Here is a 115,343-nt window from a genome sequence, read left to right as displayed (position 1 = left end):
TCCCACTTATCTAGCGCATATTGGTGTAGAACTGAGTGCAGAAAATCGTCGCGCTCTTTATGTTCCAGAAATGTTTGCTCATGGTTATCAAGCTTTAACCGATGGTGCAGAAGTTGTCTATCAAGTAGGTGAATTTTACACTCCTGGATATGAAAGAGGTTTACGTTATGACGATCCAATTTTAGAAATTTCTTGGCCATTGAGTGCTACAGAAATGTCTGATAAAGATCGCAATTGGCCTTTACTAGAATCTATTTTAATAGGAGTTTAATCATGATTATTGTTGATAAAGCTTTACAAGCCCGGGCTGCATTAGGTAAACCAGTCAAAGTGGCCATGATTGGCGCTGGTTTTATGGGTCGAGGCATTGCTAATCAAATTATCAATTCTGTGCCAGGAATGGAGTTGGTGGCTATTTCTAATCGGCATATTGATAACGCTAAACGAGCTTATTTAGAAGCAGGAATTGAGGATATCAAGATTGTTGCTAATTTAGCTGATTTAGAAGATGCCATAGCTCAAAATAAATATGCAATCACAGAAGATGCTATGCTCTTGTGTGAAGCAGATGGCATAGATGCAATCATTGAAGTGACGGGAACAATTGAATATGCGGCTCATTTGGTGATGTGTGCGATCGCTCATGGCAAGCATATCATCCTCATGAATGCCGAACTAGATGGCACAATTGGTCCCATTCTCAAGGTCCATGCAGACCGGGCTGGAGTCGTCCTGAGTGCCTGTGACGGCGACCAACCAGGGGTAGAAATGAACCTGTATCGCTTTGTCAAAAGCATCGGTTTAAAACCCCTCCTGTGCGGTAATATCAAAGGTTTACAAGACCCCTACCGCAACCCCACCACCCAAGCCGGTTTTGCCCAACGCTGGGGACAAAATCCCGCCATGGTAACAAGCTTTGCCGATGGTACAAAAATCTCCTTTGAGCAAGCCATAGTCGCCAACGGCACAGGCATGAAAGTAGCCAAGCGGGGGATGTTGGGATATGACTACACCGGTCATGTGGATGAAATGACCAAAATGTATGATATTGACCAACTGCAAGAATTAGGCGGTATCGTTGATTACGTAGTTGGCACTAAACCCGGTCCAGGAGTATTCGTATTTGCTACCCACGAAGACCCCAAACAACGCCATTACCTCAACCTTTATAAACTCGGTGAAGGCCCCCTCTACAGTTTCTACACCCCCTATCACCTATGCCATTTTGAAGTTCCCCTCTCTGTAGCTCGGGCTGTCCTCTTCCATGATGCTGTGCTTGCACCAATAGCGGGTCCCGTTGTTGATGTCGTCACCACTGCCAAAATTGATCTCACAGCCGGAGAAACCCTTGATGGTATTGGTTATTACATGACCTATGGACAATGTGAAAATTCCCCCATTGTGCAACAAGAAAACCTACTCCCCATGGGTCTAGCTGAAGGATGTCGCTTAAAGCGCGATATTCCTAAAGATCAAGTCCTCACTTATGATGACGTGGAACTACCTGAAGGCAGACTTTGCGATCAATTACGCGCTGAACAAACCGTTTACTTTGCTCCTGCGAAAACTTTAGCACTCACAAAATAATTTTCAAATCAGCAACAAGATAATTCAGAGGTTTCCTGATATTTTCATTTAACCTCTGAATTCACATATATACAATAGATAACAGAGATTATTTTCATAATCTTGTGAGGTTTTGCATGATTCAAGCTCATATTAAACTAGATAAATTAATTGATACAAAATAAGTGATAAAACCTAGTAATGCAACATGAAAAATTAAATTCCTAGAGAATAAATATTAAAACCAATTGTCAATTACCAAATCGTAGGGAATCCGGTATGAAAATAGCTCTCGTCCATGATTACTTAACTCAACGCGGTGGAGCAGAGCGCGTATTTGAATTACTGTGTAAACGCTATCCCGATGCTGACATTTTCACCTCATTATACGACCCGCAGAAAAGTATTGATTTAGGTGAACGAATTATTAATACCACATTTTTGCAAAAAATTCCTGGTGCAACCAAATATTTTCGGATGTTAGCTCCTTTGTATTTTCCTGCATTTCGTTCCTTGGATCTCCAAGATTATGACCTAATTATCAGCAGTAGCACCAGTTTTGCCAAAGCAGTACGGAAAAAACCTGAAGCTAGACATATTTGTTTTTGTCATAATGTTACCCGCTTTTTATGGGACACAGAAACATATTTACGGGAATACGGAGATTATAGATACTTTGCTCCTCTCATCGAAAGAGTTTTTCAAATGATGAGAAATGTAGACCTGAAATATGCTCAAGAACCCGATCTCTACATTGCTAACTCTAGCATTGTTGCCCAGCGAATTCAAAAAATTTATCACAAACAAGCCATTGCTATTAACTATCCAATTGATACTAGCAACTTTGTTTTTTCCGATACCAAAGAAGAATATTACTTGGCATCGGCGCGGATGATAAGTTATAAACGTCTTGATATAATAGTCGAAGCTTTTAATTGGTTAGGCTGGAACTTATTAATATCAGGTGATGGACCAGAACAAGAAAGATTAAAAGCCCACGCATTACCAAACATCCAATTTCTTGGTCATGTTAGTGATAGAGAACGTAAAGACTTATTTTCTAAAGCTAAGTCAATTATTGTTGCAGCTTTAGAAGATTATGGATTAGTTCCAGTCGAGGCAAACGCTAGTGGTACACCAGTTATTGCCTATGGAGCAGGTGGAGTCTTAGATACTCAAATACCAGGGAAAACTGGGGTGTTTTTCAAAAGACAAACACCATGCTCTTTACAAGCAGCAATACTCGAAGCTGGAGGAATAGCTTGGGATTACGAAACTATCCGTAATCATGCTGTTAGCAATTTCTCAGAACAGTCATTCTTTAGTAAAGTTGAGCAAGTTATTGGTAAAACTAGTAGTTCGTCAAATTTATTTTGACGGGTAATGATCGGAAAAAACTCCTGTTTTTCCCTCCCCTACCTCCCCTACCCCCCCGCTCCCCCCGCTCCCCTTCACCCGTCATTTTTGGATTGACAGACTACTAGTGCAGCATGGCAAAAATAACTAATCATTAAAAATTCCTAGAAAGCTTATATAATTTGCTTTTTTAATTTTTAATTCTGCCCTGCGGTATTAGAGGTGTGCATCGCTAATTCATTTAATTTTTAGGTGTTTGCGTAGTGTATCGCAGATAAGGATAATAAAAGTGGTTCAAACTAGTCTAAATCCCAATATAAATCCAGCATCAGAAACAGAACCAGGTTATGGACAAATGTTTGCAGTAATTCTGCGAAGATTTCCCTGGTTATTATTAGTATTGCTGAGTTCTACTGCTATTGCTGGCATCATCACCTTGAAAACAGAACCCAGCTTCAAAAGCACCATGCAATTGTTAGTAGAACCTAACTATCAAGGCAAGAAAGAAACTGATAACACAGAAAGTCAATTCACTGATACTAATGTGGAGGTAGATACTGCTACTCAATTAAACTTGATGCAGAGTTCTGGACTGATTAAAAAAGCAGTTGATAAACTCAAAGCTGAATATCCAGACTTAACCGTAATGGATTTAAAAAAATCCTTAGTCTTAACTCAAATTAAGAGTCCAGAGGATAAGGTTGTCACTAAAATATTTCAAGTTGATTATACCAGTAACGATCCAGAAAAAACCCAAAAAGTTCTGCAAACAATTCAGCAAGTTTATTTAGAATACAACAAACAACAGCAAAATTCGCGGTTACAAAAAGGTCTCCAAGTCATTAGAGAGCAATTAAGAAAAGCGACAGATGAAGTAACTGTTTCCGAAGCAAATCTACAAAGGTTTCGCAGAAATCAAAATCTAATTGATCCAGATGCTCAGGCTAAAACCGTAGAGACAACTTTAAATACTGTCCAACAGGAACGACAAGCAACTCGTTCTTTGTATGAAGAAGCTTTAGCAAAGCAAAAATCTTTGCAAGTACAACTGAATCGTTCTCCACAAAACGCCTTAGTTTCTTCTCGTTTGAGTCAGTCTACCCGCTACCAAGGCTTACTCAACGAAATCCAAAAAACCGAACTGGCTTTAGCACAAGAACGCTTACGTTTTACTGATGATACTCCCGGCGTTCAAAAATTGAACGAACAACTACAAAGTCAAAAACAACTTTTACAAAAAGAAGTCAGCAGAACTTTAGGAGAAAGCACTAATCCTGTCTTTAGTTCTGGAGATAATCTTTTAGCACAAGGACAACTTGGACAAATTGATCTGAATCTCACAGGTCAATTGGTAGAAACGCAAACTACTATAGTTGCATTAACCGCCCGCGATCAAACTTTAGCCGCAAAAGAGAAAGAATTACAAGCAGACCTCAAGCGTTTTCCCTCTCTATTAGCTTATTACAATCGCATCCTTCCCCAACTACAATTTAGCAGAGAAAGATTAGAACAATTATTAAGAGCCGAACAAAAATTACGCCAGGAACTTTCTAAGGGTGGATTCAATTGGGAAGTAGTAGAAGAACCACAAGAAGGTTCTCAAACTGGGCCTAACATGAGACAGAATCTCCTCTTAGGAGGAGTCATTGGCTTAATGTTAGGAGGGGCTGCTGCCTTCATTCGTGAAGCCGCTGATGACGCTGTACATACTACTGCGGAATTAGAAAAACAGGCTGCTCTCCCCTTATTAGGAACAACTCCTAAATTGCCACCTGCCAGACCCAGAGAATCAATGATCAAATTGCCATTTGGCAAACCAGAAGTTCTGGCTCCTTGGACAATTCAAGTATTACAATCTTCTCCCCGCTGGGAATCACTTGATCTCATTTACAAAAATATCGAACTGCTGAATAAAGTCTCAGATTTAAGATCATTAATGGTAACATCAGCATTACCAGATGATGGTAAATCGGCTTTGGCATTAGGTCTAGCCATGAGTGCGGCTCGTCTACATAAAAAAGTCTTACTAATTGATGCTAATTTACGCGATCCTAATCTGCACAAACAATTAAATCTTCCTAATGAACAGGGACTTTCCAGTTTATTAGAAAGTGAAGTTAATCTGCCTAATCATATTAGTGTTCCTTACTCTGGATCATCTTACATTGATATTTTGACAGCCGGACCAATCCCGACAGATCCTGCCCATCTTTTGAGTTCTCCCCGCATGATCCAATTGATGGCTGCATTTGAAGAAAATTATGATTTGGTAATCATAGATGCCCCCTCAGTGCTTGGTTTAGTGGATGCTATGCTCACAGCATCCTCTTGTCGAAGTGTGGTAATGATGGCCAGCATGGGTAAAGTAACGCGTACCCAACTTAATCAAGCCACAAGGATGTTGAGTAAGTTAAATTTGATTGGTGTTGTGGCTAATGGTGCATCTCCATCTGATAGCACCTATGTACCTTATGTCAAGCCAAAACAATTGGTTTTACAACCGGCAATGGAAGAATAAACCAGAATATTTGCTCAATATTTAACCAGCTACGATAGATTTACCCCTGCACTTGACAGGGGTTTTTGCATTTGAACAACAAGATTAAAGATCCCCAGCTTCTTTAAGAAGTGGGGGATCTAAGTTGAGGAACTAATCCGCTCTAGAGTTATTTTTATTTACCTGATAAGCAAACTATAAGATGTTTTATAAACACAAAATGTTGGTTAATTTTATTTAGTTACCATTAATTCATTTTACCATATCTTAATATTGTGAAGAAAAAAGTAATATTTATTTAAAGAGTGAATAAAGAAGTTGTTTCTTGATGATTTATTTATCAAGAGTCTTATATTGTAGAGATTGAAACCCATCATCTAACTTTCAAAGACAAGAGCAAATAAATTCAGAAATCAAAGCGGATTCCTATATGTATTTTAATATAAACAAATTTTACAAGGAGGAACGCTGGTTAGTCATAAAAGTTAAATCTGCTGATCTTTAATGTATTTTTTACGATTGAGAAAATTTTAATTTCCTGATCGTACAGATCAAGTCAATCTTTTACTACTTTATCACTTTTAATCTATGCCAATTTCAGTCATTTCTAGTCTAAATAATAACTCTATTATACCTCAGTCATCTGAAAATTTTAACTTCCTATCATGTACCTTGCAATGGCGGAGAGGAAAGTTATTGGTGAAAGCTTCTGAAAAATTGCCACAGCCCCATTTAGCTGCACTAGAAAATGAAGCATCGTTAATAGAATGCTTAAAACATTCTCCAGTTAGTTTAGTGAGCATAGATCCAAAAATTGGTGATTCTTTATTAAAAGTTTGGGCAAATGCTTGTCAAAAAGCTAATAAGCCGATATTTATAAACATTTCTGTTTATCGAAAATCGTCAAAAAAAGGTAATCAAATTTTCAGGAATTTACGAATCATCATTGATTGGACTTGGGCTTTATTTCTGCTGCTGTTTATGAGTCCAGTCATACTAGGAGGATTGATAACTATTCAAATATATTCTCCCAAATTGTTGTTTGATTATGAGTGGTATGTGGGAGAAAATAAACAACTTTTTCGAGCTATTAAATTTAGCCCAACAGCTAAACATGAAATGACTAATTTAATTGTTGTATTAGGTACATTTTTTCTAAATAATTTATCTAATGGATTGAATCTATTTCAAGGAAAATTTTGCCTACTTAATAATCGTTGTTTGTCTTTAGAAGATGCGGTTAAATTAAGCTTAGAAGCCCAGAGCAAAAAGTTAAATCAAAAACATAACTTCAGCGGTGCATGGCAAATAGAGAATAAGGTTAATTTGCCTATAGTTTAGAATAAATATATTCACTCTGTGTTTTTAAGCGCTTTTATCTAATTGATGAATACTTCCTGTTCTCATATTGATAACTATGAATTATGTACCTAAGTAAAAAATAAAAACTACCATGCAAACAGCGATTTGTACCGTATTTGAAAAAGACTATCATTATGGTGTGGGGGCTTTAGTAAATTCCTTATATCACCACGGGTTTCGAGGCATAATTTGGGCTGGTTATCGGGGAAATGTGCCACCTTGGGCTAAGTCTTTGAAAACAGAAAATGGTTATCAAGAGTTTTCTTTAGGTGAAGGTTGTGCAATCCGATTTGTCAAGCTAACAACTCCAAAACATCTAGGTTTTTATAAACCTGATTTTATGTCCCAATTATGGGAAAATTACTGTCCAGATATTGATGCCTTATTTTACTTTGATCCTGATATTGTCAATAAATGTGAGTGGGATTTTTATGAAAATTGGGTAAGTCGGGGAATTGCTCTTTGTGGTGATTCTTGGTATTTTGTTCCGGCAAATCATCCTAAACGGTTAGCATGGAAAGAATTTGCTCAAAACAATGGTTTTACTTGTGACCGTGAGTTAGATTATCACTACAATAGTGGCTTCATTGGAGTTCATAAAAATTACAAATCTATCTTGAAACTTTGGCAGCAATTAGAAGAATTGGGTGAGATGGCAGGATATGCCAATTTAGACGATCTTTATAACGATAATACCTTTCATCATTACCCATATCTTTATGGAGACCAGACTTATTTAAACTTAGCATTGATGTTGACTAATTATCCTTTAAGTACAGTTGGACCAGACGGTATGGATTTTGTTCCTGGTGGTACTATCATGTCTCACGCCACAATTCCAAATATTAAACCTTGGCGGAAAAAACTGCTGCTTAGTGCTTTAGAAGGTAGCTCTCCCACCATAACTGATAAATTATATTGGCAACATAGTCAAACACCTATTCAACTTTATTCAATGGCAAAAATACTATGGCAGAAATTTGAAATTCTCTGTGGTTCTGCTCTTGGTCGTTTTATTCGTCGCGCTCCTATGTAAGCATATTTATTTTCTTGAGATTGATGCTTCTGTGCTTAATTATCAAAATTATTGGTCAAAATTTTTATGGATTCCAAATTTCTACCGTCAACAGTGAAAATCTTTCAAGCTACAAGTTTGTGGCAAAATAATCGGGTAATATTACGAGAATTTAAACACTTTCGAGTTGTGGCTATTTTAGCTATCGTATTTTCCGCTTTAGCTGCCAGTTTTGAAGGGTTTGGTTTAGGATTTTTGCTGGTGTTTCTGCAAAGCTTAACTACTCCTGGGGCTGAACCTGTGAAAACAGGAATAGGCTGGTTTGATATTTTGATTTTAGGAATTAATGCTTCCGCAACAGAGCGATTATATCGAATATCAGCTTTAATTGTTGTTACAACCTGTATGCGAGCATCCTTCAATTATATAGGACAGATTTGCATTCAGTTTAGTGAAATAAGTTTAGTAGATAATCTCCGTAAACGAATTTTTCAACAGTTAGAGGCTCAAACTCTTAATTATTTTAGTCATAAAAAATCTGGAGAATTAGTTAATACACTCACCAGTGAAATGGAGAGAATTAGGCAGATTTTTGGTGGACTAGCTTTTTTAATCACTAGAAGTTTTACACTGATTGTCTATTCTATTTCCTTGTTTATTCTTTCCTGGAAACTGACTATAGTTTCTATTTTGCTATTTAGTCTTTTAGCGGTGGCATTATCCACTCTAAATAAACAAATTAGAGAACGTAGTTTTACTATTACTACTGCTAATGATAACTTTACGGCTAGGGTGCTAGAGTTTATCGAAGGTATTCGCACAATTCATGCTTTTTCTACTCAAGAATTTGAGCGAAAACGGTATTATCAAGCCAGTGAAAAAATTGTTAATACGTGGAAAAGTGTTTATTGGATTTCTTTGATAGTTAAGCCTTTGGCTGAAAGTATATCCACGCTAATTCTAATTAGTATGATTATTGTGGCTTTAAGCACAGGATTAATGAAAGTTTCAGCTTTGTTAACTTTCTTTTTTGTCCTGTTCCGCATTATCCCTATGACTCAAGATTTGAATGGAGTCGTGGCTTTTTTAAGTACCCAAGCGGGAGCGGTAGAAAATATCAAGGATTTATTAAAAACTGATGATAAAATCTACTTTCAAAATGGCGCACTCAGATTTCCTAGTTTTAAAAGATCAATTGATTTAGTGTCGGTAGATTTTGATTATAGTCCTGATCAACGAGTTTTACATAATATAACTCTCTCCATTAAACAAGGGGAAATGACGGCTTTAATTGGTTCATCTGGGGCTGGAAAAACTACACTTGCGGATTTAATTCCGCGCTTTCATGATGCTACTGATGGCTATATTTATATAGATGAAGTTGATATTCGCAAATTTGACATTAACTCTCTGCGTTCTCAGATAGCAGTTGTTAGTCAGAATACATTTATTTTCAATACTTCTGTTTGGAATAATATTGCTTATGGGACACCAACAGCTACAGCAACAGAGATTAAAGAAGCTGCACGATTGGCAAATGCTTTAGAATTTATTCTAGAAATGCCGGAAGGTTTCGATACGCAATTAGGAGATAGAGGTGTGCGGTTATCAGGTGGACAAAGACAAAGAATTGCGATCGCTCGCGCATTGCTGAAAAACCCCGAAATTCTGATTTTAGATGAAGCTACAAGTGCTTTAGACTCTGTGTCTGAGCGGTTAATTCAAGAATCTTTAGAAAAGCTATCTGTTGGCCGCACAGTAATTGCGATCGCCCACCGTCTTTCTACTATTGCTAAAGCGAATAAAGTTGTAGTTTTAGAACAGGGAAGAATTGTCGAACAAGGTAAATATCAAGAACTCCTAGAACTTCAAGGTAAACTTTGGGAATATCATCAAATGCAGTATGAAATGACTTCTAAACAGGATACTTAATATCAACTAATAAACTGCTTTGATATTTATATTCAGAGATTGGTAGACTTCAAAAATAACACCATCACTGATTTTAAATATCAAAAATAAAACCTTTAATATTTACTCAATCATCAGGCTAAATATATGACAAATAATCGTTCCCTCAAGTTTCCTCTTAAAATTTATTTTTATTGTGATCCTGTAGAAAATATTTCTATAGGAGAGAAATTTCAACATTTAATAATTTGTTTGGCTGAAGGTTTTCAAGAGTTGGGAATCCCATTTTTTTCTAATGTCAATTATTGGCAAAATTCCTTAGAAACATCAGAATATCTTTTTAAACATCATGCAGATGTGACACCTGATGATTGTTCTATAGTTATATTCACAACCAATTCATATCATATTCAAGAACCATTACCAAAGAACTTATTTCATCCTCAGCGTCAATATATTACTGTTTATTTGGATTGTGAGGATAATAATAAAACCTACAATAAAATACCAGAATTTAGACAATTTGATTTGATTTTAAGAACTCATTTTAATAGCAAACTAAACTATGGTAATAACTTTCAGCCTTGGGTTTTTGGACTGAGTAATCGCATTTTACAAGAACTGAATACCATACCAGATTTTACTGCTAGAAAAAAACAGATTCTTGTCAATTTTCGCCATTGGAAGTCTGGACATCCTGTCAGAAATATTAGCTGTAGTAAGCTAATTCCTCAAATTGAAAACATTCTCTCTATTAATAACTTTGTTGATGATCCAAATCATCATCCGCAAGCAGGATATCATTATCTACAATGGTTACAAACTGGTGGTAGACACTATCCCAATTATTATAAACGTCTGCAAGAATCTGTTGCTTGTACTTGCTTTGGTGGCTTCTTTGTACCTACTTGGCCTAATGATCCTAGTAGTTTAATTAATCGTGGAATTAAACAACTTTTAGCTAAGTTAAAATTACAGTCAAATACAATTCTACAATGGGATAGTTGGCGATTTTGGGAATCTTTAGCCGCAGGATGTGTGACATTTCATGTTGATTTTGAAAAATATGGGATTACTTTACCTGTAATGCCTGAAAATTGGCGACATTATATTGGTGTAGATTTAGATAATGTTCAAGCCACAATAGATAGAATTACAGAAAATCCCGAAATTCTGGAATATATTGCTCAAGAAGGAAGAAGTTGGGCAATTAAAAATTATAGTCCTGTCCCTACAGCTTTGCGTTTTTTAGAGATAGTTTCCCAAAAACAAACAACAACTAAAAGTAAGTAGGTTAGCATTGAAAATCGTCGTTATGGCACTAGGCTTGAGGCAATACTTCGACTTCGCTCAGTAACCAGAGGCAAGAGGCAAGAGTGAAGAGAGTTTCGGCGATTTTACTTTTGGTTACATATTACTCTTCGAGAAGCCGCTCCGCGTCTACGGTTTTTTTCCGTTCACCTACTTAGTTTATCTTCTCATCCTAAAATCAATGTTAAATATTAACTCCTCCGAACCTTTGGTAAGTGTCATTATTCCTACCTATAATCGTCCAGAATATCTAAAACAAGCAATTAATAGTGCCGTTCAACAAACTTATCAAAATCTAGAAATTATCGTTTCTGATAATTGCAGTTCTGAAAATCCCCAAGCACTAGTTGAATCATTTCCAGATTCACGAATTAAATTTTGGCGACATAAAGAAAATATTGGGATGTTAGCTAACCAGTTTTATGGTTTTAAAATTGCCACAGGTAAATATGTGGCTAGTCTCCATGATGATGATATGTGGAATGAGGATTTTTTATCCAAACTTGTTCCCAACTTAGAAGCAAATCCCAATTTAATTTTGGCATTTTGTGACCAATATATTATAGATGGTGATAGTAAAATTAATATTGCTGCCACTGAAAACAATACCCGCAGTTATAAACGTGACCAAATCACTCCCGGAGTTCATGAAAATTTTACTCAAATTGGCTTAATTGATAAAAGTATTCCCACTGCGGCTGCTTGTGTAATCAGAAATGGAGTGCTTAATTGGAATAATATTCCTTCAGAGGTTGACGGAATGTGGGATTTATATTTAACATATCTTTGCTGTATTTCTGGTTATGGAGTTTACTATGTTCCCGAAAAATTAACCAAATATCGAGAGCATGAACAAACTGATACTATGCTCAGTGGTAGTCGCAATGTTCAAGCAAAAATCCGTAAAGGTAAAAGTGAGCTATTCTGTTATCAAACCTTTATGAAAGATCAACAGTTACAAGAATTTAATTCCTACTTTAAAACCAAATGGTTAGAAGCTAATACAACTTTAGGAATTGGCTTATTACGAGATCAAAAAATTACAGATGCTCGCCGTCATTTTTGGCAAACTTTAAGTGAGCAAAAATTTAATTTACGCACTTTAGTCGCTTTAATTATCAGTTTTATTCCTACCAATTTAACGAATAAAATTTGGAACATTTCCTAATTTAGTAAATTACAAGAGGTTATGAGTGAAAATTTGTATTGTTACCCACAAAATCAGAAAAGGCGATGGTCAAGGCAGAGTTAATTATGAAGTGGTTCAAGAAGCCATTCGTCGTGGTCATGATCTGACATTATTAGCTAGTGAAATTGCCCCAGAGTTATCTGAAAATAATGCTGTTAGTTGTATTTATATTCCAGTAGAAAGGTATCCTACTGAATTTATTCGCAATTTCATCTTTGCTAAAAAAAGTGCCGATTGGTTGCGTAAAAATCGAGCTAATTTGGATTTAATTAAGGTCAATGGCGCGATTACTATGGGGGCAAGTGATGTGAATGCCGTGCATTTTGTACATGGTTCTTGGTTGAAATCGCCTGTGCATATTTCCCATAACCGTAAAGATTTGTACGGGTTATATCAATGGTTATTTACTGCGGCTAATGCTTATTGGGAAAAACAAGCTTTTTGCCAATCTAAAATTATTATTGCTGTCTCAGAAAAAGTTGCCCAAGAATTAGTAAATATTGGTGTACCTCGTTCACAAATTCGGGTGGTTGCTAATGGTGTAGACTTACAAGAATTTGCTCCCGGTGTCAGTTCTCGGACGGCATTAGGATTACCTGAAAATGTCAATTTGGCCTTATTTGCAGGTGATATTCGGATTTCCCGGAAGAACTTAGATACTGTACTTCATGCTTTGGTAAAAGTTCCTAAATTACATTTAGCAGTTGTCGGTGGTACTCAAGATAGCCCTTATCCGGCAATGGCAAAAGCATTAAATATTAGTGAACGAGTGCATTTTTTAGGTTATCGCCATGATATGCCCCAAATTCAACGGGCATCAGATTTATTTGTGTTTCCGTCCCGTTATGAACCCTTTGGACTTGTAGTGATTGAAGCGATGGCTTCAGGTTTGCCCGTGATTACCGCCACTACTACTGGTGCGGCTGATTTAGTTAATCCCGACTGTGGCATCGTTTTAGACGATTGTGATGATGCTAATGCTTTAGCAGAGGCGCTGGAGTTGTTAAATAGCGATCGCTCACTGCGTCAACAAATGGGTAAAATTGCCCGGACTATTGCCGAACAACATAGCTGGTCAACAATGGCACAAACCTATCTAAATATATTTGAGGAGTTAATCACCCATGAGAAACACAGTTCTCATCCCCACCTATCGCCGTCCTCAAGACCTAGCCCGGTGTCTGAAAGCACTGCAACAGCAAACTAAATCAGTTGATCAGGCGATCGTTGTTGTCAGAGATACAGACACAGAAACCCAGCAATTCCTCCACCAATTTCCGCCCCATCTCCTCCCCTTACAGATTGTCACCGTCACCCAGCCGGGAGTCGTCGCCGCCCTCAACGCCGGACTAGCACAAGTACAGGGAGACATTCTTTCCATCACCGATGATGATGCCGCCCCCCACCCGGATTGGTTAGCCAAAATTAATACTCACTTCAGCGTTAATTATACCATTGGTGGCGTAGGTGGTCGTGATTGGGTGTATCAAGGAGACAAATTAGAAAATGGTTCCCGTCCCATAGTTGGTAAATTGCAATGGTGGGGGCGCGTCATTGGCAACCATCACTTAGGAGTAGGCGCACCCCGTGAAGTTGATGTTCTCAAAGGTGTGAATATGAGCTTTCGTACCCAGGCGATTGGCAAATTGCGATTTGATGACAGAATGCAAGGAACGGGCGCACAGGTACATTTTGAAATGTCCTTTGCCCTCACCCTCAAACGCGCTGGATGGAAAATAATTTATGATCCCAGCATTGGAGTAGATCACTATCCCGCCCAAAGATTTGACGAAGATCAACGCCACAACTTTAACGACACCGCATTAATTAACCTAGTCCACAACGAAACCTTAATTTTATTAGAACATCTTTCACCCCTGCGTCAAATTGTATTTTTATCCTGGTCAATTTTAGTTGGGACAAGAGAAAGTTTAGGAATATGTCAATGGTTAAGATTATTTCCCCAACAAAAAGAAATTGCCAGTAAAAAATTGCGAGCATCCTTACAAGGAAGATGGTTAGGATATCAAAAATATAGAAAGATAGGAAATCACCATCTTGTAGGAGTCAGGAGTTAAGAATCTTTATCCGCGTTCATCTGCGTTCATCTGCGTTCAATACCTCTTTAAATACTCCTTCCTAATACAAAATAGGCAAACATAGAGAATGATTTCCAAACCAATACTTTTCAATACAGTTTTAAAAGAACAATTTTCTCCCCAAGATCGATCTGCCCAAAGTTGGATGATCATTCTTGCTTTTATCCTCCTGATCACAGCTTGCTACTTTACCAGTACAGGTAGTTTACGCCTCGTTTTTCCCGCCACTGCTTTTCTAGTAGCGGCGTTTTTATACTTGCGGCATCCCATTCACTATATCGGCTTCACCTGGTGGATATGGTTTCTCACCCCCTTAATCACTCGTTTAGTTGACTATAAAATTGGCTGGGACCCCACCAGACAAATGTTAATTGCACCTTATTTAGTCGTATTCCTGACAATATTCACCTTTTTAAAACATCTACCTAGCAGTCTTCGGCAAGGGGGACTACCATTTCTTTTAGCTGCTATAGGAGTTTCTTATGGATGTTTAATAGGTTTAATTTACAATCAACCACTCCCTGTAGTTCGGAGTTTTTTAGATTGGTTAAGTCCGATAATTTTTGCTTTTCACCTATTTTCTAATTGGCGAGATTATCCCAGTTATCGTCAACATCTGCAAAGAACATTTATTTGGTGTGTACTCATCCTTGGTGCTTACGGTGTCTATCAATTTGTTGTCGCTCCTGAATGGGACAGATATTGGCTAATCGAATCGAAAATGTTTACCAGTGCTGGACAACCAATTCCTTTTGGAATGCGCGTCTGGAGTACATTACACTCACCTGGACCATTTGGAACTGTTATGCAGACTGGATTACTATTATTATTTACCAGCACCGGTCCGTTAATTTTCCCCGCTTCTGCTGTGGGTTATTTATCATTTTTACTTTGCCAAGTGCGAACAAGTTGGGGCGGTTGGTTATTAGGAATTATTATGATTTTTGGTTCAGTAAAACCCCAGATTCAAATGCGCTTAATTACTATAATTTTAGTGATGACAATCTGTGTTATTCCCTTGGTAACTATTGAACCGCTTTCTAAAGTCATTACCACTCGATTTGAAAGTTTTTCTAATCTGGAAGAAGATGGTAGTTTTAGAGATAGATCTGCAACTTATGACAGAAACCTGGGATTAGCCCTTTCTAATGTTGTCGGTAATGGCTTTGGAAATATTTGGAAAGTGAATGAAAAAACTGGACAAATAGAAGTGATTGTTATTGATAGCGGCATTTTAGATATGTTTTTTACCTTGGGTTGGATTGGTGCTATACCCTATATTGGTGGGTTAGTATTGATGCTGATTACTGTTGGTAATTATACAGAAGGTCGTTTTGATAGTTTTCTCAGTGCTGCCCGCGCTATTGGTATCAGTTCTTGCGCCCAGTTAATTATCTATAGCGGGATGTTGAGTATTGCGGGGATGATTATGTGGGGATTTTTGGCAATGGCTATGGCCGGACATAAATACTACAGCAGACCGCAGAGTTGAATTAAAACCCCTCCTGAAGGTGGGGAAATAAAAGAAATTGGCTTATTTGCTCCTTTGTGCGATGACACCACAGAGGAGTTATAATTATTATGATCACATTTTATTGATAAATTGTGATAGAATTTAGTATAAATATTTCCTGTATGAAAAGTAGTTAAACTATTAAACAAGAGGTTAAATACCATGTTAAAAATACAACCTCCAACTATAATTGATTTTCAACCAGCAATTGCTGCTAAAGATAAAGATGATAAATATATTTTGATCATAGATGTGAGATTTTCCGCTATGTATTCTTCCCCGGATCTTAATATCTTAAAAATGGAAGAATACCAGCATATTCCTTTTTTAATGTTTGTTAATTCTAATGTCATGAGAATCTTTAAGAGTCCGACTTTTACAGAAGTAGCAAGATTGGACACAAAAAATGTTTTAAAACATTATGATGTAGGCAGTATTGAAGGTATCATCTATCAATCTACTTTAATAACTTTAACTCAATCATGGTTAAGAGATTTAGCTTATCATTGGAAAAGTGAAACCCCTCCTTACATTGAGGAAATGAAGGAAATTGGCTTATTTACTCTTTTGTTTGATGGTACAACAGAGGAGTTAGACTTATTATGATTATTTATTTAGAAACTAATTCAATTATGGCAATTGCCAAAGGAAGAAACAAAGAATTAGAAGATTTTGTCTATCATTCTTCAGGAAACTTAAAATTTGTTATTCCTAGTATTTGTTTAATGGAAACCCTGGTAGCGATAGAAAGAGAAGAAAAACGTAGTCAATCTTTTTCTCAAACTATTCAAATAGAAATGAATGAAGGTAAGAGAAATAAAGAATTAACTAATTCTCAATCTTTTGCCAATTATTTAGAACTTTGTTTGATTGATTATGGAAAAGTATTACGAGATTTTAGAAAGCGTTTTTTGAATATTCTCGAATATTTAAAAAATCATGGTGAATTGATTGAACCAAGCATTAAAATGTTAGAAGCTACTTTAAATAATCCTTTACTACTTGGGAAAAATCAAAGAAGAGATGATTTTATTTTACAGGTTATTTTAGCTCATGCTGAAAATAATTTATCAATGGATAAAGTTTTTTTTAGTGAGAATACTAAGGAATTTGGTAATACTAATATTCAACAGGTATTAGCTAATTTGGGAATTAATTATTTTAGTAAAATCTCTAATTTAGAAGGATGGTTAAATAAACAATAAAAAATGCTAACTTGCATGGTTAATTTTCAAATTCTTCTAATGGTGCATCGAAATTATCAGACAATAATTCTAGGAAAATATGACAAAATGTAATAGAAATATCTTCTACATCAAAATTAGTTAAACAAAAAGCAGCTAGAAACTATGAAAGCCTTAGAAGTTACTGGAAAAATACAAGAAGGACAATTAACCTTAGATTATCCTTTAGAAATTGATAATTTTAATACTGTTAAGGTAATTATTCTCCTACCAGAAGCAGGTGATATTGATGTTGATGATACTCCAATTCAGGAAATAAAAGAGAGTTTGTGAACATTGCAAAAATTAGATCCCCGACTTCTTAAAGAAGTCGGGGATCTTGTTGTTCTTAGGGGTATGAATAACGCTCCGCGAACATTACCTCAACCCAACCTACTTGAAAAAGTATTAAATATCTAAGTCCATCTCTATCTGATTAACTCTGATTTCTTTGTGTTTTTCTGCACTTTTAAGAACCTCATTAATTAAGGGAATATTTAACTTTTGTTTGTTTTCAATAATATCTTGAATTGTAATAATCTGAACTTTATCACAACTATGAGTCATGAATTTATTTTGATAAAAGCCAGCGGATTTGGCAGTTTTTAACATATCTTTTGTAGGATTTTCTAAAGTTATAAATACAGCTATACTAGCATTTTCTAGCGTCATTGTTCCTAGTAAATCCCGGATATCTCCTGATTTAACTTTACCAGATTTAACTTGAAAAATTACTTTCTCTAGTTCACCTTTATCACCATAAAATAAAACAGTTCCATCTACACCTTTATCTGCACCTTTTTTAGTGTTAATTATGGCTCGATTATTAGTATAAGTTAAAATTGCCCATTTTTCAAATTCTTTACGAGTGCGATCATCTGCTTTATTTGCTAATGCTATTGCACTTTCTATATCTTTAGGTATACCATGAAGTTTGATGTTATCTACAAATTCTTTACCAAAGCTGTCTTCTAATCTTTTTAAAATTAAACTAATACTTTGATAAGTAATATCAATTCCTATCCATTGTCGGTCTAATTTTTGGCAAACTGCAACAGTTGTACCACATCCACAATAAGCATCTAATATTACATCATTTTCATTAGAACTGGCTTTGATAATTCTTTCTAATAATGATTCTGGTTTCTGTGTTGGATATCCTAATCTTTCAGCTTTAATAGTTATTCCCGGAAATTCAGTCCAAATATCATCAGGACTAATACCAGGCATTTCATTAAGATACTGTTTTAAATAAGGCTTACCAGTTTTTGAGTAATAAATTTTCCCTTCAGCCTCAAATCTTTCCATATTTTCATAAGAAAATGCCCAATATCTACCAGCAGGAGGTAAAGTTCCTTTCCAAGAGTAAGATGTATTTCCACCTGGTTTAGCGGCTGATAAATCAGAAGTTTTAAACCTTCGACCATCAGCATCAATTTTATTATATGAAGAATCAATATAAGAATCTGAATAGTTTTCATAAACTGTATTAAATATTGATTTTTTAACATTTTTTACATAAAATAAAATCACATCATGAACTCTGCCAAATTGTCTTGCACCTTGTTTACCATCATTATGTGTTGTAGTTCGTTTCCAAACAATTTCATTTCTAAATTCTCCACCTTGAGAACAAAAAACAGCATCTAATATTAACTTCAAATAATGACTAGCACTAGGATCACAATGTAAATAAAAACTTCCTGTAGGTTTCAAAACTCGATGTATTTCTGTTATTCTTAAAGTCATACTCACCAAATAAGCGAGTAAACTTCCTTTCCCTAAAACATTACTTAAACCTGTAATTAAAGCAATACATTGTTGAGTAAATAAACCATGATAATTAGTAATGATTTCATCTATTCCCCGAATAGCGTGATCATCCCATTCCCAAGTATCAATAAATGCTTGAGCTTGTGCTTTATCTTCTCCACCAATATTATTATAAATTTGATTATAATTACGTTTGGAATTAAAAGGAGGATCAATATAACATAAGTCAACAGACTCGTCTTTTATATAACGTCTTAAAACTTCTAAATTGTCCCCATAATAAAGTTGATTAACCATTGTTTTCGTGCAATTATTTTGCTTAAATTAACCATGATTAATCATTCTTATCCCTAATTACTTTTTTGTCATACCAGAAAATATGAGATATTCTCTGATGTTTTATTAAGAAATTTTAAGAAAATACCTGAAAAACCCTGATAATCTGGAAACAGATTGAGTTATAATGGCTACAAAGGTTAACTTATCTAAGTTTTATGGCTGTTACAGAAATTTTACAATTTGTGGATAATTTAGTATTTACTAAGACTGATAAACATTTAGATGATCTGCAAAAAAAGATTATTGAGGAACTATTTCAGGGTAAAACTTATAAGCAAATTGCCAATATTTATGATTATGATGAGGGTTATATTGGTGATGAAAGTAGAAATTTATTTAAAATTTTGTCTGAGGTTTTAGGTCAAAATATTAATAAATCTAATTTTTGTTGGACTATAGAAAGAGTTACAAATTCTCACATCGCTAAAATTATTAATTTTGAAAATAATATTAAAAATAATCATATTAATTGGTGTCCTAATCATCATCAATCAAATCATCAACAACAAAATAATAATAATACAGAAAAATCTAAATTATCTTACCATGATTTAACTTTAGCACCTAAAATTATTCGTTTCTACGGACGAGAAAAAGAATTAAACTTTTTATCTCATGGGATATTAAATCAAAATGCTCATTTAATCTCTGTTTTAGGATTATCTGGAATTGGTAAAACTACCCTTGTAAAAAGATTTGTTGATCTAAATCTCCAACAATTTGAAGTTATTATCTGGAGAAATTTAAAATTTCCTAAATCTCTAAATTTACTTATTGATGATTTATTGAATGTTTGTCAACAGGAAGCTAAAGCAACCATAGATGATAAATTAAAACAATTATTTAATATCCTTAAAAATAAAAAATGCTTAATTATTTTAGATGATCTAGAAAATATCTTTGTTAATCGTCAATTTGCAGGACAATATAAACCTGAATATCAAGATTACAAAACCTTTTTACAAATGATCACAGAAATTGAACATCAAAGTTGTTTAATTCTCATCAGTCAGGAAAAATGCCAACAAATGATTTCTTTAGATAGTGAACTTTATCCAATTCATTCCTTAGAATTATCAGGTTTAGATAGTGCAGCTACAGAGATATTAAAAAATCAAGGATTAAAAAATGAGGAAACTTGGTTAAACTTAATTAACTTATATGAAAGTCATCCTAAATATTTACAGTATATCAGTATTTTAATTAAAGATGTCTTTGAGGGTGAAGTTGCCGAATTTATCAAAGAAAATAGTTTAATTTTAACAGAAGATTTTAAAACTCTGTTTGATTTAATATGGATGAGATTATCTGAAGTTGAAAAAGAGATATTATTAAAAATCAGTCAAAATGATCAACCTATATCTAGAGATGAGATAAAACAACTTTTATCATTATCATCAATGGATATAATTAACGGGTTACAATCATTAACAAGAAGATTTTTAGTATCCAAATTAGAAAATGATCAAAAACTATATACTCTTTCCCCCATTTTTAAAGAATATCTCAGAATTTATCATCATTAATTATACTCCCTTCCTCTTGCTATTGGCATCTGGACTGTGAGAAAATTATTTATGCAGCATCTCAGCACAAAAGGCTATGGACTGATAGAATGTGTTCACTTTCATAGCTAAGTTGCTTATAAATGAGGTATTTATGAATCAAATTCATCGGGTGGCGATTGTTGGGGGAAATCACGGTAATGAGTTAACGGGAGTTTACTTGGTTAAAAAGTTTCAGCAATATCCCCATTTAATTCATCGAGGTAGTTTTGAAACTTTATCATTACTTGGTAATCCTAAAGCTATTGCTGCACGGACAAGATATATTGATACGGATCTGAATCGTTGCTTTAATCAAGATAAATTATCAAGTTCAAAAATCTCAAGTTATGAAGAATTAAGGGCGCGAGAAATTCAACAAATATTACAACCAGAAAATCAAAAATCTGTAGATACAATTATTGATGTACATACGACTACTGCCAATATGGGATTATGTATTATTCTGGGAAATTGGCACCCTTTCCTGCTCAAATTAGCTGCGGATTTGAGTGCAGTTAATCCTTTGGTGAAGGTTTATATTCATGAACAACCTCAAGGTAGTGGTTTTCTACGTTCTTTGTGTGATTTGGGTTTTGCAATTGAAGTTGGTGCTGTACCCCAGGGGATTTTAAATGCGGAATTATTTCAACAGACTGAACAACTTATTTATAGTGTTTTAGATTATTTTGAAGACTATAATCAAGGAAAAGATTTGCCCAAAAATAACACACTAACAGTTTATAAATCAATTGGTGTGATTGATTATCCGAGAAATGAAGCAGGGGAAATTCAGGCGATGATTCACCCCCAACTTCAATTCCAAGATTATGAACCTTTACATCCTGGTGATCCTATTTTTCTGACTTTCACAGGAGAAGAAATTTTCTATCAAGGAAATTCTACTGTTTATCCGATTTTTATTAATGAAGCTGCCTATTATGAGAAAGGAATTGCGATGCACATTAGCGAAAAAGAATTAATTAAGATTGGCTAATTCTCTGGTTTCCATGACTCTGATGATATTGTCTTTTCTCATTAATTCACGATATATATTTAGTGTTTCTTCATTCACTCTTGCGGCACTAAATCTTTCTAAATTTTGTTGGGCGCGGAATTTCCACTGATCTAAAAGTTGGCGATCGCTCAATAATTGTGTCAAAGTATTAGCTAAGGCTGGAATATCCTTGGGTGGCACTAAAATCCCCGCTTGACTATAATCTAAAGTCTCAGGAATACCATCTACATCACTGGCTATAATCGCACAACCAGCTTCCCGCGCTTCCGTTAGCACTAAGCCAAAAGATTCGCAATGTGAAGCCAGAACAAAGATATCCGTTGCTAACATATAGCGTTGCGGTTCTGCCTGAAATCCTTCAAAATGAATGCGATTACTAACACCTGTATTTTGCACCATTGCCTCAAATATCGAACGATCTGGACCATCTCCCACTAAATATAAATGTGCTTGCGGAAAGTCTGAGGAAACTATTTTAAATGCCTCAATTAACTCATAAATACCTTTGCGGGTATACATCCCCGCCACAGTAGTTATAGATGGATGTGGCATTTCTACTGGTTGATAATCTGCCAGTTTTTTATGTCGAGGACTTCCTAACGTCCCATTACTAACTACTCGTAACTTTCGAGGTGGAATACCCCGTTTAATCATTGAATTAGCTACTGCTTTACTAACTGCAATTACCTGATCAGCTAACCCCATGAGGATAGCACTATGTTGAAATTCATTATGGACAGTAGAAACTAAATGATATTCTCGATTCTTGCGAAAAATACCGGCTAAAATTGCCCCTGTCATCATGTGTACATGAACAATATCCGGTTGAAACTCTTTAATGATTTGGCGATAATGCCCAGCAGCTTTAATGAGATTTAATGGTGTCCGACACTGATTGAGATGAAAATGTTCAACACCGTGATCTGCTAATAATTTTTCATATTCTCCACCAGCAGAAGCTACAGCAATATCCAGACCACTTTTTGCTTGTAAACAAGCTAAATCTACAGCAACATTAACAATTCCATTACCGATTTTTTGGACATGATTAGTAATATGTAGAATCCGCATTTAAATTTTCTCCACTGTAATTATTGATAACAAATCTTCAGATGCTTACCACTCACAACTTCACTCGGATTTAAAAAATATTTCTTCCGAATATAAAAATCTGTTAATAAATCCCCGAGGTAACATCTCAAGCTGGGAAGGATAGGCAGCAATAGCTTTTTGTTTTTTCTCTTTTACTGATGTTACTGATAAGCGATAAGCCGCTGCAATATCTTGTAACTTCAACAGAATAAATAATGGCGATCGCCAAAATACCCAAATAGGATACTGAAGTATTTCTGTAGTGATTTTAGATTGAATAATTGCCTCTTTCACTAAATTATAAGTAGCTTCATGATCTTGATGACAATCTTTGCGGTGAGGTACATAAACTTCTCCAGGTTGATACAAATTTAGTAATTCTGAAATCTCAGTAATTATCTGTTGCCTTTTCTCTATATTCAAAGCAGCCAAACTGCCATCTTGATAATTTAAAAAATGAATCTCTGAAGTGTTCACACCCAAAATATCTAAAGCTATCAAAGATTCTTGTTGACGAATCTGGATAACTTGATTTTGCATAAGTGGATCTAAACCATGAGAACCTCTACCGTCAGTTAAAAAAGTTATCCCTACTTGTATTCCCTGTTCTCTTTTGCGGGCAATCATGCCTCCACAACCAAAGGTTTCATCATCTTGATGAGGAGAAAAAACCATTGCTGATTTTTCAGAAAAATTTAAAGGCTGACTTCCCCAATGCAAAATCCACCAGGAAACTAGACTACAATGAATATATTGTATCTGATTTAGCAATTGATTAGGAATTATTTTTTCTAATGAGGTGAGTGTTTTTTTATGATTCATAATTTTAAAATTGATTCAAGACAAAATTAAAGTTTTCTAGATAACAAATATTGATGCTTACCATAAATTAGAACAAATATTTTTATGATAGTTTTGATTCCAGATAAACTTAAAGTTTTGTAGATGACAAATATTGATGCTTCTCACAAATCAAAACAACACAACTATTTTTATGATAGTCAAGTCCTAGATTATATTATTTATTGTTTTAATAAAGTTATGCTGAATATATCAATAAGAGGATGTTTGAAAATCGGATAGGGTGTAAAAAATCTTTCAGTAGTATTCAGGAGTCAGCTAAAAGCAGGAATAGCCAAGAAGAGGAAGTTTTAACTTACCTTTGGGGGTTAAAGTCCCCTGCTTCTACAAGCAGCGGGTTTTGCGTCGGGGTAAAATCCCCGTTGCAAAACGTAATTCTAAATTCTAAATTCTAAATTCTAAATTCTGCATTCTTTTAATTACCCGTGTTTTACGGAAAGCTGTATTAGCTGACGACTGACGAGTGAATGCTTACTATTTTTCTACTCAGAAGTGTTTCTAGAGAAACAGTAAATTGTTAGTTAGGTTAGTTAGAATTTAGGGAAATCATCGAAATCTCTATAACCTACTATATAAAATTAAGCAGTGCTTAATCACCGTAGGGGTTGATGTTTACCATTAAATTCAGCTAGTTTTTGTATTCTATTAGACTGTGATGATTACTGAATTTTGGCTGAAGTTATAAATTGAGTAATTATTCCATTAGTATAAGTTATCTTGGGTATGCAATGGTGTGCCACTATCATGCAGATGAATTGGATTAGTTTACTAAAAGCGCAACAAACTGACTTCTTAAACCGGGTGAAAAAACCGAAAACGGCGGATCTTTCTCTTTTAGAAAGTCGAGTTAAAGGTTATCACAGTGAGGTAATGGCATTTGCGGGGGATTCATTCACAAAAATTCTCGAATGTTCCCGTCAGCAAGCTGAAATTCTCGCCAAAAATCCCCCACCGATACCACCAGAATATCCTGAATATCCTGATTGGATCATTCCCTTTCCTACTTATTTTCAACGTCAAGCAGAAGATTATCTTGTCCGTGAACAAATTGTTGATTGGATGATTACAGAACGCTTAGGAAAATTGGTGAGAAAAGTGCCACAAGACACTTTAGACAATATGGTTTTGGATGATGAGGGAAATTTACGTAGTGAAAGTAAGTTTACTTATTTGTTAGCTAATAACCCAAAAGTGAGTATTCAAATTCACGTAGCAGATGGAGAAAGTTTTAACGGTATTAAAAAAGATAAAATTCGTTGGTCTGTTAGTCAAGAAGATATCAGTAACCACCAAGTATTAATTTTCTTGTGTTTGTTTTATCCTGGAAATAACAAATTAGGATACCACAAACAAACTGTAATTACTGGTTTTTTACCCACAAATCAACTAGATTTTTCCAACGCCAAAACTTATCTAACTCCCAGTAGTCTATTATATGCGGGAGGATTAAATTGGTATTTACAATCTCTGGGTGGTAAGCCAGATGATGTGCCAATAACTGATGAGAAAATGATGGTAGAAACCATTCAAACCTTACCATCAGATCATCCCCAAAAGAAGATTATTGGTGATTGGGAATGCTGGCAAACACTGAAAGGACATACCAAAGGTATTAACTGTTTAGCCTATGCTATCAAAACATTAGTAGTGCAAGATGCCGGATCTAAAAATGTCAAAACAATTCCGATGTTAGCTAGTGGTAGCAGGGGAGAAACAAAATTATGGGATTTATCAAAAGGTGAATTAATCGAGACATTATCAGAATATCCTTGGGTGATTTCTGATCATGTTAATGAAGTTAATTCTCTGGCTTTTAGCACCGACGGACAAACATTAGTGAGTGTAGGTGCAGATTCCACCGTTAAAATTTGGCATACTGGGGCGTTGGATCTAATTGATATTCTCCATAAACATCATGGAGATGTCCGTTGTGTGGCGTTTACTCCTGATGGTAAGATGTTAGCGACTGGTGGCCATGATCGGAAGATTTTATTTTGGAATTTGCGCGATCGCCAAGTTGAAAATACTCTATCCTTAGATGATACAGCAGCCCATTCAATGGTATTAAGTCAAGATGGGAAAATTTTAATTACAGGTAGTTATCGCAAAATCAAAGTTTGGGAAACATCCTCAACACTCAATCAGAAAAAATTGCCAGATATACAACCAATATACACCCTGATGGGTCATTCTCATATTGTTAGTTCCCTAGCCATAAGTGCTGATGCTAAATTTTTAGTTAGTGGTAGTCAAGATCAAACTATTCGAGTTTGGAATTTAGCCACTGGGGAATTAGTTCACACTCTCAAAGGACATCGAGATAGTGTGAATACAGTTGCTTTAAGTCCTGACGAACAAATTATTGCCAGTGGTAGTGCTGATAAAACTATCAAATTGTGGCATTTACAATCTGGGGAATTATTAGGGACATTTACAGGTCATGCTAACACAGTTACAGCTTTATCATTTACTGCTTCTGGAGAAATGTTAGTTAGTGGAAGTTTGGATAAAACCATTAAAATTTGGCAGCGGAGTTAGATCAAAACTGCGATTGTCTCTACAAGTTAAAGTCCCCCAATCACCAACAAGATCCCCGACTTCTTTAAGAAGTCGGGGATCTGACTTTAGCAATGTATACCTACGGCACGCTACGCTATCACAAATCAAATAGGATTGCTATATTTCCCGAAAACTAATTTTCAACATTATCGTTGATAATATAATTATGCTTTCTAGTTACCAATTATGACTATAGCCACTGAACGCCAGATTACACTAGAAAATTTTCTCAAGTTACCAGAAACTAAACCAGCATCAGAATTTATTAACGGGGAAATCCTACAAAAACCTATGCCACAAGGTGAACACAGTCGTCTACAGATTAAATTTTGTACCAATATTAATCAAGTAGCGGAAACGCCAAAGATTGCTTATGCCTTCCCAGAACTACGTTGTACCTTTGGTGGTAGTACCATTGTGCCTGATATTGCGGTGTTCCGGTGGGAAAGAATCCCCAAAACTGAATCTGGGAGAATTGCTAATCGGTTTGAAATTCATCCTGATTGGGTAATAGAAATTCTTTCTCCTGAACAACCACAGAAAAAAGTATTAACGAAATTATTGCATTGTTCCCGTCACGGAACTGAATTAGGTTGGTTATTAAATCCAGAGGAAGAAAGTGTATTAGCTGTATTTCCTGGACAAAAAATAGAAATATATGAAGGTGATGATAAATTACCAATTTTGGAAAATATCAATTTAGAATTAACAGTTAAAGAAATTTTTGGTTGGTTAAGTTTTGGTTCATGATTATTAAGGGCGGGGAAACCCCGCCGCTGCATTAAAATTGTTGTAAAAAGCGCAAATCGCTATTATACAAACGACGAATATCATCAATTTGATGTAATACCATTGCAAACCGTTCTACACCAAAACCGGCAGCAAACCCGCTATAAACTTCTGGATCATAACCCACAGATTTTAAAACATTGGGGTCAACCATACCGCAACCCATAACTTCTAACCAACGTCCTTTCCACTGTAAATCTACTTCGGCTGAAGGTTCGGTGAAAGGAAAATAACTGGCACGAAACCGAATTGGTAAATCGCCAAATATTGATTGTAAAAATATTTTCACAGTTCCTTTGAGGTCTGTAAAAGTTAGTCCTTCATCTATGGCTAAAAGTTCAATTTGATGGAAAACTGCTGAGTGCGTCGCATCTACATCATCTCTGCGATATACTCGACCTGGGGCAACAACTCGAATAGGTGGTTCTTCCTTTTCCATGTAGCGAATTTGCACTGAAGAAGTATGAGTCCGCAATAAATTACCATCTGGTAAATAGAAGGTATCCTGCATATCACGGGCTGGATGATCTGGGGGGGTGTTAAGAGCTTCAAAATTGTAGTAATCTGTTTCCATTTCTGATCCTTGGGCAACGGTGTAACCCATGCCAACAAAGATATCTAGGGTTTGGTCAATAATGCCATTGAGGGGATGAATCCGACCTTGGGGACGGTAAATACCGGGCATGGTGACATCTATTGTTTCCGCCTCTAGTTGTACCAGAATTTGAGCAGATTCCAGGGTTGTGCGTTGCTGGTCAAGGCTGTTTTGAATGGCTTCTTTGACAGTGTTAGCGATCGCCCCAATCTGAGGACGTTCTTCCGCGCTCATTTGCCCCATACTTCGTAACAGCAGCCCCAATTGCCCTTTTTTGCCCAAATAGTTAACTCTGAGTTCTTCTAGGCGTTCTAGGCTATCAGCAGCAGCGATCGCTGTTTCTCCTTCTTGTCGTAATGCTAAAAGTTGGTCTTCTAAATTGCTAGTCATTAGTTATTAGTCATTGGTGATTAGTCATTAGTCTATAGTAGGGAACGGGGAACAGGGAAGCAGGGAACAGACAAGAGGCAGGGGATGTAGGGGATGTAGGGGATGTAGGGGATGTAGGGGATGTAGGGGATGTAGGGGAGAGGATTTTTCCTACTGACAACTGACAACTGTACGGGCGAAGCATTTGGAGAACTATTTTTGGCAATGACCGATAATTTATCTTCCAAATGCTTCGCCCCTACTAACAACTGACAACTGACAAATGAAATTACTAATTAGCAACGATGATGGAATTTCTGCTTTGGGTATTCGTACCCTAGCCAACACCTTAGCAGCAGCGGGTCATGAAGTGACAGTAGTTTGTCCAGATCGAGAGAGATCCGCAACAGGGCATGGATTAACCTTACTGCAACCCATTCGCGCGGAAATAGTGGAATCTGTGTTTCATCCTGATATTAAAGCTTGGGCTTGTGATGGTACGCCTTCAGATTGTGTAAAATTGGCACTATGGGCTTTATTGGATTCTCCACCCGACTTAGTGCTATCTGGAATTAACCAAGGTGCAAATTTAGGGACAGAAATCCTCTACTCTGGGACTGTTTCCGCAGCAATGGAAGGAGTTATTGAAGGTATTCCTAGTATTGCTTTTAGTTTAACCAGTCATACCCATAAAGATTTTCAACCAGCAGCTAAATTTGCTGAAGTCCTGGTTGCTAAAATTGCCGCCCAACCACTGCCAGAATTGATGTTACTCAATGTCAACGTCCCCCCCTTATCTTGGGAAGAAATAGCTGGAGTTACTTTCACTAGACAAGGAGTACGACGTTATGTGGATGTTTTTGACAAGCGAACTGATCCTAGAGGTAAAACTTACTACTGGTTAACTGGAGAGGTAATCGAAGATGTAGAACCACCTATAGAATTAAACTTACCAACCCACATTCCCCTTGATGTTCATGCCATTCAAAAAAAATATATCAGTATTACTCCATTGCAATATAATTTGACTTATGGGCATGGACTTAATCAGCTATCTACATGGGAATTTAAACTTCCGTAGATTTAGGCAACTTTGACAAAACTAGAAAAGGTTATTTTCAGTAAAGTTACTGAATCTTTACTAGCTATTAATTAAATAAATGTAGTAAACTATATAGAATAGGACTTGTGTATCCATGCAAGTAGGCGGTACTCGGCTAATTTTTGATGCTGGTACAGGATTTTACAGATTATGCAGTCCAATTTGACCTTTCACAACGTGCAAATCGGACAGCCTATCCATAATAGTTAATGTCGTTGAAATCGCTTGTCTAGCTAGTTCAATACTTTGAGTTGGTTTGCGAGCAATGTAGAAAATGTCAGTTAGTGTGGTAGCAGTAACATATCCAATTATTTGCCCAGAATCAATTGCCTGAAATAACATTTCTGCATCTGGCAAAAACGGTTCTCGCTCTAATAAGTAATCTAAAATAATGTTGGTATCAATGAGAATTTTCACTAAAGATACTTCTCTACTCGATGTTGTTCTAACATTGCATTTACCTGTTCATCGGTTGGTGCTGGTTGATTGGTTTTTAATAAACCTTTCATTTGTTTGATAATGCGAGTCCGTTCAGATTGTTGACTGGGTTGATTTTGCAATGACTCGATGATTGCGCGGACGAGTTCTAAGCGATCGCTCTCAGGTAGTTGAAAGGCTTGCTCTTTCAGTTCTTGCAGGGACATAGAGGTTATTTTAGGCTATATTTACCTTTATTTTATTTTATTTTATCTGAAAGCGATCGCTCTTCCAAAAATCACGCTATAAGCGATCGCTATTGAGCAGAAGTTAATCACCAAAAGCCTGAAACGACGGATTTTCGTTCATGCACATCATCGTGAATTTGTACAGTGCGTAAGTCCTAATCTCTTACTCATAAAGATGATTTAACTGTCTAGCTACCTGTTAATCTTGAGGATCTTGACACTTTCCCAATTTATGTGATATGGTTCAATCAATACCTCTATATTCTTCTGGAAAAAAACTTTTTCCGCCAGAGGCGGAGGGGTTAAGAAGGGAAAAGAAAAGAAGAGCAGAGAGTAAAAGAATAAAAGTATAAAGGGCTACAAAGTCCTGGAACAGAACACGACCCGGAAACCGTAGTAGTAGTGACGAGAATCACGCGAAGCCCTAAAGCGAATCGCCGACCGACAGTACCCAGCACTGTGGTACCAAGAACCGCCACGAAGAAGCTTTGTATTGCCGCTGCTTCGACTGTTCCAAGCACTGCCATCTGTAGGCGCATTTATATAATTTTCATGCCAGTCATCTTCGCACCATTCCCAGACATTCCCGTGCATATCGTACAAACCAAAAGCGTTAGGGTGAAAAGTAAAAGTTCCTACGTCTGTGGTTTGTTCTCGATATTTGCCTTTTGGTGCGGAATTGTAGGGATAATTGCCATCGTAATTGACTAAACCTGGGTTGATGTTGTCACCAAAATAAAATGGCGTTTTTGTCCCAGATCTACAAGCATACTCCCATTCAGCTTCACTGGGCAATCTGTAGTTGTTTCCTGTCTTTTGAGTTAACTCTTGACAAAATGAGACTGCATCATCCCAACTGACATTTTCAACTGGGCGGTTATTGCCTTTGAATGAAGAGGAATTAACACCCATGATAGCTTGATATTGTGCCTGTGTCAATTGATATTTTCCCATAAAGAAACTGGGAACTGTGACTTGATGTTGAGGACTTTCATAACTAAGTCTTTCTGCTTCATCTTCCGGTGAACCCATGAGAAAAGTTCCTCCGGGTATAGCAATCATTTCTAAAAATACACCATTCCCCAAATTTTCTTGAAATGATGATTGAGGATTTATATTTGCTGGTGGTTTGGGTGGGTTTGTGGGTGGAGAAATAAACTGGAAAATTTGTTGAAAGGGATTTTGAGAAGTTTGTGGTGGTGGTGGAGTGGGAATAACTCTTGTTTTTTGAGTTAACAATGCCGCTAAAACTTCTGTGGCTGATTGATAACGTTTAGCAGGAATATCCTGCAACATTGTTTCTAATACATCTATTAATTCCTGACTTAAAGAAACATATTTTCGCCATTGCCACTCCATTCTGTTAGTATCAAACAATTGATCTGAACCATCAGATTTTTGAAAATGTCCCGTTAATAATCTGACGCAGGTAACAGCTAAACTATAGAGATCACTATTATGGTAAGCCATACCCCGTAACTGTTCTGGAGGCGCATATCCGGGAGTACCTACGGTTGTACCAACTCTGGTTAAAATACTACCGCTTGTTTCTTTGGAAACGCCAAAATCAATGAGGAATAATTTACCGTTCTTACTTCTAATAATATTTTCTGGCTTGATGTCTCGATGAATGACTTTGTTATCATGGATAAATTGTAAAACAGGTAATAATTCTATTAAGATATTTCTGATTTGCGGTTCGTTTAATGTGCCTTGATTTTGAAATTCTTGTAATAAGTTTTGACCATCAATAAAGTCTTGGACTAAATAAAGTCTACCATCTTGGGGAAAGAAGGCTTCTAAGTCTGGAATTTGGGGATGTTTTCCTAGTTCTTGCAGTCTTTTGGCTTCTTGTTGAAATAGTTCAGTGGCTTTTTGTAATGCGCCGCTTCCTGCTTGTTGAGGTAAGAATTGTTTAATGACGCAGGGTGTATTTAATCTTTTTTCATCTACTGCTTGAAATGTTCTGCCGAAACCACCTTCTCCGAGAAATTTAATGGGACGATAACGATCATCTAAGAGGATTTTACCGCCGCATTTTTGACAATAGGTAGTACCCTGGGGATTTTGATAAATACAGGCGGGGTTAAGGCATTGGCTCATGGTAGATGGTGGGTATTTCTAGGGATGCTTATACTATACTAAGATAGTTCTACCAGAGCTAGGTTTAAGACACCCGCCAGCCAGACAACCGCCAGGGAATAAATTCCCTGTCTAATAGCTGAAGTCCGTTAAAACGGACTAGGAACTTTTTTAAGTGTTTAGTCATCTTTAGATGACTTTTGTTATTAGCAAGGAACTTGAGCCAGGGAATAAATTCCCTGTCTAATAGCTGAGGTCCGTTAAAACGGACTAGGAACTTTTTTAAGTGTTTAGTCATCTTTAGATGACTTGCGCTATTAGCAAGGAACTTGAGTTCCTTGCGGGATAGAGGTTTTAGATTAAAGTTTTCATCAAAGACAGTTCAATGTAGTCCTCTCTGGGCTGTTTAATGTTGACTTCTACACCTGGACCAAAATACTTGGTCATTTTTTCATGCTTTTGTTGCCAGGTATCAAAGGTGATAAGTGGTGAATCGAATTCTAGGATTAGGGTATAAGCGCCGTTGATTTCGGTTTCTCGCAAACCGGTGACGACTGGTCTGACTTCGTCTGTGGGACTTAAACCTAGATAAGCCAAGGCTAAATCTAGATGGGATTTTTGCCCATAACAGAAGCGGGTGATGTCTTTGCGGATTTTAGTTTGTGTGACAGTTGCCTGTTGCTTTCTGAGTTCGAGGATTGATGGTGTGCTAGTTTGGCTGAAGGGGATGGGTTTAAGTTCATTAGCTTTTAGGGCTAAACCTCCCAGTAATAGCGGAAAACCATAGAAAAATCCTACTAGATTGAGGGTAGCGTTATCCATGAAGTAGGCAACAAAACCTGTGATGGTGAGTATACTACCTACTGTTAAACCAAGTGTTCCCAAAGAAATTCCGCCGAGCATAATTTAAGCTTAGTATAATTTATTTTCATCTTTTATTATCATCGCTGATTGGTGGCAGATTGGGAAAGGGATATGGAGATTTTTCCTTTTTGCGTTAACTTTAGATTTGAAGTGTTTCAAAACTGGACGCAAAAAAATGGATATTCAGACAGTTAAAGACCGAATTAGCACTGTTCAAGGTAAACGTGAGCGGTTGCTGAGTTTATTAGAACAACCCAATTTGGGAACTTTAAGGGTTGATGTCAATCAAGCTTTGGAAGAATTAGATGATTTAATTGATGAATTTAAACGGACTATTCCCCAAGCAGGAAATAATTAACCTAAGTTGTTAGTTATCTAAAACTTAGACAGGAGAAAAGGTAATTGATAATTGTCAATTGCCTTTTGCCTGATCTAATTTGTACTTTTTTAATTATTAATGATGTTGGGTTTCCCAGGGTCAACCCAACCTACATAAATTTATGATTAGGCAGAGTTCAATATTTCTTCTGGAAATGAAGAATACCTATGTCTGTTCCCTAACTCTCTGACTAAGGCAATGAGTTCCTTTGTCGGAATATCTTTTTTGCAAACTTTATCAAAGTTATGCCTAGTTTTGTTTTTTCCAAAAGATACTTCATCTACAGAGGAATAAGCCAGAATTTGAGTATTTGGAGATATAGCTTTAATGTAATGAGATGCTGACCAACCATCCATAATTGGCATTTGTAAATCGAGAATGATCACATCAGGTTGATAGCATTGAACCATTTCTATAGCTTCTTGACCATTACTAGCTAAACCAACAACCTGGATATTTTCTTGAACAGAAAAAACTAATTGTAGGCTTAAACGAGTGAGTTCATGATCATCAACTATGAGAACGCGCAAATTAGAAGACTCACGGGACAACATTAACATTCCAGAAAAAGAATAAATATGAATTCTTATAGTTTATGAGTACAAGTGAAATACTTCACTCTATCTTATGGATGAATTTTAGCCACTAAAAGTTAATTTTTATGCAAATTTTCCATAAAAAACTGTTCTTTTTGCATAATACTGGGGGCGACAGATTCAGCACTTATGAAACTGGCATATTATCATAGTGCATCATCTCCAAAATATGTTATTCATCACCGAATATCAAGTCTAATGTCCTCAACAATATACATTTAGTCTGATAGTTGTATAAGTCTGAAGACTATTTAAAATATATATATTTATTGACTCAAGAAGAATTTACAGCAGGGTACGTTAATTAAGCTATGGTTGAGATCCCCGACTTCTCCGATTAATTATTTGCATGAGAAAATTGATCAAAGAAGTCGGTGATATTGGCAGAGGTTATTATTCACTTTTGCTGCAACTAATGAGAGTTTAATTTATGCCTACAGATCGTAATGTCATAGACATAATAGTTTTTTGAGAATTAGCTTCTGGACAGTTATCACAAGGACATCTTTGAATATAACTACCATCAGGTTGTAATTCCCAAGCATGACGATTATCTGCCAACATAATTCCTAAAATCTCTTGCAAGTCCTTAGCAATATCTTGGTCTTTAATGGGGGTAATGACTTCCACTCGACGATCTAAATTGCGACGCATCCAGTCCGCACTACCAATATATATTTCTTCTTGACTATTGTTGTAGAAGTAAAATATGCGGGAGTGTTCCAAAAAGCGACCAATAATGCTGATGACGCGAATATTTTCGCTCAGGTTTGGCACTCCGGGACGCAAACAACAAATACCGCGAATAATTAGGTCAATTTGTACACCTGCACGAGAAGCTTCGTATAGTGTAGAAATGATTTGTGGATCAACGAGGGCATTCATTTTAGCAACGATGCGACCAGAAAATCCATTGTGGACATTTTCAATTTCGCGCTTAATTAATTCCAGAAAGCGATCGCGCATATTCACAGGTGCTACCATAATTTCTCGATAGGATTTTTGGCGAGAGTAACCTGTTAAGAAATTAAACACATCTGTTAAATCTGCACCTAATTCTTCCCGACAACTAAATAAGCCTAAATCTGTATAGAGTCGTGCAGTTTTTGGGTTGTAATTCCCTGTACCAATGTGTACATAACGGCGCATTCTATCTTTTTCCCGGCGCACTACCAGAACAATTTTGCTATGGGTTTTTAAACCAACTAAACCATAGACAACATGAACACCAACACTTTCTAAACGCCTTGCCCAGTAAATGTTATTCTCTTCATCAAACCGGGCTTTTAATTCGACTAATACAGAAACTTGCTTGCCATTTTCTGCCGCAGCAATTAAAGCATTAACGATGGGTGAGTCCCCAGAAGTCCGGTAAAGAGTCATTTTAATGGCAAGAACATGAGGATCATGGGCAGCGCTAGTAATAAACCGGACTACTGTACCAGAAAAGGATTGATAGGGATGGTGGACGAGTAAATCTTTTTCACGAATGATGGAAAAAAAGTCTCTTCCTTCTTCTAGTTCGGGAACGTCAGCATCAATACAGGGTTCTCTGAGCCGTTGCAAGCGGGAAGGAACAACAGATTGACGGGGGGGATCTTTAAGTTCTGGTAATGGTAATGCCAGAAAATACATTAAATCCCGCAGTGCTAAAAGACCATCAATTTCATAAATATCGCTTTCGGTTAATCCCAAATCTTGTAAGAGCCGGGAACGAATTGATGCGGGGGTTTGGGAGCGAATTTCTAACCTGACGGTATTTCCACCCATGCGGCGTTTGCGAAGTTCCTGTTCAATAGCTAATAACAGGTCATCTGCTTCGTCTTCTTCTAGTTCCAGATCAGCATCACGGGTAATGCGGAAGGGGTGATATTCTTGGATACTCATCCCTGGAAAGAGGGATTCTAAGTTATGAGCGATCGCTTGTTCTAAGGGAACTCCGATCCAATGAGCAGTTTTACCATCTTCCTGAATTCCCAACTCTGGTGGTAAGGGTAAAAATTGTGGCAAGACTTTCGGGACTTTAACTATAGCAAAAGACTCCTCCTCAGTATCGGGATTTTTGACCACCACTGCCAGGTTTAAACTGAGATTAGAAATGTGGGGAAAGGGATGACCAGGATTAACAGCGAGGGGAGTTAGCACCGGAAAAACCTGTTCTTCAAAATAGTTATTTAAGTAATTTCGCTGTCTTTGATTCAGTTCTATGTAATCGAGAATATAGATTCCCTGTTTTACTAACTGTGGTCGCAGAACTTCCTCAAATTCTGCGTTATGTTTTTTGAGTTGGGGAGTCAAATGCAGACGAATATCATCTAGCTGTTTTGCTGGTGTGCGTCCATCTGGCGTTAATAAATTAATACTGGCTTCTACCTGTTGCTTTAAACCTGCTACTCGTACCATAAAGAACTCATCCAGATTGGAACTAAAAATGGCCAAAAATTTCAGCCTTTCCAACAGAGGAGTTCTGGGATCACAAGCCTCATGTAAGACCCGATGATTAAATTCTAGCCAACTTAATTCACGGTTAATATAGTATTGTGGATCGCTCAGATTTATGGAATCAGAATTCTTTTTTGGTTTTGCCATGATCACCTAGATTAAGGCAGATATTGCCCATAGAGCATGAATATCAATATCTTAATGGCTGGGGCATAGATTTTAACAATTCTTGGTATAGAAACCTGATTAAGTTGGCGATTTGATATTTTTATGTATAAAAAATATTTTATTCAGATACGAGAGCAAATTTAATTAAGTCTCAACAAATTTGATTGACAATGCGATGGATACTGTGGATGAGTAAGCTGTCGCGCACTTAAATTGTATAATTTGAAGGTGGAAACCCGCCTATAGCCTAGATTGGGTTCAAAAACTAGATGCGTGACAGCTTATAATGATTGCCTCATCTCCAGCAATGCTTATTTGCAAGTTAATATACTTATGGTGGTTAGAAAGTAAGTTCTGAAATCATGATAATTTTTAGAGAAATTCTAGTCATCTACCCTAAATTAAGTAGATATCAAGAAAATTTCTTGCTATTCTTAACGTGATCTTTGTTAGTTAGTACGGAAAAATAACTGTAATGCAACGCATAGCCATTCCATCTAAAATCAAACGTGCAGTTCTTGTAGAAGCAGGACATCGGTGTGCAATCCCCACTTGCCGATCAACAACAACTGAGATAGCCCACATAGTTCCATGGGCGAAAACAAAGGACAATTCGTTTGAGAACTTGATAGCCCTTTGTCCAAACTGCCATACTAGGTATGACCAAAAAAAAGAAATTGATCAAACATCTGTGCAGATGTACAAGCAGAATCTGGGAATCTTGAACAATCGTTACGGTGAAGTTGAACGTCGCCTGTTTGAGGCTCTTGCAAAGTCAGAAGATCGGGTATTTGTATTGGGTGCTGCGGGTGATTTGATGGTCGCAAATGCTGTAAGAGATGGTTTTTTCTTAGATAAACAAATTGATGGGATGTCATATTTGGCTGACAGTCCTTCTGGGATTAGGAAAATGTTTCCACTGACATTTACTTATTGGGTAACAGATAAAGGTGTTGAGTTTATTAAACGCTACGCCAGTGGATTTGATATTTCATAAATTTAGTGGGATAACCTTATAGGTTCAGTTAACACAAGAAGACCTAACATGATTTGTTGGATTGCACTGTCGATCATATAGCGCACATTAAGCAGAGTTACGATATCAAATGAGTAAGATAGGAATAATATTTGATTTGTGAATATTTTCTAGGAGAGAGATCCCTGACTTCTAAAAGAAGTCAGGGATCTAGTAGTCTGTCAAATTATAAATGACTGGTTATTAATTTTATGTCTATTTATCTGTTTCAAGCTACTCGTCGGCGGTTAGCGATTTGGTACACTACTATAACTGCGATTTTACTATTATTATTTGCCAGTGGAGTATATTTGTATGTTCGCAGTACATTAATTGAAAGAATTGACGATACATTGTATCATGTCGTGGAAGTTGTCGAGCGTTCTTTGGTAATTGAACCGATAAACTTTCAACCAAATCAAGTGCGAGTAAATGTAGAAGCTAGTTTTCCTAATAATGCTGAAAATACCGAAGATGATCGGATTGATTTAGAGTGGTTTAGTCCTAATGGTGAATTATTGTGGTCAACTTTTTCGGCAATACTAGATATTCCTATTCATACTAATCATACAGGTGAAACTGTGCAAATAGAAGGCATAGGAGGATGGGGAGAATCTGCACAGTTATTTAGACAAGTTACAAAAAGGATAGAAAAAGGAAGACAGGTTTTAGGATATTTACGAGTAAGTCATCCTTGGTTTGAGGTAACGAAACCTAGCAGAGAATTAATTTTTGATTTGGCTTTAGGTATCACTCTAATGATCTTGTCAGTAGCCGCTAGTGGTTGGTTTTTATCTGGCAAAGCTATGGAACCAGTTGGAGAATCTTACCAACGCTTAAAACAATTTACTGCTGATGCTTCCCATGAATTAAGAAGTCCGATTGCTTTGATTCAAACTAATGTGCAAATTGCTTTGGCTGATTTGGATGCACGGGAAGAAGAAAAAAATACAGTTCAATATAAACAACAATTAAAAGTAGTAGAACGACTTACTCAACGATTGGGAAAGTTAGTTAATGATTTGCTATTTTTAGCTAGACAAGATAGTGGGATTAATACAGATTTATTTTCATCTTGTCCTCTTGATGCTTTGTTAATGGAAGTTGTAGAAGAACAACAATTTGTAGCTAGAGAAAAACAAATTAATCTGGGTTTGAACTTAGTTGATTCTCCGTTGACGGAAGTTAATCCCGAATTATTAGAAAACTGGTTTACTCTCACGGGAAATTGGGAGCAATTAGTCAGATTATTTACAAATTTGATTGGTAATGCCTTGCAATATACTCCACCCCAGGGAGTAATAAAAGTAGAGTTAGCAAGAATAGAGGGGATAAATCGAGTTACAGGAATGCGTTACACTAATTCTCATTTACAAGTAAAAGTTAGTGATACTGGCTCTGGTATTCCTGCGGACGCGCTGCCAAAATTATTTGACCGCTTTTATCGAGTTGATCCGGCACGAAGTCATAAAGGTGGGAAAACGGCTACAGCCACAACTACTGGTTCAGGATTAGGATTAGCGATCGCTCAAGCCATTATCGAGCATCATCAAGGACAAATTCAAGTAGCCAGCAATCTGGGTGAAGGTACTACTTTCACTGTGATTCTACCCATTTTTGATAAGAGGAGTCAGGAGTCAGGAGTCAGGAGTCAGGAGGAGGAAGAAGAAGAAGAAGAAGAAGAAGAAGGAAGAAGGAAGAAGGAAGAAGGAAGAATAAAATTACTCATTGACAACTGACAACTGACAACTGACAACTGACAACTGACAACTGACAACTGACAACTGACAATTGACCAATCTATCTGATAGCGTGGCGTTAGCGATAAGATTCCAATATTCGGACTAGTAGGTGGTAGTGTGCCAAAATATATTCGGTTGATTTCTCTTTTAGTTGCCTGTAGTGTATGGAGTTTGCCAAAAGCTGCTCATGCTCAAGCATTTATTCCGCATACAGTGCAAGTTGATAATGCTCAATTAGAGAAACAGGGCTTGAATTTAGCCCAGCAAGCGGCTCAATTAGCTCAGTTTCAGCAGGTTGAACCAGCTTTGCTCAGAGCGCAGTTGGCTACGAAATTAGCCCCGCAGAATGACAAAGTATGGTGGCTACTGGGGAGTTTGCATTTACAAAATAAAGAATTTGATCAGGCTGTTACCTCCTTGAGCAAAGCCCAAACCCTCAATCCTAAAAATCCTGAAGTGCAGTTTGCGTTGGGTTCAGCTAAGTTTCAAAAAAAAGATTACCAAGGAGCTATTACCAATTATCAAGCTGGTTTGAAATTAAAACCCAATTATTCTGGAGGGTTGTTTGATTTGGGCAATGCTTACTTGATGTTACAGAAATTCCCAGATGCGATCGCTCAATTCAATTTAGCAGTCAACCAAGATAAAAAGTTTTGGCCAGCAATTAACAATATTGGTTTAATCAAATACGAACAAGGTGATGTCACCGGAGCGATCCAGCAATGGCAAACAGCAGTTAGCATTGATAAAAAAGCCGCAGAACCTTTATTAGCTTTAGCCGTAGCTTCCTATAATCAGGGCGATAAACAAAAAAGTTTACAAATGGGAGTATCCGCGCTCCGCATAGATTCCCGTTATGCTGACTTAGATTTTCTCAAAGAAAACCTGTGGGGCGATCGCTTACTTACAGACACCAAAAAATTCTTAGAATTACCACAAATTAAATCAGCCTCACAGCCCCAGGAGGAAGCACCCTAATAGGGAGTAGGGGGAGTAGAGGGAGTAGGGGGAGTAGGGGGAAAGAATTTGCCAACGGACAACGGACAACGGACAACTGACTATTCTGGTGGTAAAAGAGCCATAATTTTGTCAATAAACAGTTGGTGATCAACCACAGGCTTAGAAATATAAGCATCAGCACCGCTTTGGTTCAAAAAATTCTCCCGATCTCCTTCCATCGCGTGTGCGGTCACTAAAATCACTGGTAAGTTGGCTGTTTGTCGGTTAGACTTTAACATCTGTGTAATTTTGATCCCATCAACAGACTTACCTTGGTATACACTACGTGATAGGGACACATCCATTAAAATCAGGTCAATTTCACGAGCTTGGGCAATTTCCATGACCTCTTCTACATTTTCCGTATGTTTTACCCCCAATCCCCCGCGTTTACTCAGAATTTTAGAAAAAACGCGAGCATTAATTAAATCATCTTCCACAATTAGAACAGTTTTCATGAGACTTTATATTAAATAGGGTTAACACCTGACCAATCTGTATTGTATTTTTAATAATCTATAAGCTTAGATCACATCAAGGATAATACTACTGCTTTTTATCTTCATGAGTATCAAGATTGTGTGAGTATTTCTATTTAATCCGTTATGCTGTGATTGCGGAGCGTGTCAACTTCTAGCGGCTGTTGTGTAGTCAAAATTCAGGGAAAAACCTCATGGCAAAACAGTTAAACCTTCTCTCCAAGGGACAGGTCATCACCACCGCCCTACACACCGAAATGCAACGGTCATACCTAGAATATGCCATGAGTGTGATTGTGGGGCGAGCCTTACCAGATGTTCGAGATGGGTTAAAACCAGTACATAGGCGGATTCTATATGCCATGCACGAACTCGGTTTAACACCAGATCGACCTTACCGAAAATGCGCTCGTGTAGTGGGAGACGTTCTCGGTAAATATCATCCTCACGGTGATCAATCAGTTTATGATGCCTTAGTTCGGCTAGTCCAAGACTTTTCCAGCCGTTATCCCTTACTGGGCGGACATGGTAACTTTGGTAGCGTTGATAATGATCCACCGGCAGCCATGCGTTACACGGAAACCCGTCTTGCACCGGTGGGACATGAGGGAATGTTGGCGGAAATTGCCGACGAAACTGTGGATTTTACTGGTAATTTCGACAATTCCCAACAAGAACCAACCGTACTCCCGGCTCAATTACCATTTTTGTTACTGAATGGTTGTGCAGGAATTGCCGTAGGGATGGCTACAAATGTCCCCCCCCACAATTTGGGAGAAATCGTTGATGGCTTAATTGCCTTAATTGACAACCCAGAGTTAAGCGATGAAAAATTATTTCAATTAATTCCTGGTCCCGACTTTCCTACTGGTGGGGAAATTGTTGATCATGGCGGCATTAGAGAAGCCTATACCACTGGTAAAGGTAGTATTATCATGCGCGGCATCGTCACAATGGAAGAAATTCCTGCCACCAGGGGAACTAAACGCCGGACAGCATTAATAGTCACTGAACTGCCCTTTCAAGTTAATAAGGCTGGTTGGATTGAAAAAATCGCCGATTTAGTCAACCAAGGTCGTTTACTAGGAATTTCTGACATTCGAGATGAGAGTGACAGAGACGGAATGCGTGTAGTTATTGAACTCAAACGCGATACAAATCCCCAGGAATTGCTCCAGCATTTATATCACCAAACTGCTTTACAAACTAACTTTGGCGCGATTCTCTTAGCTATAGTTGATGGACAACCCCGCCAATTAACCTTACGACAACTATTAGACGAATTTCTCAAGTTCCGAGAACATACCCTCAACCGTCGCTACAGTTACGAATTAGGAAAAGCGGAAAATCGGGTAAATATCCTGGCAGGATTACTGAAAGCTTTAGCAAATTTGGATGATGTTATTGCTATATTACGGCAAGCGCCCGATGGCAGTACCGCCAAGATGACACTTTGTAATCGCCTAGATTTAAGTGATGTCCAAGCAGATGCCATTTTGTCTATGCCCTTACGTCGTCTCACTGGGTTAGAACAGCAAAATTTACAACAGGAATTTGACCAACTTAACCAGGAAATTAGTATATTGCGGACATTACTGGACGACAGACGGGAATTACTCAAAGCCCTGAAAAAAGATTTGCGAACTCTCAAACGGAAGTACAATGATCCGCGACGGACGAAAATAATTCACACTACAGAAAAACCAGTTTCCGAAGAGAAAGGTAAAGCTAAAGCAGCAGCAGTAGCCGCAGAAGAACATTCTCCAGCGAAAATCCCCACTCCTAAACCGGAAGCACCGCTAGAGGAAACTATTGTCGAAGTTACTCAGCGGGGTTATGTGCGGCGGATTTCCCCCAACAGTAAAAAAACAAAAGGGGAAAATGGCTTGCTAGATCATGATTTCCTGATCCAAACGGCATTAACTAATACTCACAAAGACCTGTTAATCCTCACTAGCGGTGGTAAAGTCTATCCCATTACGGTGGGAGATATTCCTTTGACTACTGGACGTAGTTCGACTTCGCTCACTACAAGTTCAGCACGAGGAACGCCATTGATTACGATGCTTACCAGTACCGCTCAAGGTAACACGGAAGGTATCATTACTCGGTTCTTGTTGCCAGAAAAACCCGAAACGTTGGAAATGGTTCTGTTAACGAAGGAAGGACGGATTAAACGCCTATCTTTGTCGGAATTTGTGAATTTCTCACGGCGAGGAATTACAATTTTGAAGCTTAAAGATAAGGACGAATTAGCGTTTACCCAATTCCTCAGCAGCGGAGAACATCTAATTTTGGCGAGTTCTAGCGGTCGTCTATTAAGGTTTCCCGTCAATGATGAACAACTACCGATTATGGGTCGGGCTGCAATGGGTTTACAAGCTTTCCGCCTTTTGAAAAATCAGCAAATGGTTGGTTGTGTCAATGTCAGTAAATATAACCAATTATTGCTGGTGACGGAAGAAGGATATGGCAAAATTATAGCTGCAAATCAGTTGAGGGCGGCTAGTCGGGGGGATTTAGGGGTACAACTTGTGAAGTTTAATAATAAAACCGACAATTTAGCGGCTATGGTAGCAGCAAAACCAGGTTCGGAGGTTGCATTATTGACAAATAAGGAGCGAGTTATCCGCGTATCAATAGATGCAGTTCCTAATCTCAACAAAGATAGTAAGGGTGAAAGTATTTGTCAACTTAATCGGGATGAGAGGATTATTAGTGTGGTGGAAGTAGAGTAGGATTTTGACAGTCCCCGGTCTCTAGATACGGGGATTTTTAAGACCAAATCAATCATTTTAACGGCAATGTCAGTAATAATTTTTATTTACTCTCTTCTTCCTTGTTCTTTTAATAATATATCCATCCATTCTCGATCTTCCGCTAACAAGTCTGGTACAGGAGGAATATGATAATCTAAAGTTAAATCAAATGCAGCTTGTTCATATATTTCTAAGAACAAATTCTGTAAATTTAACTCTATTTCCTCCTCTCCTTTTTGTAGAGGTATGGGAAAATTAGGTATAGTTTGTTTGACGGAAAATGCAAATAATTGAGCCGATGGAAACCGATAGGATCTCACAATTAAAATGCGATAATCTGTATCAGAAATCCTGGTAACAATGGGCATTTTTTCCCCAGTTCTAATTAAGTCAATTTCTACTAAGTTAGTATCACTTTGCAATATTTTCTCCCGTTTATCTAAATAGGATTTTCTACCTTCTTTAGTTTTTTTATTAGTGGGAGAAAGTATCTCAATTATAGTTACTACCTTACCTGTAGAAACTTCTCTAATTTCTAAATATCCTTCTTTAATTTCTAAAGGTAATGGTAAGGTTACAGTAATCGCCTTATTTTCTGTTTCTGTGGATAAAGTTGCTATTGCAGTTTTATGAATATTTGGTTTTTGTGCTTGTTTAACTGATAAAATTGCTACATCAGGAATACCAATTAATAAAGAGTCTTCAGTATCAAGTCTATAGGTACGTTTTTCAATAGCTACTCGATATTGAGGACGCAAAGTAGGAGAGATAGCAATAGCGATCGCTGTAATTAATCTATGATGTACTTCTGACCATAAATCAGGATTTTCTAAGTAGGGATTCATCCCTGGAAATGGTGAACTCATAAATTTATCACTCTAAGAGTTACTCGTTTAGTATAGCATTTATGCAGGTTTTGCTCTGGATGCTGGTAAGTATTCAAATAAAAATATAAATCTCAGTTTTTTTGCGTTAATATAACTCTAGATGCTGAAATTTACGACTATGACCTCAAATTTTGCCTTCTTAAAACGACTATATAACGCTTTTGACCCATTCCGACCTTTACCTGCTGGAGATCCTGCTTATGTGGATTGTACCGATGTGCGGGGAGATGGTGACATATTGGAAGCGGTAGGGAGAGAGATATTATATTCTGACAGAAAAACCTGTCAATTATATGCAGGTCATCGTGGTGCAGGTAAATCTACAGAATTACTAAGACTACAAAAATATTTAGATGAAAACGGTTTTTTTGTCGTCTACTTTGCGGCTGATGAACAAGATATTGATCCAGAGGATGTTCAATATACAGATATTCTTTTAGCTTGCACACGCAATATTTTAACAGCATTTAAAGATAGAACTGATTCTCAAGCTGTATTGAATTGGTTAAAAGAACGATGTGAAGATCTAAAAGATTTATTACAAACAAAGATTTTTATAGATGAATTATCAATTGAAGCACAGGTTTCACAATTTGCCAAAATTACCACTAAAATCCGAAGTGAACCCAGTGAACGCCAAAAAATTCGTCAATTGATTGATCCTCATACTACTACTTTAATTGAGGCGTTAAATGAATTTATTCGAGATGCTAAAAAAAATCTACTTTCAAAATATTCTGAATTGGTCTTAATTGCTGATAGCTTAGATAGAATTGTCCCTATAATTCAAGCAGATGGTCGCAGCAATCATGACGAAATTTTTATAGACCGTAATGAACAACTCAAAAATTTAGATTGTCATTTAGTTTATACTATCCCAATTTCTTTACTTTATTCTGACCGCGCAGCATCATTAACAGAGATTTATGGACTTCCCCAAGTTTTACCGATGATTATGGTAAAAACTCCTGAAAATGAGCCTTTTTCACCAGGACTTGATAAAGTTATTGAAATTCTCCAAAAACGACTAAAGAAAGTAGATCCTAATAAATCTATTGTTGATTTATTTGAAAGCAGATCATCTTTAGAAATGTTATGTTTAATGAGTGGCGGTCATGCGCGGAATTTATTATTATTAATGAAGGAAGCACTCAAATATACAACGTCTTTACCTATTACTGACAAAGCCTTGCAGCGTTCAATTAGCGAATTGCGAAAGACATATAAAGATACCATTTATGCGAATGAATGGAAAGATCTGGCAAATGTTCATTATTCCAAAGAAATAGTTAATGATCAGTTACATCGGGGTTTATTATTTAATCGTTGTATTTTAGAATATCGCTATCTCGAATCAGAGGGAGGAAGTAACGTTTGGTATGATATTCATCCTCTAATTAAAGGAATAAAAACATTTCAGGATGCCTATAATCAATTATATCCTGGATAGTTAGACCTCTCCCTAACCCTCTCCTAACAAGAGAGGGGACAGGAAAAAGTTTAGATGCTGTGAATTTTCTATTTTTGTTCCCCTTCCCTTCTAGGGAAGGGGTTAGGGGTTAGGTTTCTGGTATATCCTGGATAGTTAGACCTCTCCCTAACCCTCTCCTAACAAGAGAGGGGACAGGAAAAAGTTTAGATGCTGTGAATTTTCTATTTTTGTTCCCCTTCCCTTCTAGGGAAGGGGTTAGGGGTTAGGTTTCTGGTATATCCTGGATAGTTAGACCTCTCCCTAACCCTCTCCTAAGAAGAGAGGGGACAGGAAAAAGTTTAGATGCTGTGAATTTCCTATTTTTGTTCCCCTTCCCTACAAGGGAAGGGGTTAGGGGTTAGGTTTGTGGTATATCCTGGATAGTTAGACCTCTCCCTAACCCTCTCCTAAGAGGAGAGGGGACAGGAAAAAGTTTAGATGCTGTGAATTTCCTATTTTTGTTCCCCTTCCCTTGTAGGGAAGGGGTTAGGGGTTAGGTTTTTAAAGTCGTAATATTAATAACAATTTTATTAAAAAATCCTCTAAAATTATGCCTCTTAAACTCACTGATTGGGATCAAGATTTACCAATAGAAAAAGATGAAGAATATCAAGCCTTTATTCGTACACTTCAGTTTACAGACGGCTTTAGTATATTATTTGTGCGTTGTTCTCCGGCCGGAGGTGAACAATTAATTAGTCAAGTGAAAGCAGATATTCATGATCAAAATATAGAAGTTATCAAATTAGATAAAGATGTGACGAATTTATATGCAATAGTTGATAAATTACCTAACAAAAACAATATCAATATATTATTTATTACAGGCTTAGAGTCTTCATTCTATAAATACGAAGAAGCCAAAACTTTAGTAGGTTGGAATAGTCGACAAACTCATCATTATAGTTGGGAAAGTGTACCACCGATTTTAATTAATATCAACCAACAACGAGAACGGTTTAGAGATAGTTTTAATATTTGTTTTATATTTTTATTACCGCAGTTTGCAATTAAATATTTTATTCACCGCGCCCCCGATTTCTTTGATTGGCGTTCTGGTTTATTTGATTTTCCTTTAGATTCAAAAACTCTAGAACAAGAAGCTACAAGGATTATTCGGGAAAGAAATTATGAGGAATATGTAAAATTAACGGATGAAGAAGCAAATAAGAAAATTCTAGAAATTATAGATATTATTGAACATGAAATAGATGATGAACAAAAAGCTAAATTATTTTTTGGATTAGGTAATTTGCAAGGAGTTAGAAAAGATTATGAAGAAGCCATATCTTCCTACGACAAAGCTGTGGAAATTAAACCTGATTACTACGAAGCTTGGTACAACCGGGGCATTTCCCTAGGTAATTTAGGCAGGTATGAAGAAGCCATATCTTCCTACGACAAAGCTGTGGAATTTAAACCTGATTATCACAACGCTTGGTACAACCAGGGCATTTCCCTAGATAATTTAGGCAGGTATGAAGAAGCCATATCTTCCTACGACAAAGCTGTGGAATTTAAACCTGATTATCACCAAGCTTGGAACAACCGGGGCATTTCCCTAGGTAATTTAGGCAGGTATGAAGAAGCCATATCTTCCTACGACGAAGCTGTGGAATTTAAACCTGATGATCACCAAGCTTGGTACAATAAAGCTTATAGTTATTCCCTGCAAGGTAATATTGAACAAGCAATTGAAAACCTAAAAACAGCAATTAATTTGCATCCTGAAGTTAGAGAATGGGCAAAAACTGATTCAGATTTTGATGCTATTCGGGAAGATGAACGTTTTCAAGAATTGATTAAATAAATTAGGTATAATAGGCATATACTGAATGTTATTAATTATGAATTTATTATCATGTATTCTAAATTTTAGCTTTATATGAGTTCTTTTTTTCAATATATCTGAAGATTGGGAAGTACAGTATTTGCGGTGATATTAAGTAGAACGCACTAAAATACCGCTATCAGGTTCAATAGCAATGTACCAACCATAGTATTTATCTAGTTCTTTACTCCCAACTCATCACTATGACACAGGACCACGACCATCATCATCACCACGAACATGGACACCATCACAGTCACGCCCCAGCCACATTTAGCCGGGCTTTTTCCATTGGAACAGCGCTGAATGTAGGATTTGTGATTATTGAAGCCACTTATGGCTACTTAGCACACTCCTTGGCTTTGTTTGCTGACGCGGGTCATAACCTAAGTGATGTCTTGGGACTCCTCCTAGCGTGGGGTGCAAGTTCCCTCTCCCGTCGTCCTCCCAGCCACCGCTATACCTATGGATTGCGTGCTTCTTCGATTTTAGCTGCTTTAGTAAATGCTGTGGTCTTGCTTTTGTCTATGGGTGCTATTGCTTGGGAAGCTATTTGCCGCTTTAATGATTCTGGTCCAGTATCGGGAGAAACTATTATTGGTGTTGCCCTGGTCGGCATTATCATTAATACTGCTACTGCACTCATGTTTATGTCAGGACGCAAAAGCGATTTAAACATTCGGGGAGCATTTTTACACATGGCTGCTGATGCCTTGGTATCCTTGGGAGTTGTGGTAGCTGGAATTGCGATTTTATTCACCCATTGGCTGTGGCTTGACCCATTAGTTAGCTTAGTGCTGGTGGCTGTTGTCGTCGCCGGAACGTGGCATTTACTTAGAGACTCCGTAAATTTAGCACTTGATGGTGTACCAGCAGGAATTGAACTGCGGGCTGTGAAAAATTACTTAATTGAATGTCCTGGGGTGTCAAAAATCCATGATCTTCACATTTGGGCTATGAGTACGACAGAAACCGCACTCACAGTTCATTTAGTCATACCAGAAGGTTATCCTGGTGATGCTTTTTTATGGGAAGTTTGTCACGAACTTGAACACCATTTCGGGATTCAACACTCTACTATTCAGGTAGAAACGGGGGATTCGGCGTATCCCTGTGCTTTAGAACCAGACCACGTGGTTTAAGCATAAGATCCTGATCTACACATAGTTGCAAAAAAAAATATAAATAAATGTTATTTTTTTCAGAAAAATGTTATATTTATTTACATAAGACAACAAAGCTTAGTAAATCCTAATTGGAGTGCTGATCATGACTAATGCAACAAAAACAGCTAAAGCACCTGTAGCTACAGATCGCAACGCTTGGCAATGGGGTTTTACACCGGGAGCAGAAATCTGGAACGGTCGTTTAGCAATGATTGGTTTTTCAGCAGCAGCTTTGATTGAACTATTTTCTGGTCAAGGCTTTCTCCACTTCTGGGGTATTCTGTAATTTCTCCATAACATAATTTTTGAGTAATCAAAAGCCTGGTAGTTGATAATAACTGCCAGGTTATTTATTTGTGAATATTAAGATGCCTAACTTGTGTATCGGCTCAAGTTCATCTTGTTACTTTTCAAGAAAAAAGAGAATTTTATAATTTAACATCAGAAATGAAATACATTCTTCTATTCCTCCCGGAAGCTTGCCGTAATTACTACAGATATATAAGTTGATTTATCAATATTATCAATATTTTAATTAGACCATTTGGTTCATTAATAAAATTAATGTTCTGAAATTTTCATGGCCTTTTTAACTTTATTTTTAGATAAACATAAGTTACAATTATGTATTGATATTATCAGCATATAATTATATTATTAAAATTCTCTACCAAACCACTCTTGTATTTATTGCTCCTTATTGAGAATATATCTAATAAATTTTTCTATCCAAAATCTATTTTTTTAAGTTAAAGGTAATTTTTTACTCCTTTTTTATTAATTAATTTCCGTAATAAACGATTGTGACAGTTAAGGGTGCGGAATGTGGGTTACAACTAAGTAAATTTGAAAACCCTATTTCCAGAGAAAAATTAAGACAAAGTTTAAATTTACCCTCAGTTGATTTTAATAATGGTTTACAATCCTTAAAACAACGGTATTTAGTAACCAAAATCAAAGAATATAAAATTCTGTTTAAATTATCTCCAGTTTTTCAAGAATATGTGAGAACTTGTTGTTAATATAAAAAGCATTACAAAATCTATTAATTTATCCGCGTTTATCCGCGTTCATCTGCGGTCAATTATTCTTAGAATCTTATTCTATGCACCTTCATTATAACTGTTGGGTTTTGTTACCTCAACCCAACCTACAACTAAATTTCTCTTCACCAATCACTCATTATCGAATAAGCTGCATTGCTGAATTAAAAAACTGCCGACATAAACCTTTGGTAATTAAAATAGTTGTTAATAAGTTTGTGACAGCTACCATAAAAATAATTAAAATCTCATAGGACACAGCTTCCAGCGGTGTGATACCGGCTAATAATTGTCCATTGGTAAAGGTTGGTATTGTTACCATACCAATCAACATCATTTGATTCAAAGTCGGCATAAGTGCGGCGCGAATCGCCTCTTTGCGGTAGGGCTTAATCGCCTGTTCAGCAGTTGCACCTAAACTTAAATGAGTTTCTATTTCCGTGGGAAATTGGTTGATACTACTAACTAGACGTTCTCCGGCTATTGCGGCTGCATTCATGGCATTACCCAGCAAGATGCCAGCTAAGGGAATGATATAACGTGGTTCATACCATCTTTCTGGTTGAATAATTAAAAAATTGGTATAAAGCAATGTTAAGGACGTGCTGACAAAAATCGCACTTCCAGCTAAAGGTAAAACTTGCGGAATTTTTTGACTGATGCGGTTGCGAGTAATAATTACAGTAATTGTCAAAATTATTGCTAAAATTCCCAGTACCGCCCAAACATTGTTAACGGCAAAAATGAAGTCAAAAGTGTATCCTAATACAAGTAGTTGGAGGATAGTTCTACCAGTAGCTACGCTTAAATTTAATTCTAGTCCTAATTGCTCCCACGCCGATATCCCAATGGCGATCGCCATTAACCCTATAGCTAACGCCAAATCTACCATATCCAGTTTGATTAGCTCTGGCATAGTTTCTCTACCTCTTAACAATTAAAAACTTTACGTATTACAGGGAATAGGGAACAGGGAAATCTTTTTAATTCTTCCTTCTTTATCCTGACAACTGACAACTGTACGGGCGAAGCATTTGGAGAACTATTTTTGGCAATGACCGATAATTTATCTTCCAAATGCTTCGCCCCTACTGACAACTGTACGGGCGAAGCATTTGGAGAACTATTTTTGGCAATGACCGATAATTTATCTTCCAAATGCTTCGCCCCTACTGACAACTGTACGGGCGAAGCATTTGGAGAACTATTTTTGGCAATGACCGATAATTTATCTTCCAAATGCTTCGCCCCTACTGACAACTGTACGGGCGAAGCATTTGGAGAACTATTTTTGGCAATGACCGATAATTTACCTTCCAAATGCTTCGCCCCTACTGACAACTGACAACTGACAACTGACAAATAAAACCTCATGATTAAAAGTGTAAATTCGATTCCGGCCTTTGATATTAAACAACAATATGCCACCATTGAAACTGAAGTAAGTGCTGCTGTCTTAGCGGTTCTGGCTTCTGGGCGTTATATTGGTGGTCCAGCAATTACAGATTTTGAACAACAGTTTGCAGCTTATAATGGCGTAAGCGAATGCGTAGCTTGTAACTCTGGTACTGATGCCCTATTTTTAGCATTACGCGCTTTAGGAATTGGGGCAGGTGATGAAGTTATTACCACACCATTTACTTTTTTTGCGACAACAGAAGTTATCAGTGCCGTTGGAGCAATACCAGTATTTGTAGATATTGATGCGACTACGTTTAATTTAGATGTAGAAAAAGTAGCAGCAGCGATTACAGCAAAAACCAAGGCAATTATGCCAGTGCATTTATTTGGACTCCCTGTAGATATGACAGGATTAATGGAAATTGCCAAAGCTCATAATTTAGCAGTAATTGAAGATTGCGCTCAAGCTACCGGTGCAAGTTGGGAAAATCAAAAAGTTGGGAGTATTGGACATATTGGTTGTTTTAGTTTCTACCCTACCAAAAATCTCGGTGGTTGCGGTGATGGTGGGGCAATTACCACAAATGATCCAGCGATCGCTACACAATTACGAGTTTTGCGAGAACATGGTAGTAAAGTAAGATATATTCATGAAGAAATCGGTGTCAATAGTCGTTTAGATGCTATTCAAGCCGTAATTCTGCAAATTAAACTCCGCTATCTCGATCTTTGGAATAACAGACGCAAGCAAATCGCTGATTATTATTACCAACACCTCAGTCAACTTTCTGATATCATTGTCCCCCAGGAATTTACCTCCGGAGTTGGTGTTTGGAATCAATACACCATTCGCATCTCTGGAGAAAGACGTAATGGTGCAAGTGGTAAATATCGAGATTCCGTAAAAAACCAAATGCAGGAACAGGGTGTTAATTCCATGATTTACTATCCCTTACCTTTGCATTTGCAACCAGTATATAAAAATTTAGGTTATCAACCAGGACAATTGCCAGTATCAGAACAAGCAAGTCAAGAAGTTTTATCTTTACCCATGTTCCCAGAATTGGAGCAAGAACAACAAGATAAAGTCATTGATACTTTGAAAAATTGTTTATCTTGAATTTGTCAAAGTGCGAAGAAGCAGGGGGCAGAGGGGCAGGGGAGAATATCTTTACTCTTGCCTCTTGCCTCTTGCCTCTTGCCTATTGCCTATTGCCTATTGCCTATTGCCTATTGCCTATTGCCTCTTGCCTTTTACTTCTTACGCAAATGTGCGAGTATTTGCAGTCGCTAAAGCTTCTACTAAACTCCGCACGGCAGCAATCATAGCGATTTCGCTGTTGAGTTGGTTGATAGCCGAACCGACACCAACACCAGATGCACCAGCAGCGATCGCTAAAGGTGCAGTAACATTAGAAATACCAGAAGCACACAGTACAGGCACAGAAACCGCACGGGCAATTTCATAAGCTGCGGCTAAAGTAGGAGCAGCCTTTTCAATTAAACCCAAAGTACCAGGGTGAATAGGATTGCTGCTAGTACCACCTTCAGTTTGAATAATATCAGCACCCGCTTTCACCAAATCTTCAGCCAGTTGTACCTGTTGGTCTAAGGTGAGAATATGGGGAACAGTCACAGATAGGGTAATTTCTGGCAGCAAGGCACGGGTTTGGCGAGTTAGTTCCAAAACCTCAGCAGCTTCAAATCTGCGTCCTTGGGCGTAGAAAGAATCGAAATTACCAATTTCAATCAAATCCGCACCAGCAGCCACAGCAGTGACAAACTTCTCTGGTTCAACCGCAGATACACAAATAGGTAACTTAGTCAAGGTTTTCGCCAATCTTACCAAATCCACATCAGCAGCAATATCCACAAAAGTCGCACCACCCAAATCAGCCGCTTTTACAGTTGCAGCCACACTAGCAGCATTGAAATTATTCAAACCGCTAATTACCTTTAGTACAGGATGAGCAAATGCCCGGTTGAGGTTAGGATACATAGTCATAATTTTTTTTTGCAGCTTATTTCAGTAGGAATATTTTTACACTAAATATAGCAATATTTAATTTTGAAAAAAATTCAGTCCACTTCACTCCAGTAATTTCCTCAATTAAATAGTAGTGAAGTGTCTGTAATTATGGATACTACTGGTAGATGTGTTTTTAATGACCTGACACCAATAACTTATATTTTGCTTGTACTTAGAATTAAATAAAACTGCGATATTTACTTATCTTAACCAGCAACTTTTTCCTCAAGGGGCTTAAAAGTCTTTTTCGTCGCACCGCAAATAGGACAATTCCAATCATCAGGAATATCTGCAAACGCTGTACCTGGTGCAATTCCCGAATCAGGATCACCAGTAACCGGATCGTAAATCATACTGCATTGTCTACAAATCCATTTTTGCGTTTGCGGATCTTCACTGACAACTCTGGTGACAGCTTCTCCACCGTTTAATACTTCTAAGGCTTCAGTGTAGCGATCTGCGTGATGATTTTCAATGAATTTAAGTAATCCAAAACGATGGGCTGCGGTGCGAAATGTGTTAGCATGATCACTAGATTCTTGAGCTTGTTGGAGAAATTCTGCCGCTGCGGGATGATCTCGATCAGTTTGGGCAGCAGCAGCGAATTCAGGATACATTGTTGTATATTCATAGGTTTCACCTGCGATCGCTAAAGACAAACAACGAGAGATAATTTCCCGTTTTTGTGCATCAGTTAAAACCGCCGCGTCTTTAACTACAAGTTCTGGATGTAATAATTCAAAATGTGCAAAAGCGTGTTCAGTTTCTTGATCTGCTGTTTCTTTAAAAAGTTTCGCTAAATCGGAAAAACCCAGTTTACGTGCTACTGCTGCAAAAAATAGGTATTTACGATTTGCCATTGATTCCCCACCAAAGGCTGATTCTAAATTTTGTAGTGTAGTAAAATTGGACAAATCCATAATTGGTGAATCTCTATGAGAGGTTATTGCATTATATTAAAACATATACTTTAAAATTTGGTTAAAATGATTACTAACGAATTACCAAAATGCGTCGAGATTATTGCCAAACAACGGCAGTTTTTCCAAACTGGTAAAACGAAAAATGTTACTTTTCGGATTGGACAACTCAAAATCCTCAAACAATTAGTAATTGAGAATAAAACAGCAATTATTCAAGCATTAAAAGCCGACTTACGTAAACCAGAATTTGAGAGTTACGCTACAGAAATCGGTGTGAATAAAGAAATTGATTATGCTCTCAAACATATCAATACTTGGACAAAACCCAAAAAAGCAGCCGTTCCTTTAGACTTATTTCCATACTCGGCTAAAATATATCCAGAACCGTTAGGAGTAATTTTAATTATTAGTCCTTGGAATTATCCCTTTCAGTTAATTATCTCACCTTTGGTTGGGGCGATTGCTTCGGGAAATTGTACTATTATTAAACCTTCAGAACTTGCGCCTCATACTTCCAATTTAATCACAGAACTTATTCATAAATACTTTGATCCAGAATATATTACAGTTGTCCCTGGAGCAGTCGAAACTAGTCAACAGTTACTAGCAGAAAAATTTGATCACATCTTATTTACGGGTGGTACAGCCATTGGTAAAATTGTCATGGAAGCTGCTGCAAAACATCTCACTCCAGTGACTTTGGAATTGGGGGGAAAAAGTCCTTGTATCATTGATACAGATATCAATCTAGAACATACCGCCAAACGCATTATTTGGGGTAAATTTATTAATGCTGGACAAACTTGTATTGCCCCGGATTATTTGTTGGTAGATGCTAAAATTAAACCAAATTTAGTTAATGCTTTGCAAAAATGTCTCAAAGAATTTTATGGTGAAAATCCTGCTAATAGTCCCGATTATGCCAGAATTATTCATCAAAAACATTTTGACAGATTAGCTAATTTACTCAAATGTGGTAAAGTGATTATTGGTGGTGAAACTAACCGTGAAGAACTTTATATTGCTCCTACTTTATTAGAAAATGTTTCTTTAGAAGATGCAGTTATGCAAGAGGAGATTTTCGGGCCAATTTTACCCATCATTGAATATACAGATATCAATGAAGCTATTACCTTAATTAACTCTAGACCAAAACCCCTGGCTTTATATTTATTTTCCCAAAACAAAAACCTGCAAAACCGCATTTTACAGGAAACGTCATCTGGGGGAGTATGTATTAATGACACAGTAATGCAGGTTGCTGTTTCTTCTTTACCATTTGGGGGTGTGGGTGATAGTGGGATGGGTAGCTATCACGGTAAAGCTGGTTTCGACACTTTTTCTCATGACAAAAGTGTCTTGCAAAACTCATTTCGTTTAGATATAAATTGGCGATACGCACCCTATCAAGGTAAATTATCGCTATTGAAAAAAATTATTGGCATTTAAAATTCCAGGAATCACAGAGTCAGAATTTAACTTGAGGATTTTCTAGGAATCCCAATCTATACTTCAATACCTTAGCCAAATTGAAAAAAGCCTTGATTCGTAGGTATTGATACAAAAAATGGCTTAATTGTTTGATTCTCCAGGTAGGGGTAAAGCGCAGTGCTAAACCCTTACACATTTAGGTTTTTAGTAATCTTGTAAAAATTCAAATCTCAGCCGTCACGAGTATAAATTTATTCTAACTCCTGAATTGGAGACTACTGAATTCTTCTTTAAGATTCTTCTGTTTCTTCTTCCTCAGTCGTTGGATAGACGAATTTAGAACGGCCACTCAAAATGGATTTACCAAGGGAAAGAGCTTTTTGCGCTTCAACAACAGCCTTGTGTCTCCAGGTAGCGCGACGTTTATCTCGTTTAGATTTTGATGTTTTCTTCTTAGGAACAGCCATGACAGCGGTATATCGTGATTCTTGACAACCTTCCTATTGTAAGCGATCAATTGACATTATGGGACTATTAAAAGAACTGTTATCCAAATCATCGCTAAAGATTAAGGATTGGAATGCTTGTCATCTATTGATCAAATAACAGTAACAAGCGGGCTGTTTTGAAGTAAATTGCCCGCTTGTTGGGGATCAGGAAGTTTTTTCCATTGAGGACGAATGACTTTTAATGATAAGATTGGTGCGATCGCTTCCGTCGTTAACCATAAAGGAACTGCTAAGAACAGCCAAACTCCACTGTCAGTAACCCAGCCCTAAAGGGACTGGGCTTGCAAGAGTAATCAAGCAAGCCGTACTGACCAGACCACCCTGAGCGTAGTCGAAGGGTAGCCGTTATTTGAGTCACGACACCCTGGAATGCGTAGCCCCTTCGGGGTTCAGCAGTCGCTCATGGGGGAAACCCCCAAGACCGCGCTGCTTCACTAGTTCCCTGCTCTGTCGCTGGCAATTAAACAGTTTTAAGGTCACTGAAACAGTGTTGCAAGTCTAACAAGCTCTTATAACTGGTCGTTCGCGCCAGCGTGCCGGAGGCATCTAGCTAACATTACCCCAGAAATGGGAGTTGGTTTCCAGGTTCCAATCAAAAATCTGGTTTCAATTTTAAGATTCACAGCGGTTAAAACCGCTCGTGCCGTTTCCCTCTCAGGGCTAAAGCCACTGAGTTTCCCACTTACCGGGTATTCTTATGAATAATTCGGATTTTTTTGCCAACTTGGCTAATAATTGAAACGAGGATCACTGAAAATGGTTGTTCTGTATAAATCCTGAACATAAACTTGTAGCTCCTGAGTGATCGATCATGGAAATCGAGTGCAAGTATTTTACGATTATTTATGTTGTATAAACTACAACTAATTTCATCGAGAGGTGAAGATTAACTAAACTATAAGATGTAAGTTAGCTTTGTGGTTAAAGCCCCGTGCTAACAGCAATTTCAGGCAAACAACAAACAACCGACAAAGAGCGGGATGGTAAATTACTGGGCGATCGCCATCGGCATTAATCAATATCAATCCTTTCAACCTCTCAGTTGCGCTCAAGCCGATGCTGAGGCAATTAAGGATTTTTTGGTGACACAAGCAGGTTTTCTTCCCGAAAAATGCCTGTTAATGACAAATACTTCACCCCCCATAGGAGAGCAATCCTCCTATCCGACAAAGGAAAATATTCTCTCGTTGCTAGAAGAATTAGCAGCCACATTCTGGCAGCCAGAGGACTGTCTATGGTTATTTTTTAGCGGCTACGGGGTTAACCACAAAGAACAAGATTATTTAATGCCAGTCGCAGGGAATCCTGATCAAGTTCCCGAAACCGGGATAGAAGTGCGATCGCTCTTACAGAGTCTACAAGTTACCGGACTCAATATCTTACTCATCTTTGATATTAACCGCGCTTTTGGAACTCAAGCCGATGCACCCGTAGGACAAGAAATCATCGAACTAGCCCAAGAACTGCAAATGGGGGCAATTATTTCCTGTCAACCTGAAGAATTTTCCCATGAAAGCACAGAATTAGGTCATGGTTTCTTCACAGCAGCATTATTAGAAGCCTTGGGTTCTGCAAAAGGCTACAACTTTGCCGATTTAGCCGCTTATCTGACTTATCTTACCCCCAAACTTTGTCAACACCACTGGCGACCAGTCCAAAATCCCATGACTGTGATTCCCACGACCCAGCCAGCTATTTTACCCACGTTGACATTAGATGAAAACTCAGAAGCACTAATTTTCCCAGCAGAAAGTTTTGCTATCACCCGGACTGCACCTCCTCTAGAAAATAGTCCCTCTAGCGCCACAGATAAGGCTTGGTGGACAGAGAATGCCTCAGTAGAGACTACTTTAAGCCAAATAAAGACCGGGGGAAATTTAGCACTTCCACCAACCTCAGAGTCACTTATTAGCAGCAATTACACCTTAGCAACTTCCCCAGCATCCAAACCGGGGGGCAGATTTATTCCCGCTCTCCCCACAGCTAACACCTATCCTTCATCCCAGTCCGAGCTACCAATTTGGCAACAGTTTATTATTTGGGGTGGCGGTACTATGGTAGTAGTAGGTTTAATTACTACATTTTTACTCCGTAATCATGAGAGTTTCCGGTTTAAAAATTCCTCAAAAACAGTATCTAATCATCGGACTAGCAAACTTCCACTTCCCCAAATATTTCCCACTCCTCAAAATCCTAGTACAGCCCAAATCAATTCAAATACAGACTCTCATAAACGTAATCAAGCTATTTCCGACCTAGAAAAAATGTCTCTTGTCCCTACTCAACCGAGTAATTTAAGTATTGCGATCGCTAAAGCCCAAAGAACTCCAGCGGACGCACCACTATACGCCAAAGCTCAGGAGAATATTCAGGTTTGGTGTCAAATGATTTTAGAGTTGGCACAAGCACAAGCCAAACAAGGAAAATATGAAAATGCGATAGCAACTGCCCAGTTAATTACCAAAAAAGAGCCGCTTCATACCCAAGCCCAAACTGTCATTCAAAAATGGCAACTAGAAGCCAAGCAATATGTAAGTAATAAAACTCTCTTAGATGCAGCTACAGCTTTGATCATTCCCGAACAAGCATCTACATATAATCGCGCTATCGAAGTAGCCAAAAAAATCCAAAAAGGACAACCTGGGTTTGAAATTGCCCAAACGTCAATTAATCAGTGGAGTGAAAAAATTTTAGATTTAGCCAAAATCCGCGCCACTCAAGGAGATTTTAATGCCGCTGTCGCCACTGCTATATTAGTCCCAAAAGTGACGATTGCTTATGAAGATGCTCAGGATGCTATCCAAAAATGGCAACAGCAAAAGAATTAGTCAGTTGTTAGTTGTCAGTTGTTAGTTGTCAGTTGTCAGTTGTTCGTTGTCAGTTGTAAAACTACTACCTATTACCCATTACCTATTACCCATTACCTATTACCCATTACCCATTACCCATTAGCAATATTGGGAAATATCTTCGCCACAGGTATCAGCTAGATAGCACATCGCTTTAAATCGCAAACCTACTACTTCTTCGTATAAAGGATTAAGTTTACACATTGGCGGAATGTGAAACAGTGTTTTCCCAAATACTTTGACATCACGCTCAAATGGACACTGAGCCGGAATGTATTTACACAAACGATGAGCTAATAGGCGATCGCTTACTTGGATGTTATCTAGCCAATTACGCACAGGACGCAAAAAGTCCCAAATAGAATTAGCTGCAACATGGTGCAATGGATTAACATTAGCTGCACTAGCCTCTACTGGATTTATAGAAATCCAACTTGCTAAAAAAATATTTTTGCTGGTATTTTTAGATACTTTCACAGTAATTCCTCTTTTCTTATGAGGGTATTCACTTGACTAATGAATATAGAGTATGACAAGAACCTGAAGCACAGAACAGGAAGGAAATTCTGTAAGAGGTGTAATTAACTGCTTCCTCTGATTGAATCTATATGTTAATACGTCAATCTGACCATAATTTCCCAAAAAGCAATACTGTACTTGTTCAATCTTATTAGTAACTTGGCACAGTTAAAATTCTAATAAAGACATCTGCCTTTAGTTGTGATTTCTTTTAACTGCAACAAAACTTATTATAGCAATAATTATCAATAATTAAGATTAAGAAAAATATTCTTACATAGCTAAATCTAGTCCGTGATTTTTACTAAATTCGTCATTTATAGTACCTTTTCCTTAACCTATCTAAGTATTGGTGTTGCTATTGAGCTTTACTTGTAGTCCTCTGAGCTTATTGATAGTCCTTACTTTTGGCTGTGGCATCCTCTCTGCCTACTTTCTCAATGACACCATAGCCCTAATTTTTACACCCCTCGCTTTAAGTCTAACTCTATCTTTAGGCTTAAATCCCATTCCCTACTTATTAGCTATAACCGGTGCGACTAACATTGGTTCTGTTACCACACTCAGCGGTAATCCTCAAAATAGCTCTCAAACAAAAACGCAAAGATGCCAAAAAACACCTTTGCGCCTTTGCTCCTTAGCGTCTCTGCGCGAAATAATTCTTTAAGAAGCAACCGCAGTAGAACGAGTGCGTCGTCTTCTACCATCAGAAACCTTAGCAGCAGGTTCTTCAGGGACTTGCATCAACAACGTCAGAGAAGGTTGACATTGCAACTCTCTCCGCATAGAACGAGCCAGTTCACGCTCTAATGTTTCCTGCAAACCACCCCAATCTGTATCAGCGGGTTGTCCTTCAACAGGTGAAAACTCTGACCAACGGACGCTGAGAATTTCTTCAATGCGTTGTTGTACCCATTTTTGCAACAGCGATCGCTCGATACTTGTCACCACACCCTGCATGAGAAGTTCTGGTTTAGCCATCAGCTTACCACTCCAATCAATAGCAGCAGCAATGGTCACAGTCCCTTCAGAAGCCATGCGTTGGCGTTCTTGCAACACTTTAGAACTAACCATACCAGAACTCGAAGTATCCACCAATTCAATCCCTGCTGGCACTTTCCCAGCAACGCGGATAGAATGTTCTGTCAACTCAATGACATCCCCATTTTCGATAATGATCATATTTTCTGCCGGAATGCCCATACTTTGAGCAGTTTCCGAATGCTTGACTAACATCCGATGTTCACCGTGAAATGGCACAAAGAACTTGGGACGAGTTAAAGCAATCATCAGCTTTTGTTCTTCCTGACAACCGTGGCCAGAAACGTGAATCCCCTTATCCCGTCCATAGACCACTTTTGCCCCCTGAATCATCAATTTATCAATGGTATTAACCACCGCAATTGTATTACCAGGAATGGGGTTAGCAGAGAATAAAACCGTATCTCCTTGGCGAATTTTGATATGGGGGTGTTCTTTATTAGCAATTCTTGTCATTGCTGCCATTCTTTCACCCTGAGAGCCAGTAGTTAAAATCAGCACTCTTTCATCTGGCATTCCCCGCACAGTATGCAACGGTTGGAACAGGCTATCTTCACATTTGATATAACCTAAATTGCGGGCATGGGCGATTAAATTCAGCATGGAACGCCCAACAATCGTCACTACACGATTATGTTTTCTTGCTAGTTGCAAAATCATGTTAATGCGATGGACGCTAGAAGAAAAAGTCGTGATAAATAAGCGCCCAGTTGCGTGGGAAAATTCTCGGTCAAGGTTAGGAAAAACAGCCCGTTCAGAAGGTGTAAATCCTGGCAATTCTGCGTTAGTGGAATCACTCAATAAGCAAAGTACGCCTTTTTCACCATGTTCTGCCAGACGTTGTAAGTCGAACTTCTCACCATCTACGGGAGTATGATCAATTTTAAAATCTCCGGTGTGGATAACTACGCCTATTGGTGTATGAATAGCAACAGTGAAGCTATCAGCAATGGAGTGGGTGTTACGGATATATTCAACTAAGAAATGCTTGCCAATTCGCACCATGTCACGGGGCATAACTGTTCTTAATTCTGTGCGATCTTTTACCCCAGCTTCTTCCAATTTACCCTCTAGCATTGCCATTGCTAGTCTTGGTCCATGAATCACTGGAATATCAAATTGCTTCAAGTGAAAAGCAATTCCCCCAATATGGTCTTCATGACCATGAGTGACGATCATCCCTTTAATTTTGTGGCGATTTTCTCGGAGATAAGTTGTGTCAGGTAATACAATATTTACCCCGTGCATGGCTTCTGTGGGAAATGCCAATCCTGCGTCTAAAAGGACAATTTCGTCTTCATACTCGAAAACGCAGGTATTTTTACCTATTTCGTGTAAACCGCCCAAAGGAATAATTTTGAGAGCGGAATTAGCTTCGTTTTTAACCATTTTGTCCCGGATATTTTTGTTAGTTGTGAATCAGTTGATAGTTCGGTTTCTGGGATGAAAGAAAAGACCAAATTTCTGTTTAAATTCAGTTTTTGATGGAGTCCTATTCAATTTTGTTTACCGAAAACGGACTTAAAACTGAATGATTTTTATATGATTCAGTTGTAGCACAGGTGTTTAAATTGCAATAAAGTAACAATTTGTACACATTATTTATAAATCACTCACCTATTGTGGTTGGGATTAAATTCAGTTTTTGCATGACTGACTCTAATTTTTTAGATACATCTGTATCAGCGTCACACAGGGGTGGACGAGTTGAACCTACTTCCCAACCTTGCAGTTTTAGTGCTTCTTTGACAGGAATGGGATTGGTAGTTAAAAATAAAGCTTTAAACAATGGGAACAGTTGCAGATGAATGTCGGTAGCAATTTGAGTTTTTCCCACTTTCCATGCTTGAATCATTTCTTGGATTTGATTACCCACTAAATGAGAAGCTACACTGACTATACCTTGAGAGCCGATCGCTAACATGGGCAGGGTTAAAGAATCATCTCCAGCGTAAATCTCAAATTCTTTTGGTGTCAAGCGACGGATTTCACTCACTTGATCTAAGTTACCACTGGCTTCTTTAATGGCAACAATGTTATTAATTTCTGCTAACTTGACCACTGTTTCTGAACTGAGGTTTTGACCTGTGCGCCCAGGAACGTTATATAACATCATTGGCAGGTCGGGACAGCATTGTGCTATTGCCTGGAAATGTCGATATAATCCAGCTTGTGGCGGTTTGTTGTAGTAGGGAACTACTTGTAAAGAACCATGTACTCCTATCTTAGCGGCTTTTTGGGTGGCAGCGATCGCTTCTTTGGTGTCATTAGAACCACATCCAGCCATTACTTTAGCTTTACCTGCTACAGTTTGCAATACCTCAGCAAATAATTGGTATTCTTCGTCCCAAGTCAGGGTTGGGGATTCCCCTGTTGTTCCACACACCACCAATGTATCTGTACCGTTGTTAACTAGATAATCTGCTAGTTTGGCAACTACATCATAACTAATACTACCGTCTGCTTTAAACGGCGTAATCATAGCGGTTACAACTGTTCCAAAATCTCCCACACTCTTTTCTCTCCTAATTTGTTAGTTGTCAGTAGGGGCGAAGCATTTGGAAGATAAATTATCGGTCATTGCCAAAAATAGTTCTCCAAATGCTTCGCCCGTACAGTTGTCGGTTGTTAGTAGGGGCGAAGCATTTGGACGATAAATTATCGGTCATTGCCAAAAATAGTTCTCCAAATGCTTCGCCCGTACAGTTGTCGGTTGTCAGTTATTAATTAATGGTGACAAATGACTGAATTTAAACTTATACTGTAGTCAATTTTAGTAAATTTTTTTCTACTAATAATTCGGCAATTTGCACTGCATTTAAAGCTGCACCTTTACGAATTTGATCGCCACATAGCCACAATTCTAAACCGCAAGCATGAGAAATATCCTGACGAATTCTGCCTACTAAAACTTCATCTTTGCCACTGGCATCTATGGGCATAGGGAAATAATTTGCTTGCCAATCTTCCACTAATTTAACACCAGGTGATTTTCTTAAAATTTCTCTGGCCTCATCTGGATCAAAAGGTGTTTCAAACTCTAGATTAATCGCCTCAGAATGGGCGCGGAGGACGGGAACCCGTACACAAGTCGCGGTAATTCTGATTTCTTGACTACCAAAGATTTTGCGGGTTTCGTTCACCATTTTCATTTCTTCCTCACAATATCCCCAAGCTGTCATCGGAGAATTATGGGTAAATAAATTAAATGCCAATGGGTAAGGTAAAACTTCCGCTACAGGTTGTTTTCCTTGTAGTATAGCGTCACTTTGGATTTTTACTTCCTCCATGGCCTGAGCACCAGCACCACTAGCAGATTGATAGGTAGCAGCTACAATCCTTTTAACTGGTTTGACTTGATGTAAAGGCCACACTGCCAAGGACATAAGAATCGTTGTACAGTTGGGATTGGCAATAATTCCTTTGTGAGTAAATGCGGCTTGGGGATTTACTTCTGGAACTACCAAGGGGACATCCGGGTTCATCCGAAAGGCACTGGAATTATCAATTACCACTGCTCCTTTTTGCACAGCTATCCCAGCCCATGTTTTGGAGATGCTACCTCCAGCACTAGCTAAGACTATATCTATATTTTCTAAACTGCGATCGCTCACAGCTTCAACTGGGATATCTTCCCCTTTGAATCTGAGTGTTTTTCCCGCACTGCGTTCTGATGCCAACAATTTTAAATCAGCTAGGGGAAAATTTCGACTTTCTAGTAATTCCAGCAACTCCGTACCTACAGCACCAGTTGCACCCAAAATAGCTACACGATAGGACTTAGACAAACTCGACTCCTCCTCTAAGAGGTAATTAGCACTTTTTTTTCGGACAACTTAAAAATTAAATGTTTCTGTCGTTCCGCTCAACAGCAGATTTTAAATAGTAAAATTTGCATATTTTTGTGATTATATCTCAGTTTTTGATGGTTATTAAGGAATTTGAGACTTTGTTATTCATATGGCAAAATTAACTGATACCATGGTTTACAGCAATTTAAGTTATAGCGATCAAATATAGTTATATACTATCGTATAACATTCTATTATACGGCAAACTGCAAAAAAAAAGAAGCGCGATTAATATTTTAGGTATTTTTAAGAAGCCCGATCTGTAAAGTTATGTTACCGGAGTTAAGGCTACCATTGAAGAATACCATAAAGTGTTTTGTCCCTGACTTTTGGCAGTATACTGGATATCTCCCTAAGGAGATTCATAAGCATTTTTAGCTGAATGATAGCTAGTCAGTAGATAATCACGTCTTGAAGACAGCGTGTAAGCTGAAGTCGGGATAACTGAATCCCCATTGGTGTCAACTTAACGCAAAACCCCATCCGGCAAGGAACTCAAGCTCCTTGCTGATAATAAAAGTTATCTTTTGATGACTAAACACTAGGCAAATTTATTAGTCCGTTAAAACGGACTTGAGCCATGAGACAGGGAATTTATTCCCTGACGGTTGTGGAAGGCAACAGATAAGCCATTTTTAGTTTAAGTTGACACCAATGCCCAATCCCATACCCCCGTTGAAGTAAGAAGTAAATGTCTAGACTTGTCTAGTATTTAGATAGCAGATTAAAATACCAGAAAACAAGAAATAAAGCATGAAAGTTACCCAGGAAAAACTCCCCGCTAGTCAAATTGGTTTAGAAATAGAAATTACATCGGAAATTACCACACAAAAATACGAGCAAGTCCTGAGAAATTTAACTAAAACCGTAAATATTCCTGGGTTTCGTAAAGGCAAAGTACCCCGGCAAATATTAATACAACGTATCGGTACTACTCGCGTTAAGGCAACTGCCCTAGAAGAAATCATTCAAGAAGGGATTGAGCAAGCAATTAAACAAGAAGCAATTACCGCTCTTGGTCAGCCCCAATTACGCTCTTCCTTTGATGATTTGATTAATAGTTATGAACCAGGAAAACCCCTGACTTTTGCGGTGGCTGTGGATGTAATTCCAGAAATCAAGTTAAACCAATACACTGGTTTAGAAGCCAAAGCGGAGGAAATTAAATATGATCCTACCCAGGTAGATACCGTTATTGAAGCCCAAAGAGAAAAGTTAGGAACTTTAGTCCCTGTAGAAGGACGGGCTACGGAAATCGGTGATATGGCAGTAATTGACTTTAAGGGTGTAATTGCTAAAACTCAAGGTGATGATCCTGACAGTGAACCCAAACCAATTCCTGGTGGAGAAGGAACTGATTTTCAAGTTGAGTTACAAGAAGATAAGTTTATTCCCGGTTTTGTGTTGGGGATAGTGGGTATGAACCCTGGGGAAACAAAAGAGGTATCTGCTCAGTTCCCAGATCCTTATGGTAACGAAGAATTATCTGGTAAAGCGGCTCTGTTTACCATCACGCTTAAAGAAATTAAAGTTAAAGAATTGCCAGAGTTGGATGACGATTTTGCTCAAGAAGTCAGTGACTTTGAGACATTAGAGGAATTGCGGGCATCATTGACCCAGCGGTATGAAAAAGAAGCGGCAGATAAAACCAGAAATAATCAGCAAGAAGCTTTATTAACAGAATTGCTTAATCATGTCGAAATAGACTTGCCAACAACATTAATTGATCAAGAAGTTGATGCTATGCTGTCACAAACAGCAATGAAGTTGTCTGAGCAGGGAATAGATGTGAAAAAGCTATTTACCCAGGAAATTATTCCCCAATTACGGGATAGATCCAAACCTGAAGCTATAGAACGTCTTAAACGGACTCTATCTTTGCAAGAAATTGGTAAACGCGAATCTATTGAAGTTGCAGCCGCAGAAGTGGAAGCTAGAGTCACAGAATTGCTGACAGAGTATGCTGATCAAGATTTGGATGAAAAGAGATTACGTGGAGTTGTTCAAGAAGAACTTCTCACCACAAAGATTGTTGATTGGTTACTAGAACGTTCTTCTGTGGAACTAGTAGCAGAAGGGTCTTTAACTCCTCCAGAAGAACCAGATTCAGAAGCAGAAGCCGCTGAAGCAGTTCAGGAAGAAGAAACCAGTAATCCTGAGTAATGGGTCATGGGTCATGGGTCATGGGTCATGGGTCATGGGTCATGGGTCATGGGTCATGGGTCATGGGTAAAAGTTCTTTCTTTTACTCTTGCCCCTGCCCCCTGCCCCTGCCTTCTGCGCCCTGAATTTTGCCATATAAGGCATAATGGTTAACAGTTCACAATTTCATTTCATTTATTGTTAAATATTCTAGATTATGCTTGTATCGCAGTCAGGAAATTACCCCATCAACAGCTTGAGTCCTATCGGGGCTAGTGGCAATTTAAGCACCTCTAGCAACATTGTACCGATGGTTGTAGAACAGTCGGGGATGGGAGAAAGGGCATTTGATATCTACTCCCGCTTACTGCGCGAGCGGATTATTTTTTTGGGAACGCCGATAGATGATGTTGTCGCTAATTCTATTGTTGCCCAATTACTTTTCCTCGATTCTGAAGACGCGGAAAAGGATATTCAATTGTACATTAATTCTCCTGGTGGCTCTGTCTACGCGGGTATGGCAATCTATGATACAATTCAACAAATACGTCCCGATGTTGTAACTATCTGTTTTGGACTAGCCGCAAGCATGGGGGCTTTTTTATTAACATCTGGAACTGCCGGAAAGCGGATGTCTTTACCTGACTCCCGGATTATGATTCACCAACCCCTGGGTGGCGCTCAAGGGCAGGCTATTGACATTGAAATTCAAGCGCGAGAAATCCTTTACATCAAGGGTGAATTAAATCAATTAATGTCTAAACATACTGGTCAACCCTTAGACAGAATTGAAACTGATACCGAGCGCGACTTTTTCATGTCAGCAGAAGAGGCGAAGAATTATGGTTTGATTGATCAGGTCATTTCTCGACAAAATCTGCCCACAGCAGGGTAAATCGTCATCATTCTGAAATAAGAGGCTGATATGTCTAAGTACGACTCCCATTTAAAATGTTCATTTTGTGGTAAGTCTCAAGAGCAAGTCCGTAAATTAATCGCAGGTCCGGGAGTCTACATCTGCGATGAATGCGTTGACTTGTGTAATGAAATCCTTGATGAGGAGTTGCTGGATACTAATACTGCGGCAGCATCACAACCAACTCAAAAGTCAGAACCAGCGGAAAAACGGCGGACACGTTCGTCTAATCTCTCATTTAATCAAATTCCTAAACCGAGGGAGATTAAAAATTATTTAGACGAACACGTGATCGGCCAAGATGAAGCTAAAAAAGTGCTATCTGTCGCTGTTTACAATCACTACAAACGGTTGGCTATTCTTCAGGCTAAAGGCAGTGCCAAAGTTGAGGCTGATGATGCTATAGAACTACAAAAGTCCAATATTTTACTTATTGGTCCGACTGGTTGCGGTAAGACTTTATTGGCACAAACTCTCGCTAAAATTCTGGATGTCCCCTTTGCTGTGGCTGATGCTACAACCCTAACTGAAGCGGGGTATGTGGGGGAAGATGTGGAAAATATCTTGTTGCGTTTGTTGCAGGTGGCGGATTTGGATGTGGAAGAGGCTCAACGGGGTATTATCTACATTGATGAAATTGATAAAATCGCCCGCAAGAGTGAAAATCCCTCGATTACCAGGGATGTTTCTGGAGAAGGGGTACAACAGGCTTTACTGAAAATGTTGGAGGGGACTGTTGCTAATGTTCCCCCTCAAGGCGGACGTAAGCACCCGTATCAAGATTGTATCCAAATTGATACGAGTAATATTTTGTTTGTCTGTGGTGGGGCTTTTGTCGGTTTGGAAAAGGTTGTAGATCAGAGAGTTGGTAAAAAGTCAATCGGCTTTGTCCAACCAGGAGATGTGCAAACTAAGGAAAAACGCGCTGCTGATACATTGCGTCATTTGCAACCGGATGATTTGGTGAAATTTGGCATGATTCCTGAGTTTATTGGGCGGATTCCCATGGTGGCTGTGGTAGATCCTCTGGATGAGGACGCGCTGATGGCAATTCTGACTGAACCACGCAGCGCTTTGGTGAAACAGTACCAAAAACTGCTGAATATGGACAATGTCCAGTTAGATTTTAAACCAGATGCGTTGCGAGCGATCGCTCAAGAGGCTTATCGGCGAAAAACTGGAGCGCGGGCTTTACGCGGTATTGTGGAAGAGTTGATGCTGGATGTAATGTATGAGTTACCTTCTCGTAAGGATGTGACTCGCTGTACTATTACTAAGGAAATGGTGGAAAAACGTTCTACTGCGGAACTGATAGTACATCCTTCTTCTTTACCTAAACCAGAGTCGGCTTAATTGTCAGTTGTCAATTGTCAGTTGTCAGTAGGGGCGAAGCATTTGGAAGATAAATTATCGGTCATTGCCAAAAATAGTTCTCCAAATGCTTCGCCCGTACAGTTGTCAGCAGCATTTGGAAGATAAATTATCGGTCATTGCCAAAAATAGTTCTCCAAATGCTTCGCCCGTACAGTTGTCAGCAGCATTTGGAAGATAAATTATCGGTCATTGCCAAAAATAGTTCTCCAAATGCTTCGCCCGTACAGTTGTCAGCAGCATTTGGAAGATAAATTATCGGTCATTGCCAAAAATAGTTCTCCAAATGCTTCGCCCGTACAATTGTCAGTTGTCAGTTGTCAATTGACAATTGTTAGTTTTTAATTCTTAATTCTTAATTGTGACAATGAGTTATATAAATGTTCGGGGTGTTGATCATTATTACGAGTGGATGAAAAAATCATCAGATGTTATGAAACCGGTGATGGTTTTTTTGCATGGTTGGGCTGGTTCAGCAAGATATTGGCAAAGTACGGCTGAGGCTTTATTAGATAATTTTGATTGTTTATTATATGATTTACGGGGTTTTGGCCGTTCTCAATGTCAGCCTCATTTAAGTTATGAATTAACAGAATATGCGGAAGATTTGGCGGTTTTATTAAATGAGTTAAATCTTGATCGTGTTTATATTAATGCCCATTCTATGGGTGCTTCTATTGCTACTTTATTTTTTAATCGTTATCCCCAAAAAGTTGAAAAGGGAATTTTAACTTGTAGTGGAATTTTTGAATATGATGAAAAGGCTTTTTCTGCTTTTCATCAATTCGGTGGTTATGTAGTTAAATTCCGTCCCCAATGGTTAAGTAAAATTCCCTTGGCTGATAGAATGTTTATGGCTAGGTTTTTACATCGTTCTATTCCTAAAGCTGAACGACAGGCTTTTTTAGAAGATTTTATTAATGCTAATTATGATGCGGCTTTAGGGACTATTTATACTTCTGTTAGTCAAGAACAAGCGGAAACAATGCCGGGAGAATTTGCGAAATTAACTATCCCAACTTTGCTAATTGCTGGGGAATATGACATTATTATTCCGGCTAAATTAGGAAAAACAGCCGCGGCTTTAAGTGATAAGGTTGAATTAAATATTATTCCTAATACGGGACATTTTCCGATGTTGGAAGACGCAGAAACTTATTTGGCAAAAGTCAAAGAGTTTTTAAGTTGTTCGTAATTGGGTTTGAGCCTAAAATTATCTAAAAATAACCACAAATACTATATTAGTAGGTGAACGGAAAAAAACCGTAGACGCGGAGCGGCTTCTCGAAGAGTAATATGTAACGAAAAGTAAAATCGCCCAAACCCTCTTCACTCTTGCCTCTTGCCTCTTGCCTCTTGCCTAGTGCCATAACGACGATTTTCAATGCTAACCTACTTTCTTGTCAATAAATGTTCTCCCACCCGCAAAGCATTAGCAATAATAGTTAATGATGGATTTACCGCAGCGCTAGAAGGAAAAAAACTACCATCAACAACATAAAGATTATCAACATCATGAGTCCGACAATTGATATCCAAAACCGAAGTATTTGCATCTTCACCAAAACGACAAGTACCACATTGATGAGTAACTTCTCTTAAACCCATTTTTTGAGGAATATGTAAAGTTCCAGGTGATTGAAATACAGAAATTGATTGTAAAACCTGAATCCATTGCTGAATTAATTTATTAAAAGCCCTTTGATTATTATGAGTATATTCCAGGAAAACCTGCCCATTTTTACTCAAAACCCTATTATTAAAATCTGGTAAATCCTCTGTGATTACTAACCAAGATAGGGAATGATTCGCTATAGCCTCAGCTATAAAATTAGGCATCAAAGGCGGACCATAAGCAAGTATTTTATCCTTATTTGCCCCACCCAGTAATTGCACACTCCCCATAGGATAAGCAAAATCTTGATTTCCCCAATAAAAATCAGTAAAAGCCAAAGTTTTCGGAAAAATTGTATTATTCAACTTGGTATTTAAAGTCATGACCACAGCAAAATTATGTGTCATGTAATTGCGTCCCACAAGATGAGAACTATTAGCTAATCCATTGGGGTGATGATCATTGGCAGATTTCAATAACAATAATGCTGAATTAACAGCACCACCTGCTACTACCACAATATCCCCAGAAAATATCTGCCGTTGATTTCCTATTTCTACTTCCACTCCAGTCACTTCTCGACCCGATGGGCTAGTATGTAAACGAATGACTTTTGCTTCAGTTATTAATGTGATATTTTCATAAGTCATTGCTGGACGAACACAAGTAATATCCGCGTCAGCTTTACCATCAATTAAACACGGAAAACCATCGCAAGTATGACAACGAATACAGGCACTTAAACTCCGATTTACTTCATTGAGTTTGATAGCAAGTGGTTGATAAAAAGGATGAAAACCTTGAGCTTTTAAAGAATCATTAACTTCTTGAACATAAGGTTCATGACTCAATGGTGGAAAAGGATATTCTTGATTAATTTGCGGTTCTGTAGGGTCAAGACCTCGCTTCCCATGTACATCATAAAGTTTTTCTGCTTCGTCATAGTAGGGAGCAAAATCTTGATATTTTAATGGCCATTCTGGAGAAATCCCATCTTCATGAATAACCTTTTCAAAATCTTGTTCACGCAATCTAAACAAAGTCCCACCATAAAATTTAGTATTACCACCCACATAATAATGTGTGAGCGGTTTGATAGCTTTTCCGTGTTTGTCATACCATACTTCACTAGTCCGATAGCGTTCTTTGCGAGAAACTTCTTGAGTATCCCAATTAGCTTTTTCTTTAGGTAAAAAATTACCTTGTTCTAAAACTAAAATTTTCTTGCCACTGGATGCTAATTTGTAGGCTAAAGTTGCACCTCCAGCACCAGTACCAATGATGATAAAGTCGTAATAATTGACAGTCATTGTTTACTATTTTTTCCTCTAGAACCGGAGGCAAATACAGCTATTCTACTTCTACCTATTAAGTTTGTTAAAATAGATGAATTATGTTGTTTAAAATTAGAGATTAGTCATTAATTTAGCCTGTCTTAATTGTTAATTCTGTATTTTAAATCCTATCAGCAACAGAGCAGAATCGTCCAAGGAGGACATTTTGCAGTAAAATTAGGGCTTTGCATAGAGGAAAGAAAAAAAATGACCCGTGTGATCATCGTGCGTCATGGTCAAAGTACCTACAATATAGAAAAACGTATTCAAGGGCGAACTGATGCCTCATCATTAACTGCAAAAGGTCAAAATGATGCCAGTCAAGCTGGTATTGCCCTCAGTAGTATTTCCTTTCAAGCTATTTATAGTAGTCCCCTCCAGCGAGCAAAATCCACAGCGGAAATTATCCGCAGTCAATTAGCTACACAATCTCCTGTGATTCAAATTGATGAAAACTTAGTAGAAGTTGATTTACCTCTGTGGGTAGGAATGACTACAAGTGAAGTCAAAGAAAACTTTACTGAAGATTACCGCACCTGGAAAGAACTTCCCCACGAGTTTCGCATGGTTGTGAATGAAGATTCCGGGACTAGAGAACATTTCCCAGTGCTGGCTTTATACGCCCAAGCCAAACAGTTTTGGCAAGAGATTCTCCCCCAACATCAAGGAGAAACTATCCTGATTGTGGGTCATAATGGCATCAATCGCGCCTTAATTAGCACAGCTTTGGGAATTTCCCCCAGTCGCTATCATTGCTTACAACAATCTAACTGTGGCATTAGTATCTTAAATTTTACTGGTGGTTTAGGTGAACCAGTGCAGTTAGAATCCATGAATCAAACCCAACATTTGGGTGAAACTTTCCCTTCCTTGCGTCCTGGTCATGAAGGCGTAAGATTATTATTAGTCCGTCACGGGGAAACTGAATGGAATCGTCAAGGCAAATTTCAAGGACAAATTGATATTCCCCTCAATGATCATGGTAGAAACCAAGCTGCAAAAGCCGCAGAATTTCTCAAAGACGTAAATATTGATTTTGCTGTTAGCAGTACCATGTCCCGTCCCAAGGAAACAGCGGAAATTATCTTAAAATATCATGCTAGTTTGAAATTAGAACTATTTGCTGGTTTAAGAGAAATTAGTCATGGACTTTGGGAAGGCAAATTTGAATCGGAAATTGAGCAAGAATTTCCTGGTGAATTAGAAAGTTGGCGCACAATTCCCGCCAATGTGCAAATGCCAGAAGGGGAAAATTTAGAACAAGTAAAAAAACGGAGTGTTGCCGATTGGAATACTATAGTTGAAAATGCCCAATCGCAGCAATTACAACTAGGATTGGTCGTCGCCCATGATGCCACTAATAAAACCTTGTTATGCCATATTCTCGGTTTATCTAACGAGAATTTCTGGAACTTCCGTCAAGGTAATGGTGCTGTGAGTGTCATTGATTATCCTGATGGGATTCAAGGTTATCCAGTTCTGCAAGCGATGAATATTACTGGGCATTTAAGTAATGGTGTTCTTGATAAAACTGCGGCTGGTGCATTGTAGTTGAGATAAGTTGTTAGGGTAATTGATGAATTGCCCTAATATCAAATAGAGTAGGAGATTAAGAATAATTTAACGCAGATAAACGCAGATAAACGCAGATAATAAGGGATGAATTAATGGATTTAAACGGAAATTGTTACAATCTAATTCACAAAGTGCCTGATACCGGAGATAGATGGTACAAAATATGGTACAAACGATAGACTTATTAAATTAAACACACTGATATTCTAAAATCATGAAAGCATCTGCAAAATTCGACTTTGAAGACGAAAAATTTAATGCCCCACCGTCCCAAGTGATTCCCTGGGGTTTAATGATCAATCCTCGCTATGGTACAGATGGTTTACAAAGCTATGGTTTAGCGATTAGCCGTGATAATGCTCAGTCTGTTGGGTTTGAAGCAGATGATAATTGGCAACAGGTAGAACATGAATTTAGTTCTGGAGAAGTAGAAACAATATTTATTACTACTACTCCTAAACTGGTGATTGTGCGTCGTGGTCCGTTATCTGTGCAAGATCGGGAAACCAAGATTAGATTAGGTACATACAAAGATTACAAAGAAGAGTTTTTAGCTGATAAACTTAAATTCAAAATTTATACTCGCCATTTGATTTTTTTAGTCGGTGAAGATAAAAAGTTTTTGCATCAATCACCTCTACAATTAACTCTGAGTGGTTCACCCGGCGCTAGTTTTGGTAAAAATTACGCTGAATATCAACAAGGGAGAATTACTGGCGGTTTTGCTGGGGAATTGGAAAAAGCTTATGCTGGTTTTCAAAAGAAACCAATAACTCCCAAGGGTCCTTTATTTCATGCTCATGGGATTTTTTGCCCTATCATTGAACCGGAAGAAAGAGGAATAGAACCGAATATTGCTTTGGTAGCTTCAACTGTAGATTATAAACATCCCACAATTTCAACTTTAATAGATTATATGATTGCCTCAGATTCCCCTGAGTCAGCAATTATTTGTAAGACTTTTGAAGAATACAAAGAATTTGGTAAGGAAGTAATTAAACCAGAAGCTCCTAAAGTAGAAACTTCTGGTGTTACTAGTTCTTATGTCTATGCAGATGATGATGAATTTAGTTATCCACCGTATTAGGTAGTAGGGGAGCAGGGGAGAAATTTTCTTCTTTCTTTCTCCTGACTCCTGACTCCTGACTCCTATTCTTTGAGTAATAAATAGAATAGTAAACCGTTACCGCCGGAAATACCAGCGCGATCGCCTGCTAATTGACCAGAACCCATGAAATAATCAACTCTTCCTGGTCCTTTAATTGCACTACCTGTGTCTTGATCTAAGACAAAACGGTTAACTAGACGAGATTCCAGTTTGCCACCATTAGTAGGATAAGGAAATGAATTGATAATTAGGGCTAATGCACCTGGTGGCATGAGAGATTTATCTGTAGCAATGGAACGTTCCGCAGTGACAGGAACAAGAATACTACCCGTCGCTGGTGTACCGTTAGTTTCTGCAAAGAAAACAAATCTTTCCCAACGGGGTAAATAATTACTTAACTCCTTGGGATGTTGGCGAAAATAAGTAATTAATTTAGGCATAGTTAAACCACTAAGTGGTAGTTTGCCATCTTTTGCCAGTTCTTTACCAATGGAAGTCCAAGCATAATCAGTTCCTCCAGCATAACCAACGGATGTTCTGCGTCCATTGGTTAATTTAATTTGGGCTGAACCTTGGATATGAACCATGTATGGATCTAGACGATTGCTAAACCACAGAAGTTCTAACCCTCGCAACCTGCTTTTATCCCCCAGCAACCCATTCTTGCCTTCCAAATCAATCCTTTTAGGATGAGGTTTTGGCCATTTCTGGAAATCCGGTGGCAGACGATAAAGAGGATACTTGTATACAGAAGTCCTGACACGGCTGGCAGTATACACAGGCTCATAATAAGCAGTGAACTTAACAGTTCCCTTACCATCGTTGCCTACAGACTGGTAAAAGACAAATTCCCGGCGCACAGCAGCTTGTAATTCTGCCGCTGACTGAGAACTAACAACCAGTTGTCGAAAGCGTAGCAAACTCCGCTGCACCCGATTTAGGGTAATTTCCTTGATTGGGTAAGTTTGATAGATAGCGATCGCCTTATTGGTTGCCAAATAGCGCAAACTGTTATCTATAGAGGTTAACAATGCTTGTTTATCACCTTGTTTACCCCAAAGTTGTTCGTCCAAACCCAGGCAATTTTGGGGCGTACAAACAGTTTCTAAATTAATAGGTTCGAGGGCTGGTAATACTGCTGGTGGTACTTCAGGCGTGACTGGGATTGTAACTGGCTGCGAATTAGGAGCTTGAGCGACAACTGACGAAAGTGGATTTATCAAGGCAATTCCCAGACTTAAAGCAAGCAAAGTAAGGTTTTTTCTCATTTTTATCTTTCAATACTGGAATTAAAAATTGGTTCTACTCGAATCCCTGCAATCTTAGACGGACGTACCACCATATATTCTCCCTGAATATTTTTAATCGGTACGCTAATAAAATCATGAGAAGCTGACTTTGGCACAAGCTCACCGCTATACCACTTTTGAAATTCTTGAATAGTAGGAAAGCGCACTTCTTCCCGATGTCCATTGTCTAAGAGCAGGAAGACAGCATATTCACTCGGAGTTCTGGGCATAAATTTACATGACTAAAGATACAGCTACTCCATTGTTCACCACGTTACACCACTTTGCCAGTCTCAGGGCTAAATTTGCGTTCCTAAGTTTTAAGTTTCCGGCATTCTCCTGATAATTTTCGGTGAATCAGCAAGATGGAATGTTTTGATCCTGTTCCTAGGTTATGTTTATATTTGAGGTTTTTGACCTCTTGGTTACAAGTCACAGTAAAAATGTCTAATCAAGTTTGGTTATCACAGTTAAAAATACACCGAGCGATCGCGGTGATTCGCGCCCCAAAAATGGTATGGGGTGAGCAAATGGCCATAGCTGTAGCATCTGGGGGAATGCAGTTAATTGAAATTACCTGGAATAGCGATCATGCACCCGAATTAATTTCCCAACTCCGCGCCAAATTACCTAACTGTATGATTGGGACAGGAACGTTATTTAATGTCCAACAGTTAGAAGATGCGATCGCTTGTGGGGCGCAATTTCTCTTCAGTCCCCACACTGATCCCGAAATGATTCAAGCCGCAGTAGCCAAAAATATTCCGATTATTCCCGGTGCATTGACACCGACAGAAATTATTACCGCTTGGAATTATGGAGCAAGTTGTGTGAAGGTGTTTCCCGTGCAATCAGTGGGAGGAACTAGCTATATCAAAAGTTTACAAGGACCTCTTGGGCATATTCCCTTAATACCTACTGGTGGGGTGACATTAGAAAATGCCAAAGATTTTTTGCAAGTTGGTGCGGTAGCCGTAGGGTTGAGTAGCGAATTATTTCCGCAAGCATCAGTGTTACAGAAAAATTGGCAAGCAATCAGTCAACAAGCAAAAACCCTCATGCAGAGGTTACAATAGTAGTTACAGCACTTTCCGGTGTGATGAGGTACTTATGTAGCGGGCAAGATGCCCGCACTACAAGAGTTTCATAATTCAAGTTTGTATCTCATTAGAGCGAAATCTGCTGTAAGTAAGGTGGTTATTCAGAAATAAGATATTTCGATCCTATTACCAAGTCTCATCATTTTCCCCGCTTCCGAAATGGGAACTCTGGTATTCACACTCAATCTATAAAAATGATTAAATTGCCCTGTATTTACAGAAGCGGGCATAGTTGCTTGGCGTTTTTGCCCAAATATTTTCTGAAAGTTTGGGTAAACTGCCCCTGAGTAAGAATCGCGTGTGGGAACTACACAACGTTGACAAGGGTTAATTGCCAAAAACTGGATATCTCCCAGTTTAAAGGGTACTGTTTCCCCACTAGCAGCAAATAACCCATCTTCCCAAAATGCTGGGACACCATCAATTTCAATATTGGCACGCATTCGCCGCCGCATTTCATCAACATTGATACCAGAAAACCAGGACGCAACCTCCGTTAAAGTTGCTGTACTAATTACCGTTGCTCCTGGTGAAACTGTATCATCAGGAAAACCCATGGCGGTATTTTGCTGTAGTTGCACAGGAAAACCCAAAAAATCGCTGACAACTGCGGCTAATGCTGGACGTTGTTGATCTAAATGAAAAACCTGTTCTGAGTTTTCACCAGGAAACTTCAACTTTACCAGTCTTTGTTCTAGGGAAAACTCTGAACGCAACAAAAGGATTTTTGGATAACGTTTACCATTGACAAACTTATTTTCTGCGTCAAAAAATGCAAATTCCCGGTCATACTCAAGTGCGCCACGGTCGAGAATAGTCGCCTTTTCTACTTCTATACCATCTAGCGACTTAATTGGATATAGCAAAATCTTGGCTAGATATGGCATCATTTCATGGTTTTGGAGATGAATAAGCAGGAGCTTTATCAATTGCACCCATTCTATCAAGTGGCCAAAAACGAGCTACAGCCCGACCAATCATATTTTTTCGGGGAACAACACCCCAACAACGCCCATCATAACTGTTAGGACGATTATCACCGAGCATTAAGTAAGAATTTGCGGGAATAATTTCCGGTTTAGCCAAAAAAGGAGGTTGGAGTCCGCTACTATTGCAAGCTTCAACAAAAGTCCGCACAGAAGAGGATAGGTAAACATTTTCCGGTAGAGGCTGGCTATTTATATATACTTTCCCTTCTCTGAGTTCTACTTTTTCCCCAGGTAAACCAATTACTCTTTTAATAAATGCTTCCCGTTCAGGATTATTCTGGATTTCTTGTGGCGGTAAAAATACGACTATATCTCCCCGTTCGGGGTTAGCAAATTTATATTTCACTTTATCAACAATAATCTTGTCTGCCAGCCACTGGTCTTTGACACCATGGAGGGTTGGTTCCATAGAACCAGTAGGAATCCAACGGGCTTCGGCAACAAAGGTACGAATTCCTAGAGCCAGAAAGATACTCAAGATCATCGTTTTACCTAGCTCTACTATCCAGGAATTATCAGGTTCTTGACTAGAGTTTTTATCAGACGCTTGATTTTGCATGAAATTGTTGAAGTATGTTAGGAGACTAGTATTGAACTCAGACAGATAGACTTGATATTATTAATCTTAACCAGATGGAGCAGATGACAGTTAAATAAAGTAAAAAAATCTAGTGCCTTTCTGTTGTCAGCTACAAACATTCAGGTTTTTAGCTTACTTGATGATAAACATTTTTTAACACAAAACCCAAAATTAAGGGTTCTTGGTGCAGATTAAGTTTACCTTAAAGAAAAAGTTATCTATCATCCATAAATAGTTCCTTTATCCCGAAAAATCTTAAATCCATGTCAAATCCACAAAGTTTACTGATTCGTCACGCTGAAATTATTTTACCCAATGGTGAGTCAATGATTGGGGATGTGTTGATAGAAGGAAGGCACATAACCCAAGTAGGACAAGAAATCACTAATGCCAGACCTACCCGTGAGATTGACGCACAAGGTTTAACTTTGTTGCCTGGTGTGATTGACCCCCAGGTGCATTTCCGTGAACCAGGACTAGAATACAAAGAAGACTTGTTTACTGCCAGTTGTGCTTGCGCTAAAGGGGGAGTTACTTCCTTTCTGGAAATGCCGAATACAAGACCTTTGACAATCAACCAATCAGCTTTAGATGATAAGTTACAACGGGCTGCCCAGAAGTGCTTGGTTAATTATGGCTTTTTTATTGGGGCTACGGCTGATAATCTACCAGATTTACTCTCTGCCCAGCCGACACCGGGAATTAAGATTTTTATGGGGTCCATGCACGGAGATTTGTTGGTGAGCCAAGAAGACTCTCTAGAGGCGATTTTTGCCCAAGGAAGCCGTTTAATTGCTGTTCATGCGGAAGATCAAGAGAGAATTAAGCAACGAAAACAGGAGTTTGCGGGGATTACAGATTTGGCTGTTCATTCCCAAATTCAAGATAATCAAGCGGCATTATTAGCTACCCAATTGGCGTTAAAACTTTCTAAGAAATATCAACGTCGGTTACATATTCTACATATGTCAACAGCCGAGGAAGCGGAGTTACTACGTCAGGATAAACCAAGTTGGGTGACGGCAGAGGTAACACCACAACATTTACTTTTGAATACTAATGCTTATGCAACTATTGGTAGTTTAGCGCAAATGAATCCACCATTGCGATCGCCCCATGATAATGAAGTTCTCTGGCAAGCTCTACGTGATGGTATCATTGACTTTATTGCCACTGACCACGCCCCCCACACTCTGGAGGAAAAATCCCAAACTTACCCAAATACCCCTTCAGGAATGCCCGGTGTAGAAACTTCTTTACCTTTAATGTTAACCGCTGCTATGGATGGAAAATGTACTGTTGCCCAAGTTGTGCAATGGATGTCTAAAGCGGTCGCTGTAGCTTATGGTATTGCCAATAAGGGAGAAATTACTCCCGGTTATGATGCTGATTTAGTTTTGGTAGATTTAAAAAATTACCATGAAGTTAAACGGGAAGAAGTTGTCAGCAAGTGTGGTTGGAGTTCTTTTGAAGGTTGGAATTTAACAGGTTGGCCTGTAACAACAATTGTCGGCGGGGAAATTGTTTATGATTCCTACGGAGCGCTTCGCTATCATGGTCAGCTAAATACACAAGTTCGTGGACAAGCTTTAACTTTTAACGGGTGACAAGGTAGCTAAAAATCTTTGTAGATTGCGCTTAATTATTCGATTCCATCGGTAGGGGTAAAGCAAGAGCTTCATTGGTGTTAACTTAACGAGAAAACCCATAATCTCCAAAAACCTAACCCCCCTGCCCCCTTCCCTACCAGGGAATGGGATTTTCAAAGCCTCTCCCCGCGTCGGGGAGAGGTTTGGAGAGGGGTCAATTTATACATTCAAAACTTTTCAAACATCCTCTAAACACTCGGAAAATTTATGAGTCCGTTTTAACGGACTTGAGCTATGAGACAGGGAATTTATTCCCTGGCGGTTGTGGAAGCCAACAGATCAGCTATTTTTAAATTAAGTTGACACCATTGAAACCCCTACACCTACAGGTTTTTTGTAATCTTACAAAAGTCTATTTCCTAACCTTGTAAAGTATAATTCTGTTCCATTATTGTGGTTATTATGATAATATTGCGTATATGCTGCGTAAATTCTTTGTTTTAAATTAAGATTAAAGCATCAAATTCTGGCAAATATATAATATTATTATGCGAAATCGGATATTAAGTATTTTATTGCTCACTTTAGGTTTAGTATTTCAACAGCAAGAAAAGTTTGAAGAAGCTATAAAACATTTCGACAAAGCCGAAGAACTTGACCCCGATTATATATATGCCAGTAACAATAATATAGAAGCACGAAAATTATGGACTGAAAAACAAAATAAACTAGCCAGTGTAGAAAACGATATGGGATTTTTGCCCAAAAATGACCCCAATTTACCTGTTAAACGTTCTGTCGTCCTCATTACTGCCAAGTTTTCTAACAGTCAACGTCAAGGAATTGAGGTTGGTACTGGTGTAGTTATCCAGCAAGATGCCAACCGGACATTAATTCTCACCAATCGTCATGTAATTTTTGATGGCAATGAACAGGGTGAAAATATTCAAGTGGAGTTTTTCAGTTCTCCACCAACAGGTAAAGTCAGAATGAGGAGGAATGCCAAATTATTCCAAAAGACTCCTACAGATGAACTCGATTTAGCTGTTTTGGAAGTTAGCGGTAAACTACCAGAAGACATCCAACCTTTATCAATGTCTACTACCATCAACCCCGCAATGCCTATTCAAATTATCGGTCATGATGCCCAAAGAGGTGAAGATAAATCATGGTCTGTAAAATCAGGAAAAATCAATTATCAGAACCAACAATTACAAATATCGGAGGCCGAACTTAAACCTGGTTATTCAGGCAGTCCCGTGATAGACTCAGAAAATCGGCTTATAGGCGTAGTTTATGCCCGAAAATCAGGTGAAACCAAAAATTTTGCCTATCCTATATCTGTAGTTAAAAAACAATTGTCCATCTGGAAAATTACTTTAAGTAACTAACTTGGCAAAATTAAATATAATACCTCTCTCCAAACCTCTCCCCTACGAGGGGAGAGGCTTTGACTCCCCTTCCCTAGTCTACAGTGTACACACAAGTCTTCTAGAGTTGCCACACAGGCTTCAGATCCCCCCAACCCCCCTTAAAAAGGGGGGCTAAGTTTCTCAAAGTCCCCCTTTCTAAGGGGGATTTAGGGGGATCGAATAACGTTTAGCATCTTTTCTAGAGATGTGTGTACACTGTAGCCTACCAGGGGAGAGGCTTTGACTCCCCCTTCCCTGGTAGGGAAGGGGGTTGGGGGGTTAGGTTTATATTATATTTTTTAACGCCCACTTACTTTAACGAAACCATGAGTTATAAAATTCTACTGGCCAGCTTATTAATCCTCGGCATTAATCCTCTTTCTGCTGTTGCCTCTTGTCCTAAAGGAAATGCCCGTTCTACAGATTATATCCGCCGTCAACCACCCAACCGTTGTGAAGGCATCAAACTCGAACCTTTAAGCGGCAATAGCTTGAGTTTAATTTCCATTGCTACCCGCAACATTGCCAGTTATGGTAATACCATAACCTTACAAGTTCCCCGCATTAAAGATGGTAAAAATCCTCAAGTCATAGTCAAATCATTGGATGATAATTATCACTATCAATTAGATGATTTACTATTATCTAAAAATGGTGCAAATTTCGGCTTTAGCTGGGATACTTACGTTCTTAAAAAAGCCAATATCCCTACAAATAAACTCCGCGCTGTAGCATCCTATAGCCTGGGTTCTCAAAATGTCTATGTTCCTGTTACTTTAGGACAAACTTCTGGTAAATATGAATTTGTTTTTTATTCTCAAGATCGAGTTAAATTTACCAGTTTAAAAATCCTTCCACTCACAGATCAAAAAGATCAACAGCCTGTATATAGGACATCTCGCACTACCCCCAATAGCGGTGAAATTAGTTTTACATGGGATGGAAGTAACGCCCCAGCAGGACGCTATCAACTTCACTATATCGCTAATATTGAACGCAGTAATGAACCAAGCGATAGAATTGAACGACGCATTGTATTTGAACATAACCCAACTTGGTTAAAATAAATCATGGGATATCGGCAAAAAGGCAGACAGAAATCTTCTCACAATTCCAGATTTAGTAAGATTAAGAACTTTATTATTACTAACTCTGGTTTAATTCGGACAAAAATTAATAATATTAATCATAATTTTCTCCAGCAATTGCCAAATCTAAAACAATATCTAATCCAGCAAAAATCATCTTTCTTGGTGATAATATTGCTTGTGGTTTTATGTATTATTACTATTGCGGCTATTGTCCCTGGAACTCATATATTTGAAGGTAATCTTATTTTTCAAGAAATGAGTTTTACTTATGATGATAATCAACCTAAACTTTTTATCGGCAATATTAAAAACATTAAAGAACTAGAAACCGAAGGTAAGCAAAAATTAACTTTTACTGGCAGTTTTCAAAGTCAATCTTTACCAGAAATTAATAAATTAAATTCCTTGGAAATCCAACTTACAGACAGAGAAAGTAAAATAATTATTACTCCAGCCAATTCTAGTACAGAAAGCGAAATTAATCTGAAAGAATTACGACTACAACCCCAAACAAGAATAGCTAGACTAAATTATGATTTTTATCGTCAGCAACTAGCTTTTTCTCTACTTCCCAATTCTCAAAATAATCCCAATCCCTTAGAAATCTATTTAGGTGAACAGCCTATCAAAGTTATTATAGAAGGTTATAAAATACCCAGTTTAAATTTACCGAAGTCACAGGATGATCAAGCACAATTAGAGTTTATTGTCAACCCCAATAATAAAGAATTTACTTTTAACATTCAAGAAAATACTAATATTTATCTCACTTTATCAAAACCACCAAAATATGAATCAGAACAATGGTTTAGAGGCAAAATAAAAACTAAAGATGTCACATTTACTCACGTAGATAAAAATGGTGGCAACCTGAGAGATGATTTAGAAATATCTACCATTGTCGAAGGTAAAATTCGCATGGCAGAACAGGATCGAGAAATTGAAGAAAATCAGTTTCTGATGGGAGAAGACACTAATAAACCGTTAAATATTCAACTTATCCGCAATCTGCAAATAATATCTGATAAAAAAGGTATAGAAGCCCGGTTTTCTGGTAAAACCAAACAAATTCAAATTGGACTAGATCAAGATTTTCCTGTTTCTAGTATCCAAGGTAGTTGGTTAGATGGTGTTTTACCCCGTGATGCCATTATCGCCCTATTTTCCTTTGGCGCTGCTACGGTTGCTAACCTTCTTTCTTGGTTATTTAGTAATACTAATTCTCGCAAACCATAATATTTTTTTGATAGGAGAATGTTTAAGAGGTTGTTTGAAAAGTATTAGATGAAACCAATAATTTCCAAAAACCTAACCCCCCAGCCCCCCTTCCCTGCGAGGGAATGGGGGTTTCAAAGCCTCTCCCCGCGTCGGGGAGAGGTTTGGAGAGGGGTTTATTTATACATTAAAAACTTTTCAAACATCCTCTAATTATATCAAGTCCGTTGTTCGTACCTCATAATTAAATTAATTTACAGCAATAATTTCGGCTTGACGGCTGCCATTTTCACCATAGGTTAAACATACCTTTAAGTAACTATCTGGTAGATATGGCATTCGTTCAGCCCATTCAATGGCGACAATTCCCGGTGTTACTTCTATGCCTTCCCAGTAACTTTCCAGGTTCAAGCCTGTAACTTCTTGAGGTTCTAGACGGTATAAATCCAAGTGATAAAGGGGAATGCGCCCTTCTGGGTACTCATTAATGAGAGTAAAGGTAGGACTAACAATAGAGTCAATTATCCCCAATCCTTTACCAATACCTTGCACCAAAGTAGTTTTACCAGCACCTAAATCACCTTCTAGCAAAATCACACTTCCAGCAGTCAAAGTTTCCCCAAGGGTAATACCTAATTGCTGTGTTGCTTCTATATCTGGAAGGAAAATTTTAGTCATTGATAATTGGTAATTGGTAATTGGTAATTGGTAATGTCTAAGAGGGTGTTTGAAAAGTTTTGAATGTGTAGACTGACCCCTCTCCAAACCTCTCCCCTGCAAGGGGAGAGGCTTTAAAACCCCCATTCCCTTGCAGGGAAGGGGGGTAGGGGGGTTAGGTTTTTGGAGATTACTGGTTTGATATAATACTTTTTAAACAACCTCTAAGCATTATCCAGTGTATCGGGATTAACGCCTAAATCACGCAACAGTTGTCCTAGTTGTTCAACTTTTCTTTTTGCTTCTATTGTTTCTTGTTCAGCAAGAATAACTCTTTCATTAGCAGCAATAGCTTCTTGTTCAGCAAGAATAACTCTTTCATTAGCAGCAATAGCTTCTTCTGTTGGTTCAGGAATTAATTCTCCTGTTAGTGTGAACCACCTTAACCATAACTTAGGAATATCTCGAAATGTCCCTTGCCATAGTCCTAAACTTAAACCTAATTCTGGCATTAGTAAGCGTCCTTCAATCATATTAATAGGTTCATAATGACCACCTACTAACTGAAATGCGCGGACTTCATTGGTGTAGCGACTAAAAACAATGTAGTAGGGAATCCTTAAAATACGTTCATAAACTTCCCATTTTGTGGGAGGTTTACCTATCTTACTTTCCCTATTACCTAAATCTTCATCTTCTGTACCAGGAGATAATAATTCTACAACTACAAAAGGGTTTGCTGGTTCTTGCCAAGTGACATAACTTAAACGCAAATCTTGACCATTATATAATTTGGGGACTCCTACTACACCAAACCAATCTGGGCGTTTATACCATAAAGGATTTTGCAGATCATAATAAAGATTCAGATCAGCAGCACTATAAACAAGTTCTGAACTCCAGGTTGTTGGCTGAAATGTTAAATATAAAAGTAAAGGTTGTAAAAAATGAAAGTCGTCTGGCAAGCCTTTTTCCTCTGGGTTTTCGCTAGGTAAATCATACATTGTCGGTAAAGTTTCCCAAGGGGGAAGGGGTGGTTCAGTTTGAGAAATGATGGAAGAAGTCATAAATATGTTAGGTTGGTAATTGGTAATGGGGAAATATATTTCCCCGTCCCCAGTTTTTACTTCCCGTGATGCGCTCCACTGTACCATTTTAATAAAACTTTGGCTAGTTTTTGGGGGTCATGGCGAACAGCACCATATTCATCTTCAAATAAAATATTAGCAGGAACTATTCGCCGTCCTAATTGGGTGACAGATTCTCGGTCTAAAAAAACTGGATGGGCGTTTTGTTGGGCATAACGGATAAGCGCTTGGGCTGAGGGTGTTTTTTTATGAACTAATACGGCATCGAATAACCTTCTATTGCCACAAGCATCATCTATGGCTTGAATATGTTCAGCAACGCTATATCCATCAGTTTCTCCTGGTTGGGTCATGATATTGCAGATATAAATGCGGGGTACATTGGTAGCGGCGATCGCATCGGCAATTTCTCCAACTAACAAATTAGGAATTAAGCTTGTATAAAGACTACCCGGACCAATAATAATGTAATCAGCTTCTTGAATGGCTTTAATTGCCGCGGGAACTGCCGGTGGATTTTCAGGAATACAACCAATTTTGACAATTTTTCCCGCAGCTTTGGGAATATTCGACTCACCCTCAATGCGGCGGCCATCTGTCAATTCTGCCCAGAGACGGACATCACTGAGGGTAGCAGGTAAAACTTGTCCTCTCACCGCCAATACTTTAGAACTAGCAGCGATCGCTTGGACTAAATCTCCAGTAATATCAGTCATGGCAGTTAAAAACAAATTACCAAAACTGTGACCTGTTAAACCATCTCCTGCCCGAAAGCGATATTGAAATAATTCCGTCAGTAATTTTTCTTCATCTGCTAACGCCGCCAAACAATTGCGGATATCACCCGGTGGTAAAACGCCAAATTCTTCCCGCAGTCTCCCAGAAGAACCGCCATCATCTGCTACGGTGACAATAGCAGTAATATTAGCACTATAAGTTTTTAAGCCTCTGAGTAACGTTGAAAGTCCAGTTCCACCACCAACAACTACAATTTTTGGACCCCGGTATAAGCGACGGTGGGCTAAGAGGACATCTATTAATTCCTCTTCATTCACTCCAGGTCTGAGGACTTCTGTAATTGAACCGACAGTGCGGGATTGTCCCCACAGCACCAACAGGACACCACAAAGAAGGAGTAATGGACCACTAATATAGTTGGGCAAAATATTCGCAAGGAGTCCCAAAAGACCTTTTAGCAACTCTAGTATCCAAAAAATGGGGGTTAATTTTACCCAAATAGCCAACCCCAAACTGGCTAAGACAACACCCCCAACAGTGATAAGTAACCAGCGTTTCACCGCTAATCCAGGGGATAACCATTTGAACCATTGGTTAACCCGGTGGGAAGTGCGACTGTGAGACTCTAGTTGTAGCGAATTAATGGCTTGTTTCAAAAAACCGATGAACATACTTAATAGGGAAAGTTGGTAAAAACAATATTTAACAGAAACTTAACATCACCTGCTTTCAATACTGAAAAAACCATAAGTTTGATTTAATCCTTTATATTTCAGGGAGGATAGGGAATCAACAGTTGAGGAAAATACCTATCTTACTTTTGCGGCGTTGTGTTTTACCAATTTAATAAAAGTGAATTTGATGAAAAAGCGAATTTTAGGAATAGATCCAGGACTGGCAACTGTGGGATTTGGGGCAATTAATTGGCAACAAAGTCAAAATAAAGGACAAGAGACAACGGTAGAGATGGTAGATTTTGGCGTAATTCGCACAAATGCTGATGTGGAAATGACTCAGCGACTATGTATTTTATTTGATGATTTACACAGCGTGATGGAGGACTTACAGCCAGATTTGGTGGCAATTGAAAAGTTATTTTTTTATCGGATGGCAAATACCATTGTTGTAGCACAAGCCAGGGGTGTACTGATGTTAGTTTTAGGACAGCGTAAGCTTCCTTATGTAGAATTTGCACCTCCCCAAATTAAGCAAGCTTTAACGAATTATGGTAAAGCAGATAAAGCAGAAGTGCAAGAGGCTGTGATGCGGGAGTTGGATTTAGATGAAATTCCTCGGCCGGATGATGCGGCAGATGCTTTAGCGGTGGCGTTAACAGCTTCGTTCCAGTTGTAAGATTGTATAAAGAGAATAAAGTTAGAAACTGAATAATAAAGTGGGAAACTATCCCTCTCCTGTCACTCTCCAAAAACATTTGCCATTCCTGGATTTTAGAGCTTTTGTATAGCAAGCGAACTGCTTGCAGCAGCGCTTCGCTATCGCACGATTTTTTGCTAATAAACATCCAATATCTCCATCTTCTATAATTCGTGAAGTGAAGCGACACGCAATTGTGGATCTTAGAATGAAGCTAGTAGTTCGTCAAAATAAATTTGACGGGTAATGATCGGAAAAAACTTCTGTTCTTCCCTCCCTTGCCCCCCTGCCTCTCTTCTCCCCCTGCTTGCCTTCACCCGTCATTTTCGGGTTGACAGACTACTAGTCCAGTTAAAGAGAACACCCACAGAATTAGTTATTATTTTTTACATTACGAGTGTTGGCTAACGCTAAAAAGCATACTATACTGTTGCTGTATAGCTAAAATATAAGCACAGTAATACTCTGCAAAGCAGAATGTACTAAAGGATGCTGTAATGTCAGCGAATGAAGCCAACACTAGGACACAATTAATTGATCCTGCTTTAATCTTAGCAGGATGGAACATCAAAGACCCCCACCAAGTGGGGTTAGAAATTCCTGTGGATGGCTATCATGCCGAACCTTGGAACGGTGTTACTGATTATTGCTTGTACCAACCCAATGGGGAAGTTATAGCAGTGGTGGAAGCAAAACGCCAAAGCAGTGATCCTAAAATTGCCCAAACCCAGGTAGAATACTACGTTAAAGAAATAGAAAAACATCAAAGTTTCCGCCCTTTTGCGTTTATGACGAATGGGGAGGAAACTTATTTTTGGGATGTGGGAAATTCTGCAAAACGGCAGGTAGCTGGCTTTTTTTCGCCAGCAGATTTAGAAAATTTACTGTATATTCGTCAAAATAAAATTGCGTTAAGTTCATTACCAATTAATACCCAAATTGCTGGGAGAGATTATCAACAGGAAGCTATTCGTCGGGTTTGTGAAACATTTGATGAAGGAAAACGCCGCACTTTATTGGTAATGGCTACGGGAACAGGGAAAACACGCACCGCAATGGCGATTATTGACTTATTTTTAAAGGCTAATCAAAGTCGGAAAATCTTATTTGTTGCTGATAGGGATAATTTAGTCAAGCAAGCTTTAGAAGATGGTTTTATGGAACATATACCCCATGAACCATGCGATCGCATTTTCAGCTACAACATAGATAAAACTAAACGGCTGTATGTTGTTGTGGAAAAGACTTTGAGAAATTCCTATAAAAAATTTAGTCCAGCTTTTTTTGATTTAATTATTTTTGATGAGGCACATCGTTCTATTTTCAATCTCTTTCAAGAGGTAATGGACTATTTTGATGGGCGGATGATTGGCTTAACAGCTACTCCCGCAGATTTTATTGATAGGAATACATTTATTACTTTTCACTGTTTTGATGGTATTCCTAGTTTTCTCTACACCTATAAACAAGCAGTTGAAGAGAAAAATTTAGTTGATTTTAGTCTTTATCAAGCACAAACTAAATTTCAAAGTGAAGGTATTAAAGGCGCGAAACTTTCAGAAGAAGAACGGAATGTATTGATAGCACAAGGAACTGACCCAGATGATATTGATTTTTCCGGTACAGATTTAGAAAAAAAGGTTAGTAATAAAGACACTCTCCGCAAGCAGTGGGAAGAAATTATGGAAGTTTGCCATAAAGATGAATCAGGGCAACTACCAGCGAAAACCATTGTATTTGCATTAACTCAAGAACACGCTTTTAGGCTATGTGAAACTTTTGAAGAAATGTATCCACAATATTCTGATTTGGTGCGAGTAATTACCCACAAAACAGAATATAAAGGCAAGCTAACAGGGAATTTTAAAAAAAATGATATGCCTCGCATTGCTATTTCTGTGGATATGCTGGATACTGGGGTAGATGTACCGGAATTGATGAATTTGGTGTTTATGAAACCTGTTCAATCACAGATTAAACTTTGGCAAATGATTGGACGAGGAACACGCAATCAAAAGGCTTGTAAAAAGTTGGAATGGTTGCCAAATCGGACAAAGCAGGAATTTTTAATTATTGATTTTTGGGAAAATGAATTTGAATCTAAAGTACAAACAGAAGTAGCCCAAACTATTCCTGTACTTCAACGCATTTTTAACACTCGTTTGGATTTGCTGGAGTTATATTTACATGACCAAGAATCACCAGAATGTCAAGCGGTAATTGCAAGTTTACGGGAACAAATAACCCAAATTCCGACAGATTCATTTACTGTCAAAAAGAAGATGTTGGATATGGATATTGCAGAAGCTTGGACAGATTTATTTTGGAATTACATTACTAAAGATAAATTGAAGTCATTACGGTTTAAAGTTGCTCCTCTTTTGCGATTTGTGCCAGGTGTGGAGATAGCAGCAGCAACTTTTACAAGTAAAGTTGAACGATTAAAATTAGAAATTCAAACGGAAGGAGCAAAACCGGATACTGTACAATCTATTGTTGAAGATGTGAGTCGTTTACCTGATTTTGTCCATCAAGATAAACGAAAACAAGATGCAATTAAGTTATGTTTATCTTCACGGTTGAATAATGCAACGGTGAAAGAATTAAATCAGATAATCAATGATTTAGCTGAAGAAATGAAAAATCGGCGACAACGCCCTAGTATTTTTTTAGAGTTAGATTTAGCTGATTTTGTGGCTACTCGCGGTTTTATTACTGTGGGTGAGGGTGGTGAACAAGTTTATGTGGAGGAATATAAAAAACGAGTTGAGGAAAAAATAAATGAAATTGTAGATGTTCATCCTACTATTAAGGCTATTCAGGAAGGTGAAGCGGTTACAGATTGGCAATTGATTGAGTTAGAAAGAACTTTACGCCAAGGTTTAGGAGGTGGTAATATTCAGCTTTCTGAGTCGAATATTCGCAAGGCTTACGGGTTAAAGGCTAATAGTTTATTGGCGTTTTTGCGGCATTTATTAGATTTGGATGCCATACCAGATTATGATGAGGTGGTAAAGCGTCAATTTGAGGATTTTATTGCCAAACACCAGTATAATGCTAATCAGATTAATTTTTTAAGGGCTGTGCAAAGTGTGTTTTTACAAAAGCAGAGGTTAGAGGTGGCTGATTTGTATGAGGGGGCTTTGGCTAGGTTTGGGAAAAATGCCGTTGATAGGTTTTTTTCTGATGATGAGGTGGATGATTTGTTAGCGTTTACGGAATTGTTGGCGGCTTAAAATTTATTTGTTCATTTATTTATTCATTGAGTTAGATTTAATAGCCAGGGAATAAATTCCCTGTCTAATAGCTAAAGTCGGTTAAAACCGACTAAGTTGGGTTTTTATGTGATTCTTTGTTTGATTTTTGAGTAATAATAGAAATTTTATTTTTAATTTAATTCATTTTTTTGGTAATATAATGTGAGACAGAGACAACAGAGCCAGGGAATTTATTCCCTGTCTAATAGCTAAAGTCGGTTAAAACCGACTAAGTTGGGTTTTTATGTGATTCTTTTTTAATTTTTGAGTAATAATAGAAATTTTATTTTTAATTTAATTCATTTTTTTGGTAATATAATGTGAGACAGAGACAACAGAGCCAGGGAATTTATTCCCTGTCTAATAGCTAAAGTCGGTTAAAACCGACTAAGTTGGGTTTTTATGTGATTCTTTTTTTGATTTTTGGGTAATAATGGAAATTTTATTTTTAATTTAATTCAATTTTTTGGTAATATAATGTGAGACAGAGACAACAGAGCCAGGGAATTTATTCCCTGTCTAATAGCTAAAGTCGGTTAAAACCGACTAAGTTGGGTTTTTATGTGATTCTTTTTTTGATTTTTGGGTAATAATGGAAATTTTATTTTTAATTTAATTCATTTTTTTGGTAATATAATGTGAGTCCGTTGAAACGGACTTGAGCTTTGAGACAGGGAATTTATTCCCTGGCTGAATTGGCTGGAATGGCTGGATAATTACACATTTATTGTTATTCTTTTAAAATTCATTATGGCTTTGTGGCGCTTGTATTATCATGTTGTCTGGGCTACGAAAAAACGTGAGCCTTTAATTACCAATGATGTAGAGGAAAAATTTTATGGTTATTTAATTGGGAAGGCGGATCATTTAGGGTGTATAATTCATGCTATTGGTGGAATTGAAGACCATATTCATTTTGTGGTTTCTATCCCTCCTAAATTGTCTATTGCTGAATTTGTGAAAACTTTAAAAGGTAGTAGTGCTTACCATTATAATCATACTTTTGGTAAAACACAACAATTTGCTTGGCAGGAGGGATATGGTGTATTTTCTTTAGGAGGTAAACAATTACAAGAAGCTATTGATTATGTAGATAATCAAAAAATACATCATCAAAATAAAACCACAATTCCATTATTAGAACAAGAAACAGATTTAGATAAACCACCAGAAAATAAAACAAAACCTAAAATCCCAGAAATACCAGGAAATAAATTTCCTGACTAAAAGCTAAAATCCCTTAAAACGGATTAAACTCAAAAATAATTAGTCGGTTTTAACCGACTTTAGCTATAAGACGGGGAATTTATTCCCCGGCTAAATCAATGACTAAATAAATAGATAGCTACATTAAATCAAAAACCCTAATTAAAAATGCTAACCGACCCAATTTTAAAATCAAAAGTAGACCTCCTGTGGGATAAACTCTGGACAGGAGGCTTATCCAACCCAATGGATGCTATCGAACAATTCTCATTTCTCCTCTTCCTCAAACGCTTAGACGAAACCGAAGATTTGAACGAACGTCAAGCCAAACGCCGCAAAGAAGATTATCAGCCCAAAATTCCCGCAGAAATGCGTTGGCGAAATTGGACACAGAAGAAAGCCGAGGATGCTTTAAATCATGTCAAAAATAAAGTTTTCCCCTGGTTGAAAGAAATGGGTAATTCTGACAACGAGGAAGAAACTGAGGAAGGAAACGAGCAAGAAACTAATGAAGATAAAAGTTCCTTTAGTGAGTATATGCAAACTGCGGAATTTAAAATTAATAAACCCAGTTTGTTAATTGAGGCTTGTAAATCCATTGATGAAATGAAAATCTCTGAACAAAATCAAGATGTTCAGGGTGATTTGTATGAGTATTTATTAAATAAATTAAGTATTGCTGGACGCAATGGCCAGTTTAGAACTCCCCGCCATATTATCCGCATGATGGTGGAAATGGTAGAACCTAAACCTACTGATAGAATTGGTGATTTAGCGGCGGGTACTTGTGGTTTTCCCGTTAATGCTTATCAGTATATTTTAGAAAAAAACACCACTCCAGAAATATTATTTGATGAAAAAGGTAATAAACATTTAGTTGGTGATTTACTCACACCAGAAGAATCAGAATTTCTGCAAACGGAGGCGTTTACAGCTTATGATAATGATTCGGGAATGACGATGTTACGCATCGGTTCAATGAATTTCATGCTGCATGGTATTGAACAGCCTCGGTTTTTTGCTAAAGATACTCTTTCTAAAAGATTTGATGATGAAAATACCCTCGATTTAGTATTAATGAATCCACCTTTTAAGGGTGCGGTTGATGCAGCAGATGTACATCCAAAATTGGCAGGTTTAAGCAAAAAATCCGAGTTGTTATTTCTGCACTTGATTTTGCGGGTTTTAGATATGGGTGGGAGATGTGCGGTTATTGTCCCTGATGGGGTGCTGTTTGGTTCTAGTAAGGCGCACGTCGAGATTCGCAAAAAGATTATAGAAGAAAATCGCTTGGATGGGGTGGTTTCTATGCCTAGCGGGGTGTTTAAACCTTATGCGGGGGTGTCTACGGCGGTGCTGCTGTTTACTCGTGGGGGAACGACTGACCGCGTTTGGTTCTATGATATGGAGCATGATGGCTTTTCTCTGGATGATAAGCGTCAAGCTGTGACAGAAAACGATATTCCTGATATTTTGGATTGTTGGAAAAATCGGTTTAATGCTGATGTTACTAAACAAAATGAGGAACGTTTGGCGGAGTTGAAAATGCAAATTGCACCTTTAAAAGCGGAACGTTTGTTATTACATAAGGAAATTAATCGTTTAACTTTTGAAAATGCTGTTGCACCGGCTGATGATGAAGCAACTCGTCAGGCTTTGGAAACGGATAAACAAAAGTTGGCGTTATTACATGAAAAAATCTCACCGTTGCAAAATGAAATTAATCGCCTGAATCGTCAATTTTGGGTAACTAAGGCGCAGGTAAAGGGGAATAAATATGATTTATCTGCAAGTCGTTATCGTCAGGTGGAACAGGATGAGGTGTTTTATGATATTCCCCAGGTGACTTTAGAAAGGTTGTTAAAATTGGAGGATGTTATGGGCGCTGAGGTACGAGAATTGGAGATGTTGTTATAGATTTATGGGTTTATTCATTTTATCGGTTTTGTTGGGGAATAAATACCGGGGAATAAATGTCAATCAATGCTAATCAATGCCAATAAATGCCAATAAATGCCAATAAATGCCAGGGAATAAATTCCCTGTCTTATAGCTGAAGTCGGTTGAAACCGACTGAATATAATTTGGATTTTGATTTGATTGTTTTTTTGGGGAATAATGGTAATTTTATTTGGCAATTAAACCCGATTTTTTGGTAATCTAATTTTAGTCCGTTTTAACGGACTTGAGCTTTTAGACAGGGAATTTATTCCCTGGCTAAATAGTAATAGAAAAAATTGCGCTAATTGGAAAGTTTATTAAAGTGATATTTAAAGAAGTAAAAATTGAAACTCTAGCCCATCCAACGCGAGGATCTTTTAAAATTGGTCCATTTGGAAGCTCACTTAAAAAAAATGAACTTGTAAACATTGGTATTCCTGTTGCTGGAATTGAAAATGTTTTACCAAATCATTTTGTATCCTCCTTTCGTAAGTTTATTACTCAAGAAAAATTTACACAACTTGCAGATTATAAATTAGAACCAGGGGATATTGTCGTTACAACAATGGGAACAATAGGCCGTGCTGCGGTTGTTCCTAATGGTATTGATACTTTAATTATTGACTCTCATCTTTTCCGCATGAGAGTTGATCAATCAAAAGTTTATCCGCCTTATCTTTGTTATGCAATTAATGGATTTGAAGGTTTAAAAAGACAATTAGCCCAGATGTCAAGAGGGGCAATAATGGATGGTTTAAATACTACCATCCTTAAAGAGTGTATTATCCCCCTTCCACCATTACCAGAACAAAAGCGAATTGCAGCAATATTGGAAAAATGCGATCGCCTACGTCGAACCCGTCGCTACTCCCTACAACTCAGCGAAACCTTTCTACAATCCGTCTTTCTGGAAATGTTCGGCGATCCTGTTACTAATCCGATGGGTTGGTTTATTAAAAATTTAGATGATGTTGCTGATATTGCTTCAGGAGTAACCAAAGGACAAAAGTTTAATGGTAAACAAACTGTTCAAGTTCCATATATGCGTGTTGCCAACGTACAGGATGGTTATCTTGATTTAACAGATATAAAATTAATTGAAGCTTTACCACAAGAAGTAGAACAATTAAAACTTCAAAAAGGTGATATTTTAATGACTGAAGGCGGTGATTATGATAAATTAGGTCGTGGTGCAATTTGGCATGGTCAAATTGAAAATTGCATACATCAAAATCATATATTTAGAGTAAGAACAAATAGGAAAATCATATTACCTGAGTTTTTTGCAAAATTACTTTTAACTCAATACACTAAATTATATTTTTTGCAATGTTCAAAGCAAACAACTAATTTAGCAACTATTAATATGACACAATTAAAAGCTTTACCTGTTCCACTCCCCCCTCTCCCACTCCAAGAAAAATTTGCCCAAATAGTCCAAAAACATGAACGCTTTCGCACCCAACAACGAGAAGCCGAACGCCAAGCAGAACATTTATTTCAAACGCTGCTATATCGCGCCTTTCGTGGAGAACTTACATCCTCAGACAGCAACGAACTAGACATATCCGCATTATCCGCAGAAAATCACCCACAACAGCCAAAACCAAAATCTACAGATAAACCGGAAAACCTTCCTATCCCAGCCACCCAGCCACAAATAAACGCACTACAACTAACCCTACCAGGCTTAGAATAGCCAGATTAGTTACCGTTCAAGTACATGAATCGTAATAGATATTGATGCAAAATTCATCTTTAAATATTAAACACTAAAATCATTACCATCTTGATTTACAACTAATCTTAAAATTGATAACCCTAAAATAATTAAAAATAGCACCAAACCAATGGTACAAGCATAGCTAATCTCTAAATTACCAAATGCTTGTTCATACAAATAATAAACAATAGTCTTAGAACTATTCAGCGGTCCGCCTTGGGTCATAATATAAACTTCTTCAAAAACTTTAGTTGCGGAAATTGCCGAAATTACAGCCACTAAAGCTAAATAGGGTTGCATCAATGGTAAGGTAATATCCCAATGTTTACGAACACTATCTGAACCATCAATAGCCGCAGCTTCATAAATATCAGCGGGAATGGCTTGTAATCCAGCTAAATAAATTACCATATAATAGCCTAAGCCCTTCCAAATCGTTACAGCCATAATACTAGCTAGGGAAATGGGGACAATTCCCAATATCTTATCAGGACTTGTTAACCAGGGAATTCCGTCGGTAAAAATCCCTAAAGTTTTGAGAATTTGATTCAGCAATCCGTTTTCTGCATATAACCATTTCCAAGCTATCCCAGCTACTACCATGGAAATGACAACTGGAGTATAATAAGCTGTTCTAAACCAATTCATTCCCCGCAGTTTTTGATTGACTAAAATTGCTAAAGCCAAGGGTAAAAATACTAAAATTGGCACAACACCAATTAGATAAATAAATGTATTTTGTAATGTTTGCCAAAAAACTGGATCTTTCGATAAACGCAGGAAATTTTTCCAGCCAATCCATTGAGGAGGATCTCCTATATTTTCATAGTTGGTAAAACTGAGATAAAAGGCTTGAACTGCTGGATAAAAAACAGTTAATGCTAAAATAATTAAGGCTGGTAATAAAAATAAATAAGGTGTTATTCTCTGTTGCATTAAAATCCATTGTTTTGATGTTAATTGAGACATATATTTGAGGATCAAGTTTTAGCAACTATAGTATCTTATTTCGGAGTCTAGATAAAGTTATTTTGATTAATACTTACGCCAAATTGAGAAAAGCCTTGATTTGGAGGTTGGATTGTTTACCTCAGTGTTACGTAGCAATGGCAAAGGTATTATTTTATCAGTATGATTTCAGAGTCGCACAAAAACTATTTAGCAAATATACTCAAAAATTAAATAGGGAATTAGTAAAATAATCCTTTTCCCTATTCTTCAATAAAATTACAATTCTGGTTTTGTATCTACTGTTTCATGCTGATTAATTTTCACCTGTTCTAATAAACGAGGCATCCAAGGTAAAGCCAGAAAAATTCCTGATAAAACTAGTAGAAATACAGAAAGTCCAAAAAGTTGGTCGCGGGAAATTTCTAATACACCACGTAAAATTACCTCTCGTAAAGCCGAAACAATCGTAATTTCTACCGCTGCACCTACAGAAATACTCCGTTCTTGCAGGTAATCAACTAACAACCGAAACAGTTCTACTAATATCAAAATAAACAAAATATCAGATGTTACTTGCCGTAAATCTAATGGACTTAAAAATGATAAAAACATATCTCCTAAGCGAATGAGCATGACACAAAACAAACTCACGCAAAGGGAGATAACAATAATATCCTGAAAAAGTTCTAAGTTCCGAACAATTCTATCCCGTTTAAACAAATTATTGACTTCTATAATTATCCGCTGTGGCATAGTATTTTCTAGAACAGAAAGATAAATCTATTTTAATAATTAACCATTAAACTACTTTGAATAAAGTGAACAGAGAACAATAAGTAATTATCAATTCAAATCAAGGAGGAGATTAACCCCCACTTTCAAACTTTAATTAATTCCTGGTTCTATTTTTTTACTGATGCTTCAGTAGCTGATTAACTTCAAGTTAGCCCCGCTGACCTAAGTAGATAGGATTTATCCATTATTAAGTATAAGATTTTATCTATGAATAATGCCCAATGGAGACGGGAATTGCCCACAATTAGGACTATGGAAAGATGCTGTTGGTCTTTTGACTGAGGATGATTGTTGACAGTTTTAATTTTCTTAACTGAGGTATATGTTTTTTAATAAAAATTAATATTCAAGCTGTGCCACAATAAGAGAAAGGCATAAATACTCAATTTATTAAAGAGGGGCGTTATGGTATTGCTTACCGAGAAACTAGAAAAGCGTCTGACTATAAATACTGTAGAGATTAGTGAAGATACTACCGCAATTCGGTCTTTGGATTGGGACCGCGATCGCTTTGATATTGAGTTTGGTTTACAAAATGGTACAACCTACAACTCTTTTCTGATTCGGGGGGAAAAAATCGCCCTGGTTGATACTTCCCATGAAAAGTTTCGCAAACTTTATTTTGATACTCTCACCGGTTTAATTAATCCCCAAGATATTGATTATTTAATTGTGAGTCACACTGAACCAGATCACAGCGGTTTAGTAAAAGACTTACTACAACTCGCTCCTCATATAACTGTAGTTGCGTCAAAAGTGGCAATTCAGTTTTTGGAGGACATGGTACATCAACCATTTAACCGCAAAATTGTCAAAAATGGCGATCGCTTAGATTTAGGCAATGGCCATGAATTTGAATTTGTCATTGCTCCTAATTTACATTGGCCGGATACCATTTTCAGCTTTGACCACAAAACCCAAATTCTCTACACCTGCGATGCTTTCGGGTTACATTATTGCTCAGAAAGTACCTTTGATGACGATTTAGCAGCAATAGAAGCTGATTTTCAATATTACTACGAATGTTTGATGGGACCAAATGCCCGTTCCGTCCTGTCCGCTATGAAGCGCATGGCAGAATTGAAAACAATTCGCATGATTGCCACCGGACATGGACCCCTATTATATCACAATGTGGAAGAATTGACAGGCCGTTATCGCAGTTGGAGTCAAGGCCAAACCAAAGCCGAAACCCCAGTAGGAATATTTTACGTTTCCGAGTACGGTTTTGGCGATCGCATCGCCCAATCTATTGCTAACGGGATGACAAAAACTGGTGTCGCTGTCGAAATAGTAGATTTAGCCAGCGTCAACGAATTACAAGAACTGCGGGAACTGGTAGGACGTTGTACAGGCTTAGTTGTGGGAATGCCCCCAACTTCAGGCAATTCTAACATTCAAGCCGCCCTCAGCACCGTTTTAGGTTCTGCCAAAGAAAAACAAGCCATTGGCATTTTTGAAACCGGTGGAGGAGATGATGAACCCACCTATCCCCTATTAAATAAATTCCGGGCTTTAGGGTTACACTTATCTTTTCCCGTAATTGAAATTCGGGAAACACCCACAGCTAACACTTATAAAAAGTGTGAAGAAGCGGGGACAGACTTGGGACAATGGGTAACAAGAGACAAAAGCATCAAAGCCATGAAATCCCTGGCTGCTGATTTAGATAAAGCCTTGGGCAGAATTAGCGGTGGTTTATATATCATCACAGCCAAAAAAGCCGACGTATCCAGCGCCATGTTAGCTTCCTGGGTAAGTCAAGCCAGCTTCAAACCCTTGGGCTTTTCCATTGCCGTCGCCAAAGATCGAGCCATAGAATCACTCATGCAAGTAGGCGATCGCTTCGTTCTCAATGTACTCGAAGAAGGCAACTATCAACCATTAATGAAACACTTCTTAAAAAGATTTGCTCCCGGTGCAGATCGTTTTCAAGGTGTGAAAACCCAACCTGCTGAAAATGGCGCACCTATCCTCACAGATGCCCTAGCATACATAGAATGCGAAGTAGTTAGCCGCATGGATTGTGGTGATCATTGGGCAGTATACAGTACAGCTTACGCCGGTAGAGTATCCAATCCCGATGCCATGACAGCAGTACACCACCGCAAAGTCGGGAATCATTATTAAAAATAGGGAACAGGGAACAGGGAACAGGGAACAGGGAAAGAAAATTCCGTACAACGAACAACTGACAACTGACAAATGACCACTAAACCCCGTGACGTGCAAATATTGCCCATTGGTACAGATACTATCGTATTGCGATCGCGCAGTTGGTCCAGATTAAGATTTGAAATTGAATATGCTTTAGCTAGATTTCCAGGCACAATGAAAAAATAGCAAAGAGAAAGGTATATATGGAAATTGCACCGCATATTAGCGTAGATAGTGGTATCCACCACGGTACACCTGTTATTACCGAAACCCGCGTTCCTATTTCTATTATTATTGGCTCTCTTGCTGGTGGTATGAGCAAGGAAGAAGTCATGCAAGAATACGAACTCAGTAAAAATCAAGTTGAAGCTGCTCTCAGTTACGCTGCTGATCTAGTTAAATACACCCAAGTCACTGCATTGGGAGCGTAAATTTTGAACTTCCTCGTTGATGAAAATATGCCCCGTTCCCTCTAAAATTGGAAAATTAAAAATCTTAACCTTTGCGCCTTTGCTCCTTTGTGCCTTTGCGCGAAACATAATTCATACCAATCACCAATCACCAATGACCACTAAACCCCGTGACGTACAAATATTGCCCATTGGGACAGATACAATCGTATTGCGATCGCGCAGTTGGGCAAGACTAAGATTTGAAATTGAATATGCTTTAGCTAAGGGAACAACAGCTAATTCTTATCTCATCCAAGGCGATAAAAATGCCCTGCTTGACCCCCCTGGCGAAACTTTTACCGAAATTTACCTCCAAGCCTTACAACAGCGGTTCGATGTCAAAAAACTCGACTATGTAATTTTAGGTCACATTAACCCCAACCGCGCTGCAACGTTAAAAGCATTACTGGAAATCGCCCCCCAAATTACCTTTGTTTGTTCTAACCCAGGGGCGATAAATTTACGCGCGGCTTTGGAAAAAGACGATTTACAAATTTTGGTCATGCGGGGAGAAGATACCCTAGATTTAGGAAAAGGACATCATTTACAATTTATTCCCACACCTAACCCCCGTTACGCTGACGAACTTTGTACATGGGACCGGCAAACAGAAATCTTGTTTTCTGATAAACTATTTGGAGCGCATATTTGCTCAGATCAAGTTTTTGATGAAGGTTGGGAAGTATTTAACGAAGACAGACGCTATTATTTTGACTGTTTAATGGCACCTCACGCCAGACAAATCGAAACAGCTTTAGAAAAATTAGCAGATTTGCCGGTGCGAATGTATGCTACTGGTCATGGTCCAATTGTCCGCTATGGTTTAATTGATATTACCAAAGGCTATCGGGAATGGACTAAACAGCAAACTTCCGCTGATATGACAGTGGCTTTGATTTATGCCTCAGCCTATGGCAATACTGCAACTTTAGCACAGGCGATCGCTCGCGGCATCACCAAAGCCGGTGTCAATGTCGAAGCCATTAACTGCGAATTTACCGAACCTGAAGAAATCAAAGCCGCAATTGAAAAATCCGCCGGTTTCGTCATAGGTTCTCCCACCTTAGGAGGACACGCACCCACACCCGTGCAAACAGCATTAGGAATTGTCCTTTCTACCGCAACTAACAATAAATTAGCCGGCGTATTTGGTTCTTTTGGCTGGAGTGGAGAAGCCGTTGATTTAATTGAAAGCAAACTCAAAGACGCAGGATACAGATTTGGATTTGACACCATTCGCGTTAAATTCAAACCCAATGAAGTTACCTTGCAAACCTGCGAAGAAGCGGGAACTGATTTCGCCCAAGCATTGAAACGCGCCGCGAAAAAATCAGTTGTCGCTAAACAACCTGCAAGTAATGTCGAACAAGCTGTAGGGCGGATTGTTGGTTCTATATGTGTGGTTACAGCAAGCCAAGGTGATGTTAAAACGGGAATGTTAGCATCTTGGGTAACACAAGCCAGTTTTAATCCTCCTGGTTTAACCATTGCGGTAGCTAAAGAACGAGCTATGGAATCCTTATCCTATACAAATAACAAATTTGTAGTCAATATTTTGGCGGAAGGGAAAGAAATTCGTAAGCAATTTATGAAAGTTTACGCCCCTGGACAAGATAGATTTGCCGGTTTGGACACTCAAGAAGCCAATAATGGCGGGATTATTCTCAATGGTGCTTTAGCGTATTTGGAATGTTCTGTCCAAAGTCGGATGGAATCTGGTGATCATTGGTTAGTTTATGCCACTGTTGATGATGGTAAGGTCTTAAATCAAGATGGTGTCACAGCAGTACATTATCGCAAATCCGCCAGTTATTATTAAACAGTAGGGTGGGCATTGCCCACCTAAATATTTTTTGATTTTCTTGTTTAGTTAAAATATAAGTCTGCCAGGCTTCGCCCCGCTTCGCTAACACGCAAAGGCGCAAAGGTAAGAGTTTTCCCTTGTCGCAGGCATCGCACTCTTGGAGTTTACCATTTACAAGCGATCGCATCCCTCTCCCCAAGCATCACATTTTTGGAGTTTGGACAAAGGTGACGTAAATGCGATATTTAAGAAAATAAAAAATATATCCCTCGTTCCCAGACTCCGGCTGGGAATGCCTACCAGGAGGCTCTGCCTCCAATCCCAGAATACAAGCCATTTTACCCCATTTTGTGCTGGTACTTGAGGCAGAGCCTCATCAACTGCATTCCTAGTCAGAGACTAGGAACGAGAACAATATTTTATATTTTGCGCTTGACAGATTATTATATTCTTGTTATATTGGTTTACATGATGCGTCAAATGTTTAAATAAAAAAAAGGGCAGACCCCCTATATAAGAGAAGTGCGCCCTTAGTAAGGTTAACTTTGATACAGAAGAACATACAATAGTAGTATCACCTACTTAAACGTACCTATTACTTATTGCGATTAATCCATCGCTCTAAGATATGCTCAATTGAACGGAACATTAAAACGCCTGAATTTGCAATTTCGGCAGTCTTGCTGGAGATAAAAGCCAGAGAAAGCAAAGCCAAAATAAGCAAAGCCAGAACAACACATAAAACGTAAGACATCTGATGTTGCTCCTTTTTATATTTAATTTCACCTCATTCAACATTATAGTTGTTTGGGGTGTTCAGTGTAAATATAGATATGAATTTACACTACTGAATAGTATAGCTTAAATTAATCAAAATTGAACAGGTAATTTTTTTATTCGATGTGCCAAATTATGATGCACTAAAATTTTTTCTAAACAAGATTTGTAGGTTGGGTTGAAGCATGAAACCCAACGCATTTGTTGGGTTGCGCTGTCGCTTAACCTAACCTACAGAAAATGGACAAGGTATTGATAGTGAAATTGACATTTCTTTTTTGCAGCCGTTATGTATCAAACAGACCCACCGCGTTCTGCTCAGGAATTCCTACCGACAATGTATGATTTACCTAGCGAAGATCCAGAGGAAGCCGGTTTGCCAGACGAATTTCATCTTTTACAACCGCAGTTATTACGGGAAACTTTTTGTCCTTCAAAGTTCCCGGAAAATCAGGTATTTATCGCCACAGACTTAAATCTTTACTACGATGTTCATCATCCATTATGGTATAAACGCCCTGACTGGTTTGCGGTAGTTGATGTCCCTAGGTTGTATGCACAAAAAGAACTACGGCTTAGTTATGTGGTTTGGCAAGAAGGCGTTAATCCTTTTGTAGTGGTAGAATTTATTTCACCAGGAACAGAAAAAGAAGATTTAGGGAGAACCTTACGAGATGCTAGTCAACCTCCAACTAAATGGGAAGTTTACGAACGAGTTTTAAGAGTACCCTATTATCTAGTTTTTGACCGTTACACTGACCAGTTAAGAGCATTTCAGTTACAGGGAAGTAGTTATGCTGAATTGGAAATCAATCAACTGCGTGTATGGCTAAATGATATTGAACTAGGTTTGGGACTGTGGCAAGGTGTCTATCAAGGCATTGAACGGCAGTGGTTACGCTGGTATGATGCTTCAGGTAACTGGGTTCTCACACCGGCAGAACGGGAAAGAAAACAAGGGGAGCGAGAAAGAAGACGTGCAGAAAGATTAGCAGCACAATTACGCGCTCTTGGTGTTGAACCTGATTTTGGTGATGATGAAGAAGGCTAATTGATAGATAATGGTTTGCGTTTGGGTTGGTTAATTAACCCCCAAAATCAACAAGTGGAAATCTACCGACTAGGAAAACCTGTAGAAATTGTCCAACTTCCGGCTGTACTTTCTGGAGAAGAGGTTTTACGATCAAAAAAATTACCCACCCCGCGAAGGGAATAGGTAATTTTTTCAGCATTGAATAACTAAAAGATCTTAGCGAAATTCAGCTTAATAGCGACCGCCGCCGCCGCCACGGTTACCACCGCCGCCGCCGTAGCCACCGCGACTACCACCACCACCAGGACCTCTATCTTCCTTGGGTTTGGCCTTGTTCACTTTCAGAAGACGACCCATCCATTCAGCACCATCAAGGGCATCAATAGCGGCCTGTTCTTCAGCTTCAGTACCCATTTCCACAAAACCGAAGCCGCGCAAGCGGCCTGTCTCACGGTCAGTAGGAAGTTGAACACGTTTTACAGCACCATAGTCTGCAAAAACAGCACTGAGAGCCTCTTGTGTAACTTCGTAAGAGAGGTTACCCACGTAAATTGACATAGAATATTTCCAAAATCATAAGAATGTAGAGATTTAGATTTCGGAGAAAAGTCTGTAAATACCAAAAGGGAAAGCCTGTCAATACTAACCACAAACATTACCGCCGAATTAATTCCCACTTTCTAATGATTACACAAAAAATGATAATTGTGGAAAGAAGTTAAAAAAATGTTGTAAAAAGTCATATTTGTTGTTTATGAGCAGTCAATATTGGAAATTTCCCCCTATTTCTCGCACTTCAGCCGCAATAATTCAATTTATATCCACTTTTGGAAGCATTAACTAATTCTTAGTTGTTCATTGACAGAAAAAATAATGCTTTGCCGGGTAATACATTTACTACCAATTAGTTTAAGTTTGATTCGGTTAAGCTAAATATCCATCTTGTGGCTGAGGATAATCAGCATTTTCTGAGTTAGCATTCATTAACGGTAGTCTAAAGGTGAAAGTAGCTCCCTGTCCCAGACCAGAACTATCAGCTTGAATAGTGCCACCATGCAGTTCTGCTAAATTACGGGCAATTGCCAACCCCAACCCCAAGCCACCGAATTCTCTAGTAGTTGAGCTATCTTCTTGACGAAAGTAATCAAATATGTATGGTAAAAATTCTGGGCTGATTCCTTTACCTGTGTCACTGACTGTAATTTGAGCATCAAAGCCAACGCACTCTAGCCTCACTTCTATTTGCCCACCATGAGGTGTAAATTTGACAGCGTTGGACAACAAATTCCACACGATTTGTTGCAATCGGACTGGATCACCAGCAACTAGACCAATATTTGCTGCAATAATAGTTTGAATCTGAATTTTTTTAGTTTTGGGTGCTAAAAACAGTGTTTCTGAAACTGCTGAAATTATAGTAGCAAGATTAACTGAAGAGACTTTCATTGTCCCTTTACCCTGAAAAATCCGGGACATATCGAGCAAATCATTAATTAAGTAAACCTGTAATTTGGCATTACGCTCAATAATACTTAGAGCTTCATCCGTTTCTTCTGGCTTTAATTTACCTTTTTTGAGTAAACTAGCCCAACCGAGTATAGAGTTCAGTGGTGTCCGCAATTCGTGGGATACAACCGCCAAAAATTCATCTTTGATGCGGTTAGCAGCTTCTACTTGTTTGCGAGCAGCTTGTTCTTGTTTTAATATATCATTCCGCTCTTTAATTGCAGCTTGCTGTTTAGTGATGTCATGGGAGCAGCCAACTATATGGGTAATGTTGCCATGGTTGTCCCGGATGACCGAAAGCCGCAAGTTGATATAAAGGATATCTCCTGATTTTGAGCGACAGGTAGCCACCTCTACCTCATGACGACCCTTTGCCAATAGGGGTAGTATCACGTTTGTTTCGAGTTCAACTGGATCTACGTAGAGAATGCTCACACTCTGCCCAATCATTTCCGCTGCTGTATACCCATAATAGTTCTCTGCACCGAGATTCCAACTTTGAATAATGCCATTGATATCAGTAGTAATGACAGCATCGTGAATTTCTTCGAGGATCTGGGCTTGAAATTTTAAAGTGGCTTCTGCTTGCTTGCATTTAGCTTCATTAAGCTTTGCTTCAGTAATATCCCGTCCCTCTGAAATCAGCATAACTACTTCACCGGCATTATTTCTTAGGGGTCCGATGGAGAAATCTATGGTGAGGATTTGATTATCTATTCCCTGTACTTCTACTTGGGAGGAAATAAAGTCACCTTGGGCAGCACGAGCGATCGCGTGCTTTAACTGATCCTGAGTTGCCTGGGAAATTTGCCAACCATAAACTTCCCAAATGGGACGGTTGATCAAATCTGCCATTTGCAACCCAGTAAATTCCAAAGATGCTTGGTTGAGTTCCAATACCATCCCTTCTAGGTCAAGTAGCCCTGTAAATTGAAATCTTTGGTTGAAGATAGCGCGATATTTACTTTCACTAACTGCTAGTTCCTCAGTCAGTTTCTGTACCTTTTTCTCTAAAGAGGCATTGAGTTTTTGCAAATCTTGATATAATTCTGCTTGCTGGAGGGGAATATAAAGGGCTTGCATATTCTTCATCATGCGGGTTTTCTCTAATACCTCATGAATGGCGCGGCACAACCCTTGGGGAGTGATTTTATCCTTAACAATGTAGTCCTGAACACCGTTCTTCATTGCTTGCACAGCAATCTTTTCGTCTCCTGTTCCTGTTAAAATAATCACTGGAATATGTGGACTACTGAGTTGTAGCTGCAACTGGTTGAGAAATTCCAACCCATTCATATCTTGCAGTTGATGGTCTAGAAGAATTAAATCTGGCTGGCTTTCCGCTAGTTTGGTTAATCCTTCTAATCCTGATTTAGCCTCAGTTATCTCATATGTAGCCAACGTATCCTGACTTAAAAAGCGGCTATATAATACCCTATCTACTGGGGAATCTTCTAAAAACAGGATTTGGTAATGGGCTTGAGCCATAGTTTTTCTTTTCAGTGCTTTTTTGATTCATTTTGCAGTCACGAAGTAAGAGTAGCATTGAACCCAAAATTCGCGCTAGGTAAAATTTTACCAAAATATTAACTCATACTATGCACTCATATATATATATATATATATATATNGTGAAAGCATTAAAGACGCAGGTTTAAACAAGTATTGTGTGTGCAGTAACTGAAAATTATCGGAAATTTATCTACCAATAAGTTAAACATCAATCGCCAAAACGCGTACCAAAAAACCCCACTTATCTGCTGCTTCTTCAATAATTTTTGCTGTCGGTTTACCTGCACCATGTCCTGCTTTTATTTCAATTCTAATTAATACGGGTGCATTACCATTATGGGCTGCTTGTAAAGCCGCAGCAAATTTAAAACTATGGGCAGGAACTACACGATCATCATGATCTGCGGTAATAATTAAAGTTGGCGGATAAGCTGTTCCCATCTTCAAATTATGCAAAGGTGAATAAGCATACAAATTTGTAAATTCTGCCGCATTTTCTGAAGAACCATATTCAGCTACCCAAGCCCAACCAATAGTAAATTTATGGAAACGCAACATATCCATAACACCCACTGCGGGTAAGGCTGCACCAAACAAATCAGGGCGTTGAGTCATACAAGCACCCACCAATAAACCGCCGTTACTACCTCCACCAATTGCTAGTTTTGCAGGTTTAGTGTAATTATTAGCAATTAACCATTCAGCAGCAGTAATAAAATCATCAAAAACGTTTTGCTTTTGCAGTTTCATTCCTGCTTGATGCCATTCTTCCCCATATTCACCACCACCCCGCAAATTAGGAACAGCATACACTCCCCCCATTTCTAGCCATATTAATAAACTCACAGAAAAACTTGGTGTTAATGAGATATTAAAACCACCATATCCATAGAGATAAGTGGGATTATTGCCATCTAATTTAATTCCTTTTTTCTGGGTAATAAACATTGGCACTTTTGTACCATCTTTACTTTCATAAAAAACCTGTTTTGTCTCATATTCATCAGCATTGAAATCTACTTTTGGCTGCCGGAAAATTTCACTTTTACCCGTTTTCATGTCGTAACGGTAAATAGTTCCGGGAGTAGTAAAGCTGGTGAAACTATAAAATGTTTCTGGATCATGGCGTTTACCACTAAATCCACTTGCTGAACCAATTCCGGGTAATTCTACTTCTCGAATAAAATTCCCTTTGAGATCAAATATCTTGATTTGGCTATGGGCATCTTGCAGATAATCAGCGACAAATTGATTATTCAGAATACCAACACTTTCTAATGTTTCTACAGCTTGAGGAATAATTTCCTGACAATTTTCTGAAGTTGGTTTTTTAGTATCAATGGCAATAACTCTGCCTTTTGGGGCATTTAAATCTGTGCGAAAGTAGAAAATATGATCATCATTATTAATAAAGCTATAATCGGCTGTAAATTGGTTAATTAGTTCGATAATTTCAGAATTTAGATTTGTTAAATCTTGATAAAAAACTAAGTTTTTGGAGTCAGTTCCTAGCCAGATTGAAATTATCAAATATTTGCCATCTTCGGTGACGTTACCACCAAAACCCCATTCTTTTTCATCAGAACGATGATAAATTAAAATATCTTCTGATTGCTGTGTACCAAGTTTGTGATAATATAATTTTTGGTAATAATTTACATCTTCTAATTTGGTTTTTTCATTTGGTTCATCATAACGACTGTAGAAAAAACCTTGATGATCATGAGTCCAAGCAGCACCAGAAAATTTAATCCATTGTAAATGATCTTGTAGATCTTCACCTGTGGCAATATCTCTCACTTTCCATTCTTGCCAATCTGAACCAGAACTAGATAAACCATAAGCTAAAAGTTGACCATTTTCACTGATAGCAATTCCTGAAAGGGCAACTGTACCATCTTCTGAAAGTTGATTAGGGTCAAGTAATACTCTTGGTTCTGATTCTAAGGTTGGGAGAGTGTAGAGAACACTTTGATTTTGCAGTCCATCATTTTTGAAATAAAAGTAACTTTCACCTTCTTTAAAGGGAGTTCCATATTTTTCATAATCCCAAAGTTTGGTGAGACGCTGTTTTATTTTTTCCCTAGCAGGAATTTCATTTAAGTAGCTAAAAGTAACTTGATTTTGGGCTTCTACCCAAGCCTTTGTTTCTTCCGTATCCGGGTCTTCTAAGGCGCGGTAAGGGTCTGCAACCACAGTTCCGTGATAATTATCTATTTGATCACTTTTGCTAATGGTGGGATAGGTCAGGGGTTGTTTAGAGTTAGACATAGATTCAGGATAGATGGACTGTTATCTCTATCCTATAGCAATCAATTACCAGATTCAGATCCCCGACTTCTTAGAGAAGTCGGGGATCTTTAAAGATTAAGTAACGTTTTCCTTTATTCCATTTCATTAAACGTATCTTTAAGTACAGAACGCGCTGCTAAATGATTACGAGTAGAAGTGAGAATTTCCGCTTCTCGTTCTAAACGAGCAACTGTATCCTGTATTTCTAATAATGCTTGCTGTTCGGGAGCGACACCATAGAGATTACTAGCTATCCAATAAGATAGTTCTGTGGGTAAATCTGGTAAATCATTTGGTAGTTCAATCTCTTGTTCTGTTAACTTGGCAGAAAGACGCACAACATCCCGCAACAGTTGTTCTACCTCAGATGCTAAAGGACGTAAATCTTTAGCTGGGGGTTGATCTTCAATCCATTCTACCAAACCGACGCGATAGGGCTTTTCGCGGACATATTCTAAAACCCGAAATCTTTGCTGTCCTAAAGCTAATAGCTTGATTCTGTCATCAGGTAGCCGTTGATAATGCAGAATTTCCGCACAACAACCCACATTAGCAATTGTCCCCTTTGTGGGATCAATCATCAATACCCCAAATCGGCGATCGCTCTCCAAAATCGTATTCATCATGATTCTGTAGCGAAATTCAAAGATATGTAGAGGTAATGGTCTGGTCGGAAATAGAACCACTTCTGGTAATGGGAATAGAGGTAGTTCACGCACTGCGATTTTAGAAGAAGATGTCATTGTTAGTATTGTTAGTTAAGTATAAATTGTAGTCTTAAAATATTATATTCTTGCCTACTTTCTCTGTACTTTATTCATATTTTATCATGATGTTTTATAGCTAATAAAAAGCCCTGAGATAAATTTTCTCAGAGCTAATTGTCAGTTGTTCGTTGTCAGTGGTCAGTTGTTCGTTGTCAGTTGTTCGTTGTTTTTCCTTCACTACTGACAACTGACAACTGTACGGGCGAAGCATTTGGAGAACTATTTTTGGCAATGACCGATAATTTATCTTCCAAATGCTTCGCCCCTACTAACAACTAACAACTGTACGGGCGAAGCATTTGGAGAACTATTTTTGGCAATGACCGATAATTTATCTTCCAAATGCTTCGCCCCTACTGACCACTGACAAATGACAAATTTACAATTTGACTTCAATATCTACACCAGAAGGTAAATCTAGCTTCATGAGTGCATCAATAGTTTTAGAAGAAGGCTGGTAAATGTCAATAATCCGGCGATGGGTGCGGGTTTCAAAGTGTTCGCGGGAGTCTTTATCTACGTGAGGCGATCGCAGTACGCAATATATCTTGCGTTTTGTGGGTAAAGGAATTGGTCCGATAGCTGTAGCGTTGGTACGGTTAGCTGTTTCAACAATCTTCTCGCAAGATGTATCTAATAAACGGCGGTCAAATGCCTTTAAACGAATTCTAATCTTCTGCTGCTGTAGAGTTGCCATTTTTAGTTTTCCAGGTTCGGTAAATTTTAGACTTTAGATTTTAGATTTTTAGATGTTAAATTTCATCGCAAATCTGAAATTTAAAATTGTTTATGGGAATAGAAAGGAGCAGAGATTATATAATTCATCTCTACTCCTTTTGAATAAGAGCAAAAAGGTGAGTGTTATTTCAAGATTTTAGCGACAACGCCAGCACCGATAGTCCGGCCACCTTCACGAATAGCGAAGCGCATACCTTCTTCAATAGCGATCGCGTTAATCAATTCTACTGTTACCTTGATGCGATCGCCAGGCATAACCATTTCCACATCTGCACCTTCATCAGAAGTAAAGGCTTTGATTGTACCAGTTACATCAGTTGTCCGCACATAGAACTGAGGACGATAACCGGAGAAAAATGGTGTTTTCCGTCCACCTTCTTTCTCAGTTAAAACGTAAACTTCGCCTTCAAAATCAGTGTGAGGTTTAATTGTACCAGGTTTGGCAATTACCATACCCCGCTCAATGTCTTCTTTTTTGAGACCACGCAGTAGTACACCTGCATTATCCCCAGCCATACCTTGATCAAGGCTCTTCTTGAACATTTCAATCCCAGTGACTGCGGTAGTCTTGGTATCTCTGATGCCAATTAGCTCAACTGTATCGCCAACCTTAACGACACCGCGTTCGATCCGTCCAGTAGCCACAGTCCCACGACCTGTGATGGTGAACACATCTTCCACAGCCATCAAGAATGGTTTATCCACATCCCTTTCAGGAGTAGGAATAGAAGCATCTACAGCATCCATCAACTCATAGATTTTGTCTACCCACTCATTTTCACCGCGCTGAGTTTTGGGATTAGCAATCATTGCTTCCAGAGCTTTCAGACCCGAACCCTTGATAATGGGAATATCATCACCGGGGAAATCATAAGTGGTCAGCAATTCCCGCAGTTCCATTTCTACCAATTCCATCAACTCTTCATCGTCCATCATGTCTTGTTTGTTCAAGAACACGACCAGACTAGGAACACCGACTTGTTTTGCCAAGAGGATGTGTTCACGGGTTTGGGGCATGGGACCATCCGTAGCCGCAACTACGAGGATGCCTCCATCCATTTGCGCTGCACCTGTGATCATGTTTTTCACATAGTCAGCGTGTCCAGGGCAATCTACGTGAGCATAGTGACGAGCAGTGGTTTCATACTCAACGTGAGCGGTATTGATTGTAATACCCCGAGCTTTTTCTTCTGGTGCATTATCAATTTGGTCGTAACCTTTACCCACCGCTTGACCATTAGCGGCCAAGGTCATGGTAATAGCTGCTGTTAAAGTAGTTTTGCCGTGGTCAACGTGACCAACAGTACCGATATTAACGTGAGGTTTAGTTCTTTCAAACTTTGCGCGTGCCATGAATAATCGTTTCCTTTTTTAATTAAGCGTTCCCTTTACTTTTTGAGATGATTCCCTCAGCTACGCTGCGAGGCACCTCTTCGTAGGTACTAAATTCCATCGTAAAGATACCCCGACCTTGGGTTTTCGACCGGATATCAGTAGCATAACCAAACATGGTTGCCAGTGGAACTTTCGATACCACCTTCGCCAGCCCATTATCAGTGCTTTGGCTTTCAATCTGTCCTCTGCGGGAGATTAAGTCACCAATCACGTTGCCGATATAGTCTTCAGGTACTTCAACTTCAACTTTCATCATCGGCTCTAAAATGACAGGAGAGGCTTTTGATGCCGCTTCTTTCATTGCCATAGAACCGGCAATTTTGAAAGCCATTTCTGAAGAGTCTACGTCGTGATAAGAACCATGTATCAAGGTAGCTTTGACATCAATGAGTGGATATCCGGCTAAAATACCAGATTCACAACATTCTTTCATGCCCTGTTCCGCAGGTCCTACGTACTCTTTGGGAACAATCCCACCGACAATTTTAGAAACAAATACAAAACCTGTGCCTGGTTCACCTGGTTCTAAGTTGATCACTACGTGACCGTACTGACCCTTACCACCACTTTGGCGAATAAATTTACCATCAATTTTTTCGACGGCTTTGCGGATGGTTTCGCGGTAAGCCACTTGGGGCGCACCAACGTTTGCTTCTACTTTAAATTCCCGTAACATCCGATCTACAAGAATTTCTAGGTGCAATTCTCCCATGCCCGCAATCACGGTTTGGTTGGTTTCTGGATCAACACGCACACGGAAGGTGGGGTCTTCTTCACTCAAAGATTGCAGCGCTTTGGAAAGCTTATCCATGTCGTTCTTGGTTTTGGGTTCAACCGCTACCGAGATCACAGGTTCAGGAATAAATAGGGATTCCAGAATTACTGGGAAACCTTCATCACAAAGGGTATCACCTGTCAAAGTATCTTTCAATCCCAAAGCAGCACCCAAGTCACCCGCCCGTAGTTCATCTACGTCTTGTCGGTCATCTGCTTTCATCAGCACTAACCGAGAGATCCGTTCTTTTTTATTCTTGCTGACGTTAAGAACGTAACTACCTTTCTTCAGCACACCAGAATAAACACGAACGAAGGTGAGGCGACCGTAAGGATCAGCCATAATCTTAAATGCCAACGCTGATAATGGTTCGTTATCATCAGCATGACGTTCTACGGGATCACCGTTGAGCAGTGTGCCTTGAATTGGTGGCACTTCCAGTGGTGATGGTAGATAATCTATCACCGCATCCAACATCAATTGCACGCCTTTGTTCTTAAAGGCTGAACCGCAAAGCACTGGGACTATTGTTCCAGCAATTGTTCCTTTGCGGAGGGCAGTACAGATTTCTGCTTCTGTCAGTTCTTCGCCCTCGAAGTACTTATTCATCAGCACATCACTAGTTTCTGATACTGCTTCTACCAACTTGATGCGGTATTCGGCGGCTTTTTCGGCTAGTCCAGCGGGAATTTCTACTGTTTGGATATCAGTTCCTTGGTCGTTTGTGTACATATATGCACACATTTTCACCAAGTCAATAATCCCCTTAAATTCAGTTTCACTACCGATAGGCAGTTGAATAGCGATCGCATTAGCTCGCAAGCGATCGACCATTTGGTCATGCACTCTATAGAAGTTCGCACCGGTGCGATCCATCTTGTTAATAAAGGCAATGCGAGGGACTTTATAGCGGTCTGCTTGTCGCCATACTGTTTCTGATTGGGGTTGAACACCACCTACGGAACAAAATACAGCGATTACACCATCTAATACTCGCATGGAACGCTCAACTTCAATGGTGAAGTCCACGTGACCGGGAGTATCAATAATGTTAATTTGATGATCATTCCAACTGGTACTAATGGCAGCAGCAGTGATGGTAATTCCCCGCTCCCGTTCTTGTTCCATCCAGTCTGTAACGGCTGTTCCTTCGTGAACTTCGCCAATTTTATGAATGATCCCAGAGTAAAATAATATTCTCTCTGTTGTCGTTGTTTTGCCCGCATCTATATGCGCCGCAATACCGATATTGCGTACTTTCTCTAGCGGGTTCGTGCGTGCCACAGTTACCTCCTAAGGTTGTCGCCTCATGATATCTTGTATATTACTCTTTGTTAAGATTCTATACTTTTACGGAAAACCGTCTTTTTTTGTTAGCCTAGCTAGGCAGTTGCCTTTTTGGGCATTAGCTATAAATTCTACGATATACCGCACACGAGAAGACGATATATCGTTTTTCTAGTTAGTAACGATAATGTGCAAACGCTTTGTTCGCTTCCGCCATCCGATGTGTTTCTTCGCGCTTACGAATAGCACTACCAGTTTCATTCGCTGCATCCATTAATTCATTAGCCAATCTTCCGGCCATGGTTCTACCTGGACGTTGGCGAGAATACTGAACTAACCACCGCAATGCTAGAGTAGTACCGCGATCTGTACGCACTTCCATTGGTACTTGGTAAGTTGCTCCACCAACGCGGCGAGCTTTAACTTCTACCAATGGTGTCGCATTACGCACCGCTTTTTCAAAAGTTTCTAATGGACTTCCACCAGTACGTTCTTCAATAGTTTTCAAAGCGTCATAAACTATTCTTGCGGCAATTGATTTTTTGCCATGACGCATGATCCGGCGCATCATCATGCTGATAAGGCGACTATTATACACTGAGTCAGGCGGGACTGTGCGCCTTTGACTAACACCACGACGAGACATACTTCATCCTTGAATACGGAATTTGACCACGAAATTATATGCTATCAGAACACAGGAGACTAAAAGCGGTTTAATTAGCCGCTGATTTTTCCTGTGTTTTCCTTTATGGCTTGAGCCATGCTATCGCTATCAGTTGAGAGGAGGCTGAATTAATTCACTTATTATCTGCTACCAGACACAGAAGACGACAACGTAATCAGCTTTAAAATTTAGATTAAAGTGCTGTTATCGTTTACAAGATTATCTTCTCCAAACTCATACAACTTGTTTTTATGCCAGATCCAGTTTGATTTTCTGAAAAAAAATTCGTTACTGCTGGTTTATTACGCAGTTTGCAGGTAGGACGATTAACCGTATTTAACGCGATTAACCGCCGCTTACCTATTTTTTACCTGCTTTTGGGAGCTTAGTTCCATATTTGGAACGGCCTTGTTTGCGGTCTTTAACTCCGGCTGTATCTAATGTGCCACGAATAATGTGGTATCTAACTCCGGGCAAGTCTTTGACCCGACCACCACGAATCATAACTACGGAGTGTTCTTGTAAGTTATGACCGATACCTGGGATGTAAGCTGTTACTTCAAATCCAGAGGTAAGTCTTACCCTGGCTACCTTGCGGAGTGCTGAGTTAGGCTTTTTAGGTGTAGTTGTGTATACTCTGGTGCAAACGCCTCGCCGTTGCGGGCATTGCTTCAGAGCAGGGGACTTGGTTTTTTGACGCGCTAGTTCGCGCTCACTACGTATTAGCTGCTGTATTGTTGGCATGAGTTACAGCGCGTGAAGCTGCTTTATGATCTAAGTTTTAACAAATCCTGATTATATCTTTTTTTTTGATTTTCTGTCAATCATTTTTGGGAGGGAACAGGGAAGTTGGGGGAGTAGAGGAAGTTGGGGGAGTAGAGGAAGTTGGGGAAGTTGGGGA

101 protein-coding genes and 2 pseudogenes (1 of these 103 cut by a window edge) are annotated in these 115,343 nt (G+C 38.4%); 58 read left to right on the top strand and 45 right to left on the bottom strand.

Translation table 11 applies throughout. The annotated features are described in order from the left end of the window. From rfbC to FJR09_RS04185, 15 genes are all read left to right on the top strand, one after another. A protein-coding gene (gene rfbC, locus FJR09_RS04255) for a dTDP-4-dehydrorhamnose 3,5-epimerase (protein WP_015078007.1) crosses the window boundary here: on the top strand, positions 1–271 show its end. Its footprint begins 275 nt before the window's first position; only the last 271 of its 546 coding nucleotides appear in the window; the start codon falls outside the window, past its left edge; it ends in the stop codon at positions 269–271. 2 nt (positions 272–273) lie between these two features. Continuing rightward, positions 274–1,587 (top strand): NAD(P)H-dependent oxidoreductase, encoded by a 1,314-nt coding sequence (locus FJR09_RS04250; RefSeq protein WP_015078008.1) that lies wholly within the window; start codon positions 274–276, stop codon positions 1,585–1,587. Between the two features lie 258 nt (positions 1,588–1,845). Next, positions 1,846–2,943 (top strand): glycosyltransferase, encoded by a 1,098-nt coding sequence (locus tag FJR09_RS04245; RefSeq protein ID WP_148759698.1) that lies wholly within the window; start codon positions 1,846–1,848, stop codon positions 2,941–2,943. A gap of 268 nt (positions 2,944–3,211) precedes the next feature. Further along, positions 3,212–5,440: a polysaccharide biosynthesis tyrosine autokinase gene (locus FJR09_RS04240; protein WP_168653235.1), complete on the top strand. Its 2,229-nt coding sequence runs from the start codon at positions 3,212–3,214 to the stop codon at positions 5,438–5,440. A 567-nt stretch (positions 5,441–6,007) separates the two neighbouring features. Beyond that, positions 6,008–6,760, top strand: a complete 753-nt coding sequence (gene hepC, locus FJR09_RS04235; protein WP_015078011.1) for a heterocyst development glycosyltransferase HepC — start codon at positions 6,008–6,010, stop codon at positions 6,758–6,760. 112 nt (positions 6,761–6,872) lie between these two features. Then, complete coding sequence (locus FJR09_RS04230; RefSeq protein WP_168651579.1) at positions 6,873–7,817, top strand: hypothetical protein; 945 nt, start codon at positions 6,873–6,875, stop codon at positions 7,815–7,817. Between the two features lie 66 nt (positions 7,818–7,883). Further along, positions 7,884–9,728: a heterocyst formation ABC transporter subunit HepA gene (hepA, locus tag FJR09_RS04225; RefSeq protein WP_168653234.1), complete on the top strand. Its 1,845-nt coding sequence runs from the start codon at positions 7,884–7,886 to the stop codon at positions 9,726–9,728. Between the two features lie 126 nt (positions 9,729–9,854). Then, the gene (locus FJR09_RS04220) at positions 9,855–11,000 is read left to right on the top strand and encodes a hypothetical protein (RefSeq protein WP_015078014.1); all 1,146 of its coding nucleotides are present in this window, start codon (positions 9,855–9,857) and stop codon (positions 10,998–11,000) included. A gap of 199 nt (positions 11,001–11,199) precedes the next feature. Further along, positions 11,200–12,186: a glycosyltransferase family 2 protein gene (locus FJR09_RS04215; protein ID WP_168653233.1), complete on the top strand. Its 987-nt coding sequence runs from the start codon at positions 11,200–11,202 to the stop codon at positions 12,184–12,186. Positions 12,187–12,211: 25 nt separating this feature from the next. Further along, positions 12,212–13,414: a glycosyltransferase family 4 protein gene (locus FJR09_RS04210; RefSeq protein ID WP_168653232.1), complete on the top strand. Its 1,203-nt coding sequence runs from the start codon at positions 12,212–12,214 to the stop codon at positions 13,412–13,414. Next, on the top strand, positions 13,332–14,285 hold the full coding sequence (locus FJR09_RS04205; protein ID WP_168653231.1) for a glycosyltransferase family 2 protein: 954 nt from the start codon (positions 13,332–13,334) through the stop codon (positions 14,283–14,285). Before FJR09_RS04210 ends, FJR09_RS04205 begins: the two co-directional genes overlap by 83 nt. 88 nt (positions 14,286–14,373) lie before the next feature. Next, on the top strand, positions 14,374–15,798 hold the full coding sequence (locus tag FJR09_RS04200) for an O-antigen ligase domain-containing protein (protein ID WP_168653230.1): 1,425 nt from the start codon (positions 14,374–14,376) through the stop codon (positions 15,796–15,798). Positions 15,799–15,981: 183 nt separating this feature from the next. Further along, positions 15,982–16,425 (top strand): hypothetical protein, encoded by a 444-nt coding sequence (locus FJR09_RS04195; protein WP_015078019.1) that lies wholly within the window; start codon positions 15,982–15,984, stop codon positions 16,423–16,425. After that, on the top strand, positions 16,422–17,024 hold the full coding sequence (locus FJR09_RS04190; RefSeq protein WP_168653229.1) for a PIN domain-containing protein: 603 nt from the start codon (positions 16,422–16,424) through the stop codon (positions 17,022–17,024). The genes FJR09_RS04195 and FJR09_RS04190 overlap by 4 nt, the downstream gene beginning before the upstream one ends. 144 nt (positions 17,025–17,168) lie before the next feature. After that, the gene (locus tag FJR09_RS04185; protein ID WP_168653225.1) at positions 17,169–17,336 is read left to right on the top strand and encodes a hypothetical protein; all 168 of its coding nucleotides are present in this window, start codon (positions 17,169–17,171) and stop codon (positions 17,334–17,336) included. A 114-nt stretch (positions 17,337–17,450) separates the two neighbouring features. Here the strand turns inward: FJR09_RS04185 and FJR09_RS04180 are convergent, their stop codons facing one another. Beyond that, entirely contained in the window at positions 17,451–19,112 is a 1,662-nt protein-coding gene (locus FJR09_RS04180; protein ID WP_168653228.1) for a DNA methyltransferase, read from the bottom strand. A gap of 197 nt (positions 19,113–19,309) precedes the next feature. Between FJR09_RS04180 and FJR09_RS04175 the strand changes: the two genes are divergently transcribed. Together FJR09_RS04175 and FJR09_RS04170 are read left to right on the top strand one after the other, a co-directional pair. After that, complete coding sequence (locus FJR09_RS04175) at positions 19,310–20,680, top strand: NB-ARC domain-containing protein (protein WP_168653227.1); 1,371 nt, start codon at positions 19,310–19,312, stop codon at positions 20,678–20,680. 133 nt (positions 20,681–20,813) lie between these two features. After that, positions 20,814–21,695: an aspartoacylase gene (locus tag FJR09_RS04170; RefSeq protein WP_168653226.1), complete on the top strand. Its 882-nt coding sequence runs from the start codon at positions 20,814–20,816 to the stop codon at positions 21,693–21,695. Here FJR09_RS04170 and FJR09_RS04165 read toward each other — a convergent pair. Further along, complete coding sequence (locus FJR09_RS04165; RefSeq protein WP_168651574.1) at positions 21,678–22,787, bottom strand: glycosyltransferase family 4 protein; 1,110 nt, start codon at positions 22,785–22,787, stop codon at positions 21,678–21,680. The two genes, FJR09_RS04170 and FJR09_RS04165, sit on opposite strands and share 18 nt — an antisense overlap. 60 nt (positions 22,788–22,847) lie before the next feature. Then, positions 22,848–23,630, bottom strand: a complete 783-nt coding sequence (locus tag FJR09_RS04160) for a PIG-L deacetylase family protein (RefSeq protein ID WP_168651573.1) — start codon at positions 23,628–23,630, stop codon at positions 22,848–22,850. A 783-nt stretch (positions 23,631–24,413) separates the two neighbouring features. Here FJR09_RS04160 and FJR09_RS04155 point away from each other — a divergent pair. Further along, positions 24,414–26,207, top strand: coding sequence for a WD40 repeat domain-containing protein (locus FJR09_RS04155; RefSeq protein ID WP_168631861.1), 1,794 nt, complete (start codon positions 24,414–24,416; stop codon positions 26,205–26,207). A gap of 207 nt (positions 26,208–26,414) precedes the next feature. Next, positions 26,415–26,978, top strand: coding sequence for a Uma2 family endonuclease (locus FJR09_RS04150; RefSeq protein ID WP_015078028.1), 564 nt, complete (start codon positions 26,415–26,417; stop codon positions 26,976–26,978). A 31-nt stretch (positions 26,979–27,009) separates the two neighbouring features. Here the strand turns inward: FJR09_RS04150 and pheS are convergent, their stop codons facing one another. Both pheS and FJR09_RS04140 read right to left on the bottom strand, forming a co-directional pair. Beyond that, on the bottom strand, positions 27,010–28,002 hold the full coding sequence (gene pheS / locus FJR09_RS04145) for a phenylalanine--tRNA ligase subunit alpha (RefSeq protein WP_015078029.1): 993 nt from the start codon (positions 28,000–28,002) through the stop codon (positions 27,010–27,012). A gap of 32 nt (positions 28,003–28,034) precedes the next feature. Then, entirely contained in the window at positions 28,035–28,250 is a 216-nt protein-coding gene (locus FJR09_RS04140; protein WP_168654019.1) for a hypothetical protein, read from the bottom strand. A gap of 14 nt (positions 28,251–28,264) precedes the next feature. Here FJR09_RS04140 and surE point away from each other — a divergent pair, with 14 nt between their 5' ends. Continuing rightward, positions 28,265–29,062: a 5'/3'-nucleotidase SurE gene (surE, locus tag FJR09_RS04135; protein ID WP_015078030.1), complete on the top strand. Its 798-nt coding sequence runs from the start codon at positions 28,265–28,267 to the stop codon at positions 29,060–29,062. 162 nt (positions 29,063–29,224) lie between these two features. On the opposite strand, the gene FJR09_RS04130 is transcribed toward surE, so the two are convergent. The 4 genes from FJR09_RS04130 to FJR09_RS04115 form a co-directional block, all read right to left on the bottom strand. After that, positions 29,225–29,500, bottom strand: coding sequence for a PIN domain-containing protein (locus FJR09_RS04130; protein ID WP_168652758.1), 276 nt, complete (start codon positions 29,498–29,500; stop codon positions 29,225–29,227). Further along, positions 29,500–29,727: a hypothetical protein gene (locus FJR09_RS04125; protein ID WP_168651614.1), complete on the bottom strand. Its 228-nt coding sequence runs from the start codon at positions 29,725–29,727 to the stop codon at positions 29,500–29,502. The genes FJR09_RS04130 and FJR09_RS04125 overlap by 1 nt, the downstream gene beginning before the upstream one ends. Positions 29,728–30,105: 378 nt before the next feature. Beyond that, entirely contained in the window at positions 30,106–31,851 is a 1,746-nt protein-coding gene (locus tag FJR09_RS04120; RefSeq protein WP_168652759.1) for a bifunctional serine/threonine-protein kinase/formylglycine-generating enzyme family protein, read from the bottom strand. Between the two features lie 333 nt (positions 31,852–32,184). Then, positions 32,185–32,733: a DUF2854 domain-containing protein gene (locus FJR09_RS04115; protein WP_168631845.1), complete on the bottom strand. Its 549-nt coding sequence runs from the start codon at positions 32,731–32,733 to the stop codon at positions 32,185–32,187. A 136-nt stretch (positions 32,734–32,869) separates the two neighbouring features. Here FJR09_RS04115 and FJR09_RS04110 point away from each other — a divergent pair, with 136 nt between their 5' ends. Then, positions 32,870–33,052: a hypothetical protein gene (locus FJR09_RS04110; protein WP_015078035.1), complete on the top strand. Its 183-nt coding sequence runs from the start codon at positions 32,870–32,872 to the stop codon at positions 33,050–33,052. A 146-nt stretch (positions 33,053–33,198) separates the two neighbouring features. On the opposite strand, the gene FJR09_RS04105 is transcribed toward FJR09_RS04110, so the two are convergent. Then, complete coding sequence (locus FJR09_RS04105) at positions 33,199–33,633, bottom strand: response regulator transcription factor (RefSeq protein ID WP_168651612.1); 435 nt, start codon at positions 33,631–33,633, stop codon at positions 33,199–33,201. Positions 33,634–34,092: 459 nt separating this feature from the next. Further along, positions 34,093–36,258 (bottom strand): polyphosphate kinase 1, encoded by a 2,166-nt coding sequence (gene ppk1 / locus FJR09_RS04100; RefSeq protein ID WP_168652760.1) that lies wholly within the window; start codon positions 36,256–36,258, stop codon positions 34,093–34,095. 496 nt (positions 36,259–36,754) lie between these two features. On the opposite strand from ppk1, the gene FJR09_RS04095 reads away from it, so the two are divergent. From FJR09_RS04095 to FJR09_RS04085, 3 genes are all read left to right on the top strand, one after another. Continuing rightward, a complete protein-coding gene (locus FJR09_RS04095; RefSeq protein ID WP_051155158.1) occupies positions 36,755–37,276 on the top strand; it encodes an HNH endonuclease in 522 nt (173 codons plus the stop codon). A gap of 242 nt (positions 37,277–37,518) precedes the next feature. Continuing rightward, a complete protein-coding gene (locus tag FJR09_RS04090) occupies positions 37,519–39,033 on the top strand; it encodes a cell wall metabolism sensor histidine kinase WalK (RefSeq protein WP_254433030.1) in 1,515 nt (504 codons plus the stop codon). 120 nt (positions 39,034–39,153) lie between these two features. Then, on the top strand, positions 39,154–40,014 hold the full coding sequence (locus FJR09_RS04085) for a tetratricopeptide repeat protein (protein ID WP_168631842.1): 861 nt from the start codon (positions 39,154–39,156) through the stop codon (positions 40,012–40,014). 80 nt (positions 40,015–40,094) lie between these two features. On the opposite strand, the gene FJR09_RS04080 is transcribed toward FJR09_RS04085, so the two are convergent. Then, positions 40,095–40,493: a response regulator gene (locus tag FJR09_RS04080; RefSeq protein ID WP_168651609.1), complete on the bottom strand. Its 399-nt coding sequence runs from the start codon at positions 40,491–40,493 to the stop codon at positions 40,095–40,097. Positions 40,494–40,708: 215 nt separating this feature from the next. On the opposite strand from FJR09_RS04080, the gene FJR09_RS04075 reads away from it, so the two are divergent. Then, entirely contained in the window at positions 40,709–43,252 is a 2,544-nt protein-coding gene (locus FJR09_RS04075; protein WP_168651608.1) for a DNA topoisomerase (ATP-hydrolyzing) subunit A, read from the top strand. 86 nt (positions 43,253–43,338) lie between these two features. Here FJR09_RS04075 and FJR09_RS04070 read toward each other — a convergent pair whose 3' ends face one another. Beyond that, on the bottom strand, positions 43,339–44,139 hold the full coding sequence (locus tag FJR09_RS04070; RefSeq protein ID WP_015078043.1) for a DUF4058 family protein: 801 nt from the start codon (positions 44,137–44,139) through the stop codon (positions 43,339–43,341). Between the two features lie 139 nt (positions 44,140–44,278). On the opposite strand from FJR09_RS04070, the gene FJR09_RS04065 reads away from it, so the two are divergent. The 5 genes from FJR09_RS04065 (at position 44,279) to FJR09_RS04045 (ending at position 49,650) form a co-directional block, all read left to right on the top strand. Further along, positions 44,279–45,610 (top strand): AAA family ATPase, encoded by a 1,332-nt coding sequence (locus FJR09_RS04065; RefSeq protein WP_168652580.1) that lies wholly within the window; start codon positions 44,279–44,281, stop codon positions 45,608–45,610. A gap of 571 nt (positions 45,611–46,181) precedes the next feature. Further along, positions 46,182–47,441 carry a tetratricopeptide repeat protein gene (locus FJR09_RS04060; protein ID WP_168654018.1) on the top strand — a complete coding sequence of 420 codons (1,260 nt, stop codon included), beginning with the start codon at positions 46,182–46,184 and terminating at the stop codon, positions 47,439–47,441. Between the two features lie 224 nt (positions 47,442–47,665). Continuing rightward, the gene (locus tag FJR09_RS04055; protein WP_168652578.1) at positions 47,666–48,604 is read left to right on the top strand and encodes a cation diffusion facilitator family transporter; all 939 of its coding nucleotides are present in this window, start codon (positions 47,666–47,668) and stop codon (positions 48,602–48,604) included. Positions 48,605–48,731: 127 nt separating this feature from the next. After that, positions 48,732–48,914: a chlorophyll a/b-binding protein gene (locus FJR09_RS04050; RefSeq protein WP_015078050.1), complete on the top strand. Its 183-nt coding sequence runs from the start codon at positions 48,732–48,734 to the stop codon at positions 48,912–48,914. A 517-nt stretch (positions 48,915–49,431) separates the two neighbouring features. Next, positions 49,432–49,650, top strand: a complete 219-nt coding sequence (locus tag FJR09_RS04045) for a hypothetical protein (protein ID WP_015078051.1) — start codon at positions 49,432–49,434, stop codon at positions 49,648–49,650. 160 nt (positions 49,651–49,810) lie between these two features. Here the strand turns inward: FJR09_RS04045 and fetB are convergent, their stop codons facing one another. Both fetB and FJR09_RS04035 read right to left on the bottom strand, forming a co-directional pair. Beyond that, positions 49,811–50,587 carry an iron export ABC transporter permease subunit FetB gene (fetB, locus tag FJR09_RS04040; RefSeq protein WP_015078052.1) on the bottom strand — a complete coding sequence of 259 codons (777 nt, stop codon included), beginning with the start codon at positions 50,585–50,587 and terminating at the stop codon, positions 49,811–49,813. 14 nt (positions 50,588–50,601) lie between these two features. Continuing rightward, positions 50,602–51,012 (bottom strand): hypothetical protein, encoded by a 411-nt coding sequence (locus FJR09_RS04035; RefSeq protein ID WP_254433027.1) that lies wholly within the window; start codon positions 51,010–51,012, stop codon positions 50,602–50,604. Positions 51,013–51,043: 31 nt separating this feature from the next. On the opposite strand from FJR09_RS04035, the gene FJR09_RS04030 reads away from it, so the two are divergent. Next, positions 51,044–52,192, top strand: a complete 1,149-nt coding sequence (locus tag FJR09_RS04030; RefSeq protein ID WP_168653549.1) for a DegT/DnrJ/EryC1/StrS aminotransferase family protein — start codon at positions 51,044–51,046, stop codon at positions 52,190–52,192. Positions 52,193–52,333: 141 nt separating this feature from the next. On the opposite strand, the gene FJR09_RS04025 is transcribed toward FJR09_RS04030, so the two are convergent. Both FJR09_RS04025 and FJR09_RS04020 read right to left on the bottom strand, forming a co-directional pair. Continuing rightward, positions 52,334–53,077 (bottom strand): DUF561 domain-containing protein, encoded by a 744-nt coding sequence (locus FJR09_RS04025; RefSeq protein ID WP_015078055.1) that lies wholly within the window; start codon positions 53,075–53,077, stop codon positions 52,334–52,336. 230 nt (positions 53,078–53,307) lie between these two features. Further along, positions 53,308–54,021, bottom strand: a complete 714-nt coding sequence (locus FJR09_RS04020; RefSeq protein WP_015078056.1) for a rubrerythrin family protein — start codon at positions 54,019–54,021, stop codon at positions 53,308–53,310. Between the two features lie 66 nt (positions 54,022–54,087). Between FJR09_RS04020 and FJR09_RS04015 the strand changes: the two genes are divergently transcribed. After that, a complete protein-coding gene (locus FJR09_RS04015; protein ID WP_168653548.1) occupies positions 54,088–55,473 on the top strand; it encodes an aldehyde dehydrogenase in 1,386 nt (461 codons plus the stop codon). Positions 55,474–55,745: 272 nt separating this feature from the next. Here the strand turns inward: FJR09_RS04015 and rpmF are convergent, their stop codons facing one another. Continuing rightward, the gene (gene rpmF, locus FJR09_RS04010) at positions 55,746–55,922 is read right to left on the bottom strand and encodes a 50S ribosomal protein L32 (protein ID WP_041457480.1); all 177 of its coding nucleotides are present in this window, start codon (positions 55,920–55,922) and stop codon (positions 55,746–55,748) included. A 1,022-nt stretch (positions 55,923–56,944) separates the two neighbouring features. On the opposite strand from rpmF, the gene FJR09_RS04005 reads away from it, so the two are divergent. Next, a complete protein-coding gene (locus FJR09_RS04005) occupies positions 56,945–58,792 on the top strand; it encodes a caspase family protein (protein WP_168631830.1) in 1,848 nt (615 codons plus the stop codon). Between the two features lie 120 nt (positions 58,793–58,912). Here FJR09_RS04005 and FJR09_RS04000 read toward each other — a convergent pair whose 3' ends face one another. Continuing rightward, positions 58,913–59,290, bottom strand: a complete 378-nt coding sequence (locus tag FJR09_RS04000; protein ID WP_015078059.1) for a Mo-dependent nitrogenase C-terminal domain-containing protein — start codon at positions 59,288–59,290, stop codon at positions 58,913–58,915. Positions 59,291–59,681: 391 nt separating this feature from the next. On the opposite strand from FJR09_RS04000, the pseudogene FJR09_RS03995 reads away from it, so the two are divergent. Further along, positions 59,682–59,915, top strand: a pseudogene (locus FJR09_RS03995) (SLC13 family permease); the annotation flags it as partial. 80 nt (positions 59,916–59,995) lie between these two features. Here FJR09_RS03995 and FJR09_RS03990 read toward each other — a convergent pair. After that, positions 59,996–61,762, bottom strand: coding sequence for a ribonuclease J (locus FJR09_RS03990; protein ID WP_015078060.1), 1,767 nt, complete (start codon positions 61,760–61,762; stop codon positions 59,996–59,998). Positions 61,763–61,982: 220 nt separating this feature from the next. Next, complete coding sequence (dapA, locus tag FJR09_RS03985) at positions 61,983–62,885, bottom strand: 4-hydroxy-tetrahydrodipicolinate synthase (RefSeq protein ID WP_168652859.1); 903 nt, start codon at positions 62,883–62,885, stop codon at positions 61,983–61,985. Between the two features lie 89 nt (positions 62,886–62,974). On the opposite strand from dapA, the gene FJR09_RS25750 reads away from it, so the two are divergent. After that, the gene (locus FJR09_RS25750; RefSeq protein WP_256370238.1) at positions 62,975–63,100 is read left to right on the top strand and encodes a hypothetical protein; all 126 of its coding nucleotides are present in this window, start codon (positions 62,975–62,977) and stop codon (positions 63,098–63,100) included. 29 nt (positions 63,101–63,129) lie between these two features. On the opposite strand, the gene FJR09_RS03975 is transcribed toward FJR09_RS25750, so the two are convergent. Then, positions 63,130–64,161 (bottom strand): aspartate-semialdehyde dehydrogenase, encoded by a 1,032-nt coding sequence (locus FJR09_RS03975; RefSeq protein ID WP_148763626.1) that lies wholly within the window; start codon positions 64,159–64,161, stop codon positions 63,130–63,132. Between the two features lie 816 nt (positions 64,162–64,977). On the opposite strand from FJR09_RS03975, the gene tig reads away from it, so the two are divergent. The 5 genes from tig to FJR09_RS03950 all read left to right on the top strand — a co-directional run bounded on the left by tig (position 64,978) and on the right by FJR09_RS03950 (position 69,848). Next, a complete protein-coding gene (tig, locus tag FJR09_RS03970) occupies positions 64,978–66,387 on the top strand; it encodes a trigger factor (protein WP_015078064.1) in 1,410 nt (469 codons plus the stop codon). 196 nt (positions 66,388–66,583) lie between these two features. Continuing rightward, entirely contained in the window at positions 66,584–67,261 is a 678-nt protein-coding gene (clpP, locus tag FJR09_RS03965; RefSeq protein ID WP_168631827.1) for an ATP-dependent Clp endopeptidase proteolytic subunit ClpP, read from the top strand. 30 nt (positions 67,262–67,291) lie between these two features. Then, positions 67,292–68,635, top strand: a complete 1,344-nt coding sequence (clpX, locus tag FJR09_RS03960) for an ATP-dependent protease ATP-binding subunit ClpX (RefSeq protein ID WP_015078066.1) — start codon at positions 67,292–67,294, stop codon at positions 68,633–68,635. A 231-nt stretch (positions 68,636–68,866) separates the two neighbouring features. Beyond that, a complete protein-coding gene (locus FJR09_RS25745) occupies positions 68,867–68,998 on the top strand; it encodes a hypothetical protein (protein ID WP_256370237.1) in 132 nt (43 codons plus the stop codon). 22 nt (positions 68,999–69,020) lie between these two features. After that, positions 69,021–69,848 (top strand): alpha/beta fold hydrolase, encoded by an 828-nt coding sequence (locus FJR09_RS03950; RefSeq protein ID WP_015078067.1) that lies wholly within the window; start codon positions 69,021–69,023, stop codon positions 69,846–69,848. A 197-nt stretch (positions 69,849–70,045) separates the two neighbouring features. Here the strand turns inward: FJR09_RS03950 and FJR09_RS03945 are convergent, their stop codons facing one another. After that, on the bottom strand, positions 70,046–71,578 hold the full coding sequence (locus FJR09_RS03945) for a GMC oxidoreductase (RefSeq protein ID WP_168652099.1): 1,533 nt from the start codon (positions 71,576–71,578) through the stop codon (positions 70,046–70,048). Between the two features lie 231 nt (positions 71,579–71,809). On the opposite strand from FJR09_RS03945, the gene FJR09_RS03940 reads away from it, so the two are divergent. Both FJR09_RS03940 and FJR09_RS03935 read left to right on the top strand, forming a co-directional pair. Next, positions 71,810–73,153: a histidine phosphatase family protein gene (locus tag FJR09_RS03940; protein ID WP_168653013.1), complete on the top strand. Its 1,344-nt coding sequence runs from the start codon at positions 71,810–71,812 to the stop codon at positions 73,151–73,153. 238 nt (positions 73,154–73,391) lie between these two features. Further along, entirely contained in the window at positions 73,392–74,264 is an 873-nt protein-coding gene (locus tag FJR09_RS03935; RefSeq protein ID WP_168653014.1) for a DUF5895 domain-containing protein, read from the top strand. A 62-nt stretch (positions 74,265–74,326) separates the two neighbouring features. Here FJR09_RS03935 and FJR09_RS03930 read toward each other — a convergent pair whose 3' ends face one another. Together FJR09_RS03930 and FJR09_RS03925 are read right to left on the bottom strand one after the other, a co-directional pair. Next, positions 74,327–75,553 carry a murein transglycosylase A gene (locus FJR09_RS03930; RefSeq protein ID WP_168653015.1) on the bottom strand — a complete coding sequence of 409 codons (1,227 nt, stop codon included), beginning with the start codon at positions 75,551–75,553 and terminating at the stop codon, positions 74,327–74,329. A 2-nt stretch (positions 75,554–75,555) separates the two neighbouring features. After that, entirely contained in the window at positions 75,556–75,804 is a 249-nt protein-coding gene (locus FJR09_RS03925) for a hypothetical protein (RefSeq protein WP_015078072.1), read from the bottom strand. 213 nt (positions 75,805–76,017) lie between these two features. On the opposite strand from FJR09_RS03925, the gene FJR09_RS03920 reads away from it, so the two are divergent. After that, on the top strand, positions 76,018–76,650 hold the full coding sequence (locus tag FJR09_RS03920) for a bifunctional 4-hydroxy-2-oxoglutarate aldolase/2-dehydro-3-deoxy-phosphogluconate aldolase (protein WP_041458166.1): 633 nt from the start codon (positions 76,018–76,020) through the stop codon (positions 76,648–76,650). Between the two features lie 125 nt (positions 76,651–76,775). Here the strand turns inward: FJR09_RS03920 and FJR09_RS03915 are convergent, their stop codons facing one another. Together FJR09_RS03915 and lepB are read right to left on the bottom strand one after the other, a co-directional pair. Further along, a complete protein-coding gene (locus FJR09_RS03915) occupies positions 76,776–77,561 on the bottom strand; it encodes an MOSC domain-containing protein (protein ID WP_168631858.1) in 786 nt (261 codons plus the stop codon). 4 nt (positions 77,562–77,565) lie between these two features. After that, positions 77,566–78,222: a signal peptidase I gene (gene lepB / locus FJR09_RS03910; protein WP_015078075.1), complete on the bottom strand. Its 657-nt coding sequence runs from the start codon at positions 78,220–78,222 to the stop codon at positions 77,566–77,568. A gap of 284 nt (positions 78,223–78,506) precedes the next feature. Here lepB and FJR09_RS03905 point away from each other — a divergent pair, with 284 nt between their 5' ends. The 4 genes from FJR09_RS03905 (at position 78,507) to FJR09_RS03890 (ending at position 83,571) form a co-directional block, all read left to right on the top strand. Further along, entirely contained in the window at positions 78,507–79,850 is a 1,344-nt protein-coding gene (locus FJR09_RS03905) for a dihydroorotase (protein WP_168653016.1), read from the top strand. A gap of 530 nt (positions 79,851–80,380) precedes the next feature. Continuing rightward, positions 80,381–81,223: a trypsin-like peptidase domain-containing protein gene (locus FJR09_RS03900; RefSeq protein ID WP_168653026.1), complete on the top strand. Its 843-nt coding sequence runs from the start codon at positions 80,381–80,383 to the stop codon at positions 81,221–81,223. A gap of 347 nt (positions 81,224–81,570) precedes the next feature. Then, positions 81,571–82,311, top strand: coding sequence for a hypothetical protein (locus FJR09_RS03895; protein ID WP_168653017.1), 741 nt, complete (start codon positions 81,571–81,573; stop codon positions 82,309–82,311). Positions 82,312–82,314: 3 nt separating this feature from the next. Continuing rightward, complete coding sequence (locus FJR09_RS03890) at positions 82,315–83,571, top strand: hypothetical protein (RefSeq protein WP_168653018.1); 1,257 nt, start codon at positions 82,315–82,317, stop codon at positions 83,569–83,571. A gap of 228 nt (positions 83,572–83,799) precedes the next feature. Here the strand turns inward: FJR09_RS03890 and tsaE are convergent, their stop codons facing one another. From tsaE to yvcK, 3 genes are all read right to left on the bottom strand, one after another. Beyond that, complete coding sequence (gene tsaE, locus FJR09_RS03885; RefSeq protein ID WP_168653019.1) at positions 83,800–84,228, bottom strand: tRNA (adenosine(37)-N6)-threonylcarbamoyltransferase complex ATPase subunit type 1 TsaE; 429 nt, start codon at positions 84,226–84,228, stop codon at positions 83,800–83,802. A 203-nt stretch (positions 84,229–84,431) separates the two neighbouring features. Continuing rightward, positions 84,432–85,274 (bottom strand): Uma2 family endonuclease, encoded by an 843-nt coding sequence (locus FJR09_RS03880; RefSeq protein WP_168653027.1) that lies wholly within the window; start codon positions 85,272–85,274, stop codon positions 84,432–84,434. 56 nt (positions 85,275–85,330) lie between these two features. Next, complete coding sequence (yvcK, locus tag FJR09_RS03875; protein ID WP_168631817.1) at positions 85,331–86,704, bottom strand: gluconeogenesis factor YvcK family protein; 1,374 nt, start codon at positions 86,702–86,704, stop codon at positions 85,331–85,333. Positions 86,705–86,894: 190 nt separating this feature from the next. Here yvcK and ruvC point away from each other — a divergent pair, with 190 nt between their 5' ends. From ruvC to FJR09_RS26065, 5 genes are all read left to right on the top strand, one after another. Beyond that, positions 86,895–87,386 (top strand): crossover junction endodeoxyribonuclease RuvC, encoded by a 492-nt coding sequence (gene ruvC, locus FJR09_RS03870; protein WP_015078083.1) that lies wholly within the window; start codon positions 86,895–86,897, stop codon positions 87,384–87,386. A 518-nt stretch (positions 87,387–87,904) separates the two neighbouring features. After that, a complete protein-coding gene (locus FJR09_RS03865; protein ID WP_168653020.1) occupies positions 87,905–90,643 on the top strand; it encodes a DEAD/DEAH box helicase family protein in 2,739 nt (912 codons plus the stop codon). Positions 90,644–91,414: 771 nt separating this feature from the next. Further along, positions 91,415–91,891 carry an IS200/IS605-like element ISAsp20 family transposase gene (gene tnpA, locus FJR09_RS03860; RefSeq protein ID WP_015078085.1) on the top strand — a complete coding sequence of 159 codons (477 nt, stop codon included), beginning with the start codon at positions 91,415–91,417 and terminating at the stop codon, positions 91,889–91,891. Between the two features lie 147 nt (positions 91,892–92,038). Beyond that, positions 92,039–93,787, top strand: a complete 1,749-nt coding sequence (locus FJR09_RS03855) for a class I SAM-dependent DNA methyltransferase (protein WP_168653021.1) — start codon at positions 92,039–92,041, stop codon at positions 93,785–93,787. Between the two features lie 346 nt (positions 93,788–94,133). After that, on the top strand, positions 94,134–95,510 hold the full coding sequence (locus tag FJR09_RS26065; protein ID WP_168653022.1) for a restriction endonuclease subunit S: 1,377 nt from the start codon (positions 94,134–94,136) through the stop codon (positions 95,508–95,510). 66 nt (positions 95,511–95,576) lie between these two features. On the opposite strand, the gene FJR09_RS03845 is transcribed toward FJR09_RS26065, so the two are convergent. After that, positions 95,577–96,503: a carbohydrate ABC transporter permease gene (locus tag FJR09_RS03845; protein WP_041457484.1), complete on the bottom strand. Its 927-nt coding sequence runs from the start codon at positions 96,501–96,503 to the stop codon at positions 95,577–95,579. 258 nt (positions 96,504–96,761) lie between these two features. After that, positions 96,762–97,238 (bottom strand): phosphate-starvation-inducible PsiE family protein, encoded by a 477-nt coding sequence (locus FJR09_RS03840; RefSeq protein ID WP_148763591.1) that lies wholly within the window; start codon positions 97,236–97,238, stop codon positions 96,762–96,764. Positions 97,239–97,685: 447 nt separating this feature from the next. On the opposite strand from FJR09_RS03840, the gene FJR09_RS03835 reads away from it, so the two are divergent. The 4 genes from FJR09_RS03835 to FJR09_RS03820 all read left to right on the top strand — a co-directional run bounded on the left by FJR09_RS03835 (position 97,686) and on the right by FJR09_RS03820 (position 101,708). Beyond that, the gene (locus tag FJR09_RS03835; protein ID WP_168653023.1) at positions 97,686–99,410 is read left to right on the top strand and encodes a diflavin flavoprotein; all 1,725 of its coding nucleotides are present in this window, start codon (positions 97,686–97,688) and stop codon (positions 99,408–99,410) included. Between the two features lie 75 nt (positions 99,411–99,485). Beyond that, entirely contained in the window at positions 99,486–99,623 is a 138-nt protein-coding gene (locus FJR09_RS03830) for a hypothetical protein (protein ID WP_158310490.1), read from the top strand. A 17-nt stretch (positions 99,624–99,640) separates the two neighbouring features. Beyond that, positions 99,641–99,868, top strand: coding sequence for a DUF433 domain-containing protein (locus FJR09_RS03825; protein ID WP_015078091.1), 228 nt, complete (start codon positions 99,641–99,643; stop codon positions 99,866–99,868). 133 nt (positions 99,869–100,001) lie between these two features. Beyond that, positions 100,002–101,708: a diflavin flavoprotein gene (locus FJR09_RS03820; protein ID WP_041458170.1), complete on the top strand. Its 1,707-nt coding sequence runs from the start codon at positions 100,002–100,004 to the stop codon at positions 101,706–101,708. A 580-nt stretch (positions 101,709–102,288) separates the two neighbouring features. On the opposite strand, the gene FJR09_RS24550 is transcribed toward FJR09_RS03820, so the two are convergent. Next, the gene (locus FJR09_RS24550) at positions 102,289–102,447 is read right to left on the bottom strand and encodes a hypothetical protein (protein ID WP_015078093.1); all 159 of its coding nucleotides are present in this window, start codon (positions 102,445–102,447) and stop codon (positions 102,289–102,291) included. A gap of 312 nt (positions 102,448–102,759) precedes the next feature. On the opposite strand from FJR09_RS24550, the gene FJR09_RS03815 reads away from it, so the two are divergent. After that, positions 102,760–103,521, top strand: a complete 762-nt coding sequence (locus tag FJR09_RS03815) for a Uma2 family endonuclease (protein WP_015078094.1) — start codon at positions 102,760–102,762, stop codon at positions 103,519–103,521. A gap of 3 nt (positions 103,522–103,524) precedes the next feature. Continuing rightward, positions 103,525–103,686 (top strand): annotated as a pseudogene (locus FJR09_RS03810) (Uma2 family endonuclease); the annotation flags it as partial. 48 nt (positions 103,687–103,734) lie between these two features. On the opposite strand, the gene FJR09_RS03805 reads toward FJR09_RS03810, so the two are convergent. The 12 genes from FJR09_RS03805 to rpsL all read right to left on the bottom strand — a co-directional run bounded on the left by FJR09_RS03805 (position 103,735) and on the right by rpsL (position 115,186). Then, entirely contained in the window at positions 103,735–104,061 is a 327-nt protein-coding gene (locus FJR09_RS03805) for an RNA-binding protein (protein ID WP_015078095.1), read from the bottom strand. Positions 104,062–104,427: 366 nt separating this feature from the next. Further along, positions 104,428–106,497 carry an ATP-binding protein gene (locus tag FJR09_RS03800; RefSeq protein WP_168653024.1) on the bottom strand — a complete coding sequence of 690 codons (2,070 nt, stop codon included), beginning with the start codon at positions 106,495–106,497 and terminating at the stop codon, positions 104,428–104,430. Positions 106,498–106,722: 225 nt separating this feature from the next. Next, on the bottom strand, positions 106,723–108,792 hold the full coding sequence (locus tag FJR09_RS03795; protein WP_168654016.1) for a prolyl oligopeptidase family protein: 2,070 nt from the start codon (positions 108,790–108,792) through the stop codon (positions 106,723–106,725). Positions 108,793–108,905: 113 nt separating this feature from the next. Next, positions 108,906–109,556 (bottom strand): LON peptidase substrate-binding domain-containing protein, encoded by a 651-nt coding sequence (locus FJR09_RS03790; RefSeq protein ID WP_015078098.1) that lies wholly within the window; start codon positions 109,554–109,556, stop codon positions 108,906–108,908. 100 nt (positions 109,557–109,656) lie between these two features. Next, entirely contained in the window at positions 109,657–109,791 is a 135-nt protein-coding gene (locus FJR09_RS25740; protein WP_256370235.1) for a hypothetical protein, read from the bottom strand. Continuing rightward, positions 109,733–109,855, bottom strand: coding sequence for a hypothetical protein (locus tag FJR09_RS25735; RefSeq protein ID WP_256370234.1), 123 nt, complete (start codon positions 109,853–109,855; stop codon positions 109,733–109,735). Before FJR09_RS25735 ends, FJR09_RS25740 begins: the two co-directional genes overlap by 59 nt. Further along, positions 109,824–109,976, bottom strand: coding sequence for a hypothetical protein (locus tag FJR09_RS24940; RefSeq protein WP_233467030.1), 153 nt, complete (start codon positions 109,974–109,976; stop codon positions 109,824–109,826). The genes FJR09_RS25735 and FJR09_RS24940 overlap by 32 nt, the downstream gene beginning before the upstream one ends. Beyond that, entirely contained in the window at positions 109,960–110,277 is a 318-nt protein-coding gene (gene rpsJ, locus FJR09_RS03780; RefSeq protein ID WP_015078100.1) for a 30S ribosomal protein S10, read from the bottom strand. The genes FJR09_RS24940 and rpsJ overlap by 17 nt, the downstream gene beginning before the upstream one ends. Before the next feature lie 164 nt (positions 110,278–110,441). Next, entirely contained in the window at positions 110,442–111,671 is a 1,230-nt protein-coding gene (gene tuf, locus FJR09_RS03775; protein WP_168652788.1) for an elongation factor Tu, read from the bottom strand. A 22-nt stretch (positions 111,672–111,693) separates the two neighbouring features. Beyond that, a complete protein-coding gene (gene fusA, locus FJR09_RS03770; RefSeq protein WP_015078102.1) occupies positions 111,694–113,772 on the bottom strand; it encodes an elongation factor G in 2,079 nt (692 codons plus the stop codon). A 178-nt stretch (positions 113,773–113,950) separates the two neighbouring features. After that, on the bottom strand, positions 113,951–114,421 hold the full coding sequence (gene rpsG, locus FJR09_RS03765; RefSeq protein ID WP_015078103.1) for a 30S ribosomal protein S7: 471 nt from the start codon (positions 114,419–114,421) through the stop codon (positions 113,951–113,953). Positions 114,422–114,802: 381 nt separating this feature from the next. Next, positions 114,803–115,186 (bottom strand): 30S ribosomal protein S12, encoded by a 384-nt coding sequence (gene rpsL, locus FJR09_RS03760; protein WP_015078104.1) that lies wholly within the window; start codon positions 115,184–115,186, stop codon positions 114,803–114,805. Positions 115,187–115,343 lie beyond the last annotated feature (157 nt).

The organism is Dolichospermum sp. UHCC 0406, assembly GCF_009712025.1.
In the GTDB taxonomy this organism is placed as follows: domain Bacteria; phylum Cyanobacteriota; class Cyanobacteriia; order Cyanobacteriales; family Nostocaceae; genus Dolichospermum; species Dolichospermum lemmermannii.
This window is presented reverse-complemented; position numbering and strand designations above follow the sequence as displayed.

What these genes read in the sequence shown, in the direction of transcription:
- FJR09_RS04250 (WP_015078008.1), top strand. Translation starts at nt 274, where the DNA reads ATGATTATTGTTGATAAAGCTTTACAAGCCCGGGCTGCATTAGGTAAA.
- FJR09_RS04245 (WP_148759698.1), top strand. Translation starts at nt 1,846, where the DNA reads ATGAAAATAGCTCTCGTCCATGATTACTTAACTCAACGCGGTGGAGCA.
- hepC (WP_015078011.1), top strand. Translation starts at nt 6,008, where the DNA reads ATGCCAATTTCAGTCATTTCTAGTCTAAATAATAACTCTATTATACCT.
- FJR09_RS04230 (WP_168651579.1), top strand. Translation starts at nt 6,873, where the DNA reads ATGCAAACAGCGATTTGTACCGTATTTGAAAAAGACTATCATTATGGT.
- hepA (WP_168653234.1), top strand. Translation starts at nt 7,884, where the DNA reads ATGGATTCCAAATTTCTACCGTCAACAGTGAAAATCTTTCAAGCTACA.
- FJR09_RS04220 (WP_015078014.1), top strand. Translation starts at nt 9,855, where the DNA reads ATGACAAATAATCGTTCCCTCAAGTTTCCTCTTAAAATTTATTTTTAT.
- FJR09_RS04215 (WP_168653233.1), top strand. Translation starts at nt 11,200, where the DNA reads ATGTTAAATATTAACTCCTCCGAACCTTTGGTAAGTGTCATTATTCCT.
- FJR09_RS04205 (WP_168653231.1), top strand. Translation starts at nt 13,332, where the DNA reads ATGAGAAACACAGTTCTCATCCCCACCTATCGCCGTCCTCAAGACCTA.
- FJR09_RS04200 (WP_168653230.1), top strand. Translation starts at nt 14,374, where the DNA reads ATGATTTCCAAACCAATACTTTTCAATACAGTTTTAAAAGAACAATTT.
- FJR09_RS04195 (WP_015078019.1), top strand. Translation starts at nt 15,982, where the DNA reads ATGTTAAAAATACAACCTCCAACTATAATTGATTTTCAACCAGCAATT.
- FJR09_RS04190 (WP_168653229.1), top strand. Translation starts at nt 16,422, where the DNA reads ATGATTATTTATTTAGAAACTAATTCAATTATGGCAATTGCCAAAGGA.
- FJR09_RS04185 (WP_168653225.1), top strand. Translation starts at nt 17,169, where the DNA reads ATGAAAGCCTTAGAAGTTACTGGAAAAATACAAGAAGGACAATTAACC.
- FJR09_RS04180 (WP_168653228.1), bottom strand. Translation starts at nt 19,112, where the DNA reads ATGGTTAATCAACTTTATTATGGGGACAATTTAGAAGTTTTAAGACGT.
- FJR09_RS04175 (WP_168653227.1), top strand. Translation starts at nt 19,310, where the DNA reads ATGGCTGTTACAGAAATTTTACAATTTGTGGATAATTTAGTATTTACT.
- FJR09_RS04170 (WP_168653226.1), top strand. Translation starts at nt 20,814, where the DNA reads ATGAATCAAATTCATCGGGTGGCGATTGTTGGGGGAAATCACGGTAAT.
- FJR09_RS04165 (WP_168651574.1), bottom strand. Translation starts at nt 22,787, where the DNA reads ATGCGGATTCTACATATTACTAATCATGTCCAAAAAATCGGTAATGGA.
- FJR09_RS04160 (WP_168651573.1), bottom strand. Translation starts at nt 23,630, where the DNA reads ATGAATCATAAAAAAACACTCACCTCATTAGAAAAAATAATTCCTAAT.
- FJR09_RS04155 (WP_168631861.1), top strand. Translation starts at nt 24,414, where the DNA reads ATGCAGATGAATTGGATTAGTTTACTAAAAGCGCAACAAACTGACTTC.
- FJR09_RS04150 (WP_015078028.1), top strand. Translation starts at nt 26,415, where the DNA reads ATGACTATAGCCACTGAACGCCAGATTACACTAGAAAATTTTCTCAAG.
- pheS (WP_015078029.1), bottom strand. Translation starts at nt 28,002, where the DNA reads ATGACTAGCAATTTAGAAGACCAACTTTTAGCATTACGACAAGAAGGA.
- surE (WP_015078030.1), top strand. Translation starts at nt 28,265, where the DNA reads ATGAAATTACTAATTAGCAACGATGATGGAATTTCTGCTTTGGGTATT.
- FJR09_RS04125 (WP_168651614.1), bottom strand. Translation starts at nt 29,727, where the DNA reads ATGTCCCTGCAAGAACTGAAAGAGCAAGCCTTTCAACTACCTGAGAGC.
- FJR09_RS04120 (WP_168652759.1), bottom strand. Translation starts at nt 31,851, where the DNA reads ATGAGCCAATGCCTTAACCCCGCCTGTATTTATCAAAATCCCCAGGGT.
- FJR09_RS04115 (WP_168631845.1), bottom strand. Translation starts at nt 32,733, where the DNA reads ATGCTCGGCGGAATTTCTTTGGGAACACTTGGTTTAACAGTAGGTAGT.
- FJR09_RS04110 (WP_015078035.1), top strand. Translation starts at nt 32,870, where the DNA reads ATGGATATTCAGACAGTTAAAGACCGAATTAGCACTGTTCAAGGTAAA.
- FJR09_RS04105 (WP_168651612.1), bottom strand. Translation starts at nt 33,633, where the DNA reads ATGTTAATGTTGTCCCGTGAGTCTTCTAATTTGCGCGTTCTCATAGTT.
- ppk1 (WP_168652760.1), bottom strand. Translation starts at nt 36,258, where the DNA reads ATGGCAAAACCAAAAAAGAATTCTGATTCCATAAATCTGAGCGATCCA.
- FJR09_RS04095 (WP_051155158.1), top strand. Translation starts at nt 36,755, where the DNA reads ATGCAACGCATAGCCATTCCATCTAAAATCAAACGTGCAGTTCTTGTA.
- FJR09_RS04080 (WP_168651609.1), bottom strand. Translation starts at nt 40,493, where the DNA reads ATGAAAACTGTTCTAATTGTGGAAGATGATTTAATTAATGCTCGCGTT.
- FJR09_RS04075 (WP_168651608.1), top strand. Translation starts at nt 40,709, where the DNA reads ATGGCAAAACAGTTAAACCTTCTCTCCAAGGGACAGGTCATCACCACC.
- FJR09_RS04070 (WP_015078043.1), bottom strand. Translation starts at nt 44,139, where the DNA reads ATGAGTTCACCATTTCCAGGGATGAATCCCTACTTAGAAAATCCTGAT.
- FJR09_RS04065 (WP_168652580.1), top strand. Translation starts at nt 44,279, where the DNA reads ATGACCTCAAATTTTGCCTTCTTAAAACGACTATATAACGCTTTTGAC.
- FJR09_RS04060 (WP_168654018.1), top strand. Translation starts at nt 46,182, where the DNA reads ATGCCTCTTAAACTCACTGATTGGGATCAAGATTTACCAATAGAAAAA.
- FJR09_RS04055 (WP_168652578.1), top strand. Translation starts at nt 47,666, where the DNA reads ATGACACAGGACCACGACCATCATCATCACCACGAACATGGACACCAT.
- FJR09_RS04050 (WP_015078050.1), top strand. Translation starts at nt 48,732, where the DNA reads ATGACTAATGCAACAAAAACAGCTAAAGCACCTGTAGCTACAGATCGC.
- fetB (WP_015078052.1), bottom strand. Translation starts at nt 50,587, where the DNA reads ATGCCAGAGCTAATCAAACTGGATATGGTAGATTTGGCGTTAGCTATA.
- FJR09_RS04030 (WP_168653549.1), top strand. Translation starts at nt 51,044, where the DNA reads ATGATTAAAAGTGTAAATTCGATTCCGGCCTTTGATATTAAACAACAA.
- FJR09_RS04025 (WP_015078055.1), bottom strand. Translation starts at nt 53,077, where the DNA reads ATGACTATGTATCCTAACCTCAACCGGGCATTTGCTCATCCTGTACTA.
- FJR09_RS04020 (WP_015078056.1), bottom strand. Translation starts at nt 54,021, where the DNA reads ATGGATTTGTCCAATTTTACTACACTACAAAATTTAGAATCAGCCTTT.
- FJR09_RS04015 (WP_168653548.1), top strand. Translation starts at nt 54,088, where the DNA reads ATGATTACTAACGAATTACCAAAATGCGTCGAGATTATTGCCAAACAA.
- rpmF (WP_041457480.1), bottom strand. Translation starts at nt 55,922, where the DNA reads ATGGCTGTTCCTAAGAAGAAAACATCAAAATCTAAACGAGATAAACGT.
- FJR09_RS04005 (WP_168631830.1), top strand. Translation starts at nt 56,945, where the DNA reads ATGGTAAATTACTGGGCGATCGCCATCGGCATTAATCAATATCAATCC.
- FJR09_RS03990 (WP_015078060.1), bottom strand. Translation starts at nt 61,762, where the DNA reads ATGGTTAAAAACGAAGCTAATTCCGCTCTCAAAATTATTCCTTTGGGC.
- FJR09_RS25750 (WP_256370238.1), top strand. Translation starts at nt 62,975, where the DNA reads ATGCTTCGCCCGTACAGTTGTCGGTTGTTAGTAGGGGCGAAGCATTTG.
- tig (WP_015078064.1), top strand. Translation starts at nt 64,978, where the DNA reads ATGAAAGTTACCCAGGAAAAACTCCCCGCTAGTCAAATTGGTTTAGAA.
- clpP (WP_168631827.1), top strand. Translation starts at nt 66,584, where the DNA reads ATGCTTGTATCGCAGTCAGGAAATTACCCCATCAACAGCTTGAGTCCT.
- clpX (WP_015078066.1), top strand. Translation starts at nt 67,292, where the DNA reads ATGTCTAAGTACGACTCCCATTTAAAATGTTCATTTTGTGGTAAGTCT.
- FJR09_RS25745 (WP_256370237.1), top strand. Translation starts at nt 68,867, where the DNA reads ATGCTTCGCCCGTACAGTTGTCAGCAGCATTTGGAAGATAAATTATCG.
- FJR09_RS03950 (WP_015078067.1), top strand. Translation starts at nt 69,021, where the DNA reads ATGAGTTATATAAATGTTCGGGGTGTTGATCATTATTACGAGTGGATG.
- FJR09_RS03945 (WP_168652099.1), bottom strand. Translation starts at nt 71,578, where the DNA reads ATGACTGTCAATTATTACGACTTTATCATCATTGGTACTGGTGCTGGA.
- FJR09_RS03940 (WP_168653013.1), top strand. Translation starts at nt 71,810, where the DNA reads ATGACCCGTGTGATCATCGTGCGTCATGGTCAAAGTACCTACAATATA.
- FJR09_RS03935 (WP_168653014.1), top strand. Translation starts at nt 73,392, where the DNA reads ATGAAAGCATCTGCAAAATTCGACTTTGAAGACGAAAAATTTAATGCC.
- FJR09_RS03930 (WP_168653015.1), bottom strand. Translation starts at nt 75,553, where the DNA reads ATGAGAAAAAACCTTACTTTGCTTGCTTTAAGTCTGGGAATTGCCTTG.
- FJR09_RS03925 (WP_015078072.1), bottom strand. Translation starts at nt 75,804, where the DNA reads ATGCCCAGAACTCCGAGTGAATATGCTGTCTTCCTGCTCTTAGACAAT.
- FJR09_RS03920 (WP_041458166.1), top strand. Translation starts at nt 76,018, where the DNA reads ATGTCTAATCAAGTTTGGTTATCACAGTTAAAAATACACCGAGCGATC.
- FJR09_RS03915 (WP_168631858.1), bottom strand. Translation starts at nt 77,561, where the DNA reads ATGCCATATCTAGCCAAGATTTTGCTATATCCAATTAAGTCGCTAGAT.
- lepB (WP_015078075.1), bottom strand. Translation starts at nt 78,222, where the DNA reads ATGCAAAATCAAGCGTCTGATAAAAACTCTAGTCAAGAACCTGATAAT.
- FJR09_RS03905 (WP_168653016.1), top strand. Translation starts at nt 78,507, where the DNA reads ATGTCAAATCCACAAAGTTTACTGATTCGTCACGCTGAAATTATTTTA.
- FJR09_RS03900 (WP_168653026.1), top strand. Translation starts at nt 80,381, where the DNA reads ATGCGAAATCGGATATTAAGTATTTTATTGCTCACTTTAGGTTTAGTA.
- FJR09_RS03895 (WP_168653017.1), top strand. Translation starts at nt 81,571, where the DNA reads ATGAGTTATAAAATTCTACTGGCCAGCTTATTAATCCTCGGCATTAAT.
- FJR09_RS03890 (WP_168653018.1), top strand. Translation starts at nt 82,315, where the DNA reads ATGGGATATCGGCAAAAAGGCAGACAGAAATCTTCTCACAATTCCAGA.
- tsaE (WP_168653019.1), bottom strand. Translation starts at nt 84,228, where the DNA reads ATGACTAAAATTTTCCTTCCAGATATAGAAGCAACACAGCAATTAGGT.
- FJR09_RS03880 (WP_168653027.1), bottom strand. Translation starts at nt 85,274, where the DNA reads ATGACTTCTTCCATCATTTCTCAAACTGAACCACCCCTTCCCCCTTGG.
- yvcK (WP_168631817.1), bottom strand. Translation starts at nt 86,704, where the DNA reads ATGTTCATCGGTTTTTTGAAACAAGCCATTAATTCGCTACAACTAGAG.
- ruvC (WP_015078083.1), top strand. Translation starts at nt 86,895, where the DNA reads ATGAAAAAGCGAATTTTAGGAATAGATCCAGGACTGGCAACTGTGGGA.
- FJR09_RS03865 (WP_168653020.1), top strand. Translation starts at nt 87,905, where the DNA reads ATGTCAGCGAATGAAGCCAACACTAGGACACAATTAATTGATCCTGCT.
- tnpA (WP_015078085.1), top strand. Translation starts at nt 91,415, where the DNA reads ATGGCTTTGTGGCGCTTGTATTATCATGTTGTCTGGGCTACGAAAAAA.
- FJR09_RS03855 (WP_168653021.1), top strand. Translation starts at nt 92,039, where the DNA reads ATGCTAACCGACCCAATTTTAAAATCAAAAGTAGACCTCCTGTGGGAT.
- FJR09_RS03845 (WP_041457484.1), bottom strand. Translation starts at nt 96,503, where the DNA reads ATGTCTCAATTAACATCAAAACAATGGATTTTAATGCAACAGAGAATA.
- FJR09_RS03840 (WP_148763591.1), bottom strand. Translation starts at nt 97,238, where the DNA reads ATGCCACAGCGGATAATTATAGAAGTCAATAATTTGTTTAAACGGGAT.
- FJR09_RS03835 (WP_168653023.1), top strand. Translation starts at nt 97,686, where the DNA reads ATGGTATTGCTTACCGAGAAACTAGAAAAGCGTCTGACTATAAATACT.
- FJR09_RS03830 (WP_158310490.1), top strand. Translation starts at nt 99,486, where the DNA reads ATGACCACTAAACCCCGTGACGTGCAAATATTGCCCATTGGTACAGAT.
- FJR09_RS03825 (WP_015078091.1), top strand. Translation starts at nt 99,641, where the DNA reads ATGGAAATTGCACCGCATATTAGCGTAGATAGTGGTATCCACCACGGT.
- FJR09_RS03820 (WP_041458170.1), top strand. Translation starts at nt 100,002, where the DNA reads ATGACCACTAAACCCCGTGACGTACAAATATTGCCCATTGGGACAGAT.
- FJR09_RS24550 (WP_015078093.1), bottom strand. Translation starts at nt 102,447, where the DNA reads ATGTCTTACGTTTTATGTGTTGTTCTGGCTTTGCTTATTTTGGCTTTG.
- FJR09_RS03815 (WP_015078094.1), top strand. Translation starts at nt 102,760, where the DNA reads ATGTATCAAACAGACCCACCGCGTTCTGCTCAGGAATTCCTACCGACA.
- FJR09_RS03805 (WP_015078095.1), bottom strand. Translation starts at nt 104,061, where the DNA reads ATGTCAATTTACGTGGGTAACCTCTCTTACGAAGTTACACAAGAGGCT.
- FJR09_RS03800 (WP_168653024.1), bottom strand. Translation starts at nt 106,497, where the DNA reads ATGGCTCAAGCCCATTACCAAATCCTGTTTTTAGAAGATTCCCCAGTA.
- FJR09_RS03795 (WP_168654016.1), bottom strand. Translation starts at nt 108,792, where the DNA reads ATGTCTAACTCTAAACAACCCCTGACCTATCCCACCATTAGCAAAAGT.
- FJR09_RS03790 (WP_015078098.1), bottom strand. Translation starts at nt 109,556, where the DNA reads ATGACATCTTCTTCTAAAATCGCAGTGCGTGAACTACCTCTATTCCCA.
- FJR09_RS25740 (WP_256370235.1), bottom strand. Translation starts at nt 109,791, where the DNA reads ATGCTTCGCCCGTACAGTTGTCAGTTGTCAGTAGTGAAGGAAAAACAA.
- rpsJ (WP_015078100.1), bottom strand. Translation starts at nt 110,277, where the DNA reads ATGGCAACTCTACAGCAGCAGAAGATTAGAATTCGTTTAAAGGCATTT.
- tuf (WP_168652788.1), bottom strand. Translation starts at nt 111,671, where the DNA reads ATGGCACGCGCAAAGTTTGAAAGAACTAAACCTCACGTTAATATCGGT.
- rpsG (WP_015078103.1), bottom strand. Translation starts at nt 114,421, where the DNA reads ATGTCTCGTCGTGGTGTTAGTCAAAGGCGCACAGTCCCGCCTGACTCA.
- rpsL (WP_015078104.1), bottom strand. Translation starts at nt 115,186, where the DNA reads ATGCCAACAATACAGCAGCTAATACGTAGTGAGCGCGAACTAGCGCGT.